Genomic DNA, 115,343 nt, shown 5'->3' with positions numbered 1-115,343 from the left:
CAGCTTGGCTGATGGCATCGGTAATCGTCACTTGTTTGAGCTGTGCTTGTGCGTACAAGATCTCACGATAATTCAGCTCTTGCTCTGCACGTACAGCAATGCGCACCATGGTTTCGACAGACTCAACCGGGTATTTACCGGCAGCCGTCTCTCCAGAGAGCATGATTGCGTCTGTCCCATCGAAAATGGCATTCGCAACGTCACTCGCTTCCGCACGTGTTGGACGTGGGTTGCGCTGCATGGAATCAAGCATTTGTGTCGCCGTAATAACTGGCTTCGCGAGTTCGTTACATTTTTTGATCAGCTTCTTCTGAACAAGTGGTACTTCTTCTGCCGGAATCTCTACGCCCAAATCACCACGCGCAACCATGATTCCATCTGTTACTACCAAAATTTCGTCTACATTATCGACGCCTTCCTGGTTTTCGATTTTCGCGATAATATCGATACGCACGTTATGGCGCTCCAGGATTTGGCGAATCTCCAAGATATCCGAAGCTTTTCGGACGAAGGAAGCCGCAATGAAATCGACTCCTTGTTCAATACCGAATTCAATATCCTGCGCATCCTTTTCTGTGATACCTGGCAAGTTGATTTTGACACCAGGAACATTGACGCCTTTTTTGCTCTTCAGTGTTCCGCCGTTTTTGATCAAGCAGATGATTTCGGTGTCACTCACTTCTTGTACAGTCAACCCGATCAAGCCGTCGTCGATCAAGATCGTATCGCCGATTTTTACATCACCAGGCAATTCCGGATACGTAATGGAGACGCGCTCTGCGGTACCCGCTACTTCCTCAGTGGTGAGGATCAGCGTATTTCCTTCTACGAGCTCGACTGCATCTACTGCAAGCGTACCCGTGCGAATTTCAGGACCTTTTGTATCCAACAGGATTGCAACGGGTTTCCCGGTTTCTTTTGATGCCTGGCGAATGTTTACAATTCGGGCCGCATGCTCCTCATGGGAACCGTGCGAGAAATTCAAACGCGCTACGTTCATTCCTGCTTCGATGAGTTTTTTCAGCGTTTCAACCGATTCACTCGCTGGTCCGATGGTACACACAATTTTTGCTTTCCTTAACATAGGATGTAAGCCTCCTCGACACTCCGAAAACTGTCAGTATTATATAGATAGCGTGCGCGCCAATTGATAAATAGATAAATCCAATTGATGCTTTTTCGCCAATGCTTCTTGAAAATCAACATCCACGATCTGGTTGTTCTGAATCCCAACCATTCGGTCCTGCTTGCCTTCCAGCAACAAATCGACAGCTGCGGCACCCATTCGGCTTGCCAGCATTCGGTCCATCGCAGTAGGGGAACCACCACGCTGAATATGACCGAGTACCGTCACACGAGTCTCCCAGCCTGTCTCTTTCGTGATCGCTTCGGCGTACGAAGCGGCACTTCCTACCCCTTCCGCCACAATGATGATGGAATGCTTTTTGCCACGGCGTTGTCCAGCATGCAGTCGCTCAATAATGTCGTCCATCTCCTGCGACGCTTCCGGGATCATAATGGACTCGGCACCAGCCGCAAGCCCTGCCCACAATGCCAGGTCGCCAGCATCTCGCCCCATTACTTCAATAATGTACGTGCGTTCATGCGAAGTGGCCGTATCGCGGATTTTATCGATTGCTTCCACAACGGTATTCAATGCCGTATCAAACCCGATCGTGAAATCGGTGCATGGAATATCATTATCAATCGTACCCGGTACGCCAATAGTCGGGAAGCCTTTTTCGGTTAGCTTCTGCGCACCGCGAAACGACCCATCTCCCCCAATGACAATCAGACCCTCAATTCCATGAGTACGTAATTGCTCCACCGCTCTTTGCTGTCCGGCTTCCGTCTTGAACGCTTCACTGCGAGCGGAGTAGAGAATGGTTCCTCCCCGTTGGATAATATCCCCAACAGAGCCTAGAGACATCTCCGTGATATCTCCCCTCATCAGCCCTTCGTATCCGTGGTAAACCCCAAACATTTGTACCTCGTGAAAATGAGCACGACGTACAGCCGCCCGGACTGCGGCATTCATTCCAGGAGAATCTCCACCGCTAGTGAGAACTGCAAGTTTCCGCATGGAATCCACCTCTCCAATCGTATCGTCTTTAGCATGTCATTTAACGGAAACAGTATGTACCATACTTTGTATGAAACATGCTGTATCACTCAAATCCTCATATCTGTTATACAATCAAAAGATATGTGCCATACTTTTTGAAAGCTCTGATAACTCTTTCATCCGACTTCGATTGTAGCAGATTTTCCTCGGAGAAAAAAGAAAAAAACGCCCCCTGTTTCTTACAGGGAGGCGAATTCTCCGATCTGCTTAAACTTCTCGTAACGGTCCTGTATCAATTCATCTGGAGTTAAACGCCCTAGCTGTTCTAGTTGTTCCGTGATGACCGCCTTGACCATGCCTGCCTGCGCGATCAAATCACGATGGGCTCCTCCGAATGGTTCATCAATAATTCCATCAATGACTCCTAATTCCAACAAATCAGGTGCCGTAATTTTCATCGTCTCCGCTGCCCGCATACCCAAGCTGGAATCTCTCCAGAGAATCGCGGCGGCACTCTCCGGTGCAATCACGGAGTAATAGGAATTCTCCAACATATAGATGCGGTTACCTACGCTAATCGCCAAGGCTCCGCCGCTTCCGCCTTCCCCGATGACGATACAAATAATCGGCACGCCAAATGTCGCCATTTCACGCAGATTGCGAGCAATCGCTTCGCTCTGACCGCGCTCTTCTGCCGCTTTTCCAGGATATGCCCCTGATGTATTGATAAAGCAGATGATCGGGCGACCGAATTTATCCGCCTGCTGCATAATGCGCAATGCCTTCCGGTAGCCTTCTGGATGAGCCATCCCGAAATTACGCTTGATGTTGTCTTTCGTGTCTTTCCCTTTTTGGTGACCGATAACCGTAACCGGACGTCCATCCAGCTTGGCAATTCCACCCACAATCGAATGGTCGTCTCCGAACAAACGGTCTCCATGAACCTCGATAAAATCAGTAAAAAGTAGTTGTATATAGTCCAAAGTCGTTGGCCGTTCCGGATGACGAGCCAGCTGTACGCGTTGCCATGGAGTCAAATTGCCGTAAATTTGCACAGCAAGCTCTTTTGATTTTTGTTCGAGACGCTGTACTTCGTCAGAGAAGTCAATTCCCTTTTCCTCAGTAAAACGGCGCAATTCCTTAATCTTATCCTGTAATTCTACTAATGGCTTTTCAAAGGAGAGCTCGCCTGCCATGTTTCTACTCCTTCCCGAGACGTGTGCATCTCTACCAGTTTGGACAGCGTATTTCGCATATCCTTACGGTGTACCACCATATCGAGTTGCCCGTTTTTTAACAAGAATTCCGCTGTTTGGAAGTCTTTTGGCAACTCCTGACGGATCGTTTGCTCAATGACTCGACGCCCAGCAAAACCGATCATAGCTCCTGGTTCTGCGATATTGTAATCTCCCAACGAAGAAAAGCTCGCTGATACCCCACCATATGTAGGATTTGTCATGACCGAGACAAACAGCAAGCGTTCGCGATCCAATCGAGACAACGCTGCGCTGGTTTTCGCCATTTGCATCAGGCTCAACACACCTTCTTGCATGCGTGCTCCACCAGATGCACTGAACAAAATGAAAGGCAAACGCCGTTCGATCGCTTGCTCAATTGCGCGCGTGATTTTTTCCCCGACGACCGATCCCATACTCGCCATACGGAAACGAGAATCCATGACCCCAATCACGATGCGGTTCCCACTCAGGAGACCTTCACCTGTAATGATCGCCTCGTTCAAATTGGTGTTGGCCATATCTTGCTCCAGTTTTTCCAAATAGCCAGGAAAACCGAGTGGATTGGCTGTTATCAAATTGGCATCAAATTCTTCTGTCAGAACCCCATCATCCAGAAGCGCTTGCAGACGCTCTGGAGCGGACATGGAGTAGTGGAACTGGCAGCCTTTGCAGACGCGCAAGTTCTTCTCCAAATCCTTCGAGTAGTGAATCGTCCCACAATGTGGGCATTTATTCATCAATCCCTCAGGGACTTCCTTTTCTTTCGTACCCGCTTCCTTGCTCATGTCGGTGGAAGCAGGGACACGTGCTAGTGTCTCTGAAGGAACTGTAGCGAATTTGCGCTTTTTCCCAAACAGATCTTTAAGCACAGGTACACCCACCTTTCTCTTCAGTGAAGGATCGTGCCGAGAACATCCCGGACTTCGTTTAGTTCGCTCTCGGGCACGAGAATCTCGTATTGCTTGGAGACCCTGCCTTCGCGAACCTTTACCAAAAACCCTTCATCTGTCAAACGTTGCTGTATCCGTTCTGCAATTCTAGCGCTAGGAGCGATGTAGATGACCGTCCACATGCTGGCTTCCTCCTCAATCGTCCAATACAGGTCTGCATCATCATATCACAGCGCCAGCGCCCCTCGCAAATTGAGGGAAAACTAAAGCTTGCTGTTCTCCAAATGCTGTTTCATTCTCTCTAATGCGACGTTCACATCGCCTTCGCGAATGGCTTCCATAATCTGTCGATGCTCTACGAGTGCTGCACTTGCTCTGCCTTCGCGCGACAGTGATTCAATGCGAATACTGTTGCTGTACTCAACCAAAGGCGTCCAGATGCGATGCAAAATCGAGTTACGGCTGGAGCGACATATGACACGATGAAACTGATAGTCTTCCTCCGCAGGCACCTCGCCCCTTGCTACTCTTTCCTCTGCAATGGCCAGGATGCGTTCCATTTCATCAAAATGCTTGTCCGTCGCCCGTCTACAGGCTAGGCGGACAGCATCCAGCTCTAGCATTCGCCGCATTTCGATCAAGTCCTTCTTGGTTTTGGTATCCCGTAGGATAAAAAAGCCAAGAATATCGATCAGTCGATTGTGCCGGTAATGCTTGAGGAAGGTGCCTTCTCCGCGACGTGTCTCAATGAGTCCGAGCAGCTCGAGAGCCCGAAGAGCCTCGCGTACAGAGGAACGCCCTGCTCCCAGTTGTTCGGACAGCTCTCGCTCAGACGGCAGCTTGTCCCCGGGCCGCAAGTTTTGCTCCTGAATGATTTCATGAAGTTGCAGGAGAATTCCTTCGTAAACCTTTCGATCTTGAGAAGAGTCGAGCACGATTATCCCCCTTACTCGTACCTTCAACGAGGAGCACCCTCCACGTTTGTAAGAAGCCTACGTTTTTTCGCGGAGGGTGTCGTCGGTGCCTCGATAAAGAGTATTTTACGCTTCTTGGTAAGAGATAGCTGTCAATTTCGTTGTCTTTTGTTTTACTTCTTCCGGATCAACTGTGATGCGAGCAACACCTGTTTCCATCGCTGCTTTTGCTACTGCCGCAGCTACGTTTGGCGCAACACGTGGATCGAATGCGGAAGGGATTACTTTATCCGCAGTAAGCTCTTCTGGCGTGATCAGGTCTGCGATTGCATATACAGCAGCCAGCTTCATTTCTTCGTTGATCTCCGTTGCACGTACATCCAACGCGCCACGGAAGATTCCCGGGAATGCCAGTACGTTGTTTACTTGGTTCGGGAAGTCGGAACGGCCTGTACCGATTACTGCCGCACCTGCTTCTTTTGCTTCTTGCGGCATGATTTCTGGTACTGGGTTTGCCATAGCGAAAATGATCGGATCGCGGTTCATCGAACGAACCATGTCTTGTGTAACAGCGCCAGCTACGGATACACCGACGAATACGTCAGCGCCCTTCATTGCATCAGCCAGGTCACCTTGCAGCATGCTGCGGTTCGTAATTTTCGCCATTTGTTCCTTCACCGGGTTCATACCGAATGGACGGCCTTCGTACACGATTCCTTTTGTATCAACCATGATGACTTCTTTCACGCCCATGGAAATCAAAAGCTTCATGATTGCGATACCAGCTGCACCTGCACCGTTCGCTACTACGCGGATATCTTCCAGCTTTTTGTCCACCACGCGCAGCGCATTGATCAGACCTGCCGCTGTAACGATTGCTGTACCGTGTTGGTCATCGTGGAAAATCGGGATGTTTGTTTCGCGCTTCAGACGCTCTTCGATTTCGAAGCATGCAGGAGCTGCGATATCTTCCAAGTTCACGCCACCAAAAGTAGGCTCGAGCAGTTTTACTGTCTCTACAATTTTATCTACATCTGTCGTATTCAAGCAGATCGGGAATGCATCTACGCCTGCGAAGGATTTGAACAAAACCGCTTTCCCTTCCATAACCGGCATTGCTGCTTCTGGTCCGATGTTTCCGAGACCCAGTACGGCAGTACCGTCGCTGACTACTGCAACCAGATTGCCTTTCATCGTGTAATCGTACACTTTGGACTTGTCATCGAAAATATCTTTGCAAGGTTCAGCAACCCCAGGAGAATAGGCTAGACTCAGATCGTAAGCATTGCGAACGGGTACCTTGGTCACTGCCTCCAATTTTCCTTGATGTTTTCTGTGAAGCTCCAGTGCTTCCTCTCTCAGGTTGGACATGAGATCCCACTCCATTTCACGATAATAGTTTCTATGATTGCTTGTAGGCAGTAAAAACGCCTGGGGTATTCCAAGTGGTCTGACCACTCATTGAGTTATGCTCTCAATATAATAAAAAACTGTTCTCCTGTAAACCTGCCGAAAACGGCGAAAAAGGGAGGACATTCCTCATCCTCCCCAATTTATAGGCATTTCTTTCCGAATTACGCTGTCAGGCCCCACAATTTCTCGCGCTTGCTCCAAAAATGACTCATCTACGTCTACCCAATTTGCTTCTGGCAGGCGAATTGTCTGTCTTTTTCCCTCGTAGAAGAGGATAACAGGAATCGTTCCTTTTTTTTCGACAAACAAGCGTGAAAGTTTTTGCAGCGTCGAATCGTGCTCTTGCTCTGCAGATATTTTGACAAATAATACAGTCTCAGACTTCGGCTGCGGCAGCGTTTGTGCATCCCAGAAGCGGGAAGCCAAGAGCTTGACCATGTCTTCCTGGTGATCGACTCGGGCTTCTGCCACGACGATTTGTTCGCGCTCGAGCAGTGGCCCGTACTTCGCATACACCTGCGGGAAAACGACCAGCTCTACTGGTGCGGTTTTGTCCTCTAGCGTAATAAATGCCATCGGGTCCCCTTTTTTCGTTTGGATGCGTCTGGCTTCCGTAATCATTCCAAAGACTTTTACCGTCTTGTCGCGTGGCACATCCCCCAACGAAGAGATAACCGATACTTCCGGGCGGTTCGCGACATGAGCAAACTGATCAAGTGGATGACCGGAGATGTATACCCCGATCAAATCCCGCTCCTCTTTTAATTGCTGTGTATGTGAGAGCGGCGGTACCTCGGGATATTCTGCTGGCTCGCGCAAAGGTGTCGTATCTTCTTCTCCCGCAAATAGATTGAGTTGGTTGGCGTCTCGCTCAATTCTCTTGCTGTTTGCCTTCCCTACCGCTTCATCCAGCAATAGCAAAAGCTGACTGCGATGGCCTGGCAACGAGTCCAACGCGCCGCATAAAGTGAGCGACTCTACTACTCTGCGATTGACTAACCGCGCATCCACGCGCGCACAAAAATCAAAAACATCGCGATACGGTCTGCCTTTGCGCTCTTTCACGATCGATTCAATGGCACCGTAGCCGACGTTTTTCACTGCGGCCAAACCAAAGCGAATCGCATCCTGCTCCACTGTAAAGTAGGCCAAGCTCTTATTTACGTCAGGCCCGAGTACGGTAAGCTGCAGTCGCCGCGCTTCCTCCGTGTATTCGGCAATCCTCGTTTGACTTCCAATGGACAAGGATAATAGCGCTGCCATGAACGCAAGGGGATACGTTGCTTTCAAATAAGCCATCTGGTAGGCGATAACCGCATAAGCAACCGAGTGGGCTTTGTTGAAGCCATAATCGGCAAAGCGCACAATCAAATCGTAGACTTGATTGCCCAGCTCTTCTCCGTACCCTTGCCGGACACAACCGGCCACGAACTTCTCCCGCTGCTCCGCCAATAGCTCCCGTTTCTTTTTCCCGACCGCTCGGCGCAAAATATCTGCCTCACCAAGGCTGAAGCCTGCCAGTGTTGAGGAAATCTGCATGATTTGCTCCTGATAAATCATAAAACCGTGCGTCTCCCGCAAAATCGGCTCGAGCACCGGATGTGCGTACTGCACTTTGCTCTGCCCGTGTTTGGCGGCGATATACTGCGGGATAATCTCCATCGGCCCCGGGCGATACAATGCCAGAACCGCAATGATGTCATCAAGGCTGCTCGGCTTCAAATCTCGCAGCACATTGCGCATCCCCGAAGATTCCAATTGGAAAATGCCGGTTGTCTCCCCACGGGAGAGCATGCGAAATGTTTTCTCGTCGTCTGTCGGCAGCTTATCCAGATCAAGCGATATTCCCTGCTCCTGCAAATGACGCAACGTCTCCTGAATGATTGTCAAATTGCGCAAGCCGAGGAAGTCCATCTTCAACAAACCGACTTCTTCGAGAATCTCCATCGGATACTGAGTAAGGGCCAAGCCTTCGTTGCCCGTCTGTAATGGAACGTAATTCGTCAGCGGTTCACGCGAAATGACGACACCCGCCGCATGCGTAGAGGCGTGACGCGGTAAACCTTCTACGCCCCTTGCCGTTTCGATCAGTTGTGCTGCCTGTTTGTTTTCTGCGCACAGCTTGCCGATATCCGGGTTGATCTGCATCGCCCGTTCAATCGTCATGCCTGGCGATTGCGGAATCATTTTGGCAACACGATCCACGATGCCCAAAGACAAGCCTAGCGCCCGTCCAACATCGCGCACAGCTGCACGAGCCGCCATCGTACCAAAGGTAATGATCTGGGCGACGCGATCATGACCGTATTTGCTCGCTACATAGTGAATGACTTCGTCACGACGCTCTACGGAAAAATCGATATCAATATCGGGCATCGTCACCCGCTCTGGGTTGAGGAAGCGTTCAAAGAGCAAGTGAAAGCGAAGTGGATCGACATTCGTGATTTTCAATACGTACGCGACCAGGCTACCTGCCGCAGACCCGCGTCCAGGTCCCGTCGGTATCCCGTTCTCGTGAGCGTACCGCATGAAATCCCATACGATCAGGAAGTAATCGGTGAAGCCCGTCCCTGTAATAATCGCCAGCTCGTGATCCAGACGCGCTTGTGCCTCTGGCGTAATCTCGCCGTATCGCTCCCGGCAGCCCTTTTCACACAGTTCACGCAAATACTGCGTCGAATCTTGTCCCTCTGCCAAAGGAAATTCCGGCAAAATATGCACGCCAAAGGTAAGGTTCAGCTTGCACCTGTCAGCAACTGCTATCGTATTCGCTAACGCCTGGGGAGCAAAGGCAAAGAGCGCCGCCATTTCCTCGGCACTTTTCAGATAGTATTGATCCGTCTCATAGCGAAAACGGTTTTCTTCGCCAACCGTCTTGCCTTCCTTGATCGCCAACAAGATATCATGCTGCTGGTGATCCTCCCTGTGGATGTAGTGAACGTTGTTCGTCGCAATCAGCGGAATCCCCGTCTCCTGGCTCAGTTTCACGAGACGAGCATTCAGCCTGCGCTCCACTTCCAGTCCGTGATCAGCCAGCTCCAAGTAAAAATGGTGCTCTCCAAACATTCGCTGATACTTGCGGGCTGCTTCCTTCGCAGCGTCCGCTTCTCCAGCCAGTAACAGCTTGGGTACTTCCCCTTGCTGACAGCCGCTTAGTGCTATGAGGCCGTCTGTATGCTTTGCCAACACTTCTTTGTTGAGACGCGGAAGGATGTAGTTGCCGTCTGTGTTCGCGATTGTCGCCAGCCTCAGGAGATTCCGGTAGCCCGTTTCGTTTTCAGCGAGAACGATCAGATGACTAGGCGGCGGTGCATTTCGCACGCGATCTTGAAGATTTCCCTCTATTACGTATATTTCCATCCCGATAATCGGTTGGATGCCTGCCTCCAGACAAGCTTTATAAAACGGGATCGCCCCGTACAGATTGGCATGGTCTGTCATCGCCAGTGCATGCATGCCCAATTCGCTGGCTCGCTTCACTAGCGCATCGATACGTGCTGCTCCATCCAGCAGACTGTACTCCGTATGAACATGCAAATGGACAAAGGAGGTCATGATATTACCCCTCTCACTTTTCACGATTGAAACTTTCTCTCTTACATTATACCGGAAGTATAGCCCATACGGACGATAAGAACAAACGTTCTTACTTGTGTTTGACCGTTATCCCCTGATTTTGGTAGGATGGGTAATACCAGAATGGCTAGAAAGGATGAATCCATCTATGTGGTCTGCCTTTTACATGACCGGTATTCTCGCTTCCCTAGTAGCCAGCGTCTACTATAGTATCCATGCTCGCAGACGAGGCATCCATCCTCTTGAATCGCGTATGCTGCTGGGGAAGATGAATGTGTCATTGGGGATACTCGTTTCTTTGTTCGGCATCAATCAGTTTACTTTTGATTCGCTCGATACGATCCGCATTGTCGTTGCATTGATCATGCTGATTGTAGGGGCTATGAATTTATTTTTGGGAACGCGCAATTATTTCCGTTATCGTACAGCTTGGCAAGCAGAATTGAAAAAAGGGGTATAAAAAAAGGGCATGAGAACAAATTTACGTTCACATGCCTTTTTCATTTGGGGAGAAGCAACGCTGGAAATACTTTTCCTCTATTCCCAGCTGTTTATCATACAAACCCGATAGAGCTTTCGCTATAATGGATTTGTGTGACATTCTATTGCTTCGACAACCTGAGCGGCAGTGCCGAAGGTTGTCCTTTTTTCTGTTCAGTTCAGGAGGGAACGATTCCCAGCTATTGCAGGTCTTCGGCTTTTGCCCACATTTCCTCCGGGTTCAGCTCGTAGATGCCTTCTTCCCGATACATATAATGATTCATGATGAATTCCCTGCGAATCGTAGCATAATCTTCGTGGAATTGGCGAATGTATTCGTTGATCTCTGGTTCCTTGTATTTGCGGTCTTTTTCTAACCCTCGAACCATGTATTCAAAGACGATCAGCTTTTTCTTACGCTGGGACGGGATTTGTTTCAGCTTGCCATCTGGCGTAATGAAGCTGCGAATGACCTGCATTTTTTCCGCTGCCATCTGATGCCTCCTTTGAACATGAGAATTGTCTTGTGCAAAAATGTCCTCTGCTGTCGAATCCTTTGCTTTTTCCATGACGTTCACGATTGCCTGCGACTGGCGTTTTACATTGGCTTCGTGCAGGTAAAAGTAAATGGTGTTTTTATCACGCCGTTCGTAAACGACACCTGCTTCCCGAAGCTTTGCCATATGGTGAGTAATAGTGGGAGGTGTCACACCGAGCTTGCCTGCCAACGCCTGTCCATGCAGGGGGCCATTTGCCAAAATCGCGAGAATGCGTACGCGCGTCGGGTCTCCGAGTGCTTTGTAAAAGGTGACGAGTTGGTCTAATTGCAAAATGGGGTACTCCTTTCTTTGATTGATCGTTTCAATTAGATGATGTTCTAATTAGATGATAAGTTGCATTGCTTTTCCTGTCAATTCTAGGACGTTTAAAATACCCTTAACCGTTGCTGTTAGTGGCAGTGGAAAAAGGGAAACCGCGTCCAAAGTAGTCCTCCCCATGGAGCATGTTCAGAGGTGGACGCTTAAAGGCGTGTTTCCCTTTTTCCACTGCGCCTCGGCTGGTGTCCCAAAGAGCCTCGCTTATTTCTCCTTTTTCCTTGAATCGGCTGTCTGTTTAGTTGCGGCTTGATTTGTTCGTTTATCAGGATGATTTTCGCCTCATGAATTAACTTTCAGGATGCCTTTACCAAAGCTGCGTAGAAGAAGCGCATTTCCAGTCCAAGCGCCTCTGGAGCCCATCTCAGCGTAGGAATAAATGGCGGGGAATTTAAGCTTCACTTATGGAATACTTCCTCGAAACTTCAACGTTTGAAGCGCTCCCGCCATTTATTCCGAAGCGGACAGTTCACACCCCTTGCGGGGCGGAGGCCGAAGCGTAGACTGGAAATGCGCTTCTTCTCCCCCACTACAGCCACTTTTCAACACAAAAAAGAACAGTCCATAAGAGACTGTTCCTTTCTTCTAACGCTCAATTATTTGCGCCGTAATCATAGCCTGCCCCACGAGCTGTTCGCCATGGAATACCGATACTTCGACTTTTCCGAAGCGGCGGCTGATGTCCAATAGGCGCGGCTTCACTTCGATATGGCTTTCCATCTGGACTGGCTTCAGGAAATAGACGGTGATATTTTCCGGTACCATGTCTCCTCGACGATGGTGGCGCAACAGGTTACAAGCAGCCTCGACCATGACCGTCGTCATGATTCCGCTGGCAATCGTACCGAGGTGGTTGGTCATTTGTGGGCTCACATCCCCCAGATAGACCATCTCATCTGCCTGTCGCTCCTCACGGAAATGAGACATGATCAGATTCGGGAACGTTTCACTCATCTGTGGTTGCTTAGCTGTAAATTGCAGTGCTTTTAACACGTCGTTGCGGCTCAAGACCCCTACGAGCTTGCGATGATTGTCTACGACAGGCAATAGCTCGATTCCTTCCCACACCATGGTGTGCGCAGATGACGCTACGGATACCCGCGGCGAGGTCGTGATCGGGTTCTTCGTCATGACCTTGTCGATCATTGCAGTCTCCTCATGACCGATGATGTCTTTGGAGGTAACAATCCCGATCAGCCGCATCTGCTCGTCAACAACGGGGAATCTCGTGTCCTGATACAGCTCCGTATACTGGTGCCACTTGGCAACAGAATCTGAAGTCAATAAGACAGGCGTTTCTGCTAGCGGCTTCAAAATATCCTCAACCATTACGATTTCTTTTTTGATCAGGCGATCGTAAATGGCCCGGTTAATCATCGAAGCTACCGTAAAGGAGTCGTAGCTGGAGGAGATGATTGGCAGCGCTAAGCGGTCAGCCAGCTGCTTGATTTCCTCGCTTGTATCGAATCCCCCGGTAATTAAAACAGCAGCCCCTTGCTGCAAAGCGATTTTGTGCGCCTGGTAGCGGTTACCGACAATCAAGAGACTCCCGGCATCGATATAGCGCATCATGGCTTCGAGCTGCATGGCCCCTATTACAAATTTATTCAAGGTCTTGTGTAAGCCTTCGCGTCCGGCTTGCACATGACCATCGACGATGTTCACAACCTCCGCAAAGGTCAAACGTTCAATATTTTCCTTTTGCTTCTTCTCGATTCTCACCGTACCGACACGCTCAATCGTGCTGACGTATCCTTGTGTTTCCGCTTCCTTGATCGCGCGGTATGCAGTCCCTTCACTCACATCCAGGTCTTTCGCGATCTGCCGCACGGAAATCTTCGAACCGATCGGAAGGCGATCAATATGTTGCAAGATTTGTTCATGCTTCGTTGCCATATTGCTATTCCCCCTTCCTTTTCTCCCACCCGTTCCATGTACGTGCGCTCCTTCGACCAATATACCCGAAGGCGGGGCAAAAAAAAAGGGTAGCTTTTTCGAAAGCTACCGACCAGAAAGTATATCATTAAGGGGGTTTTCATCGTGCTTTTATCATACCCAAGGAATATTACAGGATTATTACAACACAGTTACAGTTTCTTTTCAGTTTTGTTTAACTGACCAAATTTGCCAATATACCTTGGACAAGCCCAATAATCCCGCCGAGGATAAATCCAAGCACGGTAATCATACGGAATTCCTTGCCTGAGATTCCGACTACCATCTCTTCAATTCTTTCAATGGGGAAACCCTCTACTTGCCGGGTAACAATATCCCGGATGGCCAGGCGCGAAAATATTCTCTCTATGTTTTGCTGCAGCGTGTCCACCATCCACTTGGCCAAACGAGGAACGAGTTCCGTTGTCACCGTTTCAGAAATAGGCGCCGTCAAACGAGACAGAGGCTCGTCCACGATGCGCAGGCTTTGCTCCTCCAGCTTGGCAAAAAGCTTCCGCGCCCAATCGTCCACCTGATCTCGCCCAATCCAGGCAACCACTTCACCCACATTTTTGTCCAAGAGCTTGTCCGCTTCCTTATGTAAAAAGTGGTGCACGCGTTCTGAAAGCTCTCTGCTTTGCAAAAGCTCATCGAGATACGGGAGAATCTTGCCCAAAATCTTGTCATCCCCAAGAAACATCCCGACCAAGCCACCAAACATGCCTCCGCCTCCACCGAGTAATCCGCGAACCATGTTTTGCAAGGTTTGCTGGCCTTCCGGGGAATGCAAATATTCACGGAAACGTTTCAAGAGTAGTTCGCTCGCACTGCCAAGTGCAGCATCCAAACGCTCGCGTCCATTGTCCGTTACCAACTCTCGCAGTTTTTTCTCTTCATATTGTGCCAGAACCTGATCGACAAAGGCACCCCATTTCGACTCGATAGGCGCGCGGACACCCTCACTCCACGTTCCGTCATCCTTAAATAACTGTGGCATTACCGTGAGCAATGCTTGACGCAGACTACGCTCATCTGCCATCCAATCCCGAGCGATGGTGTTCATCCATCCTGTCAGTGTGCTCTCCAAACCACTTTGGTTCAGCGCACGCTTGACCCCCTCTGTCGTCAGCAAATGTTCTTCGACGAGTCTGCCCATTTGTATCGCGATATCGTCCCGTCTTCTCGGGATCAAACCCGGGGTAAAAGGCACTTTCCATCTGCCTATATACCACGGTTTTACTGGTTTAAACAGCATTCGGATGGCTAACTCATTCGTCACTCCACCGATGACAGAGCCTACTGCAATGTTCACTAATAGTATCCAAGCGTTCATAAATCCTAACAACCTCTCTTCTCTACATGGCACCAAACGTTTTGGATGCTCATACCATAGACTAACTTTGCCTGATGGGAAGGGGATACTCATGTCCTACGTTCCAACAATCGTTGTCGAAAACGAGATAATATCGGAAGTAGACCTTTACCTGCCCCAGGCGCACTTGCGCAAATGGAATCTTTCAACACCATCCACCATTGCGGTCAAATTTGGGAGCAAAACCGTTTCCGCACGCGTAGGCGGTTGGGAACGGGGAGGCAAAGCCTCGGGTAAAACCTTCATTCGACCCTCTTTAGCTCAATCACTTTATCTACCCAGGGGCGTTCCTCTCTTAGTCCGTTATGATGCGAGTCAGAAAATAATCGTTTTCGGACCGTATGTAGGTGTTCTTGTTTCAGGCTACAATGCAGCGTCCTCGCAAGGACCGTTTGGACACCTAAACTCTTTCTTCCATGAGATGTCCGATATCACCCGCAAACGCGGAGGGATCCTTTGCGCATTTCGGCTTCAGGATGTCAACTGGGATGCAGGAATCGTGCGTGGCCTCGTCAGAAAGGGAGGCGTCTGGAGACAGACCTTACTTCCGCTTCCGCAATGCATTTACAACCGGCTCATATCCCGCCAACGCGAACGAAGCGAACAGATGGCCAACTGGGTTCAACGCTGCAAGGACGCTTCCATTCCCTTTTTTAACGAGCGTTTTTTGAATAAGTGGCATGTACACGCCGCACTCGAGAATCAACCGACAGCCTCCGAACATCTTCCCAGTATGGTTCGTTATTTGAAACAGGAAGACCTGCGGCAAATGCTATCTACCTATCGCACCGTTTATGCAAAACCAGCTAACGGAAGCATGGGGCGCGGGATCATTCGAGTTCGCAGTTCGCCCGAGGGATACCAGCTCGCGTTCCCAGGAGGATTGCGCAAATCATTTGCTAGCATTCAGGGCTTACATCAGTATTTGCAAAAAAGGACAAAAGGCACATCCTATTTGCTGCAGCAAGGGTTACCGTTAATCGGCATCCAAGGACGACCGACAGATTTTCGTGTATTGGTGCAAAAAGACCGAAAAGGCGAATGGTCCGTCACTTCCATGGTAGCTCGCCTGGGAGTAAACCGCATTGTTTCCAATATATCCAGAGGCGGACAGATGATGACTCCCCTTCAGGCGCTGCGAGTATGTGGACCTCGGGCGAGTGCGATTCGACCTTCTCCCCAAACGTTACACGCCGTAGCACTGAAGCTCGCAATCCTTTTGGAAGAATCACTGCCTGGGCATTACGCAGAATTCGGAATTGACCTGGGAGTCGACGTCCATGGACGGGTGTGGCTATTGGAGGTCAACAGCAAGCCATCCAAGTCAGCCAAAACTGTTCCGCTGCCTGAGGGTGCCGAAGAGCTGCCTCGGCGTGCTCGCCCTTCTGTCGTTCGCATGCTGGATTATTCCGCCTTTCTAAGTGGTTTTCCCCGGACCATTCAACCACAAAAGACGATAAAAAGAAAACCGAAACGCAACAATAACAGGCGAAGGTGACCTACATGACAGCATCCGAGAGAAGTCTTGGCATCATGGCCCGGTGCCAAGGCTCCCACTTTGTAGACAAAGGGTACTACAAAAAGCTTACGCTCTATGGACGCAAGCACGGTATTCGCGTCTTCGTTTTTTCACCACGTCAGGTTAACTTTTCCACGCGTATGGTAAAAGGCTTCGAATATCGCAATGGGTCCTGGCACGCGAAAGACTTCCCAATCCCCGCCTTTATCTATGATCGTTGCTTTGTGGGCCCATCTTATCGCCACTATAAACCATTTGTGGAAAAGTTGCAAAACGATCGCAACATTACGTTTTTGGGGCATGGTCTGTCTGGAAAATGGCAGGTGCACCAGATGCTCGTTAAGTCCCCTCTCCTCGCCCCGCTGCTACCACCTACTGAAATATTCTCATATCCTGTGCTTCATGCAACCTTGGAAAAATACGGGGCAGCCATCATTAAACCGATGGCGGGAACTCACGGTATTGGCGTCGTGAGAATCAAAGAAATGCGCAGTGGCTATGAAGCTTCCGGACGAAACCGGGACAATAAACCTTTCACCAGGCGAATTCATGACACTGCCGGATTAAAAAATTTTGTGTCAGTCTTTACTGCCGGCCGCAAGTTCCTGGTACAGCCCTATTTGGAGTTGCATACCCCGGATGGTACCCCATTCGATGTCCGTGTTCTCGTTCAAAAAAACGGACTGGGTAAATGGGGAACAACGGGCAAAGCTGTGCGCCTGGGAGACAAACGCAGTATCACCTCCAATTTGCACGGAGGAGGGAAAGCAACACCTCTGGCCTCTTTCCTGCCCCTTCACTTCACATCCGCAAAAGCGGCACGCATCGAGCAAACAATCAACCGAGTGGCGGAAGAACTTCCCCGTTTTTTGGAAGAGTCACACGGCAGACTCGTTGAGCTGGGAATCGATATTGGCATCGACACCGCAGGTAATGTTTGGATCATCGAGGTAAACAGCAGACCAGGGCGAACTGTTTTTCGCATGATTGACGACCCGACTGCGCAACTGCATTCGATTACTCAGCCTGTTCGCTACGCCCACTATCTCATGAAAGAGCGTGTAGGAGGTTAAAGCATGGAAACGTTCAGAATGCGGCTTCGCTTCCTTTCCAACCCACGTATCAGTGGGATTATCCTGCCAGCTACTCTCTTCCAACAGCTACAGCTACGGCAACGCCAAAAAATTAAAGTCTTACTGGGTAAAAAGGAAGTAGTCGCAACTGTCTTACAAGATAAACGCAATCCGGATACGAACGTCATGAAAGTGACAACGCTCTTGCAAACGGAGCTGGGCATTCCTCATCCTGGCTTGATCCAGCTCAAACTAGAGGGCTCCGCACTCCGGATCGGTCCTTCCATCGGGATCGTTACGACTGGCATCAGACGAGATCCCAAGCAACCAATTGGCTCTCGCACCTCGTTTTTTTACAATTTGTTACAGGCACAAGAAGGGAAAGGCGTTTTCTACTATATATTTTCCCCAAACGATGTGGACTGGGAATCCAATACGGTCAAAGCGTGGTTTTTGCGTAGAAACAAGTCAGGTGGATACTTTTGGAAAAAGCATGTTACCGCTATGCCCGACGTCGTCTATGATCGCATTCCCTCTCGTTCGGCAGAAAAACATGAAGCCGTTCAGGAATTCAAGTATCGACTCGCCAGCTACCCCAATTTACCGATGTTCAATCAGGGCTTTTTTAACAAATGGGGCGTGCACCAACTGCTGTACCCGAATCCAGAAGTGAATGAGCATATCCCGGAGACTTACACCTCTCCGTCCCTTACAACAGTTCGAAACTTGCTTCGTAAATACCCTATCGTTTATTTGAAGCCCAAAAATGGAAGTCTCGGGTACGGAATTGTCAAAGTTGTTCGCCAGGCCGGCGGTGGCTTTACTGCCTCTTATCATACAGGCAGCGGCAATGTCAAAAGACAATTTTCCAAGCTGTCCAGCCTTTATCAGCATGTCTTCCGTAGTCGCCGGGTCAGTGCGTATCTGGCACAACAGGGCATTTCGCTCATGACCTTCCATGGACGACCGTTTGATTTCCGTGTTCACTTGCATAAAAATCAGCAAAATGAGTGGGTCGTCTCCTGCACGGCAGCCAAGGTTGCTGGTTCTGGCAGCGTAACTACCCACGTACGCACTGGTGGAACTGTCATCCCCGGCGATGACCTGTTACAACACCTGTTTGGCAAACAAAAAGCCCTCATGACCCAGCGAATTTCCGATGCCTCGATCCGACTCGCTACCGCGATTGAACTGGCAAAAGGAATCGATTTAGGCGAATTGGGGCTGGACATGGGGATTGATACGCAAGGTCATGTCTGGATGTTCGAAGCGAATTCCAAGCCTGGCCGTTCTATTTTCAAGCACGCCCGTCTCAGGCAGGCTGATCAAGAATCACGCAAGCTGCTCGTCGATTATAGCTGTTACTTGGCCAATTTCTAGTCACACGCGATCTGTACCGTTTTTCAGGAAGGAGGAACACCATGCTTCAGCAGCGCTCCGGGTGGCTGACGATCCTCCCTAGCGGTAGATGGTTCGTACAGTTACCTCGGCTAGTCCTTAAACGCTCGCCAAAGCCACTGGTCGCCAGTCTTGGTCCCTTTTCTCATACGAAACGGATATACGCTGGTTTACCCCGCGTGCAAGCAAGCCGCATTCGTACACGCATTAACTGGAAAATGGCGGACGACTCCCTGAAGCTTGGCCCATTATTTGGCATATTGACTGTTGGTGAAGGGGCAGCATTTTTAGGAAACCGAGAGAACTTCAAGGATATTTCTCAATCGGGAAAGCAATGGGGTGCACTCGTCTATGTGTTCACTCCACAAGGAATCAATTGGGAGAAGAAAAAGGTGCGCGGCTATTTGTACAACAATCGTCTAAACTCGTGGCAAGAGGTGATTCTGCCTTTCCCCCATGTGGTTTACAATCGAATTCCGACGAGAAAAGCAGAACGGCGACCTGAAGTCCGAAGAGCATTGAACCGCATACATGAGATGCCAAATGTCACATTGTTTAATCGCGGCTTTTTTGACAAGCAGCAGCTGTTTACGATGCTTGAGTCCCACCTGGAAGTGCAAGCCTTTCTACCGGAGACGAAACAGCTGGACACCTTGGCTCGCTTTCGAAGCTTTTGCACAGAACATCGCTTTGTCTACTTGAAACCTGTGCGCGGTAGAGCTGGTCAGGGAATTATGCGCATTGATTTCAAAAACGATAAGTGGTTCCTGCAACGGTTAAAGGAGCATAAGGCCATTACTCGACGCTTTTCCAACTTGAATGAAGTATGGAAGCATATTAGACTTCATGTCAAACAGCAAAAGTACATCATGCAGCAAGGTATCCGTCGTGCCCGTTACAACGGCAAACCTTTTGATGTGCGCGTCCTCGTACAGAAAGATGGCGAGGGCGAGTGGAGTGTAACCGGGGTTGGCATCAGAAGGTCCGGCTCGCAAAGCATCACCACTCATGTGCCACGCGGCGGCTCAATCCACTCGTTATCAACCGTTATGCAAGCCTTGTTTCATAATCATCACGAGCAAATGGAAAGACACATTCACGATACAGCGCTCGCTATCGCACGATCATTAAATGAAGAATGGACGGATTTGGCTGAGATGTCGATGGACCTTGGCTTGACAGAAGAAGGAAAGCTATGGCTCTTTGAAGCAAATGCAAAGCCGGAGAAATTCGATGAACCATCGATTCGACGATTATCGCTATCAAATTTGATCCACTACGCACAACATGTCTCCCACTTGCCAGGCAAGCGAGGGAGTGCCGCAGGATAAAGGAGTCGAGCAGCACTTTGATTCACAGACGACCTTCGTGCGATTTGCCCGTCAGGAAGGGGAACGGCGCATCACCCAACGAACGACTGGCTGACGCGATTGACCCCCAAGCTGTTGACTTATAATGGGTCAATCCTTCCTGGTTGTAGATAAACGCTACCGCAAAAGGTGAATCGGCATGCTGGCTGTACGTGCGGGTAGCACTGAACAATGAGGCAAGTCTCACGTTTTGCTTTAAAGGAACATGCCGTTTTGACTCCGGCATGTTTTTTTCGTTATCGGATGCATGACAAAATCGAGCTTGGAAAAAATAATCCATGGAGGTGGTCTTAACCATGACCTACACAAATAACAATATGATGCAATCCCAGCAACAACCGCAATTTTTTGGAGCAGTAGGCCCTGCAGGTTCGATGTTCCAACCAGGCTTCGCCGGAACCAACGTACAAGAAGTACAATATTGGAACCAAGGCGGCCATGCACAATCGCTCGGAACGCCTTCATCTGCTGCATCCTTCAGTGGCGGAGTCGGTGGTGCCCAATCCATCTTTTCCCCAGGCTTTGCGAATACCAATGTACAAGAAGTAAGACAACAAAATGCTAGCTATCCAGTACAACAGCAACAATTTGGTTTTGGTCAAAATCAGGCATCCCAGTACATCCCAGCGCAGCCATCGTATCAACCAGCTTTTGGTGGAGCGAACGCGGTCTTTTCTCCTGGCTTTGCTGGAACTAATGTTCAAGAGGTTCAGGCGCGAAATCAAGCTGGCTATAACAGCTTCGCGGGTCAAACTGGCTTCGCAGGTCAAACTGGCTTCGCTGGACAACCTGGATTTGTGAACCAAGCCGGAAACGCTGGCAGCATCTTTTCCCCGGGCTTTGCCGGAACCAATGTTCAAGAAGTACGCCAATTGAACAACACCGGATTCGGTCTGCAAGCACAGCAGCCTCAACCGCAACAGCAGGCTTTTGCTAATACAATCGGCATGGGCGCACAATCTGTCTTCACTCCAGGTTTTGCTGGCACGAATGTACAAGAGGTGCGCCAATTGAACGCTCCAGGTCAGGTTGCTCCACATACAGGATCAATCTTCCCTGGCACTTTCTAAATGAGAAAAGCGTGACCATCCATCGCGACGGTCACGCTTTTTATTATCGGTGGTTCAGCAATCTACATTTTCCCAAATCGCCTGATACACGGCGTGCAAATCTCGCAGACTCTCTTCATCCACTGTAAAAATGATACTGCCAAACACGTAAGCATCCTTCTGCACGCAGGACCATCCATCTCCGATTGGTTGAAACTGCGCCTCCACACAAGCCTCCGTTTGATCCAGCAGTTGCCGTACCGCTACATGCTTTTCCAACGATGGTCGGTATCTTTCCATCACTTGCGCAAGGCGTTCATCCTGACGCGCCAGCCGATACAGGGCAAGCTCAATCTGGAGCCAGCAGGTCACATAAAAATGGAACTCCAAAAATAACGTGTGTACGGCTGCACGGATTTTGTCGTGGTCACCAGTTTCCAAGGCCGCCCGTGCTTCCTGCTTTTTCTCCTGAATCAAGTCAAAATGACTGACAGCTCCGCGGTAAAATTTGCGCACCACGTTGTACAACATCTCTGGTGTACGCTGCGGGAGATTGCGATGTCGTTTTTGCACATCTCGCATGACTTGTTCTCCTCTTTCCGACACTCGTTTTCTTCTATTGTACAACAATGGTGCACGATGCAGGCTACTCTTTCCCGTTTTTCCAGTAGTCATAGGCATGAATCGCGAGCCCCCAATAAGAGGAGTATCGATCCAGCGCTTTTGTCACCAGATCCAGCTGCCGATCCATTTCGCCCATGCCTTCATCGTGAAAGGTGATTCCTTTCCCTTCGTGGCTCTCTTTTGTCTCCACGGCGACGACCAGCTTTTTCTGGAGACTCTCTGCGTACTTCATCTGATTTTCAACCAAGCCAATGATCCCAGGAGCGCGATCGCGAAAGGCCATCAAGGTCGTATGATCAAGCTGCTCGATCATCCAATGCGAAAAGGGCAATTCAGGCTGACCCGGAGTAGGTGTCTTGTCCAGCCACGCGGCGAGATCGACGCTTGCTTCCAGGGAAGTTTCTTTCTTGGTCTCCTCGACAAAAGCTTCGATGTTGCCCATCCATTGACGTAAAACTTCCTCTTTATCCTCGCGCCAGACAGGAAGGACATACGGCTCAATGTCTAAGTGAATGCCGTGAAACTGCTCGTCTGTCGAGACAGCCTCATTGTAGGCTTTCACCCAATTCACGAGCTTCATGATCTTGCTCCGACTTTCAGACAGAGCCCAAATCGGATGGCCGCCCATCGCATGAACCTCGATCCCCGCTTCACGAGCCTCTCTGACGAAATCGCGATAATAGGAAGTCGGTTGCTCTAAATCCAGACGAACATAGAGGAGATTCACCCCGTTTTGTTCCGCAAAGGAGAGAATTTCCTCCTTTTCCGTGCCTATCAATTCTGCACGCCATATGTAGGTGCCTTTATAACGCTGCTTCGTTATCGGGGGCAGTGGAGCCGCCTCCTTCCAATAGCGATAATCGTGGATCGCGACTCCAGAGAAGGACGGATGGTGTGCCAAATGTGCAGGCAATTGCTCTAATTGCTGTTTCATAAGAGCCGGGCCTTCCTCTGCAAAAGAAGCGTGGTCTTCATCCAGTGGCTTAATATTCACAGCAACCAAGACACGCTTCTCTAATTCATCCGCTTCCTTCATTTCCTGATCAATTAAATTCAGGATGCCGTTTTGACCGGAAAGGGTGTCCCGATACGCCATGATACATACCGTATCAAACTGGCTGATCATCCATTTGGACAGAGACATCTCTTTTTGTCCCGGAACAGGAATATCGTCCAGCCAAAATGGAATGGCTGCGCTGGCAACCAAATCCTCATCTTTTGACACCTCGGCTGTGAACGCCTGTACATTGGCTTGCCATTCACCGATAATCCGCTTCTGATCGGTATCCCAAAACGGCAGGAGATACGGCTCGATGTCTAACTGAATCCCGCGAATACGCTCATCCTTCTGTGCTTCACGGTTGTAGCTTTTTACCCAGTGGACGATGTTCATCATCCGCTTTTCATTGCTTTTGAGCGCCCACGCCGGATGACCGGCTACCGCATGAACCTCGATCCCCATCTCTGTTGCTTCGCGGATAAAATCGCGGTAGTATTCATAGGGCTTGTTCATCTCGATTCGCAAGTAGACGAGATGAATATCGTTACTTTTGCAGAAATCGAGAATCTCTTGTTTCTCTCTCCCGATCATTTCGGATTGCCAGATCCATGTTGCTTTACTCTTCTTCTCCGCGGGGGAAAAGCCGAACAGAAAGCCGACTGTCAGGCAGAGTACACTCAAATAGATGCGCGCAGCTTTCATTCGTCAAAGTTGCTCCTCTCGTTGACTTGCGTGCTTCCAGCTCTCGTAATCATGGATCGCACTTCCTGCAAACGCCGGATTGTTTGACAGCTCCTCCTGTAAAATGGCCAACTGATTGTTCATCTCTTTTGTGCCTTCTTCAAAAAAGCTCACATGCGCGCCTTCCATCGTTTCCATGATGTTGACGCCTACGATGACCGACCCTTTTTTGCGTTCATTGGCATCATCGACGATTTTTTCTACGATTTCGACGATCCCATTTTGCCCAAGAGCCTGATTGCGGTAGGCCATTAACGTAATACTGTCGAGACGCTGCACCATCCAGTTGCTCACTTTCTCATCACTGTCAGGAACGTTTACGGAGTCGATCCAAAAAGGCAAGTCGGCACCGACAGCGAGATCAGTATCCTTCTTTGTCTCCGCTACCAGATAGCTGACATTTTTCAGCCATTGCTGGACGATTTCCGCCTGGTCTTCCTTCCATGCAGGCAACAAATACGGCTCGATATCGACGTGAATCCCCGCGAATCGTTCATCTGGCTTGGCACTGCGATTGAACGCCTTCACCCAGGAGATGAGATCGTTGATGCTCTGTCGATTCGCTGTTAACGCCCAATTTGGGTCACCGCCAAGCGCCTCTACCTTGATGCCTGCCTGATTGGCTTTTTCAATGAAGGTACGGTACGTCTTAGGCGCAACTGCTGCTGGTTCGACGTGAAGATAGATCAGGTTGATGTCGTTTTTCTCGGCAAACTCGATCATTTCATCGGTTTGGGTCTCCATTTGCTTGGCATCCCATATCCAGGTTGCTTTTGTCAGCGGAGAGCGGGTGTTTGCCAACGACAGCATGATGATCGAAGCCACTGTCACAAGGAGCAGTGCTATCCAAAGCCAGCTATATCGACGAAGTACCTGCATCAGCGCTGGTCGATACCGTACTGTTGTGTCGTCGCTCCCACTCCAGCAAAAGCCCGCTCACCAAACGTACTGCCATCAACCGCTGAAAAGGGCTGAATTCTCGTGTAATCCTCGATGCTCTTGTTTTTGACCAGCGCGTACGGCCCTATTTGGCAGCCTTCACCAATCTGTGTGTCGCCAAGTAGGCAGGTTCCCGGATAGAGCACCGTATCGCGGCCGATCATTACGTCCGAATCGATGTATGTCGAGCTCGGGTCTATCATCGTAACTCCGTTTCGCATATGGAAATCGTTGATTCGCTTGCGCATCAGTTGTTCCAAATCTGCGAGCTGCACACGATCATTGACGCCATTGCCTTCTTCTGGATCATCCGTTGCAAACGCCGCTACCAAATGACCTTGCTCTTGCAAAAGCCCCAGAACGTCTGGCAAGTAAAACTCCCCTTGCGCGTTTTCATTTGAGACCATCGGCAGCATCGAAAACAGCTTTTGATTGTCAAAGCAAAAGATTCCGGTGCTAATCTCGTTCACCTTTTTTTGGCCCAAGGTCGCGTCTTTTTCCTCGATAATTTTACGGACATCGCCGTTCTCGTCGCGAATGATCCTGCCATAGCCTGTAGGCTCGTCCACAATGGAGGTCAAAACCGTGGCTGCCGCTTGTTTGAGCTGGTGATACTCGAGCAAACTTCGCAGCGTCTGTTCTTGTACGAGAGGTGTATCGCCATTCATTACAATCGTAACACCATCCTGCGCCCCGAGAATTTCGTGGCTCATCCAAACAGCATGAGCTGTTCCCAGTTGTTCCGATTGATACGCATACTGAACGCGGTTTTTCAGCTGCTCTTTGACTACTTCGGCTCCGTGACCGACAACGACGACCAAGTGGCGAAGCGACAAGGCCTCCAATGTCTCTACGACATGCTCAATCATCGGCTTCCCGCAGATTGGATGCATGACCTTGTAGAGCGAAGACTTCATTCTGGTTCCTTTTCCTGCTGCGAGTACTACTGCATGTATGTTCATCCTATCGCCTCCGTCTTGGTCAGCTCCCCATTTGCAAGCTGACCCTGTTGGATTTGCTGATCGAAGTATGGTTTCAATTCATAGGTCAGTGTGTCAATCATCATGCTCAAATTAATGTCTTTCCTCTGCACGCCCAGCTGATAGGCCTGAAGCATAATCTCCAGTAATTTCTCCTGATTCAACGTCCGCTTCGAGGTGTTCATTCATCTTTCCCCCTTTTTCCTATTACTCTCTAGCCTTAATACGACTGACGTTCGTGTTTACTCAACTGTTACACTTTTGGCCAAATTCCGTGGACGATCTACGTCATTGCCGAGCGCAACCGAAGTGTAATAGGAAATGAGCTGGAGGGGGATAACGCCTAACACCGGTGTAAACAAGGCATCTGTCTGCGGAATCAGGCATACATCATCAACCGAGCGATGCAGCTCTACATGTCCATCTAAAGTAATACCGAGAACCTTTGCTCCACGGGCTTTCACTTCTGTAATATTGCTGATCATTTTCTCATGCAGCTCATCCTGTGTAGCCAAGGCAATGACTCTCGTTCCCTCTTCAATCAGCGCCAGCGTGCCGTGCTTCAGCTCCCCTGCCGCATACGCCTCCGAGTGAATATACGAGATTTCCTTCAGTTTGAGTGAGCCTTCCATCGATACTGCATGATCGAGTCCTCGTCCGATGAAAAACAGATGCTGCTCGTCCTTGATCGACTCAGCGAAATGACGAATCTCATCTGCATGCGCGAGAATATGCTCGACTTGATCAGGGAGCGCAGTCAGTTGGTCAAGCAGTGAGGCACGGGTGCCAATATCCAGTGTTCCCTTCGCTTGCGCCAAATAGATCCCGAGCAAGTAAAACGCAACCAGCTGCGAGGTATATGCCTTCGTCGAAGCAACCGCGATTTCCGGACCAGCATTTGTCGTAATTACGTCATCAGCATCACGGGCAATCGAGCTTCCGACTACATTCGTAATAGCGAGCACTGCCGAGCCGTTTCGTTTGGCTTCACGCATGGCTGCCAGTGTATCTGCTGTCTCCCCTGATTGGCTGACGGCAATCGTAAGCGTATTGGACTGAAAAAGTGGGCGACGGTAACGAAACTCCGACGCTACGTCTACTTCTACCGGAATCTGTGCCAGTCGCTCGATCACATGCTTGCCGATCAAGCCCGCATGATAAGCGGTACCGCATGCGACAATGTAGATTTTCTCCACACGCTTGGCATCCGCTTCCGATAATTGAAGAGTAGGAAAAATAACCTTTTGCTGGGCAGCATCGATTCGACCCGTCATTGTGTTGCGCAGGGCACGCGGCTGCTCGTAAATTTCCTTTTGCATATAGTGAGCAAAGCCGTCTTTTTCCGCTTGTTCCTTGTCCCACTCAATCCGCACCAGCTCACGCTCGATTGGCTCCGTCGTATCCAGACGCATGACGTGAACAGAATCTTTGGTCAAAATCGCCAGGTCTCCGTCTTCCAGAACGTACACATCACGCGTGTGCTCCAGGATCGCCGGGATATCAGAACCGATGAAATTCTCATTCTCTCCTACCCCGATAATCAACGGGCTCGCCATGCGTACTGCAATCAGCTTGTCAGGTTCATGCTCCGTCATCACGCCGAGGGCAAATGCTCCGCGAATTTTGCCAGCGACCTTCTGCACTGCCGCAACCAGGCTATTGTCGTATTCCTGCGCCAAAAGGTGCACGATGACCTCTGTATCTGTCTCCGAGGTAAACGTCACGCCTTTTTCGATCAACTCCTGCTTGAGATCCAGATAGTTTTCGATAATGCCGTTATGCACGATCGAGAACTTGCCGGATTGATCAAAATGAGGATGAGAGTTTTCATCAGAAGGTCGCCCGTGTGTCGCCCAGCGCGTATGACCAATGCCGATGGAGCCTTGCAAGCCGGACTTTTGGGTTTGGCTCTCCAGTACATCAATTCTGCCTTTTGCCTTGCGAATGCCGATGGTTGCTCCATCACAAATCGCAATGCCTGCTGAATCGTAGCCTCTGTATTCCAGCTTTCGCAGCCCATTGATTAGGATCGGCTGCGCTTCCCTGTTCCCGATATATCCCATAATTCCGCACATATCTTCGGTTCCTCCCTTGTTGCGTATACTGTTCGGACTTTGTATTATGCGAGCAAGCTGACGACTTCTTTCTCCTGCCTGATTGCGACGGAGGTTCCGATGCGATACACATTCGGATTCGTGATGCCCTCAAATGCATTTCGTGTGTCGATAATGGCCACTCCCAAATCCGCCAGCTCCTGATAGGCAAAGCATTGGTGATTCGTAATGAGCACCATGCAATCGTATGTCTTGAACGCCTCGTAGTCATTGGCGATGGAATGGACGATCTCGCCTTTTTTATTCACAAAACTCTGCGCATACGGGTCGTAATAGTCAACCGTTGCTCCACTATTAGTGAACAGCTCGTAAATCTCCAGACCCGGTGATTCACGTAGATCATCTACTTCCGGCTTGTAGGCCATGCCGAGAATCAAGATGCGCGAGCTGTTGATCGCTTTGGCGTAAATATTGAGCACCTGTGCTGTCTTGTTTCGGACATAGTCCGGCATGTTGTCGTTAATCGATTGGGCGATCTCAATAAATTGGCTGTGAAAACGAAAGCCCTTGGCCTTCCACGACAAATACATCGGATCGAGCGGTATGCAATGCCCACCGATTCCGGGTCCCGGGTAAAACGGCATGAACCCGAAAGGCTTGGTCGATGCGGCCTTGATTACTTCCCAAACATTGATGCCCATTCTGTCGCACATCATTGCCATCTCATTCATGAAAGCAATATTGACGCTGCGGAAGGTGTTTTCCAAAAGCTTGGACATCTCCGCCACTTTTGGCGAGGAGACCGGTACGACGGTTTTGACCAGACTGCCATACAAGAGTGTGCCTAGCTCCATGCAGCGTTCTGTCGTCCCGCCGATCACCTTTGGCGTATTGTACGTACTGTATTTGCGATTGCCCGGATCGACCCTCTCCGGCGAGTAGCAGAGGAAAAAGTCGACGCCAGCCCGATAGCCCAGCTTTTCAAATTCGCGCTGGATCAGCTCCTCCGTTGTTCCCGGATAGGTTGTGCTCTCCAGCGTAATGAGCATTCCTCTTTTCATGAATCGCTTGATTTGCTCAACAACGTTTGTAATGTAAGAGGTGTCCGGGTCCTGATTGGGACTGAGTGGAGTCGGAACGCAAATGCTGATCGCATCCAGCTCCTCGATTACGCTATAATCAGTCGTCGGAAAAAAGCGATTGGTCGCGAGGCATTCCTGCAAGGTCTCATTAGAAACATCCTGGACGTAAGATTCTCCTCTTTTCAGGCTCTCAATTTTTCCGCCATGCAGATCGATTCCGATTACGGTATAACCACTCTTGATCGTCTCTACCGCCAGCGGCAGCCCTACATACCCAAGCCCAATGACACCCACTCTCGCTGTCTTTCGTTGAATCTTCTGTTGCAGTTCCTCGTATCTCGCCATCCTCGTCTCTCTCCCTTTCTCTTTCTAAAATTATGAAATTAGCCTTTTCACCCTGGCTTCCAGTTCTACCGGGGAGAATGGTTTGGTAATGTAGTCAGATGCTCCCATCGCAAATGATTTTTGCACATCTTCTTCCAGACGTTTGTCTGTGAGCACCATAATCTTGCTGATAGAAGCGCTGATATCCTTGATTTTTTCCATGAGCTGGTATCCATTGAGGATAGGGAGATTCAGGTCGGTAATCACGAGATCAGGGGCGACCTCCTGATATTTTTCCATGCCATCCATCCCGTCATTGGCTACCGTAACGAGATACCCTTTGCGCTGAAAGTAGATGCTCAAAAACTCGTTGACAGTCTCATCATGGTTAACCAGCAAAATACTTGCCGGCCCCTCTTTTTGAGCGGGATTCTGCTCGTAAATCTTGATTTCCCCATGAGCGCCTGGCTCTCTCATCTCTTGGATCATCCGCATCAGCATTTGACCGGACGAGCGAGAGCTTTCGGGAAAACTTGCAATCAAAAGGCTGCCTGCTAGCAGTTTGTGCTCTTGCAAATAGTCTTTGACACGCAAAGCATAGAAATGGGTGTTCGAAAGCTTCTGTCCTTCCAGCAGTATTCCGAAGATCTGCTTGTTTTTGTCATACGCGTAGTGCAAAGCAATCTCGGAGCCGTCTCCTGAACTGGTGCCCAGTTCTTGCTTGATCAGCTCCATTGACTCTTTCGTGAGGGTTTTGCAAGCCGCCAGAATAACCCCACACGCCAAATGTTTCTCTTCCATCTTGTTCAGATGCTCGTAAAAAACAGGTACGAGATTACTCATGATCTAGCCTCCAAACTTGAAATGTTTTCGCTGCTCTTCGTCTGCCAGCTCGTCCGCGTCATCGTTCCCCAGGAGTTGTTGTTGCGCAAATATTCAATATGACCGAGGAATCTCCAGATGACGCCGATTTGCCGATAGCCGAAGAACATCAGAATCGTATAGAAAAGCATTTTGACGATGTCCCGAAAACGCGGATACCGTCGAAACGCGATTTCCTCCAGCAATAAGGAGCCAATGCCAAGCAGCATGCCATACAGCACATTGAGCAAGCCGTAGAGTAAGAGGACGTAGCCGTTGGTCATATCCAACAAGGTATAACCGATGAGGGCCAATAGACCCGTGATACGGAAGTACGGATTCAGGGTTTCAAACAAGATATTGAACGGTAGCGTGAGCATCCCGAACAGCTTGTACTTGGGGCGAAACGCCATGTATCTGCCGTACTCAATCATGTTTTTCAGATTGCCTCGACCCCATCTGCGGCGTTGACTGCCCAAGATTTTGAGCGTATCCGGCGCTTGCGTCCAGCAGACCGCATCGGGACAAAATGCCACTCGGTACGGCAGCTTGTTTTCAAGCATGTACTTGTGCAGCTTGATGATGATGTTCATGTCTTCACCCGGATACCCCTCGCGATAGCCGCCTACCTTGATGATGTAATCCTTGCGAAAAACACCGAACGCACCTGAGACGATAATCAATCCGTTGATTGCGCTCCAGCCGATTCGTCCCCCGAGAAACGCCTTGAGGTATTCGACGGATTGCATCATCGGCAAAAACTTGTCTGGCAAACGAATGTCTTTCACGACACCGTCTTCGATCTTGCAGCCGTTGGCAATACGAATATCTCCGCCGATAGCTACGGTTTCATCCGGGTTTTCCATATACACCTTCGCAATGCGAATCAGCGCGTCTTTTTCCAGCAAGGAATCTGCATCGATAGAAGCGATCAACGGATAGTGGGAGAGATTGATCCCCGCATTGAGCGAGTCAGCTTTTCCTCCGTTCTCTTTGTCAATCAAGTACAGATTCGGAAAAGCCGGATTGTGGTAGACTCCCCTGATCTTCGACGTATGCAGAAGCGGCTGCACCGGCATGTGCTCGGAATAAACCAGTGAAAACTCGTCAATCAAGACCTGCAAGGTAGCATCCTTCGATCCATCGTTGACCACAAGCACCTCGTAGCGCGGATAGTTCAAGGACAAGAGCGACCTTACGTTTTCAATAATCGTCAGCTCTTCGTTGTATGCAGGCACGAGAATCGAAATCGGCGGAACGTGCTCAGAGCCTGAAAGTGTCTGGAATCTCGAATAGATGGAGCTTTTTAAGATTCCCATGATGCTCTTGAACGAGAACAGCATGATGATGAAGTACAAAGAGTTGATCGCGATCACGTAATAGACCGCAAATACTCCGTAGTAAAGTAGAAATTCTCTCATGGCAGCCTCCTTTCGCTCTATCTTTCCAGTGCCTGAACCGTGGAGATCGTTTTGCGGTACGACTTGCGGTACAGATGCAGCTTTTCGTTGTATTGCACGAGCTTCTCTGTCGTTGTTGCTGTCGCACGCTGTAGAACCAGCTTCTCTTTTTCCAGCTCCTCCTGGATCACTTGATGAGCCATCTCACTCTTATGACTGTTTCTCTCTTCCTGCAAAATTTCACACAGGGCAGCAAAGCCTTCGACCTCTAGCTGCGCCAGACTGCGCGCACTGTGATGGCGAACCCACCAGTTCGCATCGCCCACCGCTTTTTTCAGTGAGGGGATGTACGAATGCAATTTCAGTGAGCCAATTGCTTTCGCTGCCATTGCCCGAATTTCCCAATCTTTGTGGTTCATAAAATCCGTGACTGTCTGCTCATTCATATAGCGGATATCCCGACTCATGAGCTTGACTGCCTTAATTCGGACTTCCTTGTCAGGCGATTGAATGAGCTGGTATAGCGCAGGCTCAATGCCAGGCTGGGCATGCACCGCGTAGCCAATCAGTCCGATTTTGACCAGTTCAGCATCGGATTCTTGTAAAAACTGTGCGAAAAGCGGTGCTGTATCCACCTGCGCATCACTGATGATGTCCACGATAAGCTGGTGGACATTTTTCTTCGCTCCGACAACCCGGGTCACCATTTCCCGCAAATCTTCTGTGTTGCGTGCACATTTGGCGACGGAGCGCGCAATGATAAAAACACTGGTGTCATTCGTGTTTTTTTGCAGGAGGGTGAGTAGTGCAGGTACAGCGAGCTTGGAGCGCATGATTCCCAAATTGTAGGCGGCATCCACCCTCGTCCATTTCCACCAGCCATTTAGTCTTTGCATGTCCAGCTCTACGAGTCCCATATCCTCGCAGAGCCAGATCAGCTTGTCCCGATGAATGCCTGTGACTCGCTCCATCAGCTCAAACAGCTTTTTCTGAATGATTTGCTTTTCTTTTTGCGTCACATCGCCATAAGGCACTTGCAAGCGCTCGTCTTCTTCCCCGTGTGCTTGCAGGTAAACGAAGTAGTCGCGATATTTTTCCAGACAACGCATGGTCTGTTTCTCCACCGAAATGTTGCGCAGCTTCAGTGCGAACAAGACAAGCAAGCCTAATACTGTCAATCCACATAGCGCGTACAGAAAAACAATTGCCGTCGCCAATGGTGTTTGCACGTTTGCCACTCTCCTATCCAATCAAGGCTGAGTCCCGATCTTCACCGGAGCCTCAATCTCATGGAATGCTTTTTTTAGTATGGAATAGCTCTGTTTTTTGCGTTCGTGATAGCCGACTTGCTCCCAGCCTTGCCATGAATACATCGGGAGCTTCGTCACTGCATAAGCCTTTTGTCCGACGATTTGTTTGGTCGCTGTATCCACCAGGAGCGGCAGGATGCGAATGCCTTTCGTCTTCTTCGTCGTGAAGCTTTTGCCGTCATCTTCATAGCTCATGACGGACAAGGAGCTCGGGTCTGTAAATCCAAGCAGCATCCACGGTACTCTCAGCTCTACCACTTTGCCCTTCGCTTGCCAGGCGGTTCGTGAGTCGTACTGCGGGTCTGCGGCATCTGTCGTTCCCCGGATTAGCTTGCCGACCTCGACTTCCTCCAACGGATAGTACTTCTTGCTGTCTGGCGGCTCCATCTCCAGGCTAACAGCTAGCTTCCACGGCTTGAAAATCCCGGAATTGTCTTTTTTCTCCTCTTCCTTGATGGCAAGCATGCCGTAGCGTTTTCCGTATAAGCGTGCATGAAAGTCGTAATTGGCGGCGATTTGAATCTGGCTCTCGTCTGCTTTTCCCAACGCGATCAACGTCTCTAGCCCCTCATCCAGCGTCAGACCAGGAAGCTGAGCCGCATGCCTGTTCCCGCCAGGAAGCGTATCAATACCCATATAGAGCTGTTGTTTTGCCGGGTCAAAGTCTTCCTTCAATTGAGCAAGAAAATAGACGTACCCTTCATCATGTGTCATCCAGATTTCGTCGACGCCCGGGACTTGAACATCGAGGCGTTGCTTCTCTTCCGGCACGAGCTGATCCCAATCCGTGCGATTCCCATCGATGGTCAGCACGCCTTCTTTGTTCGGGTACATCCCGAGGACTCCGAACAGAGACTCGTTGGTCAACACGTTGATCCACAGGGAGCGTCGATCTTCCGGCAACTCAAAGCGCATCGTGTTCCACGTTTTTTTGAACCACTCGTCCTGCCACACGAATACGATTGCTCCCGAATACCCTTCCTGATGGATTTCCTGCAAAAGCTCGGCGTCGATCTCTCCCTGCTGCTTTTCTGAATGACCACCCTGATTGCGCCCCAAATTGCCCAGATGGGCGACTCCCACCGATGCTGGGACCCCGAATTCTGTCACCATGATCGGCATGTTTTTGTGATACTGCTTCAGTTGTCGTAAATACGCTTTGTACGTATCGATTTGCCCTGCATCGTTCTTCAACTGTTGCAGGGTAGTGTCGTAACGGAAGAAATCCGGATAATACGGGTACACGTGATAGGAAGCGAAGTAGCCTGCCTCCCACTGCGCTGGCTCTATATGGGTAGGATCGACACTGACCAAATCTTCATGATGGACCGGCTCTCCCGGATGCGATAAGGGATCTGTAGTCACCCAATTGGTGAAGGTCATCGGATGCTGCCAACCGTATTTGCTCTCTTCCATTGCCACCGTATCTACCATTTCAGCAATCCATGTCTCAAAAGCGGTTGCACTCGGTGTCGCGTGGAAGTACTTCCCTTGATAGGGAGTAACTTTTTGATGCAGGCGGTTGGTGTTTCGTACCATCACGGGGTCCCACTCGGTCCCTGTGTGCCAGCCGATCAAGTATTTGCCCGCATTGGCACGGTATGTACCACTTGCCTTTCCCGGTTTTTCTGGCAGGGTGATACCCCCGTAGACAGCGCCGACTGCATCCTTGATTTCCTGTCGAAACTCCTCGCGAATCTCTGGCAAATAGGCGTCTTTCTTTTCAATCAACAGCTCCTCTGGACTCCAAATGCCCTGCATCAAATAGAGAGGGTCCCCTTCTTTTCGCCGATTGTAATCGACCAGCGCTTCATAAAAGACAGGAGAATGGATGGTATACACACGAATGACGTTCGCTCCCATCTCGTCGATCATTGCGAACCAGCGCATGTAATCCTCTCTTGTTATGGGAAGCTCACCCGGATAATGACCCGGTAGCGATGCCCCCAGATTGACGCCTTTCGCAAAAAAGGGCTGCCATTTCTGATTCTGATAGACTTCGAACAGCTCGCCATTTGCGCGAAATTTTAATTGAGCACCTGTATTCGTCTCCATGCTTTCGACACGATCTGCTGCCCAAAACCACCAGAAAGCACTTGCCCCCACCACGATCAGCATGGTCAGGCTCATCCAGCGCCATCTTCTCTTTTTTGTTGGCTCCATTTCTCGTCAACCTCCGATATGTTGCCACGTCACAGTCATTGTAAACATAGGGAGCAAATCGTTCCCATAGACAAAATTCACTATTGTGTCTTTTTCAGATTTGTCATGAAAATGTAATGTTGGGACAGATTCACCTCCATCGTCCTACGTTTTTTGGAGGGAAGTCCTGCAACCGGGACGGTCTTCTGGCCCACATTTTTTGTCAACTAGGTACATTTACTCCTTCCTTTTTTTTCCTTTTGGCTCGTAAAAATGGTAGGTTGCTACTATTTGAAAGGCGCTGGATTTTTCCGATATAAAGGATTATTTACAAAAAGAACACAAAGTGTTTCTCGGCTTGATTCCTGGGAAGGTTCGTTTATAATAGATATTACAGGTCTATAATAGTTATTTTACTTTTATTACAGATATAAAGAATCTGCAAAGGTGGTATACAAACATGAATCAACTTATCGATGTAGGGATTATTGGCGGCGGACCAGCAGGTATGAGTGCCGCTCTCGCACTTGGCAGGGCAAGAAAAAGCGTCGTCGTTATCGATGAAGGCCGTCCACGCAATCGGGTTACACGTGAGTCACATGGCTTTCTTACGAGAGACGGCATCACTCCGGGCGAATTTCGTCGCATTGCAAGAGAGCAAATCAGCGCCTACCCCTCCGTCCGTTTCGTGGAGGATACAGCTGTAACGATAACGGGACAAGATGGAAATTTCCTCATTACGACTGCACAGGGAACGACTTATCAAAGCAAAAAGCTGCTGTTCGCAGTGGGAATGAAGGATCTTCCTCTACCTGTTAACGGATTGGCAGAAGTGTATGGAAAAAGCGCTTTTGTCTGCCCTTATTGCGATGGATGGGAATTACGCGACCAGCCACTCGTCTTGATCGCCAACGGGGAAAAGGCATTGCATTTGGCAAAAATGCTGTCTGGTTGGACCAAACAATACACCATCTGCACCAATGGACCAGATGGATTCACAGAAGAACAAAGGTTGGAGCTGTTGCAGCATCGCGTTCCTGTCTATGACTCCCCGATTGAGCGAATTGTATCTGTCGATGGGATGGTACAGCGCGTTGACCTTGCAGATGGCGATAGCATTTCGTGCAAGGGGATCTTTTTTGCTCCAAAACTCGCGGCTGGATCTGAGTTGCCGCAAGCATTAGGGTGCCAGGTAACGGAAGCAGGAACGGTCATCGTCGACAGCTTTGGGAAAACGAGTGTACCGGGTGTCTACAGTGCAGGCGATGCAGCTACTACACAATACCAAGTGATAACTGCTGCTGCTCTAGGTTCTGCCGCTGGAATGAGCATCAACAACGAACTGCTTTCAGAGGCATGGAATCATCAAAGTTAGCTCCATCCCTCCTCGTTCCTTCCATAAAAAAAGACAATCCCTCCGGTCTGCAATAGATGGGTGGGATTGTCTTTCTTCTATATTAATAGAAGCAATGCTTTTTCTTTGATTACAGCGTCTTCTGACCTGGCTTCCAGTTCGCCGGGCACAGACCGCCAGCCTGCAGAGCTTGCAAAATACGAGTTGTTTCTGTCACGCTGCGGCCTACGTTCATGTCCGTAACTACTTGGTAGCGCAGAATGCCGTCTGGATCTATGATGAACAAGCCACGGTGAGCTGCACCGGTCTCTTCGTCCAGGACGCCATAAGCTCGTGCCGTCTCTTTTTTGAAGTCGCTCGCAAGCGGGAAGTTTACTTCACCGATGCCGTTTTCATCCCGAGGTGTTTTGATCCATGCCCGGTGCGTATGTACGCTATCCGTGGATACCCCCAGCACTTCGCAATCCAAATCTTCGAACTCTTCCATGTTGTCACTAAACGAAGTAACCTCTGTCGGGCAAACGAATGTGAAGTCGAACGGCCAGAAGAATAAAATCAGCCATTTTCCTTTGTAATCAGCCAGCGACACACGTTCTTCCAGTGTCTCAAGGTTTTTGGTCGTGAGCATGTTAAAGTCAGGTGCTGGTTTTCCTACTTGAAGTTGTACAGTTTGCTGGGTTGTCATTGTTGTCATGATAAATCTCTCCTTTTATATGTTATCTAATGAAAATTACTTCGCAGCTTCTTCCAATGCTGCCAGTGCTTTTTTGATACGTGTCGGGTTGAAGCCCAAAATTTGCTTTTCACCAATGACTGTCAAGGGAACAGACATCACGCCTAAACGGCTCAGCTCCTGACCGTACTCTTCCTTTTCATCGATGTTGCGTTCTTCAAAAGAAATGTTTTGTTCTGTCAAATACTTCTTTAATTCCTTGCAGAAGTTGCAATTTGTGCTGGAGTATACGATTGCTTGTGCCATGTTTGTTTCTCTCCTGTTCTTCTATTTGTATTGGGGGACAACTTTTGAACGCTTGTTGATGTATTTGTCTACAGCCATAGCCGCAATGGCACCGTCTGCCGCAGCGACTACTGCTTGCTTCACAGGTGTTTTGCGCACCTCTCCCGCTCCAAATACGCCTGGAACAGAAGACTGCATGAACTCATCTAGAATCATAAAGCCTTCCTCATCGAGGGGAACCTGTCCATCCAAGAAACTGGTACCCGGCTTGCTGCCAGACAGGAAGACGAAGACCCCGTCTACGGATAGCATTTCTTCCGTCCCTTCTGCCGTGCGAATGCGCAACCCTTCGACCGCTTTTTCTCCCACTATTTCCAATGGGCGCGTACGGAAACGCATTTCCGTATTCGGCAGTTCGGGTAGTCCATCTACCCCTTGGAGATCAGCGCGCGGCACCAAGAAGGTGATCTTGTCCGTAAATTTGGTCAGTGCATGTGCTTCTTCCAATGCTTCCTCCGTATCACCGATTACCGCCACATGCTTGCCTTCATAAAAAGCTCCGTCGCATGTCGCACATGTGCTCACGCCTCGTCCGAGCAATTGCTCTTCTCCTGGAAGCATACGGTTACGCCCTTTGGAACCAGTCGCTACGATCACGGCCTTCGCTTGGAAAGTACCATGAGCCGTGAAGATGCTTTTATCCTCATCCTCTACGTCTACCGCAGAAATCGTAGTCTGGATGAATTCTGCACCGAAGCCCTCCGCTTGTCTGCGCATTTTATCCAACAGTTCTTTCCCAGTCATCTCGCCTTCAACCCCTGGGTAGTTGGCAATTTTATGTGTCAGGGCAAGCGCCCCTGTTCCGGGTGCCTTATCGATGACGAGCGTCTTTAGATTTCCACGAGCTGTATAAATGGCAGCGGAAGCACCAGCTGGTCCTCCCCCGATGATGATGACATCATACATGAACGGCTCCCCCTTTCCTTATTATCAAATTGTAATTATTATCAACTAGGAACAATTATCATTCTACTCGATAAAATTTTAAAGTCAATATCTTTTTATAATAATTTTAAATTAGTTCTTATTATAAAAAGCGCACAAAAAGTCCGCCCACTGCCTTGAATTATTTTACGATTCCGAATTCACCCGATTTCGTTGACGAAACAAGTAATTCAGGATAAAGTACCACTAACACTTGAACGCACAAAAGCAAAAAAGCAAGAAAGCACAAAAGTGCGAAAGTAAAATGTGCCTTCTCACTGCTTTCAGGCTGATTTAACAAGGAGTTGCCATTATGAACAAGCCATTATCTTTTTCACAAAGTATTTGGGTGCTTGTCACCGTATTCGGAATCTTGTTTCCTGCCCTTTTCTGGGGAAAAGTTGAGCCGCATATGCCGCTCTTCCTCGCAACCATAGGAGCTGCCACTCTTCTCTTCCTGTTCGGCGTTCCGTGGAAGCAAATGGAGGAGGGCTTGATCAAAGGAATTCAAACCGCGATCGCCCCCATGCTGATTCTTTCCTTGATCGGCATTTTGATCGGGGTGTGGATGATGAGTGGGACCGTTCCGATGATTCTGCACCTCGGCATTTCGCTCATCTCACCGGAGTACTTCACACTCTCCGCCCTGTTTCTGACGGTGATCGTCTCGACTGTTACAGGAAGCTCTTTTACCACGGTTAGTACGGTAGGGGTCGCTATGATGGGGGTCTCCACTGCACTCGGACTTGATCCGTTGATTACAGCTGGAGCCATTATTTGTGGAGCTTGCTTTGGGGATAAAATGTCGCCGCTCTCCGACACGACCAACTTTGCAGCAGCCATTGCGGGCGTCTCCTTGTCGGAGCACGTCAAGTTCATGTCACGCACTGCCGTTCCTGCCCTTGTCATTACCGCGATTTTTTTCGGAATTCAAGGACAAAGCGCCAGCGTGAATCTTGACGCCATTCAAGAAATCCAGCTTGCTTTGGAACAAAACTTCTCGCTTAGCCTCTTATCGCTGCTGCCTGCATTCGTCGTCCTGTTATGCTCAGCGCTGCGAAAACCTATCTTGCCTACATTGGTATTCGGGATTTTGAGCGGGATTGTCACAGCTGCTCTTTCCGAAGGAGTTACCTCTCCGGTCGAATGGATGACTGTCATGCAAAAAGGCTTCACCAGCAATATCGCCAATGAAGCCGTTGCATCGATTGTAGACCGCGGTGGACTGTTGTCGATGACCTGGTCCCTCGCCTTGATTTTGATTGCCTTGTCTTTAGGCGGCATCCTGCAATACAGCGGTGTGTTTCATGCACTCTTTTCCGGATTCATCAATCGAATCAAACGGGACGCTGAAATGGTCGGACTAGCCGGATCTTCTTCTATTCTCGTGAATCTGCTGACAGGAGAACAATATTTGTCCATCCTGCTCCCTGGGCAGATGTTTCGTGAAGCATTCACAGCTCGCGGAATGGCGGGCAGACGACTGTCTCGTACTCTCGAAGACTGCGGGACACTCGTCAACCCACTCATTCCATGGGGGGTAAGTGGTGCATTCTTTACCGCTACCTTGCATGTATCTACAGTGGAATACTTGCCTTACGTCATCTACCTGTGGATCTCGCCAGTTTTGACGTTTCTTTTCGCCATGCGTCGGCAGAAAGCTTAGCCGGCTGCATACACGGTCGTACAGTTTTTCCCTTTGCGCTTGGAGCGGTACAGTGCCTCATCTGCTGCCCGCTTCAAGCCATCTGCCGTGTTTGCGTCTTGAGGGTAGCGCGCGATGCCAACACTGACCGCTATCAAGATGCAGCAATCGTCCTGTGTTAACGGGCGCAAGCGCAAATATTCCCGAATGGCATGCGCTTTTTCCTCCGCCATCTCCATCGACGATCCGGGGCAGAGCAGCATGAACTCGTCTCCCGCATAACGATACGCAGTATCCTCTGGTCCCGCCACTTCTTTCATCGCTTCGGCAATTTGTTTAATCAGTGCGTCCCCTGCATGATGACCATAATGGTCGTTTACCGTTTTTAAGCTGTCTGAATCCAGCATGATCAAAGAGACAGACGCATCCTCTTCACCCAGCAGCTTTTCCAAATCACGATGGAAAGCACGATAGTTCGCAATCCCTGTCAGCTCATCCTGAAACGACATCTGGTACATTCGCTCATATAAACGCGCCGTTTCGATAGCACTTGCTACCTGAAAACCAATGATTTTCAGTAGTTCCTCGTGCTCTTTTTTATAAGCAAACTCGCGATAAGACTGGGCAGAAATAACGCCTTTGATCTGATTCCCCAGCATGAGTGGAACGAAAATGCATGTATTCGTATCAATTTCCGGGCTTCCCCAGCGGATCATTTCTGGTTCGCTTGGCTCGTTCTTCATCGTCTTGATGTGGATGGTTTCCCTTGTATCAATCACTTTGGACACCATCGCTTGCCCATAGGGAATGGTGAGCGGACCATAATTGACCCCGTTATCGATGCTGATCGGAATTTTGATCTCACTGTCGCCTTCATCATAAAAGGCGATAAAGAAAGCATCTGCACGCATTACGCGCGAGACCAGCTCGAATGCTTTCCACAAAATTTTGCTTTCCTCAAACGTTTTCGCAAAAATGTGGCTGAGATCGTGCAAAATCTTCATATGCTCGGAGATCCACATCATTTCGGTTACCTTATTGCGCAACTCCACAATCTGCTTTAGCAGTTCCGCATGCAAGGCACTGTCCTGTTCCGACAGCATGCTGTCTACCTCACGGGATAACGCTTCAACCTCGCCAAGCTCGACTTCTTCTATGTTGCCGAGCCATTGGCTATAACGCTCCAGCAACTGTCTTGCATACGCTTCTCTAACGTCATGCTTCTCATGCATATTCAACCCTCCGGCTATTGGGTAGCTTTACACTTTTTTTTCATGATATCGCTCAATAGCTGCACGGATGGCTTGCAAGACAGCTCCCTGACCAGGTGCTAAAAAGCGTTCTTGGATAGCCTTCGTGATCTCCTGCATGCCATCTGCAACTGTCTTGCCCACAAGCAAGCTCACCAAAAACTCGCTCGTCTTGTCCATGACAAAGGTAAAGCTGGCGTCGCAAATCACTTCGGCGTCTACATCAATGATGAGTACACAGCCCACCATGGTAGAAACCTCGTACAAGGTAGTTCCCTTGGGGATTTGGGCGAAGCCTGCTGTCAGTACCGTATTTTTGTTCATCCAGTCGTCCTCCTAGCTGCTGATCGGCAAGCATACCTCGACTGCTGTTCCGTTACCTGGGGTGCTTATCAACCGCAAAGTTCCCCGATGGTTCTCGATGATTTTGCGGCTCACCATCAATCCCAGGCCCGTCCCCGTTTCCTTCGTCGTGAAAAAGGCCTCTCCCAATCTCGCTATCTGATGGGCGGGGATTCCCACTCCATTGTCTTCAAACCGAATGACGACTCGGTCATCTTCACACCGCAGTCGAATCACAATTTCTCCATTGCCTGAGGTCGCTTCGATCCCATTTTTCAAAAAGTTAATGAAGGCTTGCTTCAACTGATTCTCGTCGCAATGGATCAAGGGGACTTCCGATTCGAAAACGACCTGAATCATGACCTTTTTCAAAATCGCCTCCGTCTCCAAGAGCGTAACCACATGCGTGATCAGGTTGGAGAGATCGCGAGCTTCAAACACAGCCGTATGCGGCTTCGCCAAGACCAACAGCTCTGAGACAATCATCTCGATTCGCGCCAATTCCGAGCTCATGATCGAAAAATACTCTGGCTTTCTCATGCCATCCTTTTGCATTAATTGCACAAAGCCTTTTAACGAGGTAAGCGGATTGCGTATCTCATGCGCGATCCCTGCCGCCAATTGACCGACCAGAGCGAGTTTTTCCGAGTTTTGCAAAAATTCTTGCGCCCGTTTGCGTTCCGTAATATCTCGGATCAGTATGTACATGGAGAGCTTGTCCTGGATCGTCATAGATGTTCCACATACTTCTACGTCCGTCCGACTGCCATCCAAGCGGATCAGCTCGACCTCTATTGGCGAGGCCGTTTCCTCTTCTTCCAAAGTGCGGATCAGACCCTTGATCTTCGGTACATCACGGGGATGGAAAAAAGACTGAAATGGATACCATAACAGCTCGTCCAAGCCGGAAGCCCCAACCAACTTCATCCCTGCTTGGTTGACATATTGAAGCTCCCCAGCACGGAAAATGAACGCACCTTCACCGGAAATATCCAATACTCTGCACTGTTTGGAACCATAGCTGTCCCCAAACGGGGCCGGAAGCTTCTGCACCATCGCATAATACCCAATTGATGTGCCTTCCTCCCAAAAGGTTCCATATGTAATATGCACGGGAATGCTTGTCCCATCCTTATGACGAAAAGCGGTGAAAAAAGGTCTCGGATCACCATTCATCGCAAATTGTGTTTGAAGGCGTACCATTTCTTGTTCTTCCGAAACAGCTAGCTTCCAAAATGAGGACCCTTCCCATTCTTCTACGGAGTAGCCATTCAACACCTGACAGGCAGGATTGCCTTTAAAAACTCTACCAAATTGATCGAGCAGAAAAGTGGCCTGAATCATTTGATCAAAGAAGGAACGATAGAGATGACCACTTCTCCAACCACTGTCCAATAAATTTTTCATCGTGCCCCTCCCTCCTGGGACGAGAAAACGGCTACTCCAAATTACGGAAATAGCCTACATCGTTCTCAAATCCTATTCTCACCCAATTTTACCCTATTCGCTCTGTTGTTTCCATCCCCCGGAAAATTTAATTATGCGATTTTTCCAGTACCTCTGCACTGACACGCAGTTGTTCTGCCATTTTTTCATCTACAACTAAGCCCAGCTTTGTGATAGCCGCTACCAGCGCTCCAACGACAGGTGATACCGTGGGAATGACCGTTTGAAACGAAGCTCTCCCAATCAGTTGTTTACGAAGGATTGTACTGGCCGTTAACAATCCTCCCGCCAAAACAACTGGTACAGGCTCCTGGATCTTTTTTAAGCAAGCATCGGCCAATTCCAGCAAATCCTCTACTGCTTGCATGATCAAAGCATTCGCCACCGGATCGCCCATAGTTGCGGCTTTTTCCACGAGCTGACTCGTTTTTGCCAACTCCATTCGGGGATTGCTTCCCCCGTAGATCAGGCTGATCAGCTCATCAGGACGCCCAACGCCATAGTGGTCCATAAACAGTCGCGTCAGTACTGTCGATTCACCGCGCCCATCGTATTCGCGCAATACGGCGCTTGCCGCTTTTTTGCCCAAATCAAATCCGCTGCCCTCATCCCCTACCAGATAGCCCCATCCACCTACACGATGCCTCGCCCCCTCTTTTGAAAAGGCACAGGCAATCGAGCCTGTACCGGCAAGGAGTACGACGCCTGGCTGCCCCCACGTCCCCGCGTAAAGGGCTGCGATGACATCACTATCAATCAATAGCCGTTCTCCCCACTCATCGGCAAAGGCATGCTGAATTCTTTCCTTGATCTGCGGACGATCTGCACCGCCTAGCCCAATAAACAGACCCGCTACGTCTTCTTCTTTCGCACCTGCCTTTATCCTTACAGTATCAATGAGTTGGCGTAGCGTAGCTTCCACATCCGCCCAGTTCCTGGAGAGCGGGTTTGATGATTCACCCACCGCAATTGCCTGTACCTGTCCCGCCTCATTGCAGATGGCTGCTCTGGTTTTGCTTCCGCCCCCATCGATCCCGACAAACCACTTTTCTCCATTACTTGACTGCACCTGCCGTCAACCCCTCCATAAATTGCCTCGATGCCATCAAAAATACGACGATCATCGGTAACGCAGACAACGTGAGCCCAGCAAACAGCAGGCTCCAATCCGTTTCATATTCTCCAAACAGCACCATCATGCCTACCGGAATCGTCTTGAGCGCTTCTTCTTGAATGAAAATCAACGGGAAGAAAAAGTCGTTCCACGCATGGATGAAATTAATAATGACCACCGTAGCCAAAGCCGGACGAATCAGCGGCAAAAGCACGCGCCAAAACACCTGAAAATGGCTGCATCCATCGATCCGCGCCGCTTCCTCCAGCTCAATCGGCAACGTCCGAAAGAAGCCCGTCAAAATAAAAACAGAGATCGGAATGCCACTCGCCGTATAGATCAGGATCAGCGACCACAGAGAATTCAAGAGGCCGAGATTCTTCATCAGCAAAAACAAGGGAACGATCCCCAGCTTGATCGGAATCATCAGGCCAATAATGAAAAAGAAATACAGCCCCGCTGTCCATGTAAAGGAAAAACGCGACAAGTAAAAGGCTGCCATCGCTGAAAAAACCGTAATGAGCAAGACAGACAGAGCACTGACAAATACACTGTTCCATAAAAAGTCGGCAAACGGCACGGCTTCCCACAGCTTTTTGTACGTATCCAGACTAAACGTCTTCGGAAGGGAGAGCGGACTCGCGAATATCTCCCTATTCGTTTTCAAGGAAGAAGAAATCATCAGTACGATCGGATATAGCGCGATTAATGCAAATATATACGCCAGCACATAAGAAACAGCTCTCCCACCCACAGTCATTTTCACATCGCATCCTCCTTTCCACTCAGGAACACGCAATTAGTGTTGGACTTCTCGTTTCCTCATCAAATAGAGTGATAGCGCCGACACAGATCCGACGATGAAAAACAACACGACAGCCAATGCCGAACCGAGTCCGAGTGTGACATCTCCAGCTCCGCTGCTAAACGCCATGCGATAAAAGTATACCGCCAGCGTATCCGTAGAATAAAACGGCTCACCCATCGAGCCTTGCATGGCGTAGACGAGCTCGAACGCTTCAAACGCTTGAATGAACGTAAATATCGTCATAATCGTGATCGCTGGCATGCACAGCGGCAAAATCATTTTCCACAGCATCCGCAAGCCTGTTGCCCCATCCAATCTCGCCGCTTCGATCAAATCCTCCGGGATCGATTGCAGTCCCGCCAAAAAGATCAGCATGGCAAAGCCTATGCCAAACCAGCAGTTAATCAAAATGATCGCGAGAAGCGCTGTATCCGGGTCCCCGAGCCATGGTCTGGCCCACTCTCCAATACCAATTTTCTCCAATATGGTATTAAGCGCACCGTAATTCGGATTTAAAACCAATTTCCATAAAAACCCAATCACAATAACAGACAACAGCCTTGGCATGAAATAAGCGATCTTGAGAAACCCGGACCCTCGTATTTTGCGATAGATGAGAAAAGCCAGACTGAAGGCAATTCCATTTTGCACAATCATTTCGACCACAAAGTAGAAGACGTTATGCCGAAAAGCGTTCCAAAACATTTCGTTGAAAGGCTCTACTGTAAATAGCGTAATGAAATTTTGCAGTCCGACAAAAACCCCGCGCTTGATGCCATTCCAGTCGTACAGGCTGTATAAGAAGGCCGAAAAGATCGGGTACACGACAAACACCGTATAAATAACAAGCGCGGGCAGCGGAAACAAGTGAATCAGCCAGCGAACTTGCCCCTTTGTTCGAATGCTTTTCCGGTTTACCGTCTCGATGATACCCACCCCTTTTTTCTGAAAATCATCGCGGTCTGTTCAGAAGCCGGGAGTGAACCCAACTCAGGTCCACTCCCCTTTTTCGTCTGCTATGTTCTACTTTTTAAAGGGAGGGAACCAGGTAGCAGCCGACTTTTGTACTTCTTCAGCGACCTGCTCAGGGGTGAGCTTGCCTAAATACATGCCTTGGAGAGCGTTTTCCAATGTTTGCTTCGTGGTCGGTTTTCCTTCCGCGAAGTTGACGACCATCAAATAGGGTGTGGCGCTTGATTGGGACAGCTCTGCCATCTTGTTTACCAACGGATCGTCTGTCGATACTCCTGGCACCGCGCTGATTCGTTTGAACTGATTGGCGAATAGCTCCCCGAACTTTTTCGTCGCCATGAATTCCATGAACTTCAATGCCTCGGCTTTGTGTTTGGACTTGGCATTGATGGCATAGGAACCATCGACCCAGGTTGTCAGGACTTGTTTTCCGTCATTCGTTGGCATCGGGAAAAAATCAAGTGGCAAATCGGGGTTGAGCTTTTTGATACCTTCCAATTCAAAGCTGCCATTGATGAACATCGCTGCTTTTTCCGTGGCGAACAACGTCCGCATATCATTCAATTCGAGACCCACATAATTTTCCGGGAAATAAGGGATAAGTTCTTGCATACGCTGCACGGATTGGAGGAACTCGGCGCTTTTTAAGTCACTTTCTCCTTTTAGCAGCTTGTCGAGATAGTCCGTTCCGCTATAGCTAGCTGGAGCAATCACACCATGACTGAGAGAGAGGAGCCAGCCTTCCTTTGCTCCGAAAGAGATCGGAACGATTCCTTTTTCTTTCAATGTTTTGGCTGTCGCGATCAGTTCATCCCAGCTTTTCGGTGGCTGGAGGCCATTTTGTTCGAAGATTTTCTTGTTGTAGTAAAATTGCGTCGAGTTCAGGGATAGTGGGACACCGTAGACTTTACCATCTTTACCTGTGGCCGCTGCGAGGACGTTTTTTGGGATGGTAGATATGCCTGGCACATTGTCGAGAGGCTCCAGATGTCCGGCTTCAGCCAGGGCAATCCCCGGAGCGTAGGGACGTAGCTGCAAAATATCTGGACCACTGTCGCTTTGCAGCGCCGTGTTGAGGATGGTATTGTACTCCGTTGCTTTGAATGGTTTGAAGTCGATTTTGATATTCGGATTGTCTGCCTCAAAAACTTTGATAATTGCTTTGTAGCCCTCCGTGTCTTCTACTCGCCAACTATGCATGGAGAGTGTTACCTGTTGTCCTCCACCCTGACCGCCGCCAGACTCTGTTTGGGTTCCCCCACTGCTACATCCTGTCACCACCATAACCGCAGCCAACACGATAGAAGCTACATAGCGAAAACGAATTTGCTTCATGCGAAAACCCTCCCCTTTTTCTTCCCTTAGGTCTGCAAAAGCTGAGCCGTAACAGCATCGTGCAAAATCGGTCGTAATTGCCGAAGCTGATGATTGCGGCCTAGATGAACGGCGTTAGTGAGAAAGATGACTGCAAACTGTTGCTCTGGGTCGATCCACATACTGGTACCCGTAAAGCCCGTATGTCCGAAGCTCTTACGATGCAAGTAGCTTCCACAGCTCAACGTAGTGGATGCTTGATTAAGCTCCCAGCCATACCCTCTACTCCCCCCTGCTTGCTCTGTATGATTGCGTATCGCCAGTTCGTACCATGCACTCGCAAGTATTCGAGGATCTTGATACAACCAGCTCATCGCGTATCGGCAAAGATCGTCAGCCGTTGAGAAAAGTCCAGCATGTCCGGCAACCCCTCCCATCGCAAATGCTTTCTCATCATGAACCTCGCCTGTAATGTAGGCATTGGTGAGGCTACAGTATTCAGTAGACGCAATATTCCGATAAATTTTTCGATCGGGACAGAAAGCGGTATGCGCCATGCCCAATGGGGTGAAGATACGCCGAGTGACAAACTGGTCCAAGTGCTCTCCTGTTACTCGCTCGATAACGAGGCCTAACCAAATCATGCCCAAATCACTGTAAATTACCTGGGTCCCTGGCTCGCAAATCAATTTTTGCGCGTACAGCAACTCGGGCAAATCGATCTCGCTGTCTCGCCTTCTCTCTGTCAAATCTGCCGGCATTCCTGAGGTATGCGTAAGCAACTGTTCGAGTGTGATCCGCTGTTTATCAGCGGGACAATCGGGAAAAAACCGACCAATCTGATCATCTAGCGCTACCATTCCCTCCTGCACAAGCAGGAGGATAGCAGGCAGCGTCGCTGTCACTTTGGTGAGTGACGCCAGGTCAAACATGGTATCCGGCGTCACTGGCTGGTCTTTGGCGATATTCGTCGTTCCGACATCACACGCATACCAGATACGGCGATCACGCACGATTCGCAAGGCAGCTCCCGGGAGCAAACCGTTGTCCACCCATCCTTGCAAAAGCAGCTCCAGATCGTCCATGTCTTCCCTCCCTTCTCCTACGTCGATGAGCGTTTCGTCCGACTCACAGCAAGCCTTGATTTTTCCAACAGGGGAATGACTTGCTCTTGCATCCTGCTAATCATGGTAATAAACAAAATATCGATGACATTCAATTGGGCAATGCGTGAGGCCATGGCTCCGCTGCGAATGCTTTTTTCTACTGAACTGGTGAACAGCCGGATGTTGGCTAATTCGGCTACTGGCGAGGGGCCTAATTTGGTCAGGGTAATGATGGTCGCTCCCTGCTGCTTGGCCTCCGTCAACGATTGAATAATGTCTTCGGTCTGTCCTGAATAAGATATGCCGATAACTACGTCTTTTTCCGTTAAAGTGACTGCCGACGTCAATTGAGCGTGAAAATCCGAATATGCCTCGCACCACAAGTTAATCCGCGAAAATTTTTGCCGGATATCGTCAGCAATGACTGCCGATGCACCGACGCCGTAGACATCGATCTTCCTGGCTACCGACAGCACGTCGACTGCTTTCTTTACTTCTTCGTTAGACAAGACGGAGAGCGTATCCTGGATGGATTGAATATTGTTCCAGCTGACCGCTTGCATAATCGATTCAACTGAACCTTCCATCATAATCTCCTGATAGCTGCCTATCGCCGTCTGTTTCGTCAAATCTCCCGCGACGCGCAGCTTTAGCTCCTGATATCCCTTCATATTAAGAGAGCGAGCCAAACGGATAATCGTCGCCTCGGATACCCCACTATATTCCGCCAATTTTTGGACAGATAGCTTCACGACATCTTCCGGGTGAGCCAGGATATAATCAGCGACTTTTCGCTCCGAAGGCTTCAATTGATCCAAGATTGCTTGCAGGCTGACAAGCCCTCCATTTAACATATGTGACATCTCTTTCTTCCCCCAAATCTTATCTACATTTTATGTAGCGTTATTTCTCTCGTCAATTGTTATCTAATAAACAATATTTCAAATTTGCAAAGCTCAGCACAACTCGTCTGAATTTGTTCTCCCTTTTTCAAAAAATTCCCTCCTTGACTTTCTCGCGGCGTCAAGCTTTACGCTTGCATCGCAACTAGGAATAAAAAGGAGGATTTTCCCATGGAAACGTTACTGATTAAAGACTGCATGATATGGACGATGGTTGAAGGAGAGAAGCCATTTCTCGGGGATATTTGGATCGTGGATGGTAGAATCGCCAAAATCGGACCATCCCTTGAAGAGGAAGCAGACCATGTCATACTGGCTAAAAATAGGCTAGCGATGCCCGGTCTCATCAATGCTCACAACCATGCCAGCATGTCCTTGCTGCGTGCTTTTTCCGATGATCTCAAGCTGATGGATTGGTTGGACAAAAAGATGCTCCCGGCTGAAGCCCGGATGACAAGAGAAGATGTCTACTGGGGAACAACACTGGGAATCGCGGAAATGATCGCTTCTGGCACGACCGCCTTTGCCGATATGTACGTGCATATGGATGCTGTTGCCCAAGCGGTACTTGATTCCGGGATACGTGCTTCCCTGACTCGCGGCATGGTCTTTCTCGAGGATGACGGAGGACGACGAATGGCCGAAGCCTTGGACCTCATCGACAACTGGACGGGAACTGGCGATGGCAGAATCACGACGATGCTCGGTCCGCACGCTCCTTATACGTGCCCGCCAAAGCCCTTGCAAGGAGTCATCGAGCTTGCCCGCAAGCGCCAAATCCCACTCCACATCCATCTGGCCGAAACAATTGAGGAAGGAGAGAAAATCCGGGCCAAGTACAATCAGACTCCCACGGAGTACTTGCACGAACTGGGCATGTTCGCCGATACGCACGTCTTGCTCGCGCATGCTGTTCATCTGAATGAATCCGATGTCGCGCTTCTTCGCGGGATGAGAGGCGGTGTCGCACACAATCCTGTCAGCAATTTGAAGCTCGGCTGCGGCATCGCCCCTGTCAGGGAGCTAATCGAGGCTGGGGTCACTGTCGGGATGGGAACAGACGGTGCCGGCAGCGCTACGACTCTCGATATGTTTTCCGAGATCAAAGCCGCGACTTGGATGCAAAAGCTCAAGCACGGTGATCCAACGGTACTGCCTGCTGAAACGGCCTTGCGCATGGCTACCATCGAAAGTGCAAAGCTGCTTGCAATCGATCACGAGGTCGGAACACTGGAAGCCGGAAAGCGAGCCGATCTCATCCTGATCGATCTGGATAAACCGCACCTCCAGCCTGTCCATGACATCCCTGCCCTGCTTGCCTACAGCGCAACGGGAGCCGATGTGGATACGACCATTGTGAACGGAAAAATTTTAATGCATCAGCGCCAATTCCAAACCCTCCATTGGGAGGAAATAAAAAGAGAAGCGACAGCACGAGCCAGCCGACTCGTCGAGGGCCTGTAATTGCTATTGTACTCACAGGTTGCGTAGGCAGAAGCCAATCGTGAGACACATCGCAAACACGCTCCACATGAAATAGGGAATGAGCAGCGAGGATGCGATTTTGTGGTGGGGACGAATGGCGCGAATGAGTACCCATGTGGAATACATCACCAGAATGGTATCCAGCGCAGCCAACACGAGCAGTTGATAACCGATAAACAACACGAAAAAAAGTTGATGAAAAAACCAATTGATTCCATAGAGGAGCAAAAGCTCACGGTCTATCTGCTTCGTTCGAATCAAGATGAGTAAGGACCATGCTATGAGTGCATATAAAATGAGCCAGATGATGCGAAACAAGTAGATTGGCGGTGTTCCATCGGGCTTGGCCAGAGAATCATGCCAGGCCCCACCGTCTGGAAAAGCAAGACCACCCAGTGAATAGAGGACCACTCCCGCAAGAAATAGAAGACTATTGTGCACCAATCTCATCCAGGAAGTCACCCTTTCTTCTTTCTCTTCTTTCCTCTTCTATATCTATGAGTGGTCCTTCTCTTTTCATGCTAGTTTCAGAGATTTCTTTTTGGGTAAAAAATCTTGGTTCGTGCTGTAGTGGTGGGGAGGAAACAGGAGAAAACGCTCCAGCTTCTAGGGCCACCCGCTGGGGGATTGACTGCCCGGCTCCATGAAAAAAAGCGAAACCCGCGTCCAAAGTCGTCCATTCAGGAGGTGTCTCAGAGGTGGACGCTAAAAGCTTGTTTCTCTTTTTTTCATTGCGCCTCGGTCGGTGTCCCTAAGATCTTCGCTTATTTCTCCTGTTTCCTCTACGTGCTTTCCGTGTTAAACGGGTTTTAAAAGCATTAAAAGATTGAAGAATGTAGCAAGTTACGGCAGAGAAGAATATTTCCAGACGTAGCGACTTGTGGAGTCCTACCGAGCGGAGAAGGGATTTGCGGGCAAAAGAAGCGCAACGTGCCCAAGCTACGAAGCGGCTACCACTTTTGCGTTTCCCCGCAAATCCCTTCGGAGCGGACAGTCTAAGCCCTCAGTAGGACGGAGCCTGGAGCCTAGTCTGGAAATATTCTTCTCCCCACCGCCAGCTACATAACTAGAGACCTTATGTTGTTGCTGTAGTGCTGGGAGGAAACAGGAGAAAACGCTCCAGCTTCTAGGGCCACCCGCTGGGGGATTGACTGCCCGGCTCCATGAAAAAAAGCGAAACCCGCGTCCAAAGTCGTCCATTCAGGTGGCGTCTCAGAGGTGGACGCTAAAAGCTTGTTTCTCTTTTTTTCATTGCGCCTCGGTCGGTGTCCCTAAGATCTTCGCTTATTTCTCCTGTTTCCTCTACGTGCTTTCCAGGTGATTCGATTTTTCAAAAGATGGAAGAACGTAATCAGTTCACGACAGAGAAGAATATTTCCAGACGTAGCGACTTGTGGAGTCCTTCCTAGCGGAGAAGGGATTCGCGGGCAAAAGAAACGCAACGTGCCCGGGCTACGTAGCGGCTACCACTTTTGCGTTTCCCCGCGAATCCCTTCGGAGCGGACAGCCTTACCCCCAGCGGGACGGAGCCTGGAGCCTAGTCTGGAAATATTCTTCTCCCCACCGCAGCCACATACATAGAAAAAAACCGCTAATCCATCCTTCGTAGATTAGCGGTAATATGTATCGAGATCGTGTTATGTCAGACGCAACGTCTCTCCTGGCTTCAATGCCTTGGCTCTGATGTCTTTCTCGGCCAGTTCAGCCACGAATGCTTCCCCATCCTGTTTGATCGGCGGGAATGTATCGTAATGAATCGGCACAACAAAATCTGCTTGTACCCACTCGGCAGCCACGAGTGCATCCTCAGGTCCCATTGTGAACACATCTCCAATCGGCAGGAACGCCAAATCGATGTTATGACGCTCTCCGATCAGCTTCATGTCGCCGAACAGTCCTGTATCCCCTGCGTGATAGATTGTTTTTCCACCCAGCTCGATCACAAAGCCCCCTGGCATTCCCATGTACACGATTTGTTTTTCATCATCCAACACAACACCGGAGCTGTGGAACGCCTGTGTCATTTTCACTTTTCCAAATGGCAGTTTGACAGAGCCTCCCAGATTCATCGAGATGGTCTTGACTCCCTGCCAGCTCAAATAGGTAGCAAGCTCATGGGTTGCAACGATTGTCGCATCGTTTTTCTTGGCCAATTCTACCGCATCCAGAATATGATCTTGGTGTCCATGTGTCAGAAGGATGTACTGAACCGAGATGTCTTCCAGCTTGGTTGCTGCCACTGGGCTTCCTGAAATAAATGGATCAATCATAATCGAATGCCCTTCACTTGTTACTTGCACGGAAGAATGTCCGTGAAACCGAATATCCAACATAGTGGTACCCCCTCTATTCGCAACGTTTTTTCAGTCCCTTTTATGTTACCATGCTGCAGGGTGTAAAGAATAGGAAAGGCCGTCGATCACTCGACAGCCTGAGAAACAAACTCTAATTTTCTACAATCAGAACTTAGCAATCGTCGCCGTCATGCTCTGTAACAGCAACAATTTTTGAATCACGAATAATGGTGCGGCGATTACCATTGCGTTCTTCCAAAATAATAGTGGTCGATTTTACTTGTACCAGACGGCCGAAAAAAGTACCGTCTACAGTAGCAACCTTAACATTTCTGCCTTCGAATTTTTTTACTTGGTCTTTAAATGACATGGTCAATCCCTCCTTCTCATGCATCCTATGTACATTTGGCATAGCCCTATTGAGCAAATGCGGAGTGAAAGAGAAAATGTACTTGTACCCGTCCGTCATTTGTCCTTATTTTGCCCTACACTCTCTTACCAACTTTGTCGTCTGGTGGCATAGTGACGCCAAAACCGTCCTCCGTTCACGAACACTGTGAGATTTTGTCGCACGATTCCAAAAGGAAAACCATTTTCACGTACAGAAACGGTATAGCAAGAGATGAGCGGACTTACGTCAGAGGAGGGATTTCCATGGGAGAGGTTATCGAGTTATTGGCACGGGAGAGAACATACAGTGGCAGAGAAGTTGCGGGACTGTTAGGTATTGGGGCCAGCACCCTGCGCAAGTGGAGCGTGCTCTTGGAACAGCACGGCTACTGGTTTTTGCGAGATAGTCAGAATCGTCGGGAGTACAGGCAGGTTGATATTACGTGTCTTCAGCGGTTTTATACCTTAACAAAGGATCAACTCATTCCGCAAGATGAAGCTGCCCGAATGGTTGCTACGCAAAGCTCACCTGAACCTGCCCGAAAGGAAACAGCCGTTGCGGTTGCATTCGCTGCCCCTGTTTCCTCACATCCAGCTTTGAACCATACTGCCGTTATTGAAGAACTGGATGAAAAGCTGCATGCCTTGGCTTCCCATGTCCAGCAACAAGACGCTGCCTACTTGGCGCTGTTAGCCCGTGTCGAAAAGCAGGAAACCTATATTACCAACAACCTGAAGGAACGAGATCGCCGCTTGACCAAGGCAATGAATGACATTATGGATGCCAAAATCGAGTTGGCAAAGATCAAGGACGCAAGTAGAAAAACTTCCTTTTGGCAAAAGCTGATTCGTCTGTACTAGTTTCGTTGTCACTAGCTGGAAAGAAAAAAGTTATCCCCTATTACACCATGGTGGAATAAGGAATAACTTTTTAGTTTTTAAAATTTTCGAGTCGGTTAAAAACAGCCAGGGTCTTTTTACTTGTTGTCTTGAAACAACCCTTCTGGAATTTTAGCATCCCAATTTTCAGGCAATTCCAACCGAAGCGCATGGGCTACTACGGCGGCAGTGTCTGTGTTTACTACCTCTGAGAGCTCTGTACCAGGCGTGATGGAGCCACCTTTTGCCGCCCAGAAAATCGTCTGTTCTCCCGGTGAAGAACCCCCATGCCCTGTCCCTTTCCCACCGTGGTCAGTCGTAATGATAATCAGGCTATCCTCCATCAGTCCTTCCTCTTCCAGTGCCTCGAGGATATTACCTACATACTCATCTGCTTTTTGGAGCTTTTTATAAAATGCCGGTGTGAAATAGCCTTGATTGTGACCAGCCCCGTCGACTTCATCCAGATGAACGAAAATGTTACGAGTATTTTCACCCTCTTTTTTGATATAATCGACTACTTTTTTCGCAGTCGCTTCATCCGACCCGCTGTTTTGCTTGTAAGAACCTGCTGAATCTTCAATGATACCGATATTGATCGGGCTCCATGTAGCGAAGGAAGCTTGCTGGAGCTTAGGACGCTCTTGTTTCAACAGCTTCATATAGGAAGGATACTCGTTTTTCTCCGGATAAGGAGTAGCCGCTACGCTATCGTTTGTCAATTGATGCTTGTCAGGAGTGACGCCATGCAGGATAGATCCCCAGTTTTGCGCACTGATCGTGGGCAGCTCTGCTTTGGCTTCAAATGTTCCAGCACCTTCTTCGATCAGTTTCAAGATATTCGTCGCTTTTGCTTCCGGATCTTTGACTGCATTCCCTGCACCATCGATGCCGATTACCACGACACGTCTGTAAAGGAACTCGTTCTCATATGGAGCCAGCTTTTCTTTCATCATCTCCACATCGGCTTTGTCCACTTTCTTGTCATTGTTAATATCCGCGTGTTGCGCTTTTTCCCAGCGCCGGTCACCGAAGCGGCTCTTTTGGTTGTTCATAATGACGTTCAAATCTTCCTCGGTTAGGAGGCCGTCTCCCGATACGTCAATCGAATTCGTAACGATTACTTCCGCTTTCGCCGTTTTGCCTCCATCGACAGTTTTCACTGTGAGTTTTGCTTTGCCCGGTTTACCTGCTACAACAGTTGGGCGTCCATTGACCATTTCGACCTTCGCGACTTCTTTGTTGTTGGAACTCCATCTGACATCCTGAACGGATGCTTCTTTCGGGGAAATTACAACTGTAACAGGCATCGTTGCTCCAGCTTTCAATTCGAGCTCCTTCTGATCCAATGAAATGCTCTTCACTGGAATTTTCGGAGCACTTGCGTAACTATCAGCTACTTCTTCATCTGTAACGGTACGACTCAGAATCTGCAATTGGTCCAACTGTACGTCATAGCGGTTTCCAAAATGGTTTCCAGCGCCATCTACTCCAATCTTGGTAGTGAAGCTAGTGTCGATTGTTCCCTTGGATTGGCTGATGTCGATTGTTTTTGCTACTTTACCGTCGACGTAGATCGTTGCCAGTTCACCCCGATCATGAGAAACGACGACATAGTGCCATGCATTATCCGCAATGTTTGGAATCGTTGCATCGAGACGGGAGCTGTCGGATGTGCGCCAATTCCACTTTAACGTAGAACCTTGCAGTCCGATGAACCACCCCACGTTACCACCGCTTGACCAGTTTTTATTGGAGATAATGCCAGGATCAGCGTCAACGCCAGGAGATTTTACCCAGAAGGCAATGGTGAAATCTTGTGTTTCCCCAAACTTCATTTCGTCATTTTCACCCAGATCTATCCAGGTTGCATTGTCTTTTGAGGTTGACTGGAAGTGAATGGATTTCCCCAATCCTACACGTCCTTCCACGAACGTTGGTGTTCCGAACACTTGCACTGGATAGTGAGATTCTGAGCTATCCTCTATGCTATTCTCGAACAGGAAACGATAGAGTTGCTTTTCAGATGGGAGTTCTTTCGCCGCCTCTGCCGTCGCATAAACAGACGAATTCAGAAATGGAGCTGGTGCGATGACTCCACCGGTAACGAGAGTTGTAACTGTTAAAAGGGCAGCAAGTCCTTTTTGGTTCAGGATTTTTTTCATGATACCTCTCCTCCTCTGATCTCAATTCATTTTCTTTTCATCGGCTTGATTTGCTTCATCACTTGCTTACGTAATTATCAAGCCTCCCTTTTTCTGCCCCGATCCCTATCACTTAGAAAGAATCCAGGTCTGTTTGCATTCATTTTATAGCTGCAGTGTTGAGGGTTTATTAAAATCAAAAGAAAAAACAATGAATTACAAATTAAATACACAACACATCAACCACAAACACAACAAAACACACGCTTTGCGTACCACTACCTGAGTCCCGGATTGTGGGCTCTATTGGAAGGTAAACGTAAAAAAGCAGCTTGCCACATTGACAAGCTGCCTTACTTTTGGATTATGACTGGAGAATGATCGCTACCCTGTTTCTATTCCATCACGATTTTTCTTGCCGCGTTGACGAACATTTTTACGCCGACTTCGAGCGCATCCTCGTCGATTGTAAAACGTGGATGGTGGTGCGGATATGTGATGCCTTTTTCTTTGTTTCCGGCGGCGACGTAGAAGAAGCAGCCTGGCGCTTTTTGCTGGAAGGCCGAGAAATCCTCGCCCCCCATGGTTGGGCGCATATGCTCTACCCATTCTGCTCCCAGTGATTCTTCCACGACCTCTTCCATCAATTTCGTCACTTCGGCATCGTTGATAACCGGACGATAGCCAAATTCGTACTTGAACTTATAACCAGCGCCATGCGCTTCTGTAATGCCTTTGATCACGCGTTCCATGAGTTCCGGAACAGACTCGCGCAGATTTTTGTCAAAGCTGCGGACTGTCCCGCAAATCTCTACCGCACCCGGAATGACGTTGTGTGTCGTTCCCCCCACAAATTGTGTGACAGAGAGAACCAGATTATCGAGCGGATCGGCATTGCGGGATACGATGTGTTGGAGGTTGGTCACCACTTGTGCCGCAATCGCGATGCTGTCGATCGTTTCATGCGGGAGCGCCGCATGTCCGCCTTTTCCAAGTACCGTGATCCAGAACGTATCGGGAGCTGCCATCATTGGACCTGGGCAGATACCCACTGTCCCAAACTCCATCGTCGACCACAGATGCGTACCAATCACCATGTCTACGCCGTCCATGACGCCTGCCTGTACCATTTCCTCCGCTCCGCCCGGGTATACTTCCTCCGCGTGCTGAAAGAAGAAACGAACCTCTCCCTTGATCTGATCCTTCATCCCGGACAGCAGCTTTGCCGTTCCGAGCAGCATGGAAGTATGTCCGTCGTGTCCGCACGCATGCATGACACCAGGATTTTTCGAGACGAATTCAAACGTATTCTCTTCCGTAATCGGCAATGCATCCATGTCAGCGCGCATGGCAAGCACTTTTCCAGGCTGGGAACCGATCAATCTGGCCATCACACTGTTTTTCGTCGGTCTGGACACTTCCAGATTGCCAAAAGAAAGCAATGTCTCGTATACAAACTGTGCTGTTTTTTCTTCATGGAAGGATAATTCAGGGTACTCGTGCAAATAGCGTCTCCACGCAATTACCTGATCCTTGATTTCTTCGACCGCCTTATTAAGTGTTACCACTGCTATTGCTGTCATGCCGCTCTCCTCCTGATTTTCGTGGCTCCCCCACTTACTATCTCATATGCCTATTTTGCTAAGGATAAAACGGTGCGGTACAGTACTTGTGCTCCGTTCGCACAATCCTCTTTTGTCGTGAACTCTGCCGGGTTGTGGCTAATGCCATCCTTGGACCTGGCGAAAATCATGCCAACCGGGCACAGCTCAACTAGCTGCATGCAATCATGCCCTGCTCCACTCGGGAGTCTAAATGCTTCCAAGCCTTCTGCTTTACATGCTTCGGCTACAGCATGCTGGATATCGTCCGAGCATACAGCAGGAGCTATGCGTTGCAGCAGTTCCACTCTCAACGTAACATTGCGCTCAGCACAGATCACTTTTGCCCGTTCGTAAATACGCTGTTCCACTTCATCGCGGATCGCTTCGTCCACGTCGCGCAAATCAAGCGAAAACTCGACTCGTCCAGGAATGACATTCACCCCGCCTGGGAATGCTTGCAGGCGTCCAACCGTCCCTACACTGGTTCCTGTCCGTCCGGCTTCTTCCTCGATGACCAGCATCACTTGAGCGGCTGCTGCCATCGGATCACGGCGCAAATTCATCGGCGTTGCCCCGGCATGACCGGCTTCTCCCTCCAGCACGAAATTCAACCAGAGCGGGCCCGCCACTCCTGTCACGATCCCGACAGATAGGCCGCGGCTTTCCAGTACTTTACCTTGCTCGATATGTAGTTCCACATACGCTTTTACACTTCCAGGCGTTCTCGCGGCGAGACTGGTGCGGTCTGGATCAAGCCCTGTTTGTCGCATTGCTTCGGCAATCGTGACCCCATTCTTGTCTGCTTGTTCCAGCTCGTCACGCTTGATCAGACCCGCGATACCGCGACTGCCGATCATCCCGTAACCAAAACGGGTTCCTTCTTCATCTGTGAACGCGATGACTTCGATCGGATGCTCTGTTTCGATTCCCTGTTCTTGCATCGTCTGTAAAACTTCTACGCCAGCCAGCACGCCAAGTGGGCCGTCATAATCGCCGCCATTTGGTACGGAGTCGATATGCGAGCCAACTAAAACGACAGGAGCGGCCGGATTTTTCCCTTCTTTTCGCCCAATCAAGTTCCCAACCTCATCTTCGCGAACGGTGAGACCTGCTTCTTTCATAAAGCCTGTGACGAGATCTTTTGCCGCCCTTTCCTCAGGCGTAAAAGACAACCGCGTGATGCCGCCCGCCTCTTGCTTCCCGACGTTGCCAAGCTGTCCCAATCGATCCCACAATCGATCCGAATTGATCATGACGCGCCACTCCCCCTTCTATGTAAAGCCAATAACGGTTGATTAACGGTTATGTCCTTAATTGTATAATAGTCTGTCTATTTTGAAAAGGAGGCAGCCATGGCCCCCTGAAATAAAGTCCTAGACTGTCTCAATAGCTGTTCGATTTCCTTACGGAGATCCTTCTACGTAATAATTGATTTCCTCCAATGCTTCCGCCGCAGTTTCCCTAATAGAATCGTTCGGAGAATATAAGTACGGCTCAATTACTTTTATAAATTTTCGGTTTTTTGAAAAACCCAGGATGGTTAATGCATAAATAAGGATAGCGTCTTCCAGTGTTGGCAGAACATCTGCTAATGGCTCCCATTCTACATTTCTTGCGACTCCTTGAAAGGTTACTGCATTCATGAGTAGATAAAACAAACTTTCCTTTACTTCAAAGTTTTCCTCTGCAATCGCAAGTTCCAGGACATACTTTGTAAATGTGATAACGTCATTTCGATTAGGGTTTCCATACTCGAGCAAATCACCAATATCACCCAATCTGAGATGTAGATCTTCCCTTCTATTTAGGAATAACCTTTCCAAGTAAGTAACGTCTATCATGTTAAGCCTCCCTGCTATCAATCTTCCTCAATTCCCCTTTCAAATGTCCGATCGTCTCCACTCGATCTTGTTCTTCCTGCTCATCAAACAGAAGCTGCTCTAGCAGTTCACCTATATCTTCCAGCCTACGCCGGATTTGATAGAATTCCAACGCTTGTCGATTGATCACATAATTTGGATGTGTCTTCCGATAGGTAGTCATAAACTCCTCAAAAAAAGGCTCATCTACCAAAAACATCAGATCGGCTTCTACTGGAGCCAGCTTCAATCCTTCCCAGTCTATGAGAATGAGCTGGTGATCAGATTGCATCAGGTTCCAGTTGTGAATATCCGTATGGCAAAGCTTCATTTTTACCTCACTGCCTCGCAATTCCTCTGCAATCATCTCCAACTTATTCATGCGGTCAGCCAGTACGTTTACAAAAGGTCTGACGATTTCATCCACATCATCAGGCAGACGATAGATATCTTCGTTCAGCATTTCTCTAAACTGCTCGGCAAATGGGATGCGGAAGTCTTCCTTGATGGCAGCCGTACTGACCGGGATTTCTTCTGTGTACAAATGCAACTCTGCTATGATTTCTGCCAACTGGCGAACTTGCATCGAGTTTAACACTTGGCTCCCAATGGTTTTCCCCTCAATATATAAAAACAGTTGATAGATGCCCATGTCGTCTTCATGTTTAAATGCTGCGTTTCTAGTCAGCAGCGGAACTGGAATTTTGCCTTGCAGTCTGGTCTGACGTGATAGCCATTGGATAATGGGAACATACTTATCGATCAGCGCTGTCCACTTGGGCGTAGATGCTCTGCTTTTTTCATAGACCTTCAAGAAATAGGAGTGCTGGTGGCTAATGACTTTATAAGCAAGCGCCGACCATCCACCTTGTTGAGGGGTCACATCAACAGCGTCTATATCATAATGGTGTCTCACTATGTTTTTTAAATGATCCATGAGATACTCCTTTCTACTCCATATACACACAAGGTAAATTACCACCAACATACAAAAAATTGTCTTGCCCCACAATAGGAGCAAGACAATTTTTAATAGTATGACAAATATTTCGTGTCGCAAAATACTTTAGTGATTATTGCACGCCAACTGCATCATACGCATCTCTTACAGATTCTACTTGTTGGGAATTAGCACCGAAAAGAACTGTTGCCGATTGAATAGCTGCTTGTCGCATAGCGGAGAAATTAGAGTTTGGATTGAGGTAGTTTGTTAGAGCGTAGTAGTAGATTTTTGCTGTGTCATTGCGACCAATGCCTGTAACCGTTACACCGTGGTGTGAGCCACCCTCTGCGAGGAGGTATGCCGCTTTGTTGTTGATACCGCTGTTCGTGTGTACGCCTCCGTTGTCATTTGGACCTGTATATCGATCGCTGTAGTGGTCAGGATCACCAGCAATGGTTGGATCTTCGAGAGAGCGCAGAGCATCTCCTGGAGTTCCTGGCGTGTATACATCTTCACCCATGAGCCAATCGTCGTTGTCAATCATTGCCCCGAAGATATCAGAGATGGATTCATTTAACGCACCGGACTCATTTTGATAGATCAGATCGGCTGTTTTTTCTGTAACAGCATGTGTTAATTCATGTGCGACGACATCCAAGCCAGCAGACAGTGGACGGAATACGCTTCCATCTCCATCACCGTATACCATTTGTACGCCGTTCCAGAATGCGTTGTTATAGTTGCTACCGTAATGGACAGTGGAGATCAATTTCGCACCGTTGTTGTCATAGCTGTTGCGGTTATGTGCGTTTTTATAGTAATCGTAGGTTGCCTGTGCATAGGCATGCGCGTCAACAAGTGCTCCATCTGTCCACTTGTTATCGGTATCAGAGCCAAGAGTGCCTGGGAGAGTGTATCTGTTCCGTGCAGTGTACGTCTCAATTCCCTTGCCGCGAGTCGTATCTTTCGTTGTATAGTTGGTATTGCTTACTTTCGTTACTTCGAACGATTTGGAATCACCTAGTACCCCTGTACCCGTCCCTGTAATCTCATGGAGCATATTGTATTTGTTAATCACGTCACCAGTGTTTGCATCGATGAAATACTTCCAACGGCCTGGCTGTGGATCGAGGAAATTCAGCTCCACTTCGTAAGCCAAATACGATTCATCTTCGTGGATGTAGATGTAGAGGTTCCCTTCTGGCTTCACTTCGAACTTCTTCACTTCTTTGTCAATCTCATCCTCCAAATCCTTGATAGCCTCTTTAACCGCTTTATCTGCCTTGAGTTTTGGTTTTTTCGTCAGCTTATCATTGTCTGACAAGTCAGGCGCGTAGTTCCCGAGGAATGCCGTTACATTTCCATCCTCGTTTACGTGAATCGTCTGCTGATAACCATAGACCGGGATGCCCTCGTACATTTCTTGTACGCGATAGTGAGTCATGTCTGTCTCTTTGTCTGTCACTTCATCTAGCACTTTAAAGTGATCTTTCACATCTCCATCAATGCGGAAGGAATCTTGGTACTGTTCCAGGAATCCCCAAACTTTTTCTTCGCCATCCAGCTCTTCTGCTTCGAACTCTTCTCCGATAAATTCGGGGGTATCCCACTCAGCGCTATAGACGATGCTTTCGGATGCGGCCTGCGTAGCCAACGGCAGGAATGTAGTGGTACCTAATGCGAAGCTGAGTGTTACTGCAAAAACCGATTTCTTCATACTTGTTAACTCCTCCTTGGTAATTATTGTTTTTTATGTAATTTCATAGTTGTTTACATCTCTTATTATTTGTCATAAATGTGAATTTGAGAACAATTTTTTAACGACAAAAAAATCATTTCCCGAAAGAAATGATTAATTGGTAAATTTATTACAATTGCGATTGCCATACGATTCGATACACCTTTCGCGGTCTGCCCCGCGGGTGCGGGTTTTCTTCTCTGATTACCTGCGCTAGTCCCTTTGACTCCAGTTCAATCAGGATTCGTCTGGCGCTTCGTGGCAGAATTTGCAGATATGAGGCTAATTCTGTCGCATGAATTTCCTGAGAGCCTCGCTTTTTGAGTATGGAGTAAAGCTTGGCGAGCGTCATGACACTTAGAGAGGTAAGCTGACTGAGCTCTTGCAGCTTTTCTGAGTCGTACCGATAGGTGATCTGTTCATCACGACCAAGCGGCCCTGCGATGCTTTTGTCATCAAAGAAGACCATCCAGTTGCCTGCCCCGCGCTCTTTGGCGTGCAGCAAAGCCGCGCCACCGTGGATCTCTGCTTCATAAGCGGTCTTGCCGATCCCGATTCCGCACGTCACCAGATCAGCGCGAATGCCAAACAGCTCTTCCAAATCCGGCATGGTCGCATAGTCACGGGTCACTTCTTGCAGGTTGCCCCGCGTTGTAAAAATGACGTAGCGTCCGGGACCTGCTGTCTTTAGTGAGCCTTGCAAATGCTTTGCGTAGCGCAACAGCTTTTCCATCGTCTTGATCTCGGCATTTTGCCATTCATCTGTGGAAAAGTTGCCACCGGCAAGCTCGCGAAATGGATCGATCTCCATCATCTGCACAGCGATTTGGGTATCTTTGAAGTGAAGCATTTCGTGTGTCCGCAAAAGCATGTGAATGACCGAAATCACGCCTGCACGTGTCGGCACGACCCGATGTACTGGGACACCTCTGCGTGCCAGCTCTACATCTGCTGTCCGCAAGCAGGTGACAGCCACCTTTGTCTTGCCTGCCCTCCAAAGCTGTTCGTGGTAATCCGCCAGTTCATCGGCTGAGATCGCTCCCTCGTAATGCTTGAGCCATTTGTAGCCGCCAGCGATGCCCGCTTCATCCATAAAATGCTCCAGTTCTTCTGGTGAAAATGTATCAAAGCTCACTTCCTCCACCCGGATTCCCAATTGATGGGACAGATGAAGCAAGGTTCTGTACAAGCTCGCACCGAGATGAGGCACATACGCCATCGGGACTTGAACCTTGCCTGACTCGCTCACCATGGCATAAGGGACTTGTCCGGAGAAAAGCCACATATCCACCTCATCCACATGCGGCATGATCAGATCGAGGATTTCTTCTTCTTTCCAATAGACAATCGGCAAGTATTCAATTTCGGGAAACTCTCGCATGACTGATTCGATGATGGCAAGTGAATCATCCGCGCCTATTACGCCTAGTCGCAGCTTCAACAAAATTCCCTCTTTCACACCAATCTTCTCCTACTAGGATAACATACTCCCTTTCTTTTTCTCATCGGGGGATCATTTTACCTGCTGCCTCCCCAAGCCGGTGTGCCACGTACAAAACAGGTATGATCAGCAAGCTGAACGGCAATGTGCTCCATAGCAACGGCCACGTCACAAGCCCCGCCTCAAGCAATCGATCATACGTATATAAACTATACGGCAAAACGAATGCCACAGCCGTCACCACACCAGGTGTGTACGTGCGAAGGACAACGGTATGACCAACATGCATGAACACATGGAGAAACATCACGTGCAGACAAACAAGGAAAAACGGAAGGTACGTTCCAGCCGAAAGCGTCGTGACAGTCAGGATGACCGCTGCCGATAAAACCGCGAAAATAAAGGAGACTGCGACAGCAAATTGCGCCGTATTCATTGAAAGAGACGGCTCCAGCATCTTCATAAGCCGTTCTGGCACAGTCCGTCTAATCATGTCTTTCTTGGCTCGCACCCAACCTTCTACCATCACGATCTCCTCGAAATCATGAAACATGAAAACGACTAAAAATAGCCAAATCAGATGGGACAGCTCCAGCATACAAGCACCCACTCCCTATTCGTTTGCCTGCAAAATTCCATATGCCAAAAAAGATACCGCGTCATCTGCAAGCTGCTCCGCTGTTTTCTCCCCTGTCAGCAAATACCGCGCCGTCATCCGGTCTATAACTGCGATCATTGCTTCAGCCGCTATCTCCACAGACAACTCGACACGAACATGCCCAGCAGTCTGATTTTGTCGCAAGTTGACAGCAACAATCGAAGCCAGCTTACGATGCAGCTCTTCGCCCTCTTCTGCCTGATACAGCACAATCCGGGTCAAGTCGGGCTGATCCTGAAAAAATCGGAACAAGGCGAGCAAGTTTTCCCGTACCTGATGGAAGACATCTGCCTTCGTCAAAGCCGTTACCTTTTGACCGCTATTCGCCAATTCCCACAGCTTGGTGACGAATGTGTCCGTCAACTGCTGATACAAGCCTTCCTTGCTGTCGAAATACTGGTAAAAAGACGCCTGAGTCAGACCTGCTGCTTTCACAATGTCGCTCACTCGTGTACGATGAAAGCCTTTTGCCGCGAACTCAGAAGCTGCGGCCGCAAGCAACCGACTGCGACTCAGCTCTCCTTTTGACAATTTGTCATTGGTCATTTTCTCACCCACCAAAAGTAACTCGTCAGTTATATAACTCTTGAGTTATTTTTACAACTTTTGGATTTTCTTGTCAAGACCCACTTGCTTTTTCCTTCCGCTCTATGTAAAATGTTTGCTCAAAGGGTATCATTTGATGGCAATGAGGAAGAAGAGTAGTCATTTTGCGAGACTTCAGAGAGCTGATGGTTGGTGCGAATCAGTGTTAAGGAAATGATGAATGGGCTTCCGAGCTCCAAACCGAACCCGCCCTTATGGCGGCAGTAGGCCTTGGCGTTACGTCCGTACGTTACAATGGACACCGTATCAAGCTGTCTTACACAGAAACGGTACGGATTAAAGAGATTTTGCGTATGGATGATTCCTTGCGCGAAATAACAAGGGTGGCACCACGGTTCATTCGTCCCTGTCCAGGGCGGATGGACCTTTTTGTATTTAAGCGGACATTCAAAAAATCGACTTTTGATCACGAAGTAGTTCTGAAAGCTTATGCGGCATCGAAAATGGCGTTCACCTTCGAAGTCCGGTGCTCATGTAGGTCCCCTACATTCCGCTCCTCCTTCTTCAGCTTCTCGCCATTTTCTCGGTGCTGAAAAGTCGACTTTTTGAATTCATATTTCACGATTGAAAGGAGCAACTTTCCCATGAAAACCATCTTTTCCGGCATTCAGCCGAGCGGCATTTTGACACTCGGCAACTACTTGGGCGCAATGAAGCACTTCGTTCCGCTTCAAGATCAGTTCAACTGCTTTTACTGCATCGTCGACCAGCATGCGATCACCGTTCCACAGGAGCCTGCTGTTCTGCGCGAAAACATTCGTCGTCTCGCGGCTCTCTATTTGTCCGTTGGCCTCGATCCGAACAAAATGACGCTATTCGTCCAATCGGAAGTACCGGCCCATGCCAAGCTCGGCTGGATCATGCTGTGTACCTCTTACTTGGGTGAATTGGAGCGCATGACCCAATTCAAGGACAAATCCGATGGACGCGGCGAATCTATTCCAGGCGGTCTGCTAGCTTATCCTCCATTGATGGCTGCTGATATTTTGCTGTACGGCACTGATTTTGTCCCAGTGGGCGAGGATCAGAAGCAGCATCTGGAGCTGACACGTGATTTAGCTGCTCGTTTTAACAACCGTTATGGTGACATTTTCACCATTCCGGAAGTTCGCCTGCCAGAGACTGGCGCACGCATCATGTCCCTTGCTGAAGGCACCAAGAAAATGAGCAAATCCGATCCAAACCAAGGCGCCTTCATTTCCATGCTGGATGATGCAGACACCATCACGAAAAAAATCAAGCGCGCACAGACGGATTCCGACAGCGTTGTACGTTATGACAAAGCAGAAAAGCCTGCTGTCTCTAACCTCATGACCATCTACTCCCTCTGCTCCGGAAAAACGCTGGACGAGATTGAAGCGATGTACGAGGGCAAAGGCTATGGCGCATTCAAAACCGAGCTGGCAGAAGTTGTCGTAGAAACACTCCGTCCGATTCAAGAACGCTTTGAGCAGCTGTTCCACTCCTCAGAGCTGGATGATATCCTGACTGCCGGGGCAGAAAAAGCGAATAAGGTCGCGAATGAGATGCTGTACAAAGTTGAAAAAGCGATGGGGATGGCACGTATCTAATCCATTTGCACAACAAAAAAACGGGCTGGGAAGCTTTCTCCCGACCCGTTTTCTTTTCGTCAATTGCTCTTAACCGTGACAGTTACCTTCGCTGTCTTGCCAGCGTAGCTGATCGTGATGGTCACTCTTGTCCTTGGTTTGGCATCATCCAAGACAAGAATACGTCCAGACTCATCCACCTCTACCTGTTCGGGCTTGCTTGATGTGAACTCGATACCCGCTGCTTCGGTAACGTCCTCTTCTGCATCATTACCGAGGATCGCCTTCACCTTGAGTTGTGCTTCCTCTCCTTGGGCTAGCTTGAGAGATTTCGGCTCGATCTCGATCCTTTTCAGGGCACTCTCTCCGACGACATAAGTGGCCGCCGTTGTTACTGTAAAGCTACCCAAATCGTCTTCCTTCGTCACCTGGATCGCTTTACCCTTGAGTCCAGTAGCTGCTCTCCACATATTGCTACGGTACGAATACGCCTGGAGCTTTTCGCTTGCGTCCTCGGCGACTGGCAGACCAAGTGTAAAGCCTGTTTTGCCGAGATTTGTCACTTTTTTACCGTTGCCCCACACTTGCAATTGATACGCTTCGCCAGGGTTCGGCACACCTTTCCACCCGTTCCCGTTTGCTTGTGTCAGAGCGAGGGCAAATTCTCTTGCACGCTGAGCGGCAAAATATGTGCCAGGCACCTCAACCCATGCTTCGCTGTCCAAGGTTACGCGAATGCCTACCTCTTTTTCCTTTAATTGTTCAACGAGCTGTTGTTCCAGGGTCACCGTTGGATCAGCGGATTCTCCCTTGCGAGAACGCGTGTCGCTCGCATCGTCATCGCCTTCTTTCACCTGAACGAACAGCACAGGAGCAAAGCCGATCTTTTCTTTCACGGACTCGATTGCCTTCATGAATTCCCCGAGTACGTCCAGAAGCTCATCTACTTGTTCGTCATCTGCCTTGATTTCATCCCCATCTTCTATGACGACAGTGCCAAGCTTTTTCAAGAGCTCTCCTGCCAATGTTCGGACATGCTTGGCTACCTCTTTGGAAATATCCTTTTCATCGAGCGGCTCCAGCGCTGTTTTCGCCAAACTCGTCAAAGAGGCAAGTGCCAGGCGGGCAATCTCTTCATCCTCGATGCCATCTTCAGTGAGCGGGTCAAATGCTTTGTCCAAAAAGCTCTTCGTCACATCTTGGAGTGTCTCTTCACTGATAATTCCTCGCTCAGCCTGCTCGGTTACTGCCTCGAGTACAGTCGTGATCGTATCCGTGACTGTCTCCCATTTCTCCGTCGGCGTCCATTGCTTGGCATCCAGAAGTTTTTCCAAATGGCTGAGTACTTGATCCACCTGACCCAAAATGGCGTTCTCCCCGTTACTTGAGGAGATCACTTGAGCTGCTTGCTTGTTCAACTCACGCTGCGAGTCTGGTGTCGGTGTTCTGTCCGGCGGCGTAACTGGCGGTGGTGAATCCGGCTTGGCTGGAACCTGTACGGTCAATACTTTCGTTTCTGCTGTAGATTGATCAGATGCTCGCGTGACCTCCAAAACTAGGTCTACATTCGTCTGGCGATATGGCGGCGTGATTTTGCCATCCAGCGCAATGACTGCTGGATCACTAGACGACTTGATCGTGATAGTAAAGCCTGTAGGTACTTCTGGCAGCTTCAAACGGGTCTCACCCGCTGCGGGCTGTGTGAGTTGCGTAATGCTTTCCGCGACTTCTTGTGCTGTTTTTTCCGGCGTACCACGATCCTTCAAGTCCAGTTGGACAAGGACGGGATTATGATCACTCACACGTCCCTCGCTCTCGGTCAAGCCAGCGTTGATGTGAACGATGTCAACCTTTGTGTCATCCTCCAAGTGGTTGCTGACCAAAATTTGATCCAAGACTTGGGAGTTCCCTTGGTACACGTACGTATACTGCTCACCCTTCGGCAGTTTCTCGACCATATTGGTCAAAACGCCATCTGCCAATTCCTGCACCGGATTCGAAAACGGGAAATCGTTGAGATCGCCCAGCACCACAACATTTGCTTTCGCTTCCGCTGCATGGATTTCTTTTACAAAGTTATTTAGCACACGGGCAATTTTCATTCGCTGTACTTCACTCACCAGCTGTGGCGGCTGATCTTTTCCAAACAGCGCTTGATCTCCGCCCTTGGAGTTGAAATGGTTGGCGATGACAATGACTGGCTCGCCCTGGAAAATGAATTCCGCTGCCAGTGGCTTACGGCTCGAAGCAAACGCCGCGTTGGTCGGATCTACCCGTCCTGGATTGTGTGACAAATGCGCTATACCATCTCGTGTCTCGATTTGCACCGCATCAGTCGCACCACCTGGCGTTCCTGCTGCCAGCTGTACCCGTTCTTGGTTGTAGAAGAAGCCGACACGGATGTTTCCTCCTGGCTGTCCACCATCCTGATTGTTCTGTGGCGCAATATCGATGTATCGGTAAGTCGGTCCGTTTTTGTTTGCTATTGCTTTGATCAATGCGTCCGCAGACTGCGTAGCATCTGTTTGCCCATTGTCCGTCGGGCCATTATCGTCCTGCATTTCCACCACTCCGATGATATCCGGCGCTTTCATATTGTCTACAATCGTCTCGGCGATGCGATTGATTTTGGCAGAATCGGTTTTTGCCGAGAAATTCTCGATGTTGTACGAAGCGATTGTCAGCTTGTCTTCTTTTGGGGAAATACTTGTCACTGGCTGCTCATAATGGCTTGGCTGTACCGTAAACGCTCGTGTATGGAACAGCTTGTAGTTCGCAAAGCTGTAATCAATAATACCTACCAGCGGGCCGTCAAATTTGTCGCCGACTTTTACTTCTCCGGTAATCGATTCGAGTTTGTCCGATACCGTGATGCGCTCAGGGTGAAAATCATTGGCTTCCAGCACCACTCCGCCGGCTGGCGTACGTGGCTGATTCGGATGGGCTCGATCATCGATGACGACAAATTCCGTTGCGCGTGGATTGGTAAACGTCTTGGTTTCGCCAACCACGATTGGATTTTCGATTTGTACCAGCATGCCTTCGAGGCTTTCCCAGAAGTCGATGCCGTCCTGGTCTGGATCGAATTTGCCGAGACTGTCGTTGTCGATAATTCCTTTCGGATATTCGTAGTTGTCTTTGCCCAAGATGAGTGGGTCTGGGAGTCCCTTTGCTGGATTTACAACGGCGTACGAGGTTGCATCAATTTGCGTTTGAGTGAGGTCTGTACCCGCCCTGTTCGATGGTACATATTCCTTGACGGTACCACTAACGGTTACTTCATCGCCAGGGGCGACCGCTGCTTTTGGCTCGTAAACGTAAATGCCTTCAGAGGTAAATGGGTCTGCGTCCGGTTGCGGGTCTTGCATATAAAAGCCTTGTACATTGCTGCCGCTTTTGACGATGGCCGTGACGATTCCTGGAATATTGGTCACCGTTCCATCCGTCATCGGTGAGCGGTGCGAGGTTCCTTGAATGTCATGGATACGAATGTTATCTTTTTGAATCACATAGCGGAAGGTCGCTATATTGCTGTCTGTGTAACCATCCTTGACGGCTATGGCTGAAAGCGTCGTATCCGTATCAATCTGGATCGGTCCCGTATACTTGATGCTTCCTCTGCCGGGCGTTGAACCATCTACCGTATAGAAGATCGTAGCGTCAGCCATCGTCGTTGTGAGCGTGACATTTGTTCCTTTTGTCACCATAGGACCAGCTGGGCTCGCTGTAACCATCGGGACTTTATTCTCGTCCTCGACGAGATCGGCAACAGTGCGCGACACCAGCTTGTATACATTGCGGTCATAGTTCACCACGCCTGTAATAGCTGCATAGCTCTTGTTCACTGGTAGCAGAAGAGAGGCATCCGGTCGAGACACAAACGTGCCGTGCTGATCCTCCAGCGTATAGTTGCCGCTTGATACTGATTTGACAGTAACCACCTTCACGGTTACCAGTTTGCCTTCCAATGCCTCTCCTGTAGCAGTTGCAAAATCAGTGGAAGTCACAACTTGCGGGTTAGGCACACCTGCTTGCTTTTGCACGATTTCCACGTTATTGGTGAGCGCTTCGAGTTGAGCAAGTCCATAATAATCATTCATTTTTCCGGTAGCTCGGATCTTGTCTCCTACCTCAATTTTGCCAGTCAGCCCTGGCGCACGAAGTACGAGTCCTGCCGTCTCATCTTGGAAGTACACGTTGTTTTGTCCGCCCGCTTCAAACATCGCGGTCACCGTTCCGACGACAATCACGTTCGTCCCAACCGGGGTTTTTCTTGCTTCAGCAATCGTCGTCGAACCTACGGCTGACTTGGTGACGCTAACTTCCGGGCTCTCAAACGACTTGCCATATTCCCCAACTGTTTGCTGCGTTACGAGGATATGATCCAACTGGTCGATGTTTGGAATCGTAAAGGAAAATGACCCATTTGCCTGTGCCGTTCCAGTTTCTTTGTTACTAAGCATTAGCGGTTGTTTTTGTGGATCGTATGCACGCAGTATCGCATTCCCTGCTGCCGCACCTGCTTCTCCACGCAGCTCGCCCACACCGTTCAATGCTTGCAGGCTGACTTTATCCTGGATCATAGCTGGGCTTGCTACCGCTGGCCTCAGCTCAATGCTCGCGCTTTCCTTCTTGCTGCCTTCCGTTGCCGTGAGATAGACTCCCTGTGCATTTGGATCGGGATTGGTAAAAGTCAGGTCGATCAGTCCCGAAGCATCCGAATCTTGCTGTGCCAAAGGAGTGTCGTTACCTGTTCCGGTAGGCTGACTCGCATAAACCTTAATAGTCCGCCCTTGACCGGCATAGCCGCGAATTGTTGCTTGGATAGGATCCGTATGATCAAAAATGAGTTCTGTGGCATTCGGCTTTTCGGTCACATCTGTTGGTAGCGGCGGTTCTACCGGGCTTTGCGTGTTTTTCGGGGTAGGTGCCCCTATGATAAAATCGTTGCCGTTGTTATTGGTATCCCAGCCATTTCCTCCGTTCGGCACAATGCCGCTGGCGTCGCTAATGCGTTGGGCACTGGTCGTATTCGAGGGAGCTGGTGCTGGTGAGTTGCCCTCAGATGAATTGGCATCACCAAATCCAACCATATCAGCAACACCTGCTTGTGAGGATACATCTGTTCCAGTTAAAGGTGTTGTATGGCTGACGAGAGCGACTTTCCCTTTCGTACCTGACAAATCAGTCTTTCCAGTATCATCAGGAAAAGAGAGTTCTGTCCCTCCACCTTGTCCTGCCGCTTGCTGAATCAAATAAAATCCATAGGGGGCAATGCTTCCAGTCAAATTAGTTGCCTGCCATTTCTCACCCGTAGCAGAAGCATACTGAACTGACCACCCTACTAGCGAAACAGCCGTGTCTGTCGGGTTATACAATTCAATGAAGTCATTCTTGTAATGGGCACCTGAATTCCCCCCACCCCCATACGCCTCACTGATCACCACATGATCAGCCCGCTCGGCTTTTGCCTGTGGTATCCACCCGGTCGGTAAAACAGTTCCCATCATGACCGCGGCTATTAACGCCAACTTCGGCCATCTGGAAGTAATCCCTCTTTTTTTCAACATTCTCGCATCATTCCTCCTCACATCATTCGGAAGTAATTACTATAAGATGGTAAACGTATAACCTGAATCTTATGTAAATTTGATGTAAAGTTTGTATAATCCTTCTAAACATGGAAAAACAAAAACCGCCAAGTTTCATCGTCCTTGGCGGTTTTTCCGTGTTTTTGTCAATTAGCTTTCGTCCACTTTCATACTACGTGCGATATAAAGAGCCGGCGTCGAAACTGCCGATACGACAAACTTGATCAGGTAGGTGGTCAACAGGATTTGCCACCAAACATCCATCGGGAATTCTCCCAAAAAGGCAATCGTACAAAAGGTAACCGAGTCAAGCAACTGACTAAAGAGCGTGCTTCCATTATTGCGAATCCAGAGCTGATTTGGGCCCGGACATTTTTTCTTCAACCACGAATAAATTTTCACGTCGACAAACTGGCTGACAAAATACGCACACAAGCTACCCAATGCAACTCTTGGCATCAAGCCAAAAATCGTCTCTAAGGAACCTTGGGCAATATCTGTTTCCTGTGGTTCAAACACCAGCACGAGCTGCATGATGATCGTTGCCGCAATTAAGGTAAAGAAGCCGAACCATACGGCTTTTTTCGCTTCTCTTTCCCCATACTTCTCGTTCAATAGATCGCTTACCAAATAAATAGAAGCATAAATCGTATTGCCGAGCGTCATGACCAAGCCGAACATTTCGATCGTTTTGACCACTTGGATGTTGGCCAGCACGGTTGCCATCCCGATCCACGCGTACAGTCCCATTCTGCCGAACAATCGGTAGCAAAGCAGGAACAGCCCGAAGTTCACCAGAGCAAACAGCACTCCGATCCAAAAATTAAACATATGATTTCCTCCTAGTTTTGATAACGCGGGAGTTTACGAACCGCGGCCCGTTTTGAGCATTCAATCATTTTACTTGCATTCTCTTTTTTTATCAACCATTCTCGAGGCATGTACCGCAATCGACATGCGGGACACCAACACCATTCCCTCATCGACCAAACTGGCTAATGCTAATGAAACAGTTTCTCTGGTCGCCCCTACCATGTTGGCAATCTCCTGGTGGGAGAGAGATACGGTCAATTTCCAAAACGGCCCTTCTGCTTTTCCGAACCGCTGACATAACTGAACCAACAGATGCAACACGCGATCCCTGACCGATTCCAAGGCCAGCTTTTCCATTCGCTCCTCTTGTTCGCCCAATCGTTTTGACAACTGATACATCATTTCTTTCAAGCGTGGTGGACATGCTTGCAGCATTTCTTCCATCCGAGTCGCACTCCAATGAGTAAGGGTCGTTTTTTGCATCGCTTCAATGTACACAGCACGTGACCCTAGCACCATTTCCCCAATCTCGCCAAAAACAGCTCCGGGTCCCAGCAATCCCACGGTAAAGGATTTTCCATCCTCGTTTAACCTAGAGAGACGCAGAAGTCCCTTTTGAATGAAAAAAATGCCCATTCGAGTGTTCGTCGGTGTCTGAAACACCGTTTTCTTGGCTAGAACGATTTGCTCACTCATGATACATCCTCTCCACACTATATACCTAGTTACCTACACTTTTATGTATTTTATCCCATTTGTCAATCACCTCCCCTCTTCTTTCTCCATGAAAAAATGACCCCCTAATAAAAGGCGGCCATTGTTTACTGTGATATTGCTATACCCAAAACACAGGATAAGCACGCTTCTTATGCATGTTATTGACGAATAGCGCAATCAGCACAACCACTACTGCACCTATAAGTACCGGAGACAATAAAAACTCCCACCCCTTGCCGTCCATGACAATGACGATCGGATTGGCACCCGCAGGAGGATGGGTCGTTTTCGTCACATGCATGGCGACAATCGCAAGACCGACACTAACTGCTACGACCCACAGCTGCGATCCGCCTATTTGATAAAGCAGCACGCCAACCAAGCTGGTAAAAAAATGACCCCCGACGATATTGCGCGGCTGAGATAACGGCGAATCCCAAGCCACGAAAGCAAGCACACAGCTTGCTCCAAATGAAGCCATCAACCAGACAGCGGTGGTGAATTCCGTCAGCATGCCCAGCACCCCTATCGTCACTAATCCGCCAAGGCCCCCAATCAAAGCAACCGAGCCAGATATTTTCAAAGGCGTTCTGCTTCTCCCCTTCATTTTGGCTACAAATCCCTTTATGCTCCATCCATCACTCATCACAGCCACCTCCTGCTCCCATCGTAGCAAGTGACCCTTCCTTGTTCTGTAAGCTATCTTACAAAAACACAAATAATAGCTAGTTACCTAGATATTTAGTAAAATAAAATACAAAACCAAACTGTGAGGCGAATATCCATGACTCAATCACTTGTGCGGCTAAATGCAGACTTTCCAATCCCGATCCATGTGCAAATCAAAGAACAATTGAAGCTTCTCGTTGGCCTCGGCCACCTTCAACCGGGCGAAATGCTCCCACCTGCTGCCCAATTAGCGGATCAGCTGCATGTCAACCGTAACACCATCAATGCTGTATACACACAGCTACGGGATGAAGGTCTCGTCTATATGCAAAAGGGTCGCGGCACCTCTGTCGCCGACAATTCTGCGATTACTGCCTTTCGCATGCGGCAGCAATCGCTTTATGATCACGCCAAAACCATCATGACCGAAGCACAGCAGCTTCCGTTTTCGCTGGATGAGCTTATGCTTGCTTCCATTGCTTACGGGCACTTGTTTCTTTCCCGGTCCAAAAAAGAAGCCCGATGGCTCTTGGTAGAATGTCACGAGCATGACCATCCTTTTTATCGTAGGAAAATAGAAGAGATCATTGGTCAGCCCATTCAGGCTGCCTATCTTGAAAACCATTCAGATGTTCTCTCTGCTATACAAGATGCCGACCAAATCGTCACCACCGTCAATCATGCAGAGGAGGTAAAAGAATTAGCTGCTCGTTATCACAAATCAGTCCTCATCATTGGAGCAAGTGCCCAGACGAGCACGCTTCTGGAGATCGCTCGCCTGGAGGCAGGCCGTGCAGTTGGGTTTGTTTGTCTCGGAAAAAAAGGCGGGGAATGGATGGCGAGACGGGTACAAGAGGCAGGTATCGAACAGATTCAACACATGACCGCAGGATTCGCTGATGAACGCTCCTTGCAGCAGATTATCCACGATTCTGACTTGCTCTATGCCTCCGCTGCGGTATATGATCAGCTCCTCGCGTTAGCTCCAGACAAAACACGTCTCTATCCCATGCTGTTGGAGCAAAGCAGCGAGGCACTGCTAAAAGAAGCGAGCAACCTCCTAGCCCCCTAACTTTTACCTGTTACCGATTTGTAGGATTTATGTCGATAGTCTGTAACCAATGCAGCCACCCTATCGTACATAATGAACGTGTAGCAAGGACAAGCCAAGATGCAGCAGACTACACATTTACATCATGATCAGTCAGCAAGACTGGGGAGGAGATTCACCACATGAAACACTTGAAACACTTGAACAAACTCGTAACAGGAACAGTACTAACTTCCGTACTTTTCACTGGAGGGTATGCAATCACAGCAGATGCAAGCAACACAACTGCTACAACAAAAGGCTTGCAAGAGATTACGAAAAAAACAGCAGACGTAACGGGTGACAAAACCGCAGACACAGTGGTTCTGTACGGGAAAAAAGAGAAAAACAGCCCATACGTGAAGGACCTCACCATCAAAGTAACAGATGGCAAAACGAAGAAATCTTTTAACATCGACGTGAAGGACAACGGCTACGAGCCGAAGCTGTCCGTTCAAGATTTCACTTACGATAAAAAAGGCGAGATCATGGTTACTGCAAGCACTGGCGGAAGCGGCGGCTACACAACCAATCACATCTACACCGTGAAAGATGGAAAAGCGAAAGAACTCAGCCTGCCAGGTCTCGATAAAAACAAAGCAGGCGTAGTCGGAGCGGACTTCGTCGAACTGAAACCGATCGACCTAAACAAAAATGGCCTCTACGTACTGGAAGGCACAGAGCGCCTGACTGGTGATTACAATGCAGATGTTCGCGGCTACCTCAAATCCAAATGGAAGTGGAACCAAACCAAATGGGAATTGATGAGTGCCAACTTCGAACCAGCTGTAAAACCACTCGAAGTCTATCATGATACTTTCAAAAGCCAAGACGCAGCCTTTACTTTTAAAGGTCCAAAATCTTGGAATGGCAACATCCTTGTTGAGGAAAAAACAGGCCCAAATGCAGACGAATACTTGCCAGAAGCAAAGAGTGTAACCCGCTTCATCTTCAATGCTGACAAAGCGGAAGATCGTACACCTGTTGTAGTTATCACCGCGTTTGACCTGAATGACTGGAAAAAACTGAACAACCCGGACGAGCCACCAGTCGGCGTCGAAATTGCACGTAACCAAGCAACCAACACGGTTTATGTAGCAAGCTTGCCACAAGACACAGTATTTGATCCAGCAAGCAAAGAAGGGAAGAAATTCATCCCTCTGATGATGTCTCTGGACCAAGTAAAACAAGCGTTTACGCTGGTAAAACGATAATCAATGCGCATCTCTCCGTGAATAATCCCTTTGCCTCTCTCATTGGCAAAGGGACTTTTTCATTGTTTTTAAGATGGTTTTACGAGGCAAATCGCACGGGAGAACAGAACAAAAAAACCCCCGGACACAAGTCGAGGGAAACCTTCTCTTTTATGCGAAGATCGGCAGCATGAGATTCAGCAAGAACAATCCCGCGATGACATACATGAGCGCAGGCACTTCACGGCGTTTGCCCAATGCGAGCTTCAAGAGCGGATACGCCACGAATCCAAACGCAATTCCATCTACAATGCTGTAGGACAACGGGATAATCGCGATGATCAAAAAGGCAGGGAAGCCTTCCGAGAAGTCCTTCAGATTGATATTCTGTACATTTTGCAGCATCAGTGCGCCAATGATGATGAGCACCGGAGCAATGGCTCCATCTGGAATCATTTTGATGACAGGAAGCAAACCGAGCGAGAGCAGGAACAAGGTACCTGTTACAAGTGCGGTCAGTCCCGTCCGTCCTCCCGCTGCGATTCCTGCGGCTGTCTCTACCGTCGAAACCGTCGGACTGGTTCCCAGAATGCCAGAGATGGCAGCCGACAATGCATTCGCTTGCAGCGACCGGCCAAACTTCTCCGGCTGCCCAAGCATCGAGGTATGCCCATGAATCAAGCCGATATTTTCAAAGACGATGACCATCGCCAATGAGAAGGTCGCGATCCAAAATGGCAACGCCCAAATGGCTGAAAAGGAAAGACCCGCAAATACGCTTCCGTAATCCGTGAACGAAAACGAGCCTCCTCCTCCTGGCTCGATAATCCCGAACAAAAAGCCAAGTCCTGTACCAACCGCAATACCGATCAAGAAGTTGCCCGGTACATTGCGAACAAACAAAATCAACGTAACAATCAAAGTTATCAGCGTGACGATCACATGCGGGCTGGACACGTCACCCAGCGCGACAAATGTAGACGGATTCATGACGATCAGCCCGCCTTTTTGCAGACCGATGAAGGTCAAGAACAGCCCGATCCCTACGGTAATCGCTTCTTTTAGCGAAGCGGGTATCGCACTGGACAATATTTTCGCGGCCTTGGTAAAGGCAATGACACTAAAGATCAGACCCGAAACAAAAACAGCTGCCAATGCTTCTTGCCAAGTGAGGCCCATCGATTTACATAACGTGAACGTAAACAGGGCGTTGATCCCCATGCCGGGAACCAGAATAATAGGTGCATTTGCCCAAAAGGCCATAAGAAGTGACCCGATAAATGCCGTCAATACAGTCGCCAGAATGCCTGCTTCCATCGGTATTCCAGCATCATTTAAAATCGAAGCGTTTACGGCAACAATGTAGACAATGGTGACAAAGCCGATAAATCCGGCGATGAGTTCCCTTTGAAACGTCGTGTCGTAAGCGCGCAAGTGAAATAGCTTTTCCATCCACGAACGCACGGATTTCCCTTCTTTCCTTTATGTCTTTTCCATGAAGTGAAGATTCACAGGAAACATGCTATCATAGCTTCATCAATATGAAAAATATCCATAAAATCTAATTTTCATATCGTTTTCATATGGAACCATTCTCGTAAGGAAAGAAGGCATTGTGTGTGGACATTCGGCAACTGCGTTATTTTATCGCCATAGCGGAAGAAGGTCAGATAACGGGAGCGGCTAAAAGGCTGAACATGGCCCAGCCGCCTTTGAGCCAGCAACTGAAACAAATGGAGGAGGAACTCGGAACCTTGCTTGTTGAGCGCTCAGGCAAACAAATGATTCTGACAGAAGCAGGCGTCACTCTCTACAAACAGGCCCTCAATATCGTTCATCAAATGGAGGAAGCCCTTTCCGAGGTCAAAGAGACAGGCGAAGGCATTCGTGGGACGCTTTCCATCGGTGTCAGCGCACTGTCGGCCTATCGTCTGCCAGAACAAATTCGCGTGTTTCAGCAAAAATATCCGCTCATTACGTATAAAATTTGGAAAGGCGATACGCAGCTCCTCAATCAGTGGCTGGAGCGCAGAACCATAGAAGTCGCTATCGTACGTCTCCCCCACTCATTGAACAACTGCACCATGATTCCGTTGGAGGAAGAGGATTTTGTGCTCATTGTTCCTGCCACCTCCCCTTATGCCGATCGCAAAGAAATCGAAATGCGCGAGATCGCCCAGCTCCCGCTCATCATGCCGAGCACGCCAGGATTGGGCATCTACGACTTGATTATCAAGGAATTTTCCCGTCTAGGCGTGGAACCGCATGTCATCTGTGAGTGCCCGGACATCTCGCTCATCGTCAGCATGGTCGCCTCCTCTGTCGGTTCCTCCATCGTCCCCATCTCGGCATGGGAAACTCATCAGAGCGAACAAATTCGCGGGATTCGACTCTCCGGTACTTCTATTTATTCTTCCGCTGCTGTCGTTTGGCAGTCTGGACGCCATCTATCCAAAGCAGCGAATCGGTTTATCGAGACGTTTTCATCGTAACTCCAGTGGAATAATCTTGGAAATCCCGCGGGATGATAAACTATTACCATTTCTTGTAGATTCCCGGGAGGATAAAGATGACTTTCCTGATATCCTTGGTCATTGTATTTGTCATTGTGCTGTTCGGCGCGATTTCTCCTGAGCTGTTCGCCTCTGCGGCTTCCCATGTCCTGAAAGTGACCACGACGAATTTTGGCTGGTTTTATTTAATCGTGACTTTCGGTTTTCTGATCTTTTGCATCTTCCTTGCCTTTAGCAGATACGGACAAATCCCTTTGGGGAGCGACGATGATGAGCCGGAATACTCGCTGCCTACGTGGTTTGCCATGCTGTTTTCTGCTGGGATGGGGATCGGTCTTGTCTTTTGGGGAGTGGCAGAGCCCGTCTCTCATTACTTCGCTCCGCCAGCAGGTGTGACTGGACAAACGACCGAAGCCGCACAAACTGCTCTGCGCTATGCGTTTTTTCACTGGGGTCTGCATCCTTGGGGGATCTACGCTCTCATCGCACTCTCTCTCGCGTATTTTCAATTTCGCAAAGGGGCGAAGGGCTTGATTTCCTCCACCTTTGGCCCACTGCTCGGTGAACGCATACACGGACCGCTCGGAAAAGGGATCGATATTCTGGCTGTCATCGCCACGGCATTCGGTGTCGCAACCTCACTTGGCCTCGGAACTCTGCAAATAAATGGGGGCTTGTCTCACCTCTTTGGACTGCCGTCCAGTACCACCGTGCAGATCGTCATTATTTCCATAATTACAGTGCTATTTCTGCTCTCGGCTACGACAGGGCTGGATCGAGGTATCAAGTATTTGAGCAATACGAATCTGGTATTCGCTTTGTTGCTCCTCCTGCTAACGCTCGTACTGGGACCAACCTCATTTATTTTTGACGCCTTCACCAGTACGCTGGGCAGTTATTTGAACAATCTCATCTCGATGAGCTTGCGACTGACCCCTTTTACACAAGGGACATGGGTAGCCAACTGGACGCTGTTTTACTGGTCGTGGTGGATTGCCTGGGCGCCGTTCGTCGGCATGTTTATCGCACGCGTCTCCAAAGGTCGCACGATCAAGGAATTCGTCATTTGCGTGATGCTGGTTCCGAGTTTGTTGAGCTTTATTTGGTTTTCGGTTTTTGGCGGAACTGCTCTTCATCTTGAAATTTTTGATCAAGCGCCTATAGGGGCGGCGGTACAAAGTGACATATCGACTGCGTTGTTCCTCGCCCTGGAGCAGTTGCCTATGGGGTACATTCTCGCTGTCGTTGCGATTCTGTTAATCATTACCTTTTTTATTACATCAGCGGATTCCGCTATTTTCGTGCTCGGCATGCTGTCTTCTGATGGCAACCTGGACCCGTCGAATCGGGTAAAAATCACCTGGGGCGTCCTCCAATCCGCTATCGCGATTGTTCTGTTGTTAAGCGGCGGCTTGGAAGGCCTACAGACAGCCTCCATAGTGGCAGCACTGCCTTTTACCGTCATCATGGTCTTGATGTGCTTCTCCCTTGTCATGGCATTGCAAGAAGAAGACCGGATTGCGAAAAAGAAGCGGAAAGAACAGCAGAAGAAGCTGGAGAGGTTGTTGAAGGAGTTGTAAAAAGTAGGAAGACCCTTCTATCAGGCATTATGCTTCGTGAAGGGTCTTTTTTGTGGTATTATATGGAAAATATTTCAAAGGATTTGATCGTATGGAGCTAGATCGTTCTTTTCGAAAAAAGATAGTACCGATACCGTACTGGAAATTGATGATTGTCTTCACACTATTCATTGCTTCGTTTATTATCTTGCAAGTATGGGAAAATCAAAATCGCCTCTATACCGACAATCTGTACATGAAACGATCGATTTTTACAGGTGTAATGTTTCAAGTGGAATTTATCAAGGAACCAAACAGGGAAGAAATAGAGCTGTACAGCTTTGCAACCCCAGACGCTCGAGTGGATCGCCAACAAATGCACAAAGACAACCAACTGGAGTTTTCATTACTGGAGGATAAAATCGATCTGCTCATTCGAGAAGAGCGCAATGTCATCTTTTATTTCCTAATCTTGTCGTACATACTGTCCGTTTGGTTTATACTGCGAAATGTTATTCGCGATCATAGCCTTCCTGCGTTAGCATTTGTTGCATGTGTCTTCTTCAGTTTTTCTCTTTGGCGTTCTTGGTTCAAAATACAGGAGTTGCTTGAAGAGACCGCTTATTATATGAGCAGATTGTAAAGGGGGACGCTATTCATCGCGCCCCCCTTTGTTATTCATTAGATGTTTTCACCTCAGATGTTACCTCAATCCCGTTTCTGCGAAACAGCGCTGCCGTCAGCCCGACACCCGGCACTTTTTTCCCGGAAAAGCTGCCATCGTAAACGAAGGAGCTCCCACAGGACGGGCTGTTTTCTTTTAAGATAGCAGATGTGGCTCCAACCGTTTTCGCCAGCTTCAGTGCTTGGTTCGCCCCCATCAAAAATTCCTCGGTAACGTCTCGGCCAGTGTCGTCTATGATGCGTGCTTTGCCATCCAGAACATCATCTCCCGTACCCCCGATGATTTCGGCTGGCGGTCGTGGTGTTGGCAAGCCTCCCAGCTGTTCAGGACAGACGGGAATGGCCTTTCCTTCCCGGAGCAATTGCTCCAGCTCTTGGTTCAAGCATGACTTCTGATCGTAACGGCATTCACAGCCGATCAAACAGGCGCTAATCACTTTCATGACAACCGTCCTCCACCTTTTTATTTACAGCTTGCGCAGCTTCACGCTTTGTACCCTATGATCCTGCCCCTTGTCCAAAATCAATTGAGCGCGAACACGCGTCGGCAAAATGTTTTGACGCAGGTTAGCTCCATTTATCTCCGTCCAAATACCGGTGGCCACCTTAGTCGCCTCCTCATCAGACAAACTCGCGTAACGCTTGAAATACGAGGATGGATCGGAGAACGCAGTCTGACGCAGCAGCTTGAACCGCTCTACATACCATTGCAGGATGTGCTTCTCTTCCGCGTGTACGTAGATCGTGAAGTCAAAGAAATCCGAAACAATGACCTCGGAAATACGAGTATCGTTTTCGTCACCTCTAGGCGGTTGCAGCACATTCAAGCCTTCAACAATCAAAATGTCAGGCTGTCTGACGGTCTGCCATTCATCTGGCACGATGTCATATACAAGGTGGGAATAAACTGGTGCTTTCACTTCAGGCAAACCCGATTTTACATCGGATAAAAAATTGATAAAGCGGCGCAAGTCATAACTCTCCGGGAATCCCTTGCGCTTCATGATTCCTCTGTCTTCTAGGACCTTGTTCGGATACAGGAACCCGTCGGTCGTTACCAAATCCACCTTCGGATGATTCGGCCAGCGGGACAACAGCGTCTGCAAAATGCGAGCCGTTGTGCTTTTGCCTACAGCCACACTGCCTGCGATACCGATAATGAATGGAACCTTGCCATCCTGGTTCCCTAAAAAAGTGTGAGTCGCCTGGTACAGCTCCTGCGTGCCCCCGACATACAAATTCAGCAGACGGGACAACGGAAGGTAAATGTCGGAGACTTCGGTCATGGACATTTTCTCGTTTAAGCCCTGCAAAAGGGAAAGCTCGTTATCAGATATGGTCAACGGCGTGGAAGCCCGCAGAGCACTCCACTGCCCGCGATTAAATGTAACATAGGGTGATGCCATGGGAATGTACATCCTTTCCATCATGAAAGTGCTTACTTTATTTCACACAAGGTTAGTTTACACCAGCATGTCTTTCTTGGGAACAAGGGGGTTGCCCTAAATCAGACCAGCTCTGCACTTTGCCTTCATGAGTACATAGGAAAAAAGCCGATACCCCATGGCATCAGCTTTGCTTATAAAAGAATTTCTTGTTATTTTCCCAAGTGGGCTTGCAGCATCCACACATGCTTTTGCAAGCTGTCCATGATCCCTAAGAACATATCGCCAGTCGCTTCATCGTCCCCTGCTTCCGCGGCTGTAATACCTTCTTTGAGTTCTTTGATCAGGAGTGTAAAATCGTTCACGACTGCCTCTACCATCTGATCCGCAGACTCTCCACCTGTCGCTTCCTTAATGGAAGCCTGCTCCATACAGGCCTTCAACGTCGAAACAGGCTTGCCCCCAACCGTTAACAGCCGTTCTGCCAGCTCATCCACATTTTTGGCTGCCTCGTTGTATAGCTCCTCAAATTTTTCATGCAGGGTAAAGAAATTCGGTCCTTTGACAAACCAGTGATAATGATGCAGCTTCATATACAGCACAGACCAGTTGGCAACTTGTTTATTAAGTACGTCGGTCACGGGCCGACTCATTGTCATACTCATCCGGACGCTCCACCTCTCATGGTATAGATATAGCGTTTGTAGTATGTGGTCAATCGGGCGATTCTATTCTTTTCATGACAGTCCATCTTTTCTACAAGCTGGACGAGCTTATACAACTAGCTCCACGTATTGCTAAAGCTCTGGAATGAAATCTGTGTCTTTTTCATGTAAAAAACCACAAATTACTCATTTCCCTTTTTTCTGTCAATCATAAGCTATTTCTAGATTGACAAAAGGAGGATTACTATGGCGCATAAAGCGAAAACGAAGGTTAGCCCACAATTCAAAAGACTCTGTACCCGATTTGGAAGAATATTAGGGGGCGAGTCGGAAATTGACAGTGGGCCGGTTTGTTTTGTCATGCGGCTTACAAATCTTCGAGAAACCATCTTGGGAAGACGAACGCTATCCCCTTTAGTTCGAGCTCAAATGTTTTCGTTTGAATCCCTTGATAAGTCGGGCCGTGCCCTTTGTTTGGGAGAGACTGCCGTTCACCAAAATCAGGTGAACCGCTTGATGTCGAATCTCCGCAAGCGCGGAATTAAAGTGACCGCACTTCACAACCACTGGCTAAAAGAAAACCCGCGCTTAATGTACATGCATTGGGAAGCGATAGAAAACCCTATCGTATTCGCTAGGAAAACCAAAGAGTCCATCGCATTCCTGGGTTAACATGGTGGAGCCATGAAGTTTTCATTTCATCATAATCGAAAGGATGACGGATATGGGCAAAGTAAATGCAAAAGCAAAGGCAAGTCCCCAGTTTAGAAGACTGTGTAACCGATTTTCAGCCATTTTAGGTGGAACAGAGCATGAAATTACAAGAGGTCCCGTTTGTTTCGTCTCCAGAAATAGAGTATTCAATGCGTCTATATTAGGCAGAAAAACCACATCTCCATTGGTCCGCTATCAATTGTTCTCATTCGAATCCTTGAACAGTTCGGGACGTGCACTATGTTTAGGGGAAACGGCTCTCTTCCAAAACCAAGTAAACCGTTTATTGTCAAACCTTCGCAAAAACGGGATAAAGGTAACAGCAGTCCATAATCACTGGCTCTTTGACAACCCGCGTCTTATGTATATTCATTGGGAGTCAATTGATAATCCCATTGCATTTGCCAGGAAAGTGAAGCGTTCTATTGCTTTTTTGGGATAATCATTGGTATTGATAACAGAAAACAGCGGCAGGATAACGTGATCATATCGTCCAAGACTGCCGCTCAGCTTCAAACCAAAAACGCGAGATTTCGTACACAATCCACGATTAGTATCCCCTGAATCTCCGTGCAATTGCGGATTCACGGGATATTGCCATTTCGTTATTATTTTCACCTTTTCCTGTTATCTCGCGCGTTTTGTTTCACGAGCTGCTGTGCAATTGTATTTGGGTTAATACAGGGTATTATTCATTGATGTTGATGGGGAATGTTCCGACCAATTTCATCATTAATCTTGTATCCCATAAAAAAAGGCTCACTCCTTCTACCCTAACAGAAGGAACAAGCCTACTTCATTTACTATCCTGTTACAATTTTTTGGGTGTTGGACTTGGCAAACTTTCAAACGCATACCCATTAATCCCGGCAAAATCCATCTTTTTACGCAAATCACTGACAAACTGCGTAAAATAGAGGCCACGATCCATGCTGCCCGCATATTTTCTCAAGTCGTAATCGTAGGTTAACGAATCGTATATGTAATGCAAATCATCAACAAGCACCTTTTTCATATCACCTTTTTTAATAGATGGATCGATACTGCATTCGTTCACGAGCGCCTGTAATGTTGCCTTGAGCGCATCGTTGTCATAGGACGGGTGAGCGAGTAAAAATTTCAAATCGTACAAGTCTTTAAACCTCGGTCTGACAATTGTTTGATGCAGCTTCCAAGCAACCTGGATGGACAGAGGCACAGTGTACGGAACCAGAAAGCTTTCCCCGAAAGCAGGTTGGTACTGTAGCGGAACTGGGTCTGCTTCCATTTCCAGGTTAAACGAAATATCAAGATCAAGCTCGTTATAATCATTCGCTTCCCTTGTTTGGCCTTTGAAATAATAGGCAATATCCGTATTTATCGTCGGAAAATCATCTGCCATTGCGTAATCGATATATCTCCAAAAGGCATTTTCACGAAAGCTTCTAAACACGACGCCGTCGTTCAGATCCATTTCGGTTACTTGAATCATCCATTGTGTAAATACTTCATGGGCGTGCTCGACGTCCCTGATCTTCCCCGCATACAATAAGTCAATATCATCCGCGTCCCGAATCTCTCGGTTGTCCAAATATTGTCTGGTGAGAAGGCTGCCTTTTAATACAAAGGGCATATTCACAAGAGCAATTCTTCTCAACAGTGCTTCCAAAACTACTAGCTCTCTCGCCTCATATTCTAACTCTGCTACATCATCATATGTTATCATCATGATCCTCCATCTTAAAAATTAGGATATCCAGCCGCTGTCCAGTTCTTCTCGGCTGTCATAAATACATAGTTCGTATTGTTCTTTGATTAACTCGATCTGATTTGCTTGCAATATGGTATGTATCATTTCTACTCGATCGTAAAACTGTTTCGGGCTCTCATATTCTCGGACAGTGATGAATCTCACCTTTCCATTCGCATTCAATGAGTTTCTCGAAATATGCCCGCCATGATCCTCACATAAATTTCGTAACGCATCGACATCATCGACCTGTACTTTGCCATGCCATTCGAAGTAAGGCTTCGAGTTTTTTAGGATGGGCTGGTGAAAGTACGTTTCTTCCTTTGGAGAAATCTCTACTTTTTTTCGGACGATGGTAAAACCGTTGTTTTGAAACGTAGCTGCAACCTTTTCCATCTCTATATTCGCTTCATGAAAATCTGCTCGCTTGATTACTCCTGTTATCATCGGTTGATTGATGTAATTTCCCTGATCCAAAACGATCATGACCGGTTTCACATGTTGCGATTGGCAGAGATCGATAAAAGCTTCCTTTTCATCAAGTTGTAGATCGTTGAAGGTAACATGAAACTCAAATTCCATTACTTCACTCCCTGACTTTCCTTGTATGGCACAATCAATTTATTTCCTTTTCTTCCTATTTGTATCGACATATCTATGCTAGCTCTTAACCGTTTCGTTTTAAAAAATAAAAAAGTAGAGGTTCGCTGAGAATCTTCTCTCAACATATCTCTACTTTGTATGGTGCTAGTTGCTAACCATTTAGCTTGGTGGTTGCTGAAAAGTCCAGAGAGTGCACGTTTTGGGACCAGTACTCCAAGATTTCATCGAGTCTTAACGCCTAAGTCCTGATCTTTGAGCCTAAAGAGCTTTGATACGTAAGGTTTGAAATCTGAGCGCTAAGCTTTGAGCTTTCATCCGCATATTCACCAAATAATTTTAGGATGGCCTGGTTAACCCACCAGGCAAGGGACTCTCGTTTATCAGCTATTCAAATGATTAGCAAATCACACTGTTAATCCACAAGATTGATTTTGGTAATCGTATTGGATTCGCTTAATATAAAATCGACTTCACACTCAAACTCGTCAATTTCTTTACTAAGCGTATCCATTTTCTCTTTCAGCTTCAAGGGGTCTACGAGCTTCGCTTCATTTTGTTCTTTAAACGGTTTGGAGATCGCTTCCATTTCCGTATCCTTCACCTTGGAGTCTTTGCCAAAGTTCGCTTCGAGCAGCTTTTCTAATCGCAGCTGTACTTCTTCATTTTTCTCTTCAACCTGCATGACAGCGTGGTTGTAATCTCTTCTCATTTTCTCCAGCAGTGATTTCTCATATTGAATGGAGGTTTTTCGCTCGATTGCTTCGGCAACTGTCATTTTCTTGCCGCTTATCGTTACCATCGTCTTTGCGTTGGACTCGACGATCAGCGACTTAATTTTTTGTCTTCTTTTTATTAAATCAATGGTGGATTGGTAGTTGCGCTCTGTTGTTTCCACATACAGTTCTGTTGACGTGTAACCAGTTACTGGCTTAGGTCCAATGGCCGAAGACATGAAAGTCGTTTCATTGATTCCTTTTTGAATTCGTTTATCGAGTAACTTTAATTCTGAGAGTCCTCTTGTGATAGACATTTCCATCGTGTCATTCCTCCTCGTGGAGTTTGGATAGAAGAGTTGTTTATATATAGGGGGGTTCATTTGATAGTTTAATATACAACTATCTGTAAATAGCTGTCAAATGACCTATACAAAAAAACCAGGGCCTACTCTCCCTGGCTATCACACATTACACAAGTCCTTCCATTTTCCCTTTTTGTACCGCGTCATCCCGATTCCGCACGCCGAGCTTGTCATACAGAGCAGACGCATAGTTACGCACGGTCCCGTCTGACAAATACAGCTTGGAAGCGATTGTTTTATAACGCATGCCTTGGGCGAGCATCTGCAAAATCTCCTGCTCCCGCTTCGTTAAACCATAAGCATTCTCGTCTTTTTCGCTTAGTTTCGGTGCACCGAGCAAATCTTCCTGTTCGTTTACTGGCTGTCCATCCAGCATTTTATGAAACAGGTCCTGAGCAATCATCGTACCGCCGCGATGGACGAGGCGAATCGTTTCGGCAAGCTCGCGTGATTCAATCGATTTCAAGAGATAGCCGTCTGCACCACTGCGCATGATTTCCTTGGCTTTTTCAGTATCCTGAAACGTAGACAGGACAAGAATACGAATACCGGGCCATTTTTCCTTTATTCGTTTTGTCGCAGTAATCCCGTCCATATTCGGCATCTCCAAGTCCATCAGCACTAGGTCTGGTTCCAGCTCCTCGCACAGCTCCACAGCCTGCGCCCCATCCTCGGCTAACCCGACTACCCGCAGGTCCCGCTGTCCCTCGAGTATCGAGCGCAAGCTTTCCCGAATAAACGAGTGATCATCTACGATAACCAAACGAATGATTTCGTCGGCGCTCTCGACCATCCTCGGCACCAAACAAGTAACGAGAGTTCCTTCTCCTCGCTCTGAGAAAACGGATACTCTTCCTTGCAAATGAGCCGCCCTCTCTTTCATCGTCGTGATCCCGAAGCCATCCTCCCAATTTTCTACCCCGTGACCGTTATCCTGTACTTCCAGCCTCGTCTGTTGCTGCTCAAAATGCAAGGAAACGACGATGTCCGTAGCGTGCCCGTGACGTACGGCATTCGTCAATGACTCCTGCAAGCAGCGAAACAAGGTCATTTTCACCTGCTTACCTACAGGATACTCTTCTCCAATCGCACGAAATCGCACATTCACTTTTGCATGTGTCTGAAACTCCTCCGCAAGCTGCCTCAGTGAATGACCCAAGGGAAGCGTCTCTTGCGGTGACCCCATCTGATGCAAGTACCCTCTCACTTCCTTCATGCCTTTTCGCGCAAGCTGCAAGAGGGATTCGAGCTTTTGCAACCCTTCCTGCGACGCTATATCCTGACGTAAGGTTTCCATCCCCATGATGATCGAGACATAGGAATGCCCCATCGTATCATGCAGGTCCTTGGAAAGCCGATCCCGCTCCTCCAGCAGAGTCACTCTCTCGATTTGGGTGAGGTATTGCTCCAGCACACTGTTTTGCTTGCGAATAATTTCATTTTGACGATGGTTGACGATGAGCAAATGAAAAGCAAACCCTATCGCATAAGCAAGCCCGACTTGCGAAAAAATTACGAAGACATCAAATGCACGAGAAAAAAACATAATCACCAGTGGGATAAAAACAATTGTAATGGGAGCCGACCAGCGAAACGATTTCTCCGCACTATTGGCGGCAATCAAAAAAGCAGGCATCAATAAAGTAATGTACGCCTCTGGAAACATAGACGTGAGATAAATCGATAATCCGCCAAACAAGAGCATTTCTGCTATCAGATAATAACGATAGCTCAGCATTAAACAAATCCACGGGACGGAAAACACCATCATTTCCCAAAGTATAACCATCCATAAGGGTAGCGTGAGATAATTTCCAAATTTTACAGTCGTAACGGTGAGTGAAAAGCAAACGATCAGACGTAAAAAAAACATCACCCAGTCATACCAAGCCCATTGTTTCACGACATCTAACAAACCATCATCTCCTAATTGCTTTGAACATCAAGCGGGTGTACCCACCAACTAATTGTACCAGACCGTTCCCTAGCTTGGAGCATCCGATCATGAGTATGAATCCTAAACCCATGATTTGCAATGCCTTCAGCTCTGAATCCACTACGCTCCCGAAAAAATGTATCTCCACGAAAGGATAGCACAACGGTACGATCGCAAAAAATACGGGTGCAATGTAGATGAGCACTCCGACCACCAGGCAGATACAGCCTAGGACAAATTTTTTCATCAGCCAGTAAACGGATATCCAGTTTTTTACTTCCGATAATTCCGCCTTAGCCTGCATCCATTGATTTCCCTTGGCTCTTTCTCTCATTGCCAACGGTTCTATGGAAATATCCGTATAAATCTTCGTCTGAATACGTTCATGCTGGACAAAGGTTTGAGTTGTACGCAAAACATTGGTGAGCAATGGAATTCCCACTACGGTAAAGGACAAGGCCAAGCCAAGCATGATACTGACCATGTAAAAACATAAATAAAATACTCCCGAGACAAATGTATACAGCAAAAAGATAACATTTTGAACGTTACGCATGATCGCTTTTTTCATATAAGCTAATTCTCTCCTATCTATACTTTTTCCGACACACTAATGACGGTCTGCCATAACCGTAAACCACTGCGCGTCACATGAGCCAGTATCAAAATGTCATATGACAGGCTAAGTCATGTCATTTCATCAAAATCATTTGTTAGTCGGAAAAGTGATGACAGGAAGTAACTACCGAGTATGACACGAGCTTTGCCATACTGTGCTCAAGCGCTCGCTCTCAGAGTCGGTGCGCCAAAACGTTTTGTAACACAAAAAGGAGAATCGCACATGAAAAAAGTGATACAAAAAATGAGTCTCGTTGTTTTTCTTCTCTCCACAACCTTGATTTCCGCATGCACACAGTCGCTCGGTGCTGTTGAATCTACTCAGACTGCTTCCATTGCTACCCAAGGACCGGTGGATGCCAAAGAAATAGAAGCGTTTGCTGATCCACTGTTTGCAAAAAAAATGAAAGAATTTAATGTGGCTGGTTCCAGCTTTGTTGTCGTCCGTGATGGCAAAGTCATCGTGAACAAAGGCTACGGTTTTGCTGACAAGGAAAAGAAAACCCCTGTTGATAAAGACACGGTGTTCCAAATTGGCTCAGTATCGAAAACCTTTACCGCCTTGGCTGCCATGCAGCAAGTCGATGCGGGTAAAATTGACCTGCATGCCAATATAGAGGAATATCTCGGTGGGCTAAAAATTCCGAATAAGACAGGAAAACCAGTCACCATGTACGACTTGCTCGCCTACACACCCGGCTTCGAATTTCCGGACGAAACTACCTTTACCGGTCCACAATACATCGGGCAGGACATCTCTATGGATGAATTCTTTCCAAAGCACATGCCGGTCATCGTCCGACCACCTGGCGAAGTCTATACGTATGATAATACAGGATTCTTGCTCGCTGGCTACGCTGTGGAAAAAACAAGTGGAATCCCATTTTACCAGTATATGGATGAAAAAGTGTTCAAACCTCTCGGAATGTCCTCGACCAGTGTACGCTTGAAGCCTGAGCTCATGAAGAGAATGGCTACCAATTACTTTAATACTGGCGAGCAACGTCCGCTAGAAGGAACCAATCCAACTGATGGTCCGCAGGGAAGCATTATATCAACAGCAGATGACATGGCAAAGTACATGATCATGCACCTGCAAAACGGAAAATTTGACGGCAAGGAAATCGTCAGCCAGAAAAGCTTGGATTTGATGCATACGCACCAGTATTCCGCGGGTGACATCCCGATCACAACCTTAGGCTTTGAAAACTATTTTCCAGAGTATGCAAATGGTCAGAAAGTTGTTTTGAAGGGCGGAAACATGCCAGGCCATTCTTCCCTGATGGTATTGATCCCGGAACATAAAACCGGCTTTTTCATGTCCTACAACAATGATTCAATGGTTAGCGCTGATATTTACAAAGAATTCATGGATCATTATTTCCCAGAAACAGAGAAAAAAGCTGAGCCTGTTTTCATGACCTTGAGTGAAGCGGATGCGCAAAAATATGTCGGGCTGTATCAAAATACACGTGCCTATTGGACACGCACTTCTATTACCTATGAGAATGGATCACTCGTGCTTGAGAGTGAGGCAACCGGAAAACAAAAACTGCGAATGATTAAACCATTGCTATTTGAAGATGAGACAGGCGAAAAAGTCGCGTTCAAGGAAGACAAAAACGGTAACATCAACTACTACTATTATACAACAGCAATAGGCGTTAACATTGCTGGCGAATCTCAAAGAATGGAAATGGAAAAGACCTACTCAGACGTCCCTAACACTAGCAGCTATAAGACCCATATCAACAACCTCAGCGCCCTTTCCATTATGGGAGCGAAATCAGGAAGTAAATTTGATCCTACAGGGACCATGACACAAGGCGAATTTGCTGACACCCTGATCAAAGCAGAAGGCCATTACGTAATGGCCGGGAGTGAAGACGGACTTAGACAGCAATTGGCCGCAGGCATCCCTAATTTGAACCCATCGGCACCAATTACAAGACAAGTCGCTGCTGCCATGATCCAAAATTTAAAGCAGCTTGAACCTGTGGCAACCAGCAAAGTGACGCTGCAAGACCCGGCCGACGCATGGGCAAAAGATGCGATCACTGCTCTTGTTTCACAAGGCATCGTCGATCCTGACACGAAGGTAAACGCAGATGGCTCTTTCACATTCCGCGCAAAAGATTTACTGAAGCGTCAAGAAGCCAGTGCCTTGCTTGACTTAGTATTTGGTTACTATTCATTGCCGATTAAACGATAAGCATCCTTTTCCTCTTTTTGGGATAAAGTAGGGACTTGTTGTATACCCTACTCCTTTGAGGGAGGTGACTGGTCGTGGAAAATAGCGATAAACACAGGGGACAAGCTGAACAAAAAGATTCAAGTGACTTGAATGAGAAGGAAATCGAGCTTCAGCATCAATTTCAAATGTTCCCTACCCCGGATGAAAAGCGCGCCTCAAAAGTGATTACCGAGCTGAAAGATTAATAATTACTCTCCCCTACTTTAAGGCTGTCGAGAAACTCGGCAGTCTTTTTCATATGCTCTTGGAACCTGCGTATGAGCCAGTGCCAAAGTGTCATATGACAGAAAGTTACTACCGAGTATGACAAGAGCTTTGCCATACTGTGCTCAAGCGCTCACTCTCGGAGTCGGTGCGACAAAACGTATTAGCAAAACCCCAAAGGAGAATCACACATGAAAAAAGCTTTTCAAAAAATGAGTCTCACGGTTTTTCTTCTCTCCGCGACCTTGATTGCCGTATGCACCCAGCCACTCGGTGCAATGGAAATAAATCAGACTGCTTCCATTGCTGCCAATAACATAAAAGGACCGCTGGATGCAAAAGAAGTAGAAGCGTTTGCCGATCAACTGTTTGCAGAGAAGATGAAAAAATTTAATGTGAATGGTTCCAACTTTGCTGTCGTCCGTGATGGCAAGGTCCTCGTGAACAAAGGATACGGCTTCGCTGACAAGGAAAAGAAAATCCCTGTTGATAAAGACACGGTGTTCCAAATTGGCTCTGTAACGAAAACCTTTACCGCCATGGCGGTCTTGCAGCAAGTCGATGCGGGCAAAATAGACCTGCATCATAATGTAGAGGAATATCTCGGCGATCTAAAGATTCCCAATAAGACGGGAAAACCGCTCACTCTGTACGACATGCTTACCTATTCAAGCGGCTTCGATTCTCCTGACATCACTACCTTTCTCGGTCCACAATACATCGAGCAGGACATCTCGATGGCTGAATTCGTTTCAAAGAATAAAATGCCGTCCGTCATCCGACCACCTGGCGAGGTCTATTCCTACGATAATACAGGATTCTTACTCGCTGGCTACGCCGTGGAAAAAGCAAGTGGAATCCCCTTTGCCCAGTATATGGATGAAAAAGTGTTCAAGCCTCTCGGAATGACCTCGAGTAGCGTTCGCTTAAAGCCTGAGCTCTTGAAGAGAATGGCTGCCCATTACCGCCCTAATGGCGAGCCACATCCCGCAGAAGGATTCATTCCAAGTGATGCTCCGCAGGGAAGCATTCTATCAACGGGAGAAGACATGGCCAAGTACTTGATCATGCAGCTGCAAAACGGGAAATTTGACGGCAAGGAAATTGTCAGCCAGAAAAGCCTAGACTTGATGCATTCCTATCAGATTTTCGCCGAAAAGGACATCCCGGTCACAACAGTAGGCTTTGAAAACCTCTATAGAGAGCTGGCAAATGGTCAGCACGTGGTTTTCAAGGGAGGAAATATACCTGGCCATGCTTCCCTGATCGTATTGATCCCTGAACAAAAAACCGCCTTTTATATGTCCTACAACAGTGATTCGGACATGAGATCCGATATTTTCAAAGAGTTCATGGATCATTATTTCCCCGAAAAAGAAAAAGCAGAGCCTGTTTATTTGCCCTTGAGTGAAAGAGATGCACCAAAATATATCGGGCTGTACCAAAATACGCGTGGCTTTTGGAACCGCACTTCGATTGCCTACGAGAATGGCTCACTCATGCTGGAGGATAAAACCGGTGGAAAACAAAAGCTACGAATGATTCATCCACTGCTGTTTGTAGATGAGGAAGGCAATAAAATCGCGTTCAAGGAAGACAAAAACAGCAACATCCAATACTTCTATTATTCCACGCCAAAAGACGTCACACACGCCGTTGCCCATTCACAAAAAATGGATAGGAAGGAGACTTACTCAGACGTCCCTAACACCAGTAGCTATAAGACCTATATCAGTAATGTCAGCGCTCTTTCCATTATGGGAGCAAAAACGGAAGGTAAATTTGATCCTACAGGGACCATGACACAAGGCGAATTTATTGACGCTCTGGTCAAAGCAAATGGCTGGTACGGATTTCCCGGGGACGAAGACATGAATAGACAGCAATTGGCCGCGAGCCTCCCTGATTTGAACCTTTCGGCACCTATTTCAAGACAAGCCGCTGCTGTCATGATCCAAACTTTGAAGCAGCTTGAACCCGTGGCAACCAGCAAAGTGAAGCTGCAAGACAAAGCCGATGCATGGGCAAAAGATGCGATCACTACTCTTGCTTCACAAGGCATCGTCGATCCTGATACGAAGATAAGCGCAGATGGCTTCTTCACATTCCGCGCAAAAGATTTGTTGAAGCGTCAAGAAGCAAGTGCCATGATTGATTTAGCGTTTGGTTATCATTCTTTGCCGGTTAAGTGGTGAGTAGCTGTTTGCTCTTTTTTGGGAAACTTTCTTTCGCCCACGGCTGTCGAGTAACTCGGCAGCCATTCTTCTTTTAGAAAAAATCCGCTTATAGGACATGGATTCTCTCCAGAACCTTCATCTCTGCGAGACTCTCGTGTGCATGCTTAAAAGGCTCATTCCTCCTCGCCGTTCGAGTTGGAATAAGCCTTTGAAAGTTAGTTTAAGCGTTTATTAAGTTTTTTTGTGTTTGGTTTGTTGTATAGTACGATTTTGCTGTTGAAGTTTTAAACCAAGTTTACACAAAACTTTTGAAATACCCATGCAATCGTCGCCAGTTGAGCCTTAATGATATGCCAAACGATCTAATACCCGTTCTATTCTCAATTGCAATTTTTGTTTTTCATTTTTAGATAGTTGTTCTCCAACATCATCAATGTTAAATTCTTTAAGGGTTATTTCAATATGTTTAAGTTCAACAGTATCCGTCAAACCGTCCTCTAACAATCTTTCAGCTAATGTAGTGTAGACTCCAATTTTTTCACTCTTTGTGTTTCTACAATCTCTTTTAAATCTATCCAATACTTCTTTTGCAATTTGATCAGGAGTTTTGTCTTTTGAAGTTATCGAATTATAGTAGTTGTTAACTTCATTAATCATTTCATCATAGTACCACATAGCTCTTGCATTATTAGTTAATTGTTTGTTACTTAGGTTAAATAAAACTTCATTCTTTCGGGTAATTAATTCTTCATATTCGCTTGCAGATAGTTTCTGTCGTAGAACTTCGTAGTCAACCTCATCTAAAAGCTTTATTATTATATCTTTTGATTTATGAAACACGTAGGGTTGCTTTAAAACTAGCTCACTATACCTAACTAAAATTGTAGCTTTTTCTAGATCACCACTATTCATTATTAGCTCGAAATCTTCGAAAGTCTTGGCTAATGCTTCCAAATTACTCATGTTCCTATATTTGTATTCCTGAAATGTTTCATCAAATGAGTTCAAAATCTCTCTATATTTTAATTTAGGAATCATGGTCTAGCCTCCCGTTTTTTTAGTTGGTACGATAGGATTTCCTTGATTATGAAGTACTTCAATTTGAATGTTCTTAAACTTCTCTGTAAATTGTCTGATGATGTAATTACAACTTCCACAAGTATCCTTCTCTGTAAACATAGTTATTTTTCCTCTTGCATTTGTATTGTTCCCTAGATCCTTTGCTATTTCATTTAATATCTTATATTCTGTATCGTCAATCCTTAAAGACTCAATACCAAGTGCATTAGGTGCGGTTGTGGCTTCAAATATTGGATCGTCTGGAAGTCCAGATATGTCTTTTATATTTGGGTTTCCAGAGTGTTTTTCCACTTGACTGTGCGCATAGTATTCTTTTTTGGGTAATTCTATATCCAGGTCAACCTTTGTATAAGAAAAGTTTCCTTTACCACTTTTTAAAACTGTATTGGATAGATTTCCTTTATATTTAGATGCAGCTATCAATAGGTCCTTGTCAATTATTTGATCAACTTGTCTTGTTGTGACCCACTCAAAATCAATGAGTTCACCTGTATCTGGATCACGAGTGTATCTGTGTTCATATGGAGTCGATCCTTTCGATGGATCACCTTTATCCGTCCCCTCAGTATCCGGCTTCTTATCTCCTTGAGGATCATTTTTCTTAGTACTATCACCCTTACCCTTAGGAGGCGTAGAATGATTCGAATTCCCAAAATCGCCGTTCACTACCTTTGGTAAATCCTTCTCATCAGGAATCTCGTGAGGTTTTTCAGCATGTTGAGCATGCCCTGTCCTCGCCTCAGTATCTGGCTTATTACTTCCTTGAGAATTATTTTTGTTAGCACTATTAGCCTTGCTATTCAGTGACGGAGAATAATTCGAATGTCCAGAATCCCCATTCACTACTTTTGGTAATACATTTTTATTAGGAATATCGAGAGATTTTGCAGCGTGTCCCGTTTGGGTTTCTGGGGCACGAGAACCAGTATGGCCCTTCCCACCATCCAGTCGATCATCAATCTCTTTATTCGACTGCTCTTTCATTTTCATCTGAAGCTTTTCAACGAGTCCTTGAATCTCTGCCTGCTTATCACCCGGTGTCTTAGCACTCGTCTTCATCTTCCCATCAAAAATCGATGCTCCGCCATCCATCATATTATCGACAGAGTTAAGCAATAGTCCACCTATTCCTTTTCCTCCGCCACCATCCAAACCCTTTCGACCACCTGGCCCATCCAGCTTATTGGCCAGTTTCACTGTCCGCGTAACGGCTGTACCTGTACCAGCACTAAGAGCACTTACCGCTACCTCTGCAACCACCATGTCTTTCTTAAACTCATTCTGACCCTTTGCATAGCTTTGTTCTTCTGATCTGGTCCACAGACCGCCGCTAAACAAGTTATCTTGATCATATTGGGCGTCTTTCACGAATGGGTCGATATAGTCATCGTATAGCCCTTGTCCAAACGACTTTGCATCGGATTTGATTTGTTCCCACGATTTATTGCCCGTTACCGTATCTCCCACGTAATTGACTGCATTCGTAGCGGTTTCTACAGCTCCTCTCGCGAGATCATTTCGTTCGAGGAGTGAAGGCCGCTCTTCTCCAGTCACCCCTTCGTAAATCGCGTCTACCAGATACGATGTTGGTAACGCGGTCGACGCAATATCTCCGGCATCTACTACCACATTCCACAAGCCTAACAAGGTATCTCCGAGAGCATCTAATTTCCCTTTCGCCTCAGATAATTGGTTGTTGACAGTTCTGCGCAACATGACGGCAGCCAAACCGTTTTCCTGAACGTCCTTTTCAAACGCACTTAATATTCTCGGAAACGCCTGACGTACGGTCGCATCCAGCTTAATCTCCTCACTACTGGATTTGTTTTCCTCCAACAACTCTATCGTATCCGACGCCGTTTTCACGTTCAAGCTCTTAGTCCCGGACAAAGACACGGCTGCCCCTGTCAAGGTCAGGGCACCACTCGCACTGATATTCACATTCGAGGTACTTTTCAGACTGACGCCAACATCCTTGTTCATCGAGATGTAAAGCATCCCTTCCTGAGCAGTCATCGTCAGCTCTTTATCCCCGAGCGTAAACTCTTTTCCCTGCGGATTCCCAAACGTCTTCACACCGGGGTCCTGCATTTGCCGCTCCTGCTTCTCGGCAGCCGCTCCTTTGGGCGCATGGCGCACGGAGTTCATGACCATGCCGTCGTCTTCATCGGCGCTCGGGAAGTACAGCTTTACCTTTGAGCCGAGCTCGGGCATGAGGTACAAAATTTGGTTGCCTTCCGCCGCATACGGGAACCACTGGGCCTTGCTTGGCTCTTGCTTTTTGTCCATGTTCAGGTGGAGCTTGACCTGATTGCGACCGATTTGAATCACTTTTCCGTCGATCGCCGCACCGATGATGGCCTTGTTGTACAGCTTCGTTTGCTTGACGGCTTCTGGCACGGCACATATGTAGCTCCACCTCAAGAGTCCCTGCTCCAGCTTCCCAGTGACTTTTGTAATGACAAACGTTTGCCCTTCCCGCTGCACCTCATCCCCGATTTGTAGCAGATCGTCATAATCGAAGGCGTACGTCGTGTACTGGTACTCGCTGACAGACGAGGAGCCGTTTGCGGCCTTTTTCATGTAGGGCGCGATGGCCCGGTTGACCTCGTATGGCGATTCGTCTTCCAGCTTGATTTGCTTGCGTCCCTCGGGCATGCCGATCCACAAGCGTACCTTATGCGCACTCAAATCCGGTACGAGGACGGCTCCGACATGGGACGCGATTCGCTTTAAAAAGGTCCAGTCTGTTTCCTCGTACTGCATGATGAATTTGCCCTGCTGGCGATCGTCGAAGGCTTGATCGATGACATCTCCACCGTGATAGATGGACATGATTTCGTCTACGACATCCCGGTACAACCGATTCACCTGTTGAAACGAACGTGTTTTCACGCTCATGTCCAACGCATATGTATGCGACACGGCCTTTATTGTGACGTAGTGAATATCCCGTACGACCTTGATTTCCACATGATCCAGCCGCCCCATGAAAATCGGCTGTTTTTCCCCGCCTTCCACCTTGTACAGCTCGATGGGATCGTGGGTGCCGGCACGATTGATGATCTCGTCCTCTTTGTCTTCCGGGACAATTCCTGTGATCGTGAGCGTGGCATGCGTGCCTGTTTGATGGACGAACTCCAGCTGATCTAACCGTATTGGTCCATATGGCCAAACGACTTTTATATCCTGATAGGTCATGACGCCGCTTGTACGCTGCATATTCTCCCCCCTCCTTTTCTAGCAAGCGCGATAAGCGTCAATCCTGACCGTCTTTTTCAATCGTGATGATGCCTGAACGATTGCAAACCAGCTGCGACCTGCTCAGTAAGGCATGCTCGTTGTCGATGAGCACATCGTGTTTTCCATCTGTCCATTTCGAGAACGTCTGTGGTACACACTCCACTCCTCCTGCCGCTTTGCAAAACCCAAAGCATCCGATATTCACGCCGGGGACGTGATCGGCGACATTCATGACAGGCTTGTTAAGGCTGTAAACGCCATGGCACAAGGGTAAATTCAAAACGCCGGGGTCGGTTCCCTGACTGCACTTGAGGGTCGCTCCCCGCACGACATATGAGTACTCGGGGCTGAACAGCCCCATTGCAAGTGCTTGAAGTAACGCTAGCATCATTAGACCTATCTCCCCTTCCCAAAAAATCCTCCGCAAGCAACTTCCATATTTCGTCTTATTTTTACATTCCATCTAATAATCGGGATAAATTGGAAAATAATTTATGGGTCAAACGTCCTGTTTCCTTATTTTTCAAAATAACCCAAAAAGGCCTCCACCAACTCTGCGATAGTTGGGGAAGCCTTCTTGAAAGAAAAAGCAATCTCGTTATATCGTTACACTTTCTTCGATCACCAGCTCACCGTTTGTCGCGTCGAGACTGGCCTCTACGCCCAGAGGGAGAGCAATGTTGCACGCGCCATGCCCGATCTGTATGTTCCAGATGGTCGGCTTTCCGTACGGTACGACGATATTTTGAAACACATCCCAGACAGAGAAGCCTTCGCGCTTTTTCGGCTCACAATCGGTCCATGTCCCGATGACGACGCCCGCACAATCATCAAACAAGCCACCCTGAGCAAGCTGTGTCAGCATGCGGTCAATCCGGTACGGCTCCTCGTCGATATCCTCCAAAAACAACAGCTTGCCTCTCGTATCGAGCTGGTACGGGGTCCCCATCAACGCGGAGACGAGGGCGAGATTCCCGCCGACTACAGGTCCAGATGCCTGACCTTCGACGAGACAGACGATTTCTTCCCCCGGCGGATTCATGATCGCTCCCAATGGCTCGGGGCGAGTCATGGCGCGCAGCAAATATTGCTTGGACCAGTCATCCAATCCATGCGCGATGTCTGAGGTAGCCATCGGTCCGTGAAGGGTAGCCAGATTCGCACGCTGTCCAAAAACGGTATGCAGCGCCGTAATGTCGCTGTAGCCGATAAACAGCTTCGGGTTTTGGGCGATGAGGTCATAGTCGAGCAAAGACAGGATTTGCGGGGAACCGTAACCGCCACGCATGCACATGATCCCGTCTACTTCCTCGTCGACGAACATGGCATTCAGCTCAGCCGCTCGTTGCTCAGGAGTTCCCGCCAAATACCCACCGTACGATTCTCGGCACGTATCCGATATTTTCACCTTGTATCCCAAACCTTGCAGCTCTGCCATTGCTTTGTTCAGCACTTCTTCTGTAGCAGGGCTAGAGGTTGCCACTACTCCGATTGTATCGCCCGCTCGCAATGCTTTCCCTTTGTTCATCTGTCCAGTCTCCTCCTCCGGGTTCTCTCCCCATTATCGTACATCTGTGTCAAATGGTGCATAGCCATTTTCGCAGCTTGCGACTTGCAGACGGCTGGCTGATTCCGAGCGCTTCCGCTACCTTTGTCGTCGTTTTATGCTGCTCATACGCCCGGTGCACGAGCTGCCGCTCCACCTCGTCCATTGCCTCCTGCATCTGCATTACACGATCAACCTTGATCCCCTTGTGCTCCCTGTACTCTTGGTTATGTATGTAACGCGGAATTTGCGCGGGCGTAATGAGGGTATCGTGAGACGTAACGACGAGCCGTTCCACTACATTTTCCAACTCTCTCACATTTCCAGGCCAATCGTATTCACTGAGGATGCGATAGCAGGTATCTGCGAGCTGTCTCTCCAAGCAGTACTTTTGCGAAAAGACATTGAGAAAGTAATGAACGAGCACGGGTATCTCTTCCTGTCGTTCGCGCAGCGGTGGAATTTCTAACGGGACGACGTGAATGCGATAGTACAAATCCTCGCGAAATTTGCCTTCCTTGACCATTTGCCGCAGGTTTTTATTCGTGGCCGTGATCAGCTTTACATCGACTTTTCGCGAAACAGAGCTGCCTACGGGCGTAATCGTTTTTTCTTGCAACACATTCAACAGCTTCACTTGCAAGGAGAGTGACATCTCCCCGATCTCGTCCAAAAACAGCGTGCCTCCGTTTGCCTTTTCAATCAAACCTGCCTTGCCATCCTTGTCTGCTCCCGTAAAAGCACCCTTTTCATAGCCAAACAGTTCTGACTCCAGCAATGTCTCGGGAATGGCTCCGCAATTGATATGCACGAATGGCTTGTCCACCCGCGGACTGCACTCGTGGATGTATTTTGCCAGTACGCCTTTTCCGACGCCTGATTCCCCTAGCAGGATCATGGATGATTCTACCTGCGACAGTTTTTTTGCCATCATGGCGACTTGCTCCATGGACTGACTGCGGTAGATCAAGCTAGTCTCTCCTTTTTGCCTGTTGTTCTCCTTGGTCATTTCACTCTGCAAGACCGTTCCGACGTACTTGACTTCATTTAATTCCTGCTGAAGTTGCTCCTGGCTCGTTATATCAATGAACGTATGGATCACTCCGTTAAAATTCCCGTCCTGATCCCAAATCGGTGTACCTTCCACAAAAAGCTTACGATTTTTGCGGGTGGTTTGAATCGTGTGTATCTTTTTCTTGTCGCGAATGACCCGCATCGTGATCGTTGGCGCAAAATAACCGTGATGATAAAACTCTTCAATCGGCTTGCCCATCATCTCCCTAGGATCGATTCCGAAAAATTCCTCATAGCTTCCCGAGCAAAACAAGGTCCTGCCTTCTGCGTCTGTTACGTGTACGATATCAAACAGCGAGCCTAACAAGGCTTCATAATCGACCATGGCGCTCCTTACCTCCCGTGCCCCCCGCATCTTGTGGAGTGACACGTACATAGCGATTCGTCGGTCTGCCTACCCCACCATAGCTGACATCCATTCTGACACTCCCGCTCTTCTCCAGATAGTCCAAATAGCGTCTAGCTGTTACTCTCGCGATCCCTACGCGTTCGGCCACGTCATCTGCCGAGAGCGGCTGACTCTCTTTCTCGATCTGGCGCATGATCTGCTCCATGGTGACAGCGTGCAGTCCCTTCGGCAGCACTGCCCTGCCAATAGTGGCATCGGCTTGTTCTTTTTCCGGGCTTTTGCGGAATAGCAGTTGGTCGACTTCATCCTGGGATGCGGTTCCCTCCCAATCAATCCGTCGGCGAAACTCTCGATAGTTTTCCAACGACTGCTTGATCCGTTCAAACTGAAATGGCTTGATAATATAGTCCATTGCCCCATTGCGCAGCATCGATTGAATCGTGGTTTTGTCCTTTGCGGCTGTTACGACGATGACGTCCACAGCATGTTTGGCGGCACGCAGTTCCATCAGTGCCTTCACCCCGTCCTGGATCGGCATGAAAATATCAATGATCACCAAGTCAGGATTGAGCTCATTCACTAGCTTGAGTCCATCTGCCCCGTTGGCTGCAATTCCGACCACGACGAAGCCCGGGACACGCTCAATGAACTGTTTGTTGATTTCCTGTACCATCGGATCGTCTTCCATAATCAGTACCCGAATGTGATCGTTATCCTTCTCCATGACTCTCCACCACCCCCATCGGAAACGTTATAAGAAAGCTGGCCCCTTCTCCGCGTGCCGAATGGCAAACCAGCTCGCCTCTCCCTTTATTGACCAGCTGCTGCACCAGATGCAGACCAAGTCCACGGTGCGCGCGTTCTTTCGTAGAAAATCCCCGTTCCAGCATGTGTCGGCGCGTCTCTTCGTCCATGCCGATTCCATTGTCCTCCACCAGGATGGAGCAAATCTCTTCGTCTTGCTCGATACTGATCATAATCTCCTTCTCCTCGCGTTCGATTTGCTCCAGTGAATCAAAGGCATTCTCGATCAGATTCCCCAAAATGAGCACGAAATTATGATGATCCATGTACGGCGGAAAACGTTCCAGATGACTCCTGCGATCAATCACAACTCGAATACCCAGCTCTCTTCCGCGACTTACTTTGCCAATCAATAGCCCTGATAAATTCTCATCCATGATCCGCGTCGTTAAAAAGGAGATGAGCTCCTCCTGCTGCTCGTTGACCTCGAACAAATACGCGAGCGCCTTTTCATGCTGATGGAGCTGGAGCAAGCCTGCGATGGTATGCAAATGGTTCATGTGCTCGTGGTTTTGTACCCGCAGCGCACCGACGAATTCTTTTACGCCTGTCAGTTCCTCCGCCATTCTCGCCACTTCTGTTCTGTCCTGAAAAATCGCAATCGCGCCGACGATCTTTTCCTCGACCTTGATCAGAAAACGGTTGGACCAGAGCAGTGTATTGCCGACGTGAATTTCCGTGTTGGTAAAATTCTGGCGAAGCTCCAGCACTTCTGGTAATCTGGTGTCGTGCAGGACAGACCGTATGTGCTTGCCCAGCACCTCTCCTTCGATGCCAAAAATTTGCTTCGCCCTGTCATTAAAGATCGTAATTCTCTCCCGATTGTCGATGGCGATGACTCCCTCATGCATGGAATGGAAGGTTGCGGTTCTCTCTACCAGGATTCGCGCGATTTCGTCCGGCTCCAGGTCGAGCATCTGCTTTTTCATGTGACGGGCCAACTGATAGGAACCCCACACCCCGAACAATAAGGAGAAGAAGAAGGTAAGGGCAATATTGTTTCGCTCGCTGTACAAGATCCCCCAAACATCAGGCATGACACGTCCGACCAAGACAACACCCACCTGCTGATGCTGGTCATCCATGATCGGCACGTAGGCCCGCAGAGCCATTCCCATCTCTCCTTTGACTTTTTGAAAATAGGAGTGCTCGGCATAGGCCTCATCAACCGCAGGGTCCATAAACACCGTACCAATCCGCCCATCTAATGGGTCTGAATAACGGACACGCTCCATATTCAGCACGACGATATACGTCACATCATTGACGACGCGCAGGTTGTTTGCTGTCGGTTGGATCACCTTCCATCCGTCTGGTTCCTGAATACTTTTTTGTACATTCGGAATCGTCGCAACCGTGCGCGCTGTGGTCATCAGCCGTTGTCCCAGTTGGGTTTCCGTAATCCGAATAATCCCTCCGGCCATGATCAAGTTTCCGATGATCAAGGAAAAAAAAACGATTCCGACGGAGAGCAGCATAATCTTCCATTTGATTGTTAAACGTTCGAACAGGTTCGTTCTTTCCTTTCCATTGGGTTTGCAACTCACATTCATTCAACATAAGCAGGTGTTTTGAAAATGAAATCGTTGGTAACCAGTACATTCATTGTCATACTCGGACTTGTGAGCGCTGTCATTATAGGCTTCGGACCAGATTCTCTGATGGAAAACAGAGGGTACGATGAAGAACAGGTAGGGCTGTCCAGTCAAATTATCATCAAGTTCAGCCACGTAATCGCGGAAAACACGCCGAAGGGTCTGACTATCGAACGCTTTTCCCAGCTAGTGAAGGAAAAGACAAACGGACGTGTAGAGGTACAAGTCTTTCCCAACAGTATCCTTCATACCGAGAAAACCGAGATGACTGCTTTGCAAAACGGCGAAATCCAGATGATTGCCCCTGCGTTCTCCTATCTGTCAAACACGATTCCCGAATGGGCTGTCCTTGATCTGCCTTATCTGTTTCGATCACAAGAGGACGTCGAAACCGTATTCAATGGAGAAATCGGCCAAATACTATTCGATAAGCTCGAAGATTCCGACATGAAAGGACTGGCCTTCTGGGGAAGCGGCTTTAAGCAAGTGACAGCCAACCGCCCGTTGATTATGCCTTCCGATTTTGTCGGCCAACGTTTGCGGATTATTCCTGGCAACGTGATCGAAGCTCAATTTCGCACGCTCCGGGCAATCCCTGTAGGCTCTTCCTTCAATGAATTATACAGCATGCTGGCTGCCGGAAAAGTAGACGGCGAAGAAAATACGATTTCCAACGTGTACACCAAACGGCTCTACCAAGTTCAAAAGCACATGACGATCAGCAATCATAGTTATTTGGGTTACACTGTGGTGATTAATAAAACGTTTTGGAACAATCTCCCCGCCGATATTCAGCAGGCGATATCGGAAGCGATGCAGGAAGCGACAGCTTACAATAATCAATTGGCTGTATCGATGAATGACAAACAGCTACGCTTGCTCCAAGAAAACGGGGGAATGAACATCCACATACAGACAGCAGAAGAACGTGCGGCCTGGATCGAAGCGTTGCAACCAGTCTACGATCAATTCGCTCCGAGCATCGGAGAACCATTGATGCAGAAAATCAGAGAGCTCCACCAACGCCGGTGAAGCTCTCAAGCAATCTCCTCGCTCTGGTCCTTGCGCATAGGCAAAATGAGCGTAAAAACCGATCCCTCTGACGTGCTCTTTGCGAGGAGGAGATCACCGCCAAGCGCCTTCGCCATCATGCGAGAATAGGACAACCCCAACCCAAGTCCACGTACTTTGTCTTTTTTATTGCTGCCCCGGAAGAAACGCTCAAACACAAGAGGCTGTTCCTTTGCGGGTATTCCTGGTCCATCGTCTTTGACGTCGATTCGTAAATCTGTATCCGTTTTGTAGAGAGTGAGCGCTATGTTCCCCTTCTCGCCAACAGCCTGTTTCGCGTTGTTCAATAGGTTAATCAAGATTTGCTGGACACGGCCCGGATCGACATAGATCATTGTCTGCTTTTCCAGAACCCTAACGGTAAACGTGACGTGACCGAGGTCGTGGACAATCTGCCATTGTGAGGCGATCTCGCGGATCAGCTTGTTCACGTTTTGCTCTTCCTGACAAACAGTGATCGCTCCTACGGCAAATGAATTGAAGTCTAGCAAATCCTCTACCATTTTTTGCAGGCGCTTTGTTTCCTTCAGACAGATTTCCAAAAACTCCTTCTGCTCCTCACCGGAAACCACCTCGTCGTTAATTGCCTGGATTAATCCGCTAATCGACGTAACGGGGGTTTTCAGCTCGTGTGTCACTCCAGCCAAAAGCTCTGTTCGCATGCTTTCCAACTGCCGAAGACGGTCGGCCATTTCCGCAAATGTATGCACCAGCTCGTGAATTTCTTTTTCCTTGATCGTTTTATTGAGCAAGACGTCGTAGTTTCCTTCTACGATCTGTCGTGCGGACATCACCACATTTTGAATCGGTTCAGACAGCTTCCGCGCATGAAAATAAATAACCGCCCAGCCAAGCACACCCAAACTCCCCAGCATGATGACCAAATATTGGATTTCCTCTTTCCCTACCTTGATATCTGTTTCGGGGAAAAGCAAGATCACCTTGCCAATGATTTGGTCATTGAACTCCAGATTTTTCCTGATTACATACAGGGTCTCACCTGACGGATGCCTCACTTTATCCCGCTTATCTGCCTGCTCCAACAACTCAGGTGCTGCCTGCTGCAATGGAGGCGGAAGCTTGGTTGGCCGACTGTATACGACCTTTCCTTTTACATCTTCAATGAATAAAATCAAATTGCGATCCACACCCATAAACTTTCGCCGATTATCCAATACCTGATGAAGTTTTTCCCCCACCAAAATATTTCCAACATCATCGACGACCCGATCAGCCACTTCCTCTGCAAACAGTCGCGTGACCTCGATCTGCTTTTCAATCGCGGCGTACTTGATCCAATAGGCAGAGACAGCCCCAATGATGAGCAATCCGATCACGAGGGTGAGTAGATAGCGTGTGGTCCAATAGCGCAGCAGCGATACGGGCTCATTGTTTTTTATAAACACAGAATTGATACCCAACCCCTCTTTGCGTCTTGATCTCGCCTTCCTGAACTGGCCAATTCTCCAGTGTCTTTCTGACCCGCTTGATCGCCAGGTCTACAGCACGGTCACTCCCGCCATAGTCCATTCCCCATACTTGTTCGATCAATTGCTCTCGGGTAAAGGTCTGATTCGGATTTTGTGCCAGAAAAAGCAGCAAGGACAAATCGCGCGGGTGAAACGTCAGTTCGAGACCGTGCAGCGTCACGTGATGGGACTGAAAGTTTATTTTTAAGCTTCCAAATAGTCGGGTTTCCTGATCTTTCACCAAAATAACAGAGCGGCGCAGCACCGCATTGACTCGTGCAATTACTTCATCCGCGACAAAAGGCTTCGTTATGTAGTCATCTGCCCCTTGATTGAGTCCTTTGAGCTTTTGGTCTGTTTGACCGAGCGCCGTCATCATAATGACTGGACAGGAGCTCTTTTCGCGAATGTACTGGAGAATCTCCCAACCGTTGCGTTCAGGGAGCATGACATCCAACAGAACCAGATCCGGCTTTTTTTCGTCAAAAAGCTCCATCGCCTTGATTCCATCGTTCGCTTGCAAGACCTCATACCCTTCCTTTTGCAAGTAAGCCTTCAGCACGCGCGATATCACCAGTTCATCTTCTACCAACAAAATGCTTTTCATATCTTCCCTACCTGATTTACAGACATATGATCATTCCTATTCGAGAATTCTCTCGCATGGTCTCTCTAATCATCTACGTACTTCTATTCTATCAGTTTACAACCTTGTATTAAAATTTGGCTTTGATGTTTTTGGAAAATAGGAAAAAAGCCTTGCATCCTGTGAAAAGGAGCAAGGCTTTTTTTGTGAGAAACGTCCCCACTTTGCGGGAAGTTAGTTGATAACGTCACCTTCGAAAGTGATATCTCCATCGCTAGCGTCAGCGGAGAAATCATACAGGTTATCGTCATCCTCATCGACAATTTCACCGTCAATATCTGCATCTTCGAACTCATCCCAAATATCTTCCACTACTTTTTCCACGAGTTCTTCGAAATCAGATTCATCCAGATCCTCATATTCATCTTCGAATTCTTCACGGTCAACTTGGATTTCTACATCGATATCATCTTCGTCGCCACTCAGAGAGATCTTCCACTCGATATCTTTGTAGTCATCGTAGTAGTTATTCAGATCGTCTTCCAGATCGTCCAGATCGTCATCGTCTTTGCTACTGTTATTCTTCTTGCTGTTTTTCAAATCAGAGATCTCTTTGTTCAGGCTATCGATGGTGTTTTGCAGACTTCTGATTTGAGCATCACGTGCAGCTAACTCGTTTGCGTGTTGGGAGTTAGGCAAGTCTTTTACTGTGATGGTGTACTTCGCGCCATCCCATGCTACATCCTTGCTGAATACGCCAGCCATCATGCGAAGTGGAATGTACGTGGTTCCGTTTACGATGAATGGTTCGATTGTTGTTGGAACAGCTGCACCGTTATAGATAACTTTAATGTTGTTGTACTTAGCTTGCAGATTCTTCGTTCCAGTAGCCGCTTGAGAGCTCGTCGGAATAAGTGTGGTAGACAGAATCAACGCTGAGGCAATCGCCAGATATTGCTTCTTGAACATAGAAAATCCTCCATTCTCCCGGTTGTCTGTTTCTTTCGTGTCACTATGTACATCTCTTACTTTACCTATCGTTCGTGTCGAGAGTATGTCAACAATTGATTTTTTCCTTTCCAATTTGAGGGGTTTTCTATGACCAAAAGGACCAAAACAACCAATATGACCGTATCATTTTCAATTTTCCACACCATTTATACAATGCAAAAGAGAGGGATAAAGCGCTTTCAATTCTTGGAGGAGGAGTGATTCGATGCGGATCAACTTTAAAAATCTGACCGTACAGGTCGTTATAGCCATCATCCTCGGTATTTTAGTTGGTCATTTTGCACCCAAATTCGGCGCAGAGCTGAAGGTGTTGGCCGATATTTTTGTCAAACTGATCAAAATGGTCATTCCACCGATTGTCTTCTTCACCGTGGTGAATGGAATCGCCAGTATGGGAGACATGAAAAAGGTCGGTAAGATCGGCGGCAAAGCGCTGCTCTATTTTGAAATCGTTACCACAATCGCATTGGCCATCGGACTGCTCGTGGTCAACCTGATCAAGCCTGGGGTAGGCTTTGACAAAACGGGACTGACCAGCGGGGACGTTTCCAAGTACACGGAGGCTGCTGCTCAGAGTAACAACGGTTTTATCGATTTTATTGTGAAGATCATCCCGGAAAATGTCGTCGGGGCGATGGCAAATGGCGAGCTGTTGCCTATTCTGTTCTTCGCTGTCCTGTTTGGTCTCTCACTCGCTGCCATGGGGCAAGCGTCCCAGCCTGTCATCAAGCTGTTTGACAAGCTGACACACGGATTTTTTGGTGTCGTCAATATGATCATGAAGGTCTCGCCAGTAGCTGCATTTGGCGCGATGGCGTACACGATTGGGAAATTCGGCATCGGGTCGCTGACCAGACTGGGCCTTTTGATGACGGCTGTCTACATCACAATGTTTTTGTTCATTATTCTCGTCCTGGGCGGGATCGCGCGCTACTACAAATTCAGCATCTTCTCGTTTATCAAATACATTCGGGAGGAAATCCTGCTCGTGCTCGGAACATCCTCCTCAGAGTCCGCTCTTCCAAGAATGATGGATCGGCTGGAGAAGTACGGCTGCTCCAAATCCGTTGTCGGTCTGGTCGTACCGACGGGCTACTCGTTTAACCTGGATGGCACCTCGATCTATTTATCTATGGCCGCCATTTTTATCGCCCAGGCATATGGCATCGAGCTCAGCTTTTGGGAACAGGTCACTCTTTTAGGAATTCTGATGATTACGTCAAAAGGGGCTGCCGGTGTCACAGGTTCTGGTTTCATTACACTCGCCGCTACCTTGGCAGCCTTCCCTGTCATTCCGGTCGAAGGCATTGCCCTCTTGCTCGGCGTCGATCGATTCATGTCAGAAGCTCGTGCCATCACGAATCTGATCGGAAATGGCGTAGCTACCGTGGTCATAGCCAAGCATGAGAATGAGTTCCATCCGGGACGCGTCCAGCAAACAGATGAAACTGCCAGCGAGACGGACAACGAGTCAGAGGCAAAACCGATTATGGCCTAGTCCAGATAAAAAAGAGGTTCTCCTATTCCCGAGAGAACCTCTTTTTGCTTTAGTCATTTGGCCATGTTTTACGAAGCTCCACCTCAAATTGGCGCAGGTGATTAATTCGCTTCTGTGCTGCCTGATACTCCTCCTGCCAGCCCTCTTTCTCGCGCTCTCTGATCAGCTCCGCCTTTTTCTCCAACTCCCTTACCTCATTGCGCAATGCGATCACGATGTCCAATAGCTCATCCATCTCCATGGACCGCATGTCTTGAATAAAGACCCATTCCGCTTCTGTTAATCGATACTGTTTGTTCGCCATGTTTCATCATCCTTAAAATAACCTCTTTCGAAGCCGGCTCATGGAGGAGCGACTTCGCTTTAGAGGAAAGTTGATATTCCTGTACGTTTATAAGTGTGTCATTTTTTAATAAAAATGTTTCATTTCAAAGAAAAATCATGTCATTTCGTGTATAATAGTTGTTGTAGGTATGAATGTCGACAATAATCCGCACAACAGGGGGGATTATTACTAAAATATCACCGGAATGGATATAATTCCAAATAATTATTGACGACTTGTTGCTCACTGGGAAAAAAGAGCCGATATCTATGCCAATACAGTGTCTTGCGTGAAGGAGGATCTTACATGTTCTCGATTAGAGAATCCGATTTGCCAGGGATCGGCAGGAAGTACCAGGTCGAAACCAGAAGTGGCGACAAGCTGGTTATCGTCATTCACGATGATGGCCGCCGGGAAATGTATCACTTTGACCGTGATGATATAGACGAAACAATCTCCATGGTTACCCTTGACGATGATGAGGCGAGACAAATTGCTGCCATCGTAGGCGGTTTGACGTACAAACCATCTGCACTGGAAACAGTCGAGGTTGCGTTAGACAAACTCATGATCGAATGGTACAAGATTGAATCGAACGCTCCTGCCATTGGCAAGACGATTGGGGAGCTCAACATTCGTCAAGAAACTGGCGCTACTATCATCGCCGTTATCGAAAAAGACCATAATCAAACGATTAATCCCGGCCCCGAGTATGTCCTTTGTACAGGATCTACGTTGGTCGTTGCAGGTGAACGGAAGCAGGTGAAGGCTCTCAAGACTATTCTCAGCAACGGAGGTGAGTGATATTGGAGCACATCGTTTTTGAAGTCGGTCTTGCCCTCGCACTCATAGCAATGGCGGGGTTCCTCTCCATGAAGTTAAAATTCTCCATCGTACCCTTCTACATTCTCGTCGGGATGATCGTGGGTCCACACGCTCCCGACATCGGCTTGTTTGATCTCCGCTTTATTGAAAGCGCCCCGCTCATCGAATTTATGGGCAGAATTGGCGTACTCTTCCTGTTGTTTTACCTCGGACTTGAATTTTCAGTAGGCCGCCTGATCAAGGCTGGTCGATCTATTGCCGTTGGCGGTACCATTTACATTGTCATCAACTTTACCCTCGGCCTCTTGTTTGGTTGGGCTGCTGGATTTCCACTCAAAGAAGTTTTGATTATCGCAGGCATTACCACTATTTCCTCCAGTGCCATTGTGGCAAAAGTACTGGTGGATCTCAAACGTACAGCAAATCGCGAAACAGAGATGATCTTGGGGATCATCATGTTCGAAGACATATTCTTGGCCGTCTATATCTCAATCGTATCTGGCTTGGTGTTAAGCGGTGCAACTTCCCTTGCTGGCGTCCTCTCATCCGCATTGATTGCACTTGGCTACATGCTCTTCCTCATTATCGTAGGCCGCAAGCTCGTTCCTTTCCTGAATCGGGCATTGAACATCAAATCAAACGAAGTGTTTATGATTACGGTGTTTGCCGCTCTGTTTCTGATTGCGGGTTTTTCCGAAACGATCCATGTTGCCGAAGCCATCGGAGCACTGCTCGTAGGTCTCGTTTTGGCAGAAACACAACACATGAAGCGCATCGAGCATCTCATCCTGCCATTTCGTGACTTCTTCGGAGCCATGTTCTTCTTCAGCTTCGGTTTGACAATTGATCCATTGTCATTAGGTGGAGCCGTATGGTTGTCCATTGGTGCCGTCGCCCTCACCCTTTTCGGTAACGTCGTCGCCGGACTTTTGGCTGGGCGAAGTGCCGGATTGCCTCCGAAGGCTTCTACCAATATTGGACTGACCATCGTATCTCGCGGTGAGTTCTCCATCATCATGGCTAATCTCGGAAAAGCGGGCGCACTCATGGAAATTTTGCAACCATTTGCGGCTCTTTACGTTTTGATTCTCGCCATTTTAGGACCATTGCTGACCAAGGAATCCAAGCATATATACAAGCTGCTCAATGCTGTGTTTCGTCTGGATCGAAAGACATCCGTCAAGGAACCAGCAAACAAAGCAGACGCTGGATAATAGGAAAGACATGACTACCGACAGCAGATATGACTGCTGTCGGTTTTCTATTTGATCGCAGACAACATGTTTTCCATGATTTCTTCACTCATCGGGCCGATGTATTTGTTCTGGACCACGCCGTTCGAATCAATAATGTAGCTGGTCGGAATCGAAATGGCTTTGTACACATTCGCTACTTCTTTATCGGGATCGAGCAAAATCGGAAAGGTGATGCCATACAACTTCACGAAATCCGCCACCACTTCCGGGCTCGTCTCCGTATCGGTCAGATTGACCCCGAGAATAACAACGCCTTTTTCCTTGTTCTCTTCGTAGTAACGCTGCATGTCCGGCATTTCTGCGCGGCAAGGAGGACACCACGTCGCCCATAGATTGAGAATGACTTTTTTCCCCCGTAAATCGGACAGCTTGACTGTACCGCCACCTATCTGCTGCAGTTCAAAATCTGGAGCGGTATTTCCTTTTTCTATTCCAATCTGCCCGTTGCCTTGCTCGCCAGATGAAGCGATGGGTTCCTGCCTGTTCAAGATTTCCGCATCAAAAATACCCCATCCCAAAAGCCCCAAGAGTACGAGAATCGCCCAAACATTATGATGCTTCTTCATCAGTCGTTCCCCCTATCGGCTTCACTCGTCTGGACAAAAAGAGCAGCAAGAGAGCGAATGCATAGTACATGAGCTGTTCGCCAGAAAGTCCTGCAAACACAGCTTCTCGATTCGGAATAAAAAAGTGCACATAGACTTGGCTAATCGCAAACCACATCACGGGTGCAAGCCAAGCCGCCAGATGAATGAGTCCTTCCTTTGCCCGATGCAGCCACCAAAGAAAGAGGACGCATATGACGACCTGCTGTAGGTGATACCACATGCTGCTCTGTTCCAACAGGACCGTGAGCAGTTGGTAAACACCAGTTGCAGCAAGAAAACCTGTCGCCATTCCCAAGGCAACGAAATGAACAGGAATCGCTTTTTTGCGTACCGTCTTGGTGAGGTAGACGACAACTGCCACGACTGCCAGGATGGCTCCGGTTTCTCCCCCGGAAAAATAAAGAATCGATGAGGGATTCTCCACTGCCTTCGAAAAATGAAACAGGACGTAGCTGAACTTCCAAACGAGAAATGCCAGCAACAGTGCATTACTCAACAGCTCAATAACCGCTGATTTCATTTCTCTGCTATGTTTAAGCTGAGCGGATATAGCCACAAAGCCGAGCGAAAGTGAAACAATGACCGCCAGCATGCTCATTTTCAACAAAAAGGGGCCCATTTGAAAAGCATCCGACATTTTCGTTTCCTCCTTTAGGAAAATGGCTTACTCTGAGAAGACAAGTATTCAAACAACTATCACCATATCAGGAAATGGGGAATAAAGGAATGCTCACGAATATTTTTACTTTGCAGGAGCGCTATGCCCTTGCTTTTTCTACGCGAACGGAGCATCCACAAGTGCGCGTATATCGCGATGAATCGGTCCCGGACATGTATAGCCATAATTATACAGAACTGATGTCGGTTCCCACTCAAGACTGGATACAAGCTTACATCGAGCAAGAGCTACAACATGCCAAAGAGCAGCACCTCGGCCACTTGAAGCTGGAACTGCACCCGTCGCTACCTTTTTCAGAAGAGTTAGTGTCTTTTGCTTCCCAGCTTGGGTTTGAAGTAAATACGATGCTGTACATGCTTGCTCCACTGGATGTTGCCGATAAACTGGCGCCGAATCCACAATGCTCCGTTTTACGAGGGGATTCAACTGACATCATGGAAGCAGGCATACGCTGCCTTACTGCTTATGATTCCGTTATGATCAATCCTGATTTTGCTGTACGTAAAGCGAACCGGAAAAGAGAAATTTATAAAAAAGGCGAGATCATTCCGTATGTGTGCTTTGTCGATCAGGAGCCAGTCGGTGCATGTGAATGGCATCTTTACAACGAGCTTGTTCGTATGGAGGAATTTTTTATACTGGATGCCTGGCAACGTAGAGGGTTCGGCACGGAAATCATTCGGGTCATGATGCAGGACGCCAAAAAGCTCGGCGCCACCCATATGTACCTGACGACCTATGCAGATGATACGCCGCAGGAAATGTACAGAAAGCTCGGCTTTGAAGTGGTCGGGAGGCATTTGGAAATGATCTGGCGAAAGAAGTAGAAAAAAGCTCCCACCAAGTCGCTTAGTGGGAGCCATCCAATTTTTTGCGTTGATCTACTCTCTTGTCATGGTAAGCAGTGCTGCGGCCTCCCGATCTCTTCGGTCGGTTTCGCCATTTTTGGTCCACTGTAAAAAGCGGTCGTCCAAAAGCTCTGCCAAGATTGCCCGTTTATCCGCCTCGCTTGCCGCCAGCGAGAGTACTTGTCTTCTCATGCTGCCGAGAAAAAGCGTGTAGTCCTCGTATTCTGGTCCCACCCATTCTTCGAGCTGACGGCGCATTTTCTTTGCCAGACCCGGGTTGTTCCCACCCGTAGAGATAGCAATCTGCAGGTCTCCACGTACAACGACAGATGGAACGGTAAAGGAACAGAGGTCTGGGCGATCAACGATATTGATCCACTGATGCGGACGGCACGCTTCGTATACAGCCAGATTGACGGTGGGATCACTCGTCGCCGCGATGATGAGAACCACCTGCTCTACGTCCTGTGGGGTAAAGGGGCGCTGTGCTACCATCAGCTTCCTAGCATGTGCCCACTCGAGGATGGTTGCCGTACAGGAGGGACTCACAACGGTGACATCCGCACCAGCAGCAAGCAGACTGCCGATTTTCCGCTCGGCTACCTGCCCGCCACCGACCACTAGGCAACGCTTGTTTTGTAGATTGACCATCATGGCATAGTGCGTCATCAACGTTTCCCCCCTCGTTTTCCTATTATTGCACTTGCCCCATTCCAAGCGTAGCTTCAAACCAGTTGATTTTCTCACGCATCTTCACGACATCACCGACCAGAATGATAGCTGGATTCGTGATGTGACTGTTTTGGGCCAAACGTTCCTCAATATCAACCAGGGTACCCGTTACCACTGCTTGCTGCGGGAGTGTTCCCCAAGA

101 protein-coding genes and 1 other annotated feature (2 of these 102 only partly in view) are annotated in these 115,343 nt (G+C 48.3%); of the genes, 26 read left to right on the top strand and 75 right to left on the bottom strand.

The window, feature by feature from the left end; genetic code table 11:
• The 8 genes from pyk to HP567_RS09790 all read right to left on the bottom strand — a co-directional run.
• A protein-coding gene (gene pyk, locus HP567_RS09825; RefSeq protein WP_173608872.1) for a pyruvate kinase crosses the window boundary here: on the bottom strand, positions 1-1,084 show its 5' portion. It extends 671 nt beyond the left edge of the window; the window shows 1,084 of its 1,755 coding nt (coding positions 1-1,084); it begins with the start codon at positions 1,082-1,084; its stop codon lies beyond the left edge, outside the window.
• A 39-nt stretch (positions 1,085-1,123) separates the two neighbouring features.
• Entirely contained in the window at positions 1,124-2,083 is a 960-nt protein-coding gene (gene pfkA / locus HP567_RS09820; RefSeq protein ID WP_173608873.1) for a 6-phosphofructokinase, read from the bottom strand.
• 221 nt (positions 2,084-2,304) lie between these two features.
• On the bottom strand, positions 2,305-3,261 hold the full coding sequence (gene accA, locus HP567_RS09815; protein WP_173608874.1) for an acetyl-CoA carboxylase carboxyl transferase subunit alpha: 957 nt from the start codon (positions 3,259-3,261) through the stop codon (positions 2,305-2,307).
• Positions 3,228-4,172: an acetyl-CoA carboxylase, carboxyltransferase subunit beta gene (accD, locus tag HP567_RS09810; RefSeq protein ID WP_173608875.1), complete on the bottom strand. Its 945-nt coding sequence runs from the start codon at positions 4,170-4,172 to the stop codon at positions 3,228-3,230. The genes accA and accD overlap by 34 nt, the downstream gene beginning before the upstream one ends.
• Positions 4,173-4,192: 20 nt before the next feature.
• A complete protein-coding gene (locus tag HP567_RS09805) occupies positions 4,193-4,375 on the bottom strand; it encodes a glutamate decarboxylase (RefSeq protein ID WP_173608876.1) in 183 nt (60 codons plus the stop codon).
• Between the two features lie 81 nt (positions 4,376-4,456).
• Positions 4,457-5,128 carry a FadR/GntR family transcriptional regulator gene (locus HP567_RS09800; protein WP_047070614.1) on the bottom strand — a complete coding sequence of 224 codons (672 nt, stop codon included), beginning with the start codon at positions 5,126-5,128 and terminating at the stop codon, positions 4,457-4,459.
• Positions 5,129-5,233: 105 nt separating this feature from the next.
• Positions 5,234-6,478 (bottom strand): NAD(P)-dependent malic enzyme, encoded by a 1,245-nt coding sequence (locus tag HP567_RS09795; protein WP_017250746.1) that lies wholly within the window; start codon positions 6,476-6,478, stop codon positions 5,234-5,236.
• 168 nt (positions 6,479-6,646) lie between these two features.
• Positions 6,647-10,075, bottom strand: a complete 3,429-nt coding sequence (locus HP567_RS09790) for a DNA polymerase III subunit alpha (protein WP_173608877.1) — start codon at positions 10,073-10,075, stop codon at positions 6,647-6,649.
• Positions 10,076-10,244: 169 nt separating this feature from the next.
• Between HP567_RS09790 and HP567_RS09785 the strand changes: the two genes are divergently transcribed.
• Positions 10,245-10,556, top strand: coding sequence for a YtpI family protein (locus tag HP567_RS09785; RefSeq protein ID WP_173608878.1), 312 nt, complete (start codon positions 10,245-10,247; stop codon positions 10,554-10,556).
• A gap of 220 nt (positions 10,557-10,776) precedes the next feature.
• Here the strand turns inward: HP567_RS09785 and HP567_RS09780 are convergent, their stop codons facing one another.
• The 3 genes from HP567_RS09780 to HP567_RS09770 all read right to left on the bottom strand — a co-directional run bounded on the left by HP567_RS09780 (position 10,777) and on the right by HP567_RS09770 (position 14,719).
• Positions 10,777-11,406: a DUF2087 domain-containing protein gene (locus HP567_RS09780; protein ID WP_173608879.1), complete on the bottom strand. Its 630-nt coding sequence runs from the start codon at positions 11,404-11,406 to the stop codon at positions 10,777-10,779.
• Between the two features lie 630 nt (positions 11,407-12,036).
• Entirely contained in the window at positions 12,037-13,347 is a 1,311-nt protein-coding gene (locus HP567_RS09775; protein WP_137030251.1) for a DRTGG domain-containing protein, read from the bottom strand.
• 214 nt (positions 13,348-13,561) lie between these two features.
• A complete protein-coding gene (locus tag HP567_RS09770; RefSeq protein WP_173608880.1) occupies positions 13,562-14,719 on the bottom strand; it encodes a DUF445 domain-containing protein in 1,158 nt (385 codons plus the stop codon).
• A gap of 91 nt (positions 14,720-14,810) precedes the next feature.
• Here HP567_RS09770 and HP567_RS09765 point away from each other — a divergent pair, with 91 nt between their 5' ends.
• Genes HP567_RS09765 through HP567_RS09750 form a run of 4 tightly spaced genes read left to right on the top strand, consistent with a single transcriptional unit; the run spans position 14,811 to position 20,079 of the window.
• Entirely contained in the window at positions 14,811-16,256 is a 1,446-nt protein-coding gene (locus tag HP567_RS09765) for a YheC/YheD family endospore coat-associated protein (protein ID WP_173608881.1), read from the top strand.
• A gap of 5 nt (positions 16,257-16,261) precedes the next feature.
• Positions 16,262-17,350, top strand: coding sequence for a YheC/YheD family endospore coat-associated protein (locus HP567_RS09760; RefSeq protein WP_173608882.1), 1,089 nt, complete (start codon positions 16,262-16,264; stop codon positions 17,348-17,350).
• A 3-nt stretch (positions 17,351-17,353) separates the two neighbouring features.
• On the top strand, positions 17,354-18,730 hold the full coding sequence (locus HP567_RS09755) for a YheC/YheD family endospore coat-associated protein (protein ID WP_173608883.1): 1,377 nt from the start codon (positions 17,354-17,356) through the stop codon (positions 18,728-18,730).
• 41 nt (positions 18,731-18,771) lie between these two features.
• A complete protein-coding gene (locus HP567_RS09750) occupies positions 18,772-20,079 on the top strand; it encodes a YheC/YheD family endospore coat-associated protein (protein ID WP_173608884.1) in 1,308 nt (435 codons plus the stop codon).
• A gap of 22 nt (positions 20,080-20,101) precedes the next feature.
• Here HP567_RS09750 and HP567_RS09745 read toward each other — a convergent pair whose 3' ends face one another.
• Positions 20,102-20,290, bottom strand: a complete 189-nt coding sequence (locus tag HP567_RS09745) for a hypothetical protein (protein WP_229087978.1) — start codon at positions 20,288-20,290, stop codon at positions 20,102-20,104.
• Positions 20,291-20,414: 124 nt separating this feature from the next.
• Here HP567_RS09745 and HP567_RS09740 point away from each other — a divergent pair, with 124 nt between their 5' ends.
• Positions 20,415-21,188: a hypothetical protein gene (locus tag HP567_RS09740; protein ID WP_173608886.1), complete on the top strand. Its 774-nt coding sequence runs from the start codon at positions 20,415-20,417 to the stop codon at positions 21,186-21,188.
• Between the two features lie 54 nt (positions 21,189-21,242).
• Here the strand turns inward: HP567_RS09740 and HP567_RS09735 are convergent, their stop codons facing one another.
• From HP567_RS09735 to HP567_RS09685, 11 genes are all read right to left on the bottom strand, one after another.
• Positions 21,243-21,749, bottom strand: coding sequence for a hypothetical protein (locus HP567_RS09735; RefSeq protein WP_173608887.1), 507 nt, complete (start codon positions 21,747-21,749; stop codon positions 21,243-21,245).
• Between the two features lie 64 nt (positions 21,750-21,813).
• A complete protein-coding gene (locus HP567_RS09730; protein WP_173608888.1) occupies positions 21,814-23,493 on the bottom strand; it encodes a hypothetical protein in 1,680 nt (559 codons plus the stop codon).
• Between the two features lie 3 nt (positions 23,494-23,496).
• Positions 23,497-24,363: a hypothetical protein gene (locus tag HP567_RS09725; protein ID WP_229087977.1), complete on the bottom strand. Its 867-nt coding sequence runs from the start codon at positions 24,361-24,363 to the stop codon at positions 23,497-23,499.
• A 47-nt stretch (positions 24,364-24,410) separates the two neighbouring features.
• On the bottom strand, positions 24,411-25,433 hold the full coding sequence (gene glmU / locus HP567_RS09720) for a bifunctional UDP-N-acetylglucosamine diphosphorylase/glucosamine-1-phosphate N-acetyltransferase GlmU (protein WP_173608890.1): 1,023 nt from the start codon (positions 25,431-25,433) through the stop codon (positions 24,411-24,413).
• Positions 25,430-25,636: a hypothetical protein gene (locus HP567_RS09715; RefSeq protein WP_173608891.1), complete on the bottom strand. Its 207-nt coding sequence runs from the start codon at positions 25,634-25,636 to the stop codon at positions 25,430-25,432. Before HP567_RS09715 ends, glmU begins: the two co-directional genes overlap by 4 nt.
• A gap of 57 nt (positions 25,637-25,693) precedes the next feature.
• The gene (gene glmS / locus HP567_RS09710; protein ID WP_173608892.1) at positions 25,694-27,526 is read right to left on the bottom strand and encodes a glutamine--fructose-6-phosphate transaminase (isomerizing); all 1,833 of its coding nucleotides are present in this window, start codon (positions 27,524-27,526) and stop codon (positions 25,694-25,696) included.
• Positions 27,527-27,570: 44 nt separating this feature from the next.
• Positions 27,571-28,932 (bottom strand): nucleotide sugar dehydrogenase, encoded by a 1,362-nt coding sequence (locus HP567_RS09705; protein WP_173608893.1) that lies wholly within the window; start codon positions 28,930-28,932, stop codon positions 27,571-27,573.
• A gap of 30 nt (positions 28,933-28,962) precedes the next feature.
• Positions 28,963-29,754 (bottom strand): response regulator transcription factor, encoded by a 792-nt coding sequence (locus tag HP567_RS09700; protein WP_173608894.1) that lies wholly within the window; start codon positions 29,752-29,754, stop codon positions 28,963-28,965.
• Positions 29,751-31,193, bottom strand: coding sequence for a glycosyltransferase family 2 protein (locus HP567_RS09695; protein WP_173608895.1), 1,443 nt, complete (start codon positions 31,191-31,193; stop codon positions 29,751-29,753). Before HP567_RS09695 ends, HP567_RS09700 begins: the two co-directional genes overlap by 4 nt.
• A 17-nt stretch (positions 31,194-31,210) precedes the next feature.
• Positions 31,211-32,401, bottom strand: coding sequence for a HEAT repeat domain-containing protein (locus HP567_RS09690; protein ID WP_173608896.1), 1,191 nt, complete (start codon positions 32,399-32,401; stop codon positions 31,211-31,213).
• A gap of 21 nt (positions 32,402-32,422) precedes the next feature.
• The gene (locus HP567_RS09685; RefSeq protein ID WP_173608897.1) at positions 32,423-34,645 is read right to left on the bottom strand and encodes a hypothetical protein; all 2,223 of its coding nucleotides are present in this window, start codon (positions 34,643-34,645) and stop codon (positions 32,423-32,425) included.
• 439 nt (positions 34,646-35,084) lie between these two features.
• Here HP567_RS09685 and HP567_RS09680 point away from each other — a divergent pair, with 439 nt between their 5' ends.
• The gene (locus HP567_RS09680) at positions 35,085-35,999 is read left to right on the top strand and encodes an NAD(P)/FAD-dependent oxidoreductase (protein ID WP_173608898.1); all 915 of its coding nucleotides are present in this window, start codon (positions 35,085-35,087) and stop codon (positions 35,997-35,999) included.
• Between the two features lie 109 nt (positions 36,000-36,108).
• Here the strand turns inward: HP567_RS09680 and HP567_RS09675 are convergent, their stop codons facing one another.
• Genes HP567_RS09675 through HP567_RS09665 form a run of 3 tightly spaced genes read right to left on the bottom strand, consistent with a single transcriptional unit; the run spans position 36,109 to position 37,902 of the window.
• Positions 36,109-36,663: a peroxiredoxin gene (locus HP567_RS09675; protein WP_173609140.1), complete on the bottom strand. Its 555-nt coding sequence runs from the start codon at positions 36,661-36,663 to the stop codon at positions 36,109-36,111.
• Positions 36,664-36,708: 45 nt separating this feature from the next.
• On the bottom strand, positions 36,709-36,957 hold the full coding sequence (locus HP567_RS09670; protein ID WP_173608899.1) for a glutaredoxin family protein: 249 nt from the start codon (positions 36,955-36,957) through the stop codon (positions 36,709-36,711).
• A 21-nt stretch (positions 36,958-36,978) separates the two neighbouring features.
• On the bottom strand, positions 36,979-37,902 hold the full coding sequence (locus HP567_RS09665; protein ID WP_173608900.1) for an NAD(P)/FAD-dependent oxidoreductase: 924 nt from the start codon (positions 37,900-37,902) through the stop codon (positions 36,979-36,981).
• Between the two features lie 331 nt (positions 37,903-38,233).
• On the opposite strand from HP567_RS09665, the gene nhaC reads away from it, so the two are divergent.
• Positions 38,234-39,586: a Na+/H+ antiporter NhaC gene (gene nhaC / locus HP567_RS09660; protein WP_173608901.1), complete on the top strand. Its 1,353-nt coding sequence runs from the start codon at positions 38,234-38,236 to the stop codon at positions 39,584-39,586.
• Here nhaC and HP567_RS09655 read toward each other — a convergent pair.
• The 9 genes from HP567_RS09655 to HP567_RS09615 all read right to left on the bottom strand — a co-directional run bounded on the left by HP567_RS09655 (position 39,583) and on the right by HP567_RS09615 (position 48,780).
• Positions 39,583-40,797: a sensor domain-containing diguanylate cyclase gene (locus tag HP567_RS09655; protein WP_173608902.1), complete on the bottom strand. Its 1,215-nt coding sequence runs from the start codon at positions 40,795-40,797 to the stop codon at positions 39,583-39,585. The two genes, nhaC and HP567_RS09655, sit on opposite strands and share 4 nt — an antisense overlap.
• Before the next feature lie 27 nt (positions 40,798-40,824).
• A complete protein-coding gene (locus HP567_RS09650) occupies positions 40,825-41,139 on the bottom strand; it encodes a DUF3870 domain-containing protein (RefSeq protein WP_173608903.1) in 315 nt (104 codons plus the stop codon).
• A gap of 12 nt (positions 41,140-41,151) precedes the next feature.
• Positions 41,152-42,564, bottom strand: coding sequence for an ATP-binding protein (locus HP567_RS09645; protein ID WP_173608904.1), 1,413 nt, complete (start codon positions 42,562-42,564; stop codon positions 41,152-41,154).
• A gap of 127 nt (positions 42,565-42,691) precedes the next feature.
• On the bottom strand, positions 42,692-43,672 hold the full coding sequence (locus HP567_RS09640) for an N-acetylglucosamine kinase (RefSeq protein ID WP_173608905.1): 981 nt from the start codon (positions 43,670-43,672) through the stop codon (positions 42,692-42,694).
• On the bottom strand, positions 43,659-44,483 hold the full coding sequence (locus HP567_RS09635; RefSeq protein ID WP_173608906.1) for a carbohydrate ABC transporter permease: 825 nt from the start codon (positions 44,481-44,483) through the stop codon (positions 43,659-43,661). The genes HP567_RS09640 and HP567_RS09635 overlap by 14 nt, the downstream gene beginning before the upstream one ends.
• 33 nt (positions 44,484-44,516) lie before the next feature.
• Positions 44,517-45,461, bottom strand: a complete 945-nt coding sequence (locus HP567_RS09630) for a carbohydrate ABC transporter permease (RefSeq protein WP_229087975.1) — start codon at positions 45,459-45,461, stop codon at positions 44,517-44,519.
• An 87-nt stretch (positions 45,462-45,548) separates the two neighbouring features.
• Positions 45,549-46,832 (bottom strand): ABC transporter substrate-binding protein, encoded by a 1,284-nt coding sequence (locus HP567_RS09625; protein ID WP_173608907.1) that lies wholly within the window; start codon positions 46,830-46,832, stop codon positions 45,549-45,551.
• A 26-nt stretch (positions 46,833-46,858) separates the two neighbouring features.
• On the bottom strand, positions 46,859-47,896 hold the full coding sequence (locus HP567_RS09620) for a serine hydrolase domain-containing protein (protein ID WP_173608908.1): 1,038 nt from the start codon (positions 47,894-47,896) through the stop codon (positions 46,859-46,861).
• A 17-nt stretch (positions 47,897-47,913) separates the two neighbouring features.
• Positions 47,914-48,780, bottom strand: coding sequence for a MurR/RpiR family transcriptional regulator (locus HP567_RS09615; protein ID WP_173608909.1), 867 nt, complete (start codon positions 48,778-48,780; stop codon positions 47,914-47,916).
• A 210-nt stretch (positions 48,781-48,990) separates the two neighbouring features.
• Here HP567_RS09615 and HP567_RS09610 point away from each other — a divergent pair, with 210 nt between their 5' ends.
• Positions 48,991-50,283, top strand: a complete 1,293-nt coding sequence (locus tag HP567_RS09610; protein ID WP_173608910.1) for an amidohydrolase — start codon at positions 48,991-48,993, stop codon at positions 50,281-50,283.
• Between the two features lie 12 nt (positions 50,284-50,295).
• Here the strand turns inward: HP567_RS09610 and HP567_RS09605 are convergent, their stop codons facing one another.
• The 3 genes from HP567_RS09605 to HP567_RS09595 all read right to left on the bottom strand — a co-directional run bounded on the left by HP567_RS09605 (position 50,296) and on the right by HP567_RS09595 (position 52,968).
• Entirely contained in the window at positions 50,296-50,754 is a 459-nt protein-coding gene (locus HP567_RS09605) for a TspO/MBR family protein (protein ID WP_173608911.1), read from the bottom strand.
• A 1,187-nt stretch (positions 50,755-51,941) separates the two neighbouring features.
• Positions 51,942-52,637, bottom strand: coding sequence for a metal-dependent hydrolase (locus tag HP567_RS09600; RefSeq protein ID WP_173608912.1), 696 nt, complete (start codon positions 52,635-52,637; stop codon positions 51,942-51,944).
• 133 nt (positions 52,638-52,770) lie between these two features.
• Positions 52,771-52,968 carry a hypothetical protein gene (locus HP567_RS09595; RefSeq protein WP_173608913.1) on the bottom strand — a complete coding sequence of 66 codons (198 nt, stop codon included), beginning with the start codon at positions 52,966-52,968 and terminating at the stop codon, positions 52,771-52,773.
• A 284-nt stretch (positions 52,969-53,252) separates the two neighbouring features.
• Between HP567_RS09595 and HP567_RS09590 the strand changes: the two genes are divergently transcribed.
• Entirely contained in the window at positions 53,253-53,849 is a 597-nt protein-coding gene (locus tag HP567_RS09590) for a hypothetical protein (protein ID WP_173608914.1), read from the top strand.
• A gap of 116 nt (positions 53,850-53,965) precedes the next feature.
• On the opposite strand, the gene HP567_RS09585 is transcribed toward HP567_RS09590, so the two are convergent.
• From HP567_RS09585 to HP567_RS09545, 9 genes are all read right to left on the bottom strand, one after another.
• Positions 53,966-56,032 (bottom strand): alkaline phosphatase family protein, encoded by a 2,067-nt coding sequence (locus tag HP567_RS09585; protein ID WP_173608915.1) that lies wholly within the window; start codon positions 56,030-56,032, stop codon positions 53,966-53,968.
• Positions 56,033-56,406: 374 nt separating this feature from the next.
• Positions 56,407-57,594, bottom strand: a complete 1,188-nt coding sequence (locus tag HP567_RS09580; protein ID WP_173608916.1) for a M20 family metallopeptidase — start codon at positions 57,592-57,594, stop codon at positions 56,407-56,409.
• Between the two features lie 50 nt (positions 57,595-57,644).
• Positions 57,645-58,868: a Zn-dependent hydrolase gene (locus HP567_RS09575; protein ID WP_173608917.1), complete on the bottom strand. Its 1,224-nt coding sequence runs from the start codon at positions 58,866-58,868 to the stop codon at positions 57,645-57,647.
• Positions 58,869-59,018: 150 nt separating this feature from the next.
• The gene (locus HP567_RS09570; RefSeq protein WP_173608918.1) at positions 59,019-59,456 is read right to left on the bottom strand and encodes a hypothetical protein; all 438 of its coding nucleotides are present in this window, start codon (positions 59,454-59,456) and stop codon (positions 59,019-59,021) included.
• A 1-nt stretch (position 59,457) separates the two neighbouring features.
• Positions 59,458-60,411, bottom strand: coding sequence for an aminoglycoside phosphotransferase family protein (locus HP567_RS09565; protein WP_173608919.1), 954 nt, complete (start codon positions 60,409-60,411; stop codon positions 59,458-59,460).
• Between the two features lie 136 nt (positions 60,412-60,547).
• Positions 60,548-62,134: a M4 family metallopeptidase gene (locus HP567_RS09560; protein ID WP_173608920.1), complete on the bottom strand. Its 1,587-nt coding sequence runs from the start codon at positions 62,132-62,134 to the stop codon at positions 60,548-60,550.
• A gap of 151 nt (positions 62,135-62,285) precedes the next feature.
• On the bottom strand, positions 62,286-63,614 hold the full coding sequence (locus HP567_RS09555) for an ArsR family transcriptional regulator (protein WP_229087974.1): 1,329 nt from the start codon (positions 63,612-63,614) through the stop codon (positions 62,286-62,288).
• 43 nt (positions 63,615-63,657) lie between these two features.
• The gene (locus tag HP567_RS09550; RefSeq protein ID WP_173608921.1) at positions 63,658-64,194 is read right to left on the bottom strand and encodes an HXXEE domain-containing protein; all 537 of its coding nucleotides are present in this window, start codon (positions 64,192-64,194) and stop codon (positions 63,658-63,660) included.
• 15 nt (positions 64,195-64,209) lie between these two features.
• Positions 64,210-64,800: a TetR/AcrR family transcriptional regulator gene (locus HP567_RS09545; RefSeq protein WP_173608922.1), complete on the bottom strand. Its 591-nt coding sequence runs from the start codon at positions 64,798-64,800 to the stop codon at positions 64,210-64,212.
• Positions 64,801-64,933: 133 nt separating this feature from the next.
• Positions 64,934-65,211, top strand: a binding site (T-box leader).
• 233 nt (positions 65,212-65,444) lie between these two features.
• Here HP567_RS09545 and trpS point away from each other — a divergent pair.
• On the top strand, positions 65,445-66,431 hold the full coding sequence (trpS, locus tag HP567_RS09540; protein WP_088906291.1) for a tryptophan--tRNA ligase: 987 nt from the start codon (positions 65,445-65,447) through the stop codon (positions 66,429-66,431).
• Positions 66,432-66,490: 59 nt separating this feature from the next.
• Here the strand turns inward: trpS and HP567_RS09535 are convergent, their stop codons facing one another.
• The 4 genes from HP567_RS09535 to HP567_RS09520 form a co-directional block, all read right to left on the bottom strand.
• Positions 66,491-71,980 (bottom strand): chitobiase/beta-hexosaminidase C-terminal domain-containing protein, encoded by a 5,490-nt coding sequence (locus HP567_RS09535; RefSeq protein ID WP_173608923.1) that lies wholly within the window; start codon positions 71,978-71,980, stop codon positions 66,491-66,493.
• Between the two features lie 171 nt (positions 71,981-72,151).
• Positions 72,152-72,832 (bottom strand): queuosine precursor transporter, encoded by a 681-nt coding sequence (locus tag HP567_RS09530; RefSeq protein ID WP_173608924.1) that lies wholly within the window; start codon positions 72,830-72,832, stop codon positions 72,152-72,154.
• 69 nt (positions 72,833-72,901) lie between these two features.
• A complete protein-coding gene (locus tag HP567_RS09525) occupies positions 72,902-73,510 on the bottom strand; it encodes a Crp/Fnr family transcriptional regulator (RefSeq protein WP_173608925.1) in 609 nt (202 codons plus the stop codon).
• A 139-nt stretch (positions 73,511-73,649) separates the two neighbouring features.
• Complete coding sequence (locus tag HP567_RS09520; protein WP_173608926.1) at positions 73,650-74,177, bottom strand: HPP family protein; 528 nt, start codon at positions 74,175-74,177, stop codon at positions 73,650-73,652.
• Between the two features lie 138 nt (positions 74,178-74,315).
• Between HP567_RS09520 and HP567_RS09515 the strand changes: the two genes are divergently transcribed.
• Both HP567_RS09515 and HP567_RS09510 read left to right on the top strand, forming a co-directional pair.
• A complete protein-coding gene (locus HP567_RS09515; protein ID WP_173608927.1) occupies positions 74,316-75,272 on the top strand; it encodes a GntR family transcriptional regulator in 957 nt (318 codons plus the stop codon).
• A 161-nt stretch (positions 75,273-75,433) separates the two neighbouring features.
• Entirely contained in the window at positions 75,434-76,504 is a 1,071-nt protein-coding gene (locus HP567_RS09510; RefSeq protein ID WP_173608928.1) for a hypothetical protein, read from the top strand.
• Positions 76,505-76,654: 150 nt separating this feature from the next.
• On the opposite strand, the gene HP567_RS09505 is transcribed toward HP567_RS09510, so the two are convergent.
• Positions 76,655-77,947 (bottom strand): NCS2 family permease, encoded by a 1,293-nt coding sequence (locus HP567_RS09505; RefSeq protein WP_173608929.1) that lies wholly within the window; start codon positions 77,945-77,947, stop codon positions 76,655-76,657.
• A gap of 155 nt (positions 77,948-78,102) precedes the next feature.
• Here HP567_RS09505 and HP567_RS09500 point away from each other — a divergent pair, with 155 nt between their 5' ends.
• The 3 genes from HP567_RS09500 (at position 78,103) to HP567_RS09490 (ending at position 81,198) form a co-directional block, all read left to right on the top strand.
• Positions 78,103-78,975, top strand: a complete 873-nt coding sequence (locus tag HP567_RS09500) for a LysR family transcriptional regulator (protein WP_173608930.1) — start codon at positions 78,103-78,105, stop codon at positions 78,973-78,975.
• A gap of 77 nt (positions 78,976-79,052) precedes the next feature.
• Entirely contained in the window at positions 79,053-80,576 is a 1,524-nt protein-coding gene (locus tag HP567_RS09495; protein ID WP_173608931.1) for a glycine betaine uptake BCCT transporter, read from the top strand.
• A gap of 91 nt (positions 80,577-80,667) precedes the next feature.
• Positions 80,668-81,198: a hypothetical protein gene (locus HP567_RS09490; protein WP_173608932.1), complete on the top strand. Its 531-nt coding sequence runs from the start codon at positions 80,668-80,670 to the stop codon at positions 81,196-81,198.
• A 31-nt stretch (positions 81,199-81,229) separates the two neighbouring features.
• On the opposite strand, the gene HP567_RS09485 is transcribed toward HP567_RS09490, so the two are convergent.
• The 3 genes from HP567_RS09485 to HP567_RS09475 form a co-directional block, all read right to left on the bottom strand.
• Positions 81,230-81,682 (bottom strand): DUF523 domain-containing protein, encoded by a 453-nt coding sequence (locus HP567_RS09485; RefSeq protein ID WP_173608933.1) that lies wholly within the window; start codon positions 81,680-81,682, stop codon positions 81,230-81,232.
• Positions 81,683-81,706: 24 nt separating this feature from the next.
• Positions 81,707-82,645: a type I pantothenate kinase gene (gene coaA, locus HP567_RS09480; protein WP_229087973.1), complete on the bottom strand. Its 939-nt coding sequence runs from the start codon at positions 82,643-82,645 to the stop codon at positions 81,707-81,709.
• Positions 82,646-82,836: 191 nt separating this feature from the next.
• Complete coding sequence (locus HP567_RS09475) at positions 82,837-83,289, bottom strand: Dps family protein (RefSeq protein WP_047070550.1); 453 nt, start codon at positions 83,287-83,289, stop codon at positions 82,837-82,839.
• A 246-nt stretch (positions 83,290-83,535) separates the two neighbouring features.
• Here HP567_RS09475 and HP567_RS09470 point away from each other — a divergent pair, with 246 nt between their 5' ends.
• Both HP567_RS09470 and HP567_RS09465 read left to right on the top strand, forming a co-directional pair.
• The gene (locus tag HP567_RS09470; RefSeq protein ID WP_173608935.1) at positions 83,536-83,961 is read left to right on the top strand and encodes a DUF1259 domain-containing protein; all 426 of its coding nucleotides are present in this window, start codon (positions 83,536-83,538) and stop codon (positions 83,959-83,961) included.
• 52 nt (positions 83,962-84,013) lie between these two features.
• A complete protein-coding gene (locus HP567_RS09465) occupies positions 84,014-84,445 on the top strand; it encodes a DUF1259 domain-containing protein (protein WP_173608936.1) in 432 nt (143 codons plus the stop codon).
• 369 nt (positions 84,446-84,814) lie between these two features.
• On the opposite strand, the gene HP567_RS09460 is transcribed toward HP567_RS09465, so the two are convergent.
• The 5 genes from HP567_RS09460 to HP567_RS09440 all read right to left on the bottom strand — a co-directional run bounded on the left by HP567_RS09460 (position 84,815) and on the right by HP567_RS09440 (position 89,920).
• Positions 84,815-85,711 carry a nucleotidyl transferase AbiEii/AbiGii toxin family protein gene (locus HP567_RS09460; protein WP_229087972.1) on the bottom strand — a complete coding sequence of 299 codons (897 nt, stop codon included), beginning with the start codon at positions 85,709-85,711 and terminating at the stop codon, positions 84,815-84,817.
• A gap of 18 nt (positions 85,712-85,729) precedes the next feature.
• Positions 85,730-86,314 (bottom strand): hypothetical protein, encoded by a 585-nt coding sequence (locus tag HP567_RS09455; protein WP_173608937.1) that lies wholly within the window; start codon positions 86,312-86,314, stop codon positions 85,730-85,732.
• 433 nt (positions 86,315-86,747) lie between these two features.
• On the bottom strand, positions 86,748-87,371 hold the full coding sequence (locus HP567_RS09450) for a hypothetical protein (protein ID WP_173608938.1): 624 nt from the start codon (positions 87,369-87,371) through the stop codon (positions 86,748-86,750).
• Positions 87,372-87,519: 148 nt separating this feature from the next.
• Entirely contained in the window at positions 87,520-89,328 is a 1,809-nt protein-coding gene (locus HP567_RS09445) for a helix-turn-helix transcriptional regulator (protein WP_173608939.1), read from the bottom strand.
• Positions 89,329-89,332: 4 nt separating this feature from the next.
• Positions 89,333-89,920, bottom strand: coding sequence for a sensor domain-containing protein (locus HP567_RS09440; RefSeq protein WP_173608940.1), 588 nt, complete (start codon positions 89,918-89,920; stop codon positions 89,333-89,335).
• Between the two features lie 270 nt (positions 89,921-90,190).
• On the opposite strand from HP567_RS09440, the gene HP567_RS09435 reads away from it, so the two are divergent.
• From HP567_RS09435 to HP567_RS09425, 3 genes are all read left to right on the top strand, one after another.
• On the top strand, positions 90,191-92,179 hold the full coding sequence (locus HP567_RS09435) for a serine hydrolase (RefSeq protein ID WP_173608941.1): 1,989 nt from the start codon (positions 90,191-90,193) through the stop codon (positions 92,177-92,179).
• A 74-nt stretch (positions 92,180-92,253) separates the two neighbouring features.
• Positions 92,254-92,406 carry a hypothetical protein gene (locus HP567_RS09430; protein ID WP_007726025.1) on the top strand — a complete coding sequence of 51 codons (153 nt, stop codon included), beginning with the start codon at positions 92,254-92,256 and terminating at the stop codon, positions 92,404-92,406.
• Between the two features lie 210 nt (positions 92,407-92,616).
• Positions 92,617-94,620: a serine hydrolase gene (locus tag HP567_RS09425; RefSeq protein ID WP_173608942.1), complete on the top strand. Its 2,004-nt coding sequence runs from the start codon at positions 92,617-92,619 to the stop codon at positions 94,618-94,620.
• 324 nt (positions 94,621-94,944) lie between these two features.
• On the opposite strand, the gene HP567_RS09420 is transcribed toward HP567_RS09425, so the two are convergent.
• The 7 genes from HP567_RS09420 to HP567_RS09390 form a co-directional block, all read right to left on the bottom strand.
• Positions 94,945-95,640 (bottom strand): Imm3 family immunity protein, encoded by a 696-nt coding sequence (locus HP567_RS09420; RefSeq protein WP_173608943.1) that lies wholly within the window; start codon positions 95,638-95,640, stop codon positions 94,945-94,947.
• A gap of 3 nt (positions 95,641-95,643) precedes the next feature.
• Complete coding sequence (locus HP567_RS09415; RefSeq protein WP_173608944.1) at positions 95,644-98,904, bottom strand: deaminase domain-containing protein; 3,261 nt, start codon at positions 98,902-98,904, stop codon at positions 95,644-95,646.
• Positions 98,905-98,941: 37 nt separating this feature from the next.
• Positions 98,942-99,316 (bottom strand): DUF4280 domain-containing protein, encoded by a 375-nt coding sequence (locus tag HP567_RS09410; protein WP_173608945.1) that lies wholly within the window; start codon positions 99,314-99,316, stop codon positions 98,942-98,944.
• A gap of 207 nt (positions 99,317-99,523) precedes the next feature.
• Complete coding sequence (locus tag HP567_RS09405; protein WP_173608946.1) at positions 99,524-100,453, bottom strand: S66 peptidase family protein; 930 nt, start codon at positions 100,451-100,453, stop codon at positions 99,524-99,526.
• A gap of 49 nt (positions 100,454-100,502) precedes the next feature.
• Positions 100,503-101,870: a sigma-54 interaction domain-containing protein gene (locus HP567_RS09400; RefSeq protein WP_173608947.1), complete on the bottom strand. Its 1,368-nt coding sequence runs from the start codon at positions 101,868-101,870 to the stop codon at positions 100,503-100,505.
• A complete protein-coding gene (locus HP567_RS09395; RefSeq protein ID WP_173608948.1) occupies positions 101,857-102,618 on the bottom strand; it encodes a response regulator in 762 nt (253 codons plus the stop codon). The genes HP567_RS09400 and HP567_RS09395 overlap by 14 nt, the downstream gene beginning before the upstream one ends.
• Entirely contained in the window at positions 102,605-104,176 is a 1,572-nt protein-coding gene (locus HP567_RS09390; protein ID WP_173609144.1) for an ATP-binding protein, read from the bottom strand. Before HP567_RS09390 ends, HP567_RS09395 begins: the two co-directional genes overlap by 14 nt.
• Before the next feature lie 99 nt (positions 104,177-104,275).
• Between HP567_RS09390 and HP567_RS09385 the strand changes: the two genes are divergently transcribed.
• Positions 104,276-105,325, top strand: a complete 1,050-nt coding sequence (locus tag HP567_RS09385; RefSeq protein ID WP_173608949.1) for a DctP family TRAP transporter solute-binding subunit — start codon at positions 104,276-104,278, stop codon at positions 105,323-105,325.
• 5 nt (positions 105,326-105,330) lie between these two features.
• On the opposite strand, the gene HP567_RS09380 is transcribed toward HP567_RS09385, so the two are convergent.
• From HP567_RS09380 to HP567_RS09370, 3 genes are all read right to left on the bottom strand, one after another.
• The gene (locus HP567_RS09380; RefSeq protein ID WP_173608950.1) at positions 105,331-106,785 is read right to left on the bottom strand and encodes a HAMP domain-containing sensor histidine kinase; all 1,455 of its coding nucleotides are present in this window, start codon (positions 106,783-106,785) and stop codon (positions 105,331-105,333) included.
• Positions 106,751-107,440 (bottom strand): response regulator transcription factor, encoded by a 690-nt coding sequence (locus tag HP567_RS09375; RefSeq protein ID WP_173608951.1) that lies wholly within the window; start codon positions 107,438-107,440, stop codon positions 106,751-106,753. Before HP567_RS09375 ends, HP567_RS09380 begins: the two co-directional genes overlap by 35 nt.
• Before the next feature lie 213 nt (positions 107,441-107,653).
• Positions 107,654-108,388: a stalk domain-containing protein gene (locus HP567_RS09370; protein ID WP_173608952.1), complete on the bottom strand. Its 735-nt coding sequence runs from the start codon at positions 108,386-108,388 to the stop codon at positions 107,654-107,656.
• A gap of 247 nt (positions 108,389-108,635) precedes the next feature.
• Here HP567_RS09370 and HP567_RS09365 point away from each other — a divergent pair, with 247 nt between their 5' ends.
• Entirely contained in the window at positions 108,636-109,928 is a 1,293-nt protein-coding gene (locus tag HP567_RS09365) for a dicarboxylate/amino acid:cation symporter (protein ID WP_173608953.1), read from the top strand.
• A 49-nt stretch (positions 109,929-109,977) separates the two neighbouring features.
• On the opposite strand, the gene HP567_RS09360 is transcribed toward HP567_RS09365, so the two are convergent.
• Positions 109,978-110,232 (bottom strand): hypothetical protein, encoded by a 255-nt coding sequence (locus tag HP567_RS09360; RefSeq protein WP_173608954.1) that lies wholly within the window; start codon positions 110,230-110,232, stop codon positions 109,978-109,980.
• Positions 110,233-110,559: 327 nt separating this feature from the next.
• Between HP567_RS09360 and HP567_RS09355 the strand changes: the two genes are divergently transcribed.
• Both HP567_RS09355 and HP567_RS09350 read left to right on the top strand, forming a co-directional pair.
• Positions 110,560-111,057, top strand: coding sequence for a cation:proton antiporter regulatory subunit (locus tag HP567_RS09355; RefSeq protein WP_173608955.1), 498 nt, complete (start codon positions 110,560-110,562; stop codon positions 111,055-111,057).
• A 2-nt stretch (positions 111,058-111,059) separates the two neighbouring features.
• Entirely contained in the window at positions 111,060-112,292 is a 1,233-nt protein-coding gene (locus tag HP567_RS09350; RefSeq protein ID WP_173608956.1) for a cation:proton antiporter, read from the top strand.
• A 47-nt stretch (positions 112,293-112,339) separates the two neighbouring features.
• On the opposite strand, the gene HP567_RS09345 is transcribed toward HP567_RS09350, so the two are convergent.
• Together HP567_RS09345 and HP567_RS09340 are read right to left on the bottom strand one after the other, a co-directional pair.
• On the bottom strand, positions 112,340-112,900 hold the full coding sequence (locus tag HP567_RS09345) for a peroxiredoxin family protein (protein ID WP_173608957.1): 561 nt from the start codon (positions 112,898-112,900) through the stop codon (positions 112,340-112,342).
• Positions 112,884-113,579 (bottom strand): hypothetical protein, encoded by a 696-nt coding sequence (locus HP567_RS09340; RefSeq protein ID WP_173608958.1) that lies wholly within the window; start codon positions 113,577-113,579, stop codon positions 112,884-112,886. The genes HP567_RS09345 and HP567_RS09340 overlap by 17 nt, the downstream gene beginning before the upstream one ends.
• Before the next feature lie 89 nt (positions 113,580-113,668).
• Between HP567_RS09340 and HP567_RS09335 the strand changes: the two genes are divergently transcribed.
• A complete protein-coding gene (locus tag HP567_RS09335) occupies positions 113,669-114,448 on the top strand; it encodes a GNAT family N-acetyltransferase (RefSeq protein ID WP_173608959.1) in 780 nt (259 codons plus the stop codon).
• Between the two features lie 54 nt (positions 114,449-114,502).
• Here the strand turns inward: HP567_RS09335 and HP567_RS09330 are convergent, their stop codons facing one another.
• Positions 114,503-115,138 carry a precorrin-2 dehydrogenase/sirohydrochlorin ferrochelatase family protein gene (locus HP567_RS09330; protein ID WP_173608960.1) on the bottom strand — a complete coding sequence of 212 codons (636 nt, stop codon included), beginning with the start codon at positions 115,136-115,138 and terminating at the stop codon, positions 114,503-114,505.
• A gap of 25 nt (positions 115,139-115,163) precedes the next feature.
• Positions 115,164-115,343, bottom strand: the final stretch of a protein-coding gene (cobA, locus tag HP567_RS09325; protein WP_173608961.1) for a uroporphyrinogen-III C-methyltransferase. Its footprint extends 603 nt past the window's final position; only the last 180 of its 783 coding nucleotides appear in the window; its start codon lies beyond the right edge, outside the window; it ends in the stop codon at positions 115,164-115,166.

Source organism: Brevibacillus sp. M2.1A, from assembly GCF_013284355.2.
Lineage (GTDB): Bacteria > Bacillota > Bacilli > Brevibacillales > Brevibacillaceae > Brevibacillus.
This window is presented reverse-complemented; position numbering and strand designations above follow the sequence as displayed.

What these genes read in the sequence shown, in the direction of transcription:
- pfkA (WP_173608873.1), bottom strand. Translation starts at nt 2,083, where the DNA reads ATGCGGAAACTTGCAGTTCTCACTAGCGGTGGAGATTCTCCTGGAATG.
- accA (WP_173608874.1), bottom strand. Translation starts at nt 3,261, where the DNA reads ATGGCAGGCGAGCTCTCCTTTGAAAAGCCATTAGTAGAATTACAGGAT.
- HP567_RS09805 (WP_173608876.1), bottom strand. Translation starts at nt 4,375, where the DNA reads ATGTGGACGGTCATCTACATCGCTCCTAGCGCTAGAATTGCAGAACGG.
- HP567_RS09795 (WP_017250746.1), bottom strand. Translation starts at nt 6,478, where the DNA reads ATGTCCAACCTGAGAGAGGAAGCACTGGAGCTTCACAGAAAACATCAA.
- HP567_RS09790 (WP_173608877.1), bottom strand. Translation starts at nt 10,075, where the DNA reads ATGACCTCCTTTGTCCATTTGCATGTTCATACGGAGTACAGTCTGCTG.
- HP567_RS09785 (WP_173608878.1), top strand. Translation starts at nt 10,245, where the DNA reads ATGTGGTCTGCCTTTTACATGACCGGTATTCTCGCTTCCCTAGTAGCC.
- HP567_RS09775 (WP_137030251.1), bottom strand. Translation starts at nt 13,347, where the DNA reads ATGGCAACGAAGCATGAACAAATCTTGCAACATATTGATCGCCTTCCG.
- HP567_RS09770 (WP_173608880.1), bottom strand. Translation starts at nt 14,719, where the DNA reads ATGAACGCTTGGATACTATTAGTGAACATTGCAGTAGGCTCTGTCATC.
- HP567_RS09765 (WP_173608881.1), top strand. Translation starts at nt 14,811, where the DNA reads ATGTCCTACGTTCCAACAATCGTTGTCGAAAACGAGATAATATCGGAA.
- HP567_RS09760 (WP_173608882.1), top strand. Translation starts at nt 16,262, where the DNA reads ATGACAGCATCCGAGAGAAGTCTTGGCATCATGGCCCGGTGCCAAGGC.
- HP567_RS09755 (WP_173608883.1), top strand. Translation starts at nt 17,354, where the DNA reads ATGGAAACGTTCAGAATGCGGCTTCGCTTCCTTTCCAACCCACGTATC.
- HP567_RS09750 (WP_173608884.1), top strand. Translation starts at nt 18,772, where the DNA reads ATGCTTCAGCAGCGCTCCGGGTGGCTGACGATCCTCCCTAGCGGTAGA.
- HP567_RS09740 (WP_173608886.1), top strand. Translation starts at nt 20,415, where the DNA reads ATGACCTACACAAATAACAATATGATGCAATCCCAGCAACAACCGCAA.
- HP567_RS09735 (WP_173608887.1), bottom strand. Translation starts at nt 21,749, where the DNA reads ATGCGAGATGTGCAAAAACGACATCGCAATCTCCCGCAGCGTACACCA.
- HP567_RS09730 (WP_173608888.1), bottom strand. Translation starts at nt 23,493, where the DNA reads ATGAAAGCTGCGCGCATCTATTTGAGTGTACTCTGCCTGACAGTCGGC.
- glmU (WP_173608890.1), bottom strand. Translation starts at nt 25,433, where the DNA reads ATGAACATACATGCAGTAGTACTCGCAGCAGGAAAAGGAACCAGAATG.
- HP567_RS09715 (WP_173608891.1), bottom strand. Translation starts at nt 25,636, where the DNA reads ATGAACACCTCGAAGCGGACGTTGAATCAGGAGAAATTACTGGAGATT.
- glmS (WP_173608892.1), bottom strand. Translation starts at nt 27,526, where the DNA reads ATGTGCGGAATTATGGGATATATCGGGAACAGGGAAGCGCAGCCGATC.
- HP567_RS09705 (WP_173608893.1), bottom strand. Translation starts at nt 28,932, where the DNA reads ATGGCGAGATACGAGGAACTGCAACAGAAGATTCAACGAAAGACAGCG.
- HP567_RS09700 (WP_173608894.1), bottom strand. Translation starts at nt 29,754, where the DNA reads ATGAGTAATCTCGTACCTGTTTTTTACGAGCATCTGAACAAGATGGAA.
- HP567_RS09695 (WP_173608895.1), bottom strand. Translation starts at nt 31,193, where the DNA reads ATGAGAGAATTTCTACTTTACTACGGAGTATTTGCGGTCTATTACGTG.
- HP567_RS09685 (WP_173608897.1), bottom strand. Translation starts at nt 34,645, where the DNA reads ATGGAGCCAACAAAAAAGAGAAGATGGCGCTGGATGAGCCTGACCATG.
- HP567_RS09680 (WP_173608898.1), top strand. Translation starts at nt 35,085, where the DNA reads ATGAATCAACTTATCGATGTAGGGATTATTGGCGGCGGACCAGCAGGT.
- HP567_RS09675 (WP_173609140.1), bottom strand. Translation starts at nt 36,663, where the DNA reads ATGACAACCCAGCAAACTGTACAACTTCAAGTAGGAAAACCAGCACCT.
- HP567_RS09670 (WP_173608899.1), bottom strand. Translation starts at nt 36,957, where the DNA reads ATGGCACAAGCAATCGTATACTCCAGCACAAATTGCAACTTCTGCAAG.
- HP567_RS09665 (WP_173608900.1), bottom strand. Translation starts at nt 37,902, where the DNA reads ATGTATGATGTCATCATCATCGGGGGAGGACCAGCTGGTGCTTCCGCT.
- nhaC (WP_173608901.1), top strand. Translation starts at nt 38,234, where the DNA reads ATGAACAAGCCATTATCTTTTTCACAAAGTATTTGGGTGCTTGTCACC.
- HP567_RS09655 (WP_173608902.1), bottom strand. Translation starts at nt 40,797, where the DNA reads ATGCATGAGAAGCATGACGTTAGAGAAGCGTATGCAAGACAGTTGCTG.
- HP567_RS09650 (WP_173608903.1), bottom strand. Translation starts at nt 41,139, where the DNA reads ATGAACAAAAATACGGTACTGACAGCAGGCTTCGCCCAAATCCCCAAG.
- HP567_RS09645 (WP_173608904.1), bottom strand. Translation starts at nt 42,564, where the DNA reads ATGAAAAATTTATTGGACAGTGGTTGGAGAAGTGGTCATCTCTATCGT.
- HP567_RS09625 (WP_173608907.1), bottom strand. Translation starts at nt 46,832, where the DNA reads ATGAAGCAAATTCGTTTTCGCTATGTAGCTTCTATCGTGTTGGCTGCG.
- HP567_RS09620 (WP_173608908.1), bottom strand. Translation starts at nt 47,896, where the DNA reads ATGGACGATCTGGAGCTGCTTTTGCAAGGATGGGTGGACAACGGTTTG.
- HP567_RS09615 (WP_173608909.1), bottom strand. Translation starts at nt 48,780, where the DNA reads ATGTCACATATGTTAAATGGAGGGCTTGTCAGCCTGCAAGCAATCTTG.
- HP567_RS09610 (WP_173608910.1), top strand. Translation starts at nt 48,991, where the DNA reads ATGGAAACGTTACTGATTAAAGACTGCATGATATGGACGATGGTTGAA.
- HP567_RS09605 (WP_173608911.1), bottom strand. Translation starts at nt 50,754, where the DNA reads ATGAGATTGGTGCACAATAGTCTTCTATTTCTTGCGGGAGTGGTCCTC.
- HP567_RS09600 (WP_173608912.1), bottom strand. Translation starts at nt 52,637, where the DNA reads ATGTTGGATATTCGGTTTCACGGACATTCTTCCGTGCAAGTAACAAGT.
- HP567_RS09595 (WP_173608913.1), bottom strand. Translation starts at nt 52,968, where the DNA reads ATGTCATTTAAAGACCAAGTAAAAAAATTCGAAGGCAGAAATGTTAAG.
- HP567_RS09590 (WP_173608914.1), top strand. Translation starts at nt 53,253, where the DNA reads ATGGGAGAGGTTATCGAGTTATTGGCACGGGAGAGAACATACAGTGGC.
- HP567_RS09585 (WP_173608915.1), bottom strand. Translation starts at nt 56,032, where the DNA reads ATGAAAAAAATCCTGAACCAAAAAGGACTTGCTGCCCTTTTAACAGTT.
- HP567_RS09580 (WP_173608916.1), bottom strand. Translation starts at nt 57,594, where the DNA reads ATGACAGCAATAGCAGTGGTAACACTTAATAAGGCGGTCGAAGAAATC.
- HP567_RS09575 (WP_173608917.1), bottom strand. Translation starts at nt 58,868, where the DNA reads ATGATCAATTCGGATCGATTGTGGGATCGATTGGGACAGCTTGGCAAC.
- HP567_RS09570 (WP_173608918.1), bottom strand. Translation starts at nt 59,456, where the DNA reads ATGATAGACGTTACTTACTTGGAAAGGTTATTCCTAAATAGAAGGGAA.
- HP567_RS09565 (WP_173608919.1), bottom strand. Translation starts at nt 60,411, where the DNA reads ATGGATCATTTAAAAAACATAGTGAGACACCATTATGATATAGACGCT.
- HP567_RS09560 (WP_173608920.1), bottom strand. Translation starts at nt 62,134, where the DNA reads ATGAAGAAATCGGTTTTTGCAGTAACACTCAGCTTCGCATTAGGTACC.
- HP567_RS09550 (WP_173608921.1), bottom strand. Translation starts at nt 64,194, where the DNA reads ATGCTGGAGCTGTCCCATCTGATTTGGCTATTTTTAGTCGTTTTCATG.
- HP567_RS09545 (WP_173608922.1), bottom strand. Translation starts at nt 64,800, where the DNA reads ATGACCAATGACAAATTGTCAAAAGGAGAGCTGAGTCGCAGTCGGTTG.
- trpS (WP_088906291.1), top strand. Translation starts at nt 65,445, where the DNA reads ATGAAAACCATCTTTTCCGGCATTCAGCCGAGCGGCATTTTGACACTC.
- HP567_RS09535 (WP_173608923.1), bottom strand. Translation starts at nt 71,980, where the DNA reads ATGTTGAAAAAAAGAGGGATTACTTCCAGATGGCCGAAGTTGGCGTTA.
- HP567_RS09530 (WP_173608924.1), bottom strand. Translation starts at nt 72,832, where the DNA reads ATGTTTAATTTTTGGATCGGAGTGCTGTTTGCTCTGGTGAACTTCGGG.
- HP567_RS09525 (WP_173608925.1), bottom strand. Translation starts at nt 73,510, where the DNA reads ATGAGTGAGCAAATCGTTCTAGCCAAGAAAACGGTGTTTCAGACACCG.
- HP567_RS09520 (WP_173608926.1), bottom strand. Translation starts at nt 74,177, where the DNA reads ATGAGTGATGGATGGAGCATAAAGGGATTTGTAGCCAAAATGAAGGGG.
- HP567_RS09515 (WP_173608927.1), top strand. Translation starts at nt 74,316, where the DNA reads ATGACTCAATCACTTGTGCGGCTAAATGCAGACTTTCCAATCCCGATC.
- HP567_RS09510 (WP_173608928.1), top strand. Translation starts at nt 75,434, where the DNA reads ATGAAACACTTGAAACACTTGAACAAACTCGTAACAGGAACAGTACTA.
- HP567_RS09495 (WP_173608931.1), top strand. Translation starts at nt 79,053, where the DNA reads ATGACTTTCCTGATATCCTTGGTCATTGTATTTGTCATTGTGCTGTTC.
- HP567_RS09490 (WP_173608932.1), top strand. Translation starts at nt 80,668, where the DNA reads ATGGAGCTAGATCGTTCTTTTCGAAAAAAGATAGTACCGATACCGTAC.
- HP567_RS09485 (WP_173608933.1), bottom strand. Translation starts at nt 81,682, where the DNA reads ATGAAAGTGATTAGCGCCTGTTTGATCGGCTGTGAATGCCGTTACGAT.
- coaA (WP_229087973.1), bottom strand. Translation starts at nt 82,645, where the DNA reads ATGGCATCACCCTATGTTACATTTAATCGCGGGCAGTGGAGTGCTCTG.
- HP567_RS09475 (WP_047070550.1), bottom strand. Translation starts at nt 83,289, where the DNA reads ATGAGTATGACAATGAGTCGGCCCGTGACCGACGTACTTAATAAACAA.
- HP567_RS09470 (WP_173608935.1), top strand. Translation starts at nt 83,536, where the DNA reads ATGGCGCATAAAGCGAAAACGAAGGTTAGCCCACAATTCAAAAGACTC.
- HP567_RS09465 (WP_173608936.1), top strand. Translation starts at nt 84,014, where the DNA reads ATGGGCAAAGTAAATGCAAAAGCAAAGGCAAGTCCCCAGTTTAGAAGA.
- HP567_RS09460 (WP_229087972.1), bottom strand. Translation starts at nt 85,711, where the DNA reads ATGATGATAACATATGATGATGTAGCAGAGTTAGAATATGAGGCGAGA.
- HP567_RS09455 (WP_173608937.1), bottom strand. Translation starts at nt 86,314, where the DNA reads ATGGAATTTGAGTTTCATGTTACCTTCAACGATCTACAACTTGATGAA.
- HP567_RS09450 (WP_173608938.1), bottom strand. Translation starts at nt 87,371, where the DNA reads ATGGAAATGTCTATCACAAGAGGACTCTCAGAATTAAAGTTACTCGAT.
- HP567_RS09440 (WP_173608940.1), bottom strand. Translation starts at nt 89,920, where the DNA reads ATGAAAAAAGCGATCATGCGTAACGTTCAAAATGTTATCTTTTTGCTG.
- HP567_RS09435 (WP_173608941.1), top strand. Translation starts at nt 90,191, where the DNA reads ATGAAAAAAGTGATACAAAAAATGAGTCTCGTTGTTTTTCTTCTCTCC.
- HP567_RS09425 (WP_173608942.1), top strand. Translation starts at nt 92,617, where the DNA reads ATGAAAAAAGCTTTTCAAAAAATGAGTCTCACGGTTTTTCTTCTCTCC.
- HP567_RS09420 (WP_173608943.1), bottom strand. Translation starts at nt 95,640, where the DNA reads ATGATTCCTAAATTAAAATATAGAGAGATTTTGAACTCATTTGATGAA.
- HP567_RS09415 (WP_173608944.1), bottom strand. Translation starts at nt 98,904, where the DNA reads ATGCAGCGTACAAGCGGCGTCATGACCTATCAGGATATAAAAGTCGTT.
- HP567_RS09410 (WP_173608945.1), bottom strand. Translation starts at nt 99,316, where the DNA reads ATGATGCTAGCGTTACTTCAAGCACTTGCAATGGGGCTGTTCAGCCCC.
- HP567_RS09405 (WP_173608946.1), bottom strand. Translation starts at nt 100,453, where the DNA reads ATGAACAAAGGGAAAGCATTGCGAGCGGGCGATACAATCGGAGTAGTG.
- HP567_RS09400 (WP_173608947.1), bottom strand. Translation starts at nt 101,870, where the DNA reads ATGGTCGATTATGAAGCCTTGTTAGGCTCGCTGTTTGATATCGTACAC.
- HP567_RS09395 (WP_173608948.1), bottom strand. Translation starts at nt 102,618, where the DNA reads ATGGAGAAGGATAACGATCACATTCGGGTACTGATTATGGAAGACGAT.
- HP567_RS09390 (WP_173609144.1), bottom strand. Translation starts at nt 104,176, where the DNA reads ATGCTGCTCTCCGTCGGAATCGTTTTTTTTTCCTTGATCATCGGAAAC.
- HP567_RS09385 (WP_173608949.1), top strand. Translation starts at nt 104,276, where the DNA reads ATGAAATCGTTGGTAACCAGTACATTCATTGTCATACTCGGACTTGTG.
- HP567_RS09375 (WP_173608951.1), bottom strand. Translation starts at nt 107,440, where the DNA reads ATGAAAAGCATTTTGTTGGTAGAAGATGAACTGGTGATATCGCGCGTG.
- HP567_RS09370 (WP_173608952.1), bottom strand. Translation starts at nt 108,388, where the DNA reads ATGTTCAAGAAGCAATATCTGGCGATTGCCTCAGCGTTGATTCTGTCT.
- HP567_RS09365 (WP_173608953.1), top strand. Translation starts at nt 108,636, where the DNA reads ATGCGGATCAACTTTAAAAATCTGACCGTACAGGTCGTTATAGCCATC.
- HP567_RS09360 (WP_173608954.1), bottom strand. Translation starts at nt 110,232, where the DNA reads ATGGCGAACAAACAGTATCGATTAACAGAAGCGGAATGGGTCTTTATT.
- HP567_RS09355 (WP_173608955.1), top strand. Translation starts at nt 110,560, where the DNA reads ATGTTCTCGATTAGAGAATCCGATTTGCCAGGGATCGGCAGGAAGTAC.
- HP567_RS09345 (WP_173608957.1), bottom strand. Translation starts at nt 112,900, where the DNA reads ATGAAGAAGCATCATAATGTTTGGGCGATTCTCGTACTCTTGGGGCTT.
- HP567_RS09340 (WP_173608958.1), bottom strand. Translation starts at nt 113,579, where the DNA reads ATGTCGGATGCTTTTCAAATGGGCCCCTTTTTGTTGAAAATGAGCATG.
- HP567_RS09335 (WP_173608959.1), top strand. Translation starts at nt 113,669, where the DNA reads ATGCTCACGAATATTTTTACTTTGCAGGAGCGCTATGCCCTTGCTTTT.
- HP567_RS09330 (WP_173608960.1), bottom strand. Translation starts at nt 115,138, where the DNA reads ATGACGCACTATGCCATGATGGTCAATCTACAAAACAAGCGTTGCCTA.